Origin of the sequence: Paenibacillus agricola (assembly GCF_011440305.1) — a bacterium.
GTDB classification, from domain to species: Bacteria; Bacillota; Bacilli; order Paenibacillales; family NBRC-103111; genus Paenibacillus_S; species Paenibacillus_S agricola.
On sequence record NZ_JAAOIW010000014.1, the window covers coordinates 57,672 to 173,014 of the forward strand.

99 protein-coding genes (1 of these 99 only partly in view) are annotated in these 115,343 nt (G+C 45.8%); 89 read left to right on the forward strand and 10 right to left on the reverse strand.

Annotated features, from left to right (window positions below; translation table 11 throughout):
- The 69 genes from spoIID to argH form a co-directional block, all read left to right on the forward strand.
- Window positions 1-378: the end of a stage II sporulation protein D gene (gene spoIID / locus G9U52_RS28895; protein ID WP_243767628.1), read on the forward strand. The gene continues 657 nt to the left of window position 1, outside the view; only the last 378 of its 1,035 coding nucleotides appear in the window; the start codon falls outside the window, past its left edge; it ends in the stop codon at window positions 376-378.
- A 66-nt stretch (window positions 379-444) separates the two neighbouring features.
- The gene (locus G9U52_RS28900; protein WP_166154194.1) at window positions 445-1,182 is read left to right on the forward strand and encodes a M23 family metallopeptidase; all 738 of its coding nucleotides are present in this window, start codon (window positions 445-447) and stop codon (window positions 1,180-1,182) included.
- 179 nt (window positions 1,183-1,361) lie between these two features.
- Window positions 1,362-1,649, forward strand: a complete 288-nt coding sequence (gene spoIIID, locus G9U52_RS28905; RefSeq protein ID WP_166154196.1) for a sporulation transcriptional regulator SpoIIID — start codon at window positions 1,362-1,364, stop codon at window positions 1,647-1,649.
- Window positions 1,650-1,849: 200 nt separating this feature from the next.
- Entirely contained in the window at window positions 1,850-2,848 is a 999-nt protein-coding gene (locus tag G9U52_RS28910; protein ID WP_166154198.1) for a rod shape-determining protein, read from the forward strand.
- A 49-nt stretch (window positions 2,849-2,897) separates the two neighbouring features.
- On the forward strand, window positions 2,898-3,797 hold the full coding sequence (locus G9U52_RS28915) for a flagellar hook-basal body protein (RefSeq protein WP_166154200.1): 900 nt from the start codon (window positions 2,898-2,900) through the stop codon (window positions 3,795-3,797).
- Between the two features lie 30 nt (window positions 3,798-3,827).
- Window positions 3,828-4,691 (forward strand): flagellar hook-basal body protein, encoded by an 864-nt coding sequence (locus tag G9U52_RS28920; RefSeq protein WP_166154202.1) that lies wholly within the window; start codon window positions 3,828-3,830, stop codon window positions 4,689-4,691.
- 29 nt (window positions 4,692-4,720) lie between these two features.
- Window positions 4,721-4,978 carry a DNA-directed RNA polymerase subunit beta gene (locus G9U52_RS28925; protein ID WP_166154204.1) on the forward strand — a complete coding sequence of 86 codons (258 nt, stop codon included), beginning with the start codon at window positions 4,721-4,723 and terminating at the stop codon, window positions 4,976-4,978.
- Window positions 4,979-5,133: 155 nt separating this feature from the next.
- Window positions 5,134-5,661: a CDP-alcohol phosphatidyltransferase family protein gene (locus G9U52_RS28930; protein ID WP_166154206.1), complete on the forward strand. Its 528-nt coding sequence runs from the start codon at window positions 5,134-5,136 to the stop codon at window positions 5,659-5,661.
- Window positions 5,662-5,833: 172 nt separating this feature from the next.
- Window positions 5,834-6,271 (forward strand): 3-hydroxyacyl-ACP dehydratase FabZ, encoded by a 438-nt coding sequence (fabZ, locus tag G9U52_RS28935; RefSeq protein ID WP_166154208.1) that lies wholly within the window; start codon window positions 5,834-5,836, stop codon window positions 6,269-6,271.
- Window positions 6,272-6,282: 11 nt separating this feature from the next.
- Window positions 6,283-7,986 (forward strand): phospho-sugar mutase, encoded by a 1,704-nt coding sequence (locus tag G9U52_RS28940; protein WP_166154210.1) that lies wholly within the window; start codon window positions 6,283-6,285, stop codon window positions 7,984-7,986.
- 17 nt (window positions 7,987-8,003) lie between these two features.
- Window positions 8,004-10,064, forward strand: coding sequence for a DUF5693 family protein (locus G9U52_RS28945; RefSeq protein ID WP_166154212.1), 2,061 nt, complete (start codon window positions 8,004-8,006; stop codon window positions 10,062-10,064).
- Complete coding sequence (gene csaB, locus G9U52_RS28950) at window positions 10,034-11,164, forward strand: polysaccharide pyruvyl transferase CsaB (protein ID WP_207953277.1); 1,131 nt, start codon at window positions 10,034-10,036, stop codon at window positions 11,162-11,164. Before G9U52_RS28945 ends, csaB begins: the two co-directional genes overlap by 31 nt.
- Window positions 11,161-11,904, forward strand: a complete 744-nt coding sequence (locus G9U52_RS28955) for a WecB/TagA/CpsF family glycosyltransferase (protein WP_512699213.1) — start codon at window positions 11,161-11,163, stop codon at window positions 11,902-11,904. Before csaB ends, G9U52_RS28955 begins: the two co-directional genes overlap by 4 nt.
- Before the next feature lie 130 nt (window positions 11,905-12,034).
- Window positions 12,035-13,144 carry an MraY family glycosyltransferase gene (locus tag G9U52_RS28960; RefSeq protein WP_166154214.1) on the forward strand — a complete coding sequence of 370 codons (1,110 nt, stop codon included), beginning with the start codon at window positions 12,035-12,037 and terminating at the stop codon, window positions 13,142-13,144.
- A gap of 472 nt (window positions 13,145-13,616) precedes the next feature.
- The gene (locus G9U52_RS28965; RefSeq protein WP_166154216.1) at window positions 13,617-17,006 is read left to right on the forward strand and encodes an S-layer homology domain-containing protein; all 3,390 of its coding nucleotides are present in this window, start codon (window positions 13,617-13,619) and stop codon (window positions 17,004-17,006) included.
- Between the two features lie 96 nt (window positions 17,007-17,102).
- A complete protein-coding gene (locus tag G9U52_RS28970; protein WP_166154218.1) occupies window positions 17,103-17,747 on the forward strand; it encodes a hypothetical protein in 645 nt (214 codons plus the stop codon).
- Window positions 17,748-17,834: 87 nt separating this feature from the next.
- Window positions 17,835-18,101 (forward strand): alpha/beta-type small acid-soluble spore protein, encoded by a 267-nt coding sequence (locus G9U52_RS28975; RefSeq protein ID WP_166154220.1) that lies wholly within the window; start codon window positions 17,835-17,837, stop codon window positions 18,099-18,101.
- 225 nt (window positions 18,102-18,326) lie between these two features.
- A complete protein-coding gene (gene metK / locus G9U52_RS28980; RefSeq protein ID WP_166154222.1) occupies window positions 18,327-19,532 on the forward strand; it encodes a methionine adenosyltransferase in 1,206 nt (401 codons plus the stop codon).
- Between the two features lie 208 nt (window positions 19,533-19,740).
- Complete coding sequence (locus tag G9U52_RS28985; protein ID WP_311764940.1) at window positions 19,741-22,371, forward strand: stalk domain-containing protein; 2,631 nt, start codon at window positions 19,741-19,743, stop codon at window positions 22,369-22,371.
- Window positions 22,372-22,500: 129 nt separating this feature from the next.
- The gene (locus G9U52_RS28990; protein WP_166154224.1) at window positions 22,501-23,655 is read left to right on the forward strand and encodes a sensor histidine kinase; all 1,155 of its coding nucleotides are present in this window, start codon (window positions 22,501-22,503) and stop codon (window positions 23,653-23,655) included.
- 2 nt (window positions 23,656-23,657) lie between these two features.
- Window positions 23,658-24,380, forward strand: a complete 723-nt coding sequence (locus G9U52_RS28995; protein ID WP_166154226.1) for a response regulator — start codon at window positions 23,658-23,660, stop codon at window positions 24,378-24,380.
- A 100-nt stretch (window positions 24,381-24,480) separates the two neighbouring features.
- Window positions 24,481-24,882: a hypothetical protein gene (locus tag G9U52_RS29000; RefSeq protein WP_166154228.1), complete on the forward strand. Its 402-nt coding sequence runs from the start codon at window positions 24,481-24,483 to the stop codon at window positions 24,880-24,882.
- Between the two features lie 31 nt (window positions 24,883-24,913).
- On the forward strand, window positions 24,914-26,935 hold the full coding sequence (locus G9U52_RS29005; RefSeq protein ID WP_166154230.1) for an ATP-dependent helicase ComFA: 2,022 nt from the start codon (window positions 24,914-24,916) through the stop codon (window positions 26,933-26,935).
- Window positions 26,932-27,732, forward strand: a complete 801-nt coding sequence (locus tag G9U52_RS29010; protein WP_311764941.1) for a ComFC family protein — start codon at window positions 26,932-26,934, stop codon at window positions 27,730-27,732. The genes G9U52_RS29005 and G9U52_RS29010 overlap by 4 nt, the downstream gene beginning before the upstream one ends.
- Window positions 27,733-27,832: 100 nt before the next feature.
- Entirely contained in the window at window positions 27,833-28,252 is a 420-nt protein-coding gene (locus tag G9U52_RS29015; protein ID WP_166154232.1) for a flagellar protein, read from the forward strand.
- Between the two features lie 104 nt (window positions 28,253-28,356).
- On the forward strand, window positions 28,357-28,629 hold the full coding sequence (gene flgM / locus G9U52_RS29020) for a flagellar biosynthesis anti-sigma factor FlgM (protein ID WP_166154234.1): 273 nt from the start codon (window positions 28,357-28,359) through the stop codon (window positions 28,627-28,629).
- Between the two features lie 28 nt (window positions 28,630-28,657).
- A complete protein-coding gene (locus G9U52_RS29025) occupies window positions 28,658-29,161 on the forward strand; it encodes a flagellar protein FlgN (protein WP_166154236.1) in 504 nt (167 codons plus the stop codon).
- Between the two features lie 39 nt (window positions 29,162-29,200).
- On the forward strand, window positions 29,201-30,787 hold the full coding sequence (flgK, locus tag G9U52_RS29030; RefSeq protein ID WP_166154238.1) for a flagellar hook-associated protein FlgK: 1,587 nt from the start codon (window positions 29,201-29,203) through the stop codon (window positions 30,785-30,787).
- A gap of 36 nt (window positions 30,788-30,823) precedes the next feature.
- Entirely contained in the window at window positions 30,824-31,717 is an 894-nt protein-coding gene (flgL, locus tag G9U52_RS29035; RefSeq protein WP_166154240.1) for a flagellar hook-associated protein FlgL, read from the forward strand.
- Window positions 31,718-31,738: 21 nt separating this feature from the next.
- Window positions 31,739-32,308: a DUF6470 family protein gene (locus G9U52_RS29040; protein WP_243767629.1), complete on the forward strand. Its 570-nt coding sequence runs from the start codon at window positions 31,739-31,741 to the stop codon at window positions 32,306-32,308.
- 47 nt (window positions 32,309-32,355) lie between these two features.
- The gene (fliW, locus tag G9U52_RS29045; RefSeq protein ID WP_166154242.1) at window positions 32,356-32,811 is read left to right on the forward strand and encodes a flagellar assembly protein FliW; all 456 of its coding nucleotides are present in this window, start codon (window positions 32,356-32,358) and stop codon (window positions 32,809-32,811) included.
- Window positions 32,811-33,047, forward strand: a complete 237-nt coding sequence (csrA, locus tag G9U52_RS29050; protein WP_166154244.1) for a carbon storage regulator CsrA — start codon at window positions 32,811-32,813, stop codon at window positions 33,045-33,047. The genes fliW and csrA overlap by 1 nt, the downstream gene beginning before the upstream one ends.
- Before the next feature lie 134 nt (window positions 33,048-33,181).
- Window positions 33,182-33,961, forward strand: a complete 780-nt coding sequence (locus tag G9U52_RS29055) for a class I SAM-dependent methyltransferase (RefSeq protein WP_207953279.1) — start codon at window positions 33,182-33,184, stop codon at window positions 33,959-33,961.
- Between the two features lie 260 nt (window positions 33,962-34,221).
- Complete coding sequence (locus G9U52_RS42125; protein WP_279538771.1) at window positions 34,222-37,041, forward strand: flagellin N-terminal helical domain-containing protein; 2,820 nt, start codon at window positions 34,222-34,224, stop codon at window positions 37,039-37,041.
- Window positions 37,042-37,152: 111 nt separating this feature from the next.
- On the forward strand, window positions 37,153-39,972 hold the full coding sequence (locus tag G9U52_RS41485; RefSeq protein ID WP_166154248.1) for a flagellin N-terminal helical domain-containing protein: 2,820 nt from the start codon (window positions 37,153-37,155) through the stop codon (window positions 39,970-39,972).
- 196 nt (window positions 39,973-40,168) lie between these two features.
- Window positions 40,169-40,768, forward strand: a complete 600-nt coding sequence (locus G9U52_RS29075; RefSeq protein WP_166154250.1) for a DUF8042 domain-containing protein — start codon at window positions 40,169-40,171, stop codon at window positions 40,766-40,768.
- On the forward strand, window positions 40,755-42,683 hold the full coding sequence (locus G9U52_RS29080; RefSeq protein ID WP_166154252.1) for a motility associated factor glycosyltransferase family protein: 1,929 nt from the start codon (window positions 40,755-40,757) through the stop codon (window positions 42,681-42,683). The genes G9U52_RS29075 and G9U52_RS29080 overlap by 14 nt, the downstream gene beginning before the upstream one ends.
- Complete coding sequence (locus G9U52_RS29085; RefSeq protein WP_166154254.1) at window positions 42,649-43,284, forward strand: pseudaminic acid biosynthesis-associated methylase; 636 nt, start codon at window positions 42,649-42,651, stop codon at window positions 43,282-43,284. Before G9U52_RS29080 ends, G9U52_RS29085 begins: the two co-directional genes overlap by 35 nt.
- Before the next feature lie 18 nt (window positions 43,285-43,302).
- Window positions 43,303-44,091, forward strand: coding sequence for an imidazole glycerol phosphate synthase subunit HisF (hisF, locus tag G9U52_RS29090; protein WP_166154256.1), 789 nt, complete (start codon window positions 43,303-43,305; stop codon window positions 44,089-44,091).
- Between the two features lie 33 nt (window positions 44,092-44,124).
- A complete protein-coding gene (locus tag G9U52_RS29095) occupies window positions 44,125-45,246 on the forward strand; it encodes an N-acetyl sugar amidotransferase (RefSeq protein WP_166154258.1) in 1,122 nt (373 codons plus the stop codon).
- Between the two features lie 34 nt (window positions 45,247-45,280).
- Entirely contained in the window at window positions 45,281-45,928 is a 648-nt protein-coding gene (hisH, locus tag G9U52_RS29100; RefSeq protein ID WP_166154260.1) for an imidazole glycerol phosphate synthase subunit HisH, read from the forward strand.
- A 12-nt stretch (window positions 45,929-45,940) separates the two neighbouring features.
- A complete protein-coding gene (locus G9U52_RS39460; protein ID WP_207953280.1) occupies window positions 45,941-46,651 on the forward strand; it encodes an acyltransferase in 711 nt (236 codons plus the stop codon).
- 14 nt (window positions 46,652-46,665) lie between these two features.
- Window positions 46,666-47,682, forward strand: a complete 1,017-nt coding sequence (locus G9U52_RS29110; RefSeq protein ID WP_166154261.1) for a Gfo/Idh/MocA family protein — start codon at window positions 46,666-46,668, stop codon at window positions 47,680-47,682.
- Window positions 47,675-48,973, forward strand: a complete 1,299-nt coding sequence (locus G9U52_RS29115) for a DegT/DnrJ/EryC1/StrS family aminotransferase (RefSeq protein ID WP_166154263.1) — start codon at window positions 47,675-47,677, stop codon at window positions 48,971-48,973. Before G9U52_RS29110 ends, G9U52_RS29115 begins: the two co-directional genes overlap by 8 nt.
- Window positions 48,888-49,955, forward strand: coding sequence for a hypothetical protein (locus G9U52_RS29120; RefSeq protein WP_166154265.1), 1,068 nt, complete (start codon window positions 48,888-48,890; stop codon window positions 49,953-49,955). Before G9U52_RS29115 ends, G9U52_RS29120 begins: the two co-directional genes overlap by 86 nt.
- Window positions 49,942-50,682, forward strand: coding sequence for a cytidylyltransferase domain-containing protein (locus tag G9U52_RS29125; protein WP_166154267.1), 741 nt, complete (start codon window positions 49,942-49,944; stop codon window positions 50,680-50,682). The genes G9U52_RS29120 and G9U52_RS29125 overlap by 14 nt, the downstream gene beginning before the upstream one ends.
- Before the next feature lie 33 nt (window positions 50,683-50,715).
- A complete protein-coding gene (locus G9U52_RS29130; protein ID WP_166154269.1) occupies window positions 50,716-51,741 on the forward strand; it encodes a polysaccharide biosynthesis protein in 1,026 nt (341 codons plus the stop codon).
- A 16-nt stretch (window positions 51,742-51,757) separates the two neighbouring features.
- Window positions 51,758-52,483: a cytidylyltransferase domain-containing protein gene (locus G9U52_RS29135; protein ID WP_166154271.1), complete on the forward strand. Its 726-nt coding sequence runs from the start codon at window positions 51,758-51,760 to the stop codon at window positions 52,481-52,483.
- 7 nt (window positions 52,484-52,490) lie between these two features.
- Window positions 52,491-53,573, forward strand: coding sequence for a UDP-2,4-diacetamido-2,4,6-trideoxy-beta-L-altropyranose hydrolase (pseG, locus tag G9U52_RS29140; protein WP_166154273.1), 1,083 nt, complete (start codon window positions 52,491-52,493; stop codon window positions 53,571-53,573).
- Entirely contained in the window at window positions 53,570-54,148 is a 579-nt protein-coding gene (locus tag G9U52_RS29145) for a formyltransferase family protein (RefSeq protein ID WP_166154275.1), read from the forward strand. The genes pseG and G9U52_RS29145 overlap by 4 nt, the downstream gene beginning before the upstream one ends.
- A gap of 18 nt (window positions 54,149-54,166) precedes the next feature.
- A complete protein-coding gene (pseI, locus tag G9U52_RS29150; RefSeq protein WP_166154277.1) occupies window positions 54,167-55,222 on the forward strand; it encodes a pseudaminic acid synthase in 1,056 nt (351 codons plus the stop codon).
- A 20-nt stretch (window positions 55,223-55,242) separates the two neighbouring features.
- The gene (locus G9U52_RS29155; protein ID WP_166154279.1) at window positions 55,243-56,190 is read left to right on the forward strand and encodes a dTDP-glucose 4,6-dehydratase; all 948 of its coding nucleotides are present in this window, start codon (window positions 55,243-55,245) and stop codon (window positions 56,188-56,190) included.
- A gap of 89 nt (window positions 56,191-56,279) precedes the next feature.
- Window positions 56,280-57,485, forward strand: coding sequence for a UDP-4-amino-4,6-dideoxy-N-acetyl-beta-L-altrosamine transaminase (gene pseC, locus G9U52_RS29160; protein ID WP_166154281.1), 1,206 nt, complete (start codon window positions 56,280-56,282; stop codon window positions 57,483-57,485).
- Window positions 57,486-57,539: 54 nt separating this feature from the next.
- A complete protein-coding gene (locus G9U52_RS29165; RefSeq protein WP_243767630.1) occupies window positions 57,540-57,938 on the forward strand; it encodes a flagellar protein FlaG in 399 nt (132 codons plus the stop codon).
- 22 nt (window positions 57,939-57,960) lie between these two features.
- Window positions 57,961-59,466 (forward strand): flagellar filament capping protein FliD, encoded by a 1,506-nt coding sequence (gene fliD / locus G9U52_RS29170; RefSeq protein ID WP_166154283.1) that lies wholly within the window; start codon window positions 57,961-57,963, stop codon window positions 59,464-59,466.
- A 20-nt stretch (window positions 59,467-59,486) separates the two neighbouring features.
- Entirely contained in the window at window positions 59,487-59,888 is a 402-nt protein-coding gene (gene fliS / locus G9U52_RS29175) for a flagellar export chaperone FliS (protein ID WP_166154285.1), read from the forward strand.
- Window positions 59,885-60,226: a flagellar protein FliT gene (fliT, locus tag G9U52_RS29180; RefSeq protein ID WP_166154287.1), complete on the forward strand. Its 342-nt coding sequence runs from the start codon at window positions 59,885-59,887 to the stop codon at window positions 60,224-60,226. Before fliS ends, fliT begins: the two co-directional genes overlap by 4 nt.
- Before the next feature lie 338 nt (window positions 60,227-60,564).
- Window positions 60,565-60,762, forward strand: coding sequence for a cold shock domain-containing protein (locus tag G9U52_RS29185; protein WP_166154289.1), 198 nt, complete (start codon window positions 60,565-60,567; stop codon window positions 60,760-60,762).
- 220 nt (window positions 60,763-60,982) lie between these two features.
- Window positions 60,983-61,528, forward strand: coding sequence for a ribosome hibernation-promoting factor, HPF/YfiA family (gene hpf / locus G9U52_RS29190; protein ID WP_166154291.1), 546 nt, complete (start codon window positions 60,983-60,985; stop codon window positions 61,526-61,528).
- Between the two features lie 172 nt (window positions 61,529-61,700).
- The gene (gene secA, locus G9U52_RS29195; RefSeq protein ID WP_166154293.1) at window positions 61,701-64,214 is read left to right on the forward strand and encodes a preprotein translocase subunit SecA; all 2,514 of its coding nucleotides are present in this window, start codon (window positions 61,701-61,703) and stop codon (window positions 64,212-64,214) included.
- 62 nt (window positions 64,215-64,276) lie between these two features.
- Window positions 64,277-65,393 (forward strand): peptide chain release factor 2 gene (prfB, locus tag G9U52_RS29200; RefSeq protein WP_207953281.1). Its coding sequence is split into 2 segments (ribosomal slippage): window positions 64,277-64,348 and window positions 64,350-65,393, totalling 1,116 coding nucleotides; the frame shifts between segments, so codons are not numbered across the junction.
- Between the two features lie 359 nt (window positions 65,394-65,752).
- A complete protein-coding gene (locus tag G9U52_RS29205; protein ID WP_166154391.1) occupies window positions 65,753-66,643 on the forward strand; it encodes a YitT family protein in 891 nt (296 codons plus the stop codon).
- Window positions 66,644-67,063: 420 nt separating this feature from the next.
- Entirely contained in the window at window positions 67,064-68,113 is a 1,050-nt protein-coding gene (gene argC / locus G9U52_RS29210; protein WP_166154295.1) for an N-acetyl-gamma-glutamyl-phosphate reductase, read from the forward strand.
- Between the two features lie 81 nt (window positions 68,114-68,194).
- Window positions 68,195-69,376, forward strand: coding sequence for a bifunctional glutamate N-acetyltransferase/amino-acid acetyltransferase ArgJ (gene argJ / locus G9U52_RS29215; protein WP_166154393.1), 1,182 nt, complete (start codon window positions 68,195-68,197; stop codon window positions 69,374-69,376).
- Window positions 69,377-69,559: 183 nt separating this feature from the next.
- On the forward strand, window positions 69,560-70,339 hold the full coding sequence (argB, locus tag G9U52_RS29220) for an acetylglutamate kinase (protein WP_166154297.1): 780 nt from the start codon (window positions 69,560-69,562) through the stop codon (window positions 70,337-70,339).
- Window positions 70,340-70,351: 12 nt separating this feature from the next.
- A complete protein-coding gene (gene argD / locus G9U52_RS29225; RefSeq protein WP_166154299.1) occupies window positions 70,352-71,563 on the forward strand; it encodes an acetylornithine transaminase in 1,212 nt (403 codons plus the stop codon).
- A gap of 39 nt (window positions 71,564-71,602) precedes the next feature.
- Window positions 71,603-72,556, forward strand: coding sequence for an ornithine carbamoyltransferase (gene argF / locus G9U52_RS29230; RefSeq protein ID WP_166154301.1), 954 nt, complete (start codon window positions 71,603-71,605; stop codon window positions 72,554-72,556).
- A 186-nt stretch (window positions 72,557-72,742) separates the two neighbouring features.
- Complete coding sequence (locus G9U52_RS29235) at window positions 72,743-73,981, forward strand: argininosuccinate synthase (RefSeq protein ID WP_166154303.1); 1,239 nt, start codon at window positions 72,743-72,745, stop codon at window positions 73,979-73,981.
- Between the two features lie 77 nt (window positions 73,982-74,058).
- Complete coding sequence (gene argH / locus G9U52_RS29240; RefSeq protein ID WP_166154305.1) at window positions 74,059-75,474, forward strand: argininosuccinate lyase; 1,416 nt, start codon at window positions 74,059-74,061, stop codon at window positions 75,472-75,474.
- 224 nt (window positions 75,475-75,698) lie between these two features.
- Here argH and G9U52_RS29245 read toward each other — a convergent pair whose 3' ends face one another.
- Window positions 75,699-77,282, reverse strand: a complete 1,584-nt coding sequence (locus G9U52_RS29245; protein WP_166154307.1) for a VanW family protein — start codon at window positions 77,280-77,282, stop codon at window positions 75,699-75,701.
- Window positions 77,283-77,520: 238 nt separating this feature from the next.
- On the opposite strand from G9U52_RS29245, the gene ftsE reads away from it, so the two are divergent.
- The 6 genes from ftsE to G9U52_RS29275 all read left to right on the forward strand — a co-directional run bounded on the left by ftsE (window position 77,521) and on the right by G9U52_RS29275 (window position 84,758).
- Window positions 77,521-78,207, forward strand: a complete 687-nt coding sequence (ftsE, locus tag G9U52_RS29250) for a cell division ATP-binding protein FtsE (RefSeq protein WP_166154309.1) — start codon at window positions 77,521-77,523, stop codon at window positions 78,205-78,207.
- Complete coding sequence (ftsX, locus tag G9U52_RS29255; protein WP_166154311.1) at window positions 78,197-79,114, forward strand: permease-like cell division protein FtsX; 918 nt, start codon at window positions 78,197-78,199, stop codon at window positions 79,112-79,114. Before ftsE ends, ftsX begins: the two co-directional genes overlap by 11 nt.
- A gap of 108 nt (window positions 79,115-79,222) precedes the next feature.
- A complete protein-coding gene (locus tag G9U52_RS29260) occupies window positions 79,223-80,509 on the forward strand; it encodes a murein hydrolase activator EnvC family protein (RefSeq protein ID WP_166154313.1) in 1,287 nt (428 codons plus the stop codon).
- Between the two features lie 188 nt (window positions 80,510-80,697).
- A complete protein-coding gene (locus tag G9U52_RS29265) occupies window positions 80,698-82,149 on the forward strand; it encodes a S41 family peptidase (RefSeq protein WP_166154315.1) in 1,452 nt (483 codons plus the stop codon).
- Window positions 82,150-82,317: 168 nt separating this feature from the next.
- Window positions 82,318-83,619, forward strand: a complete 1,302-nt coding sequence (locus G9U52_RS29270; RefSeq protein WP_166154317.1) for a PDZ domain-containing protein — start codon at window positions 82,318-82,320, stop codon at window positions 83,617-83,619.
- A gap of 203 nt (window positions 83,620-83,822) precedes the next feature.
- Window positions 83,823-84,758: an NAD(P)/FAD-dependent oxidoreductase gene (locus tag G9U52_RS29275; protein ID WP_166154395.1), complete on the forward strand. Its 936-nt coding sequence runs from the start codon at window positions 83,823-83,825 to the stop codon at window positions 84,756-84,758.
- A gap of 77 nt (window positions 84,759-84,835) precedes the next feature.
- Here the strand turns inward: G9U52_RS29275 and G9U52_RS29280 are convergent, their stop codons facing one another.
- Together G9U52_RS29280 and G9U52_RS29285 are read right to left on the reverse strand one after the other, a co-directional pair.
- Complete coding sequence (locus G9U52_RS29280) at window positions 84,836-85,630, reverse strand: flagellar motor protein MotB (protein ID WP_166154319.1); 795 nt, start codon at window positions 85,628-85,630, stop codon at window positions 84,836-84,838.
- Window positions 85,608-86,396 (reverse strand): flagellar motor protein, encoded by a 789-nt coding sequence (locus G9U52_RS29285; RefSeq protein WP_166154321.1) that lies wholly within the window; start codon window positions 86,394-86,396, stop codon window positions 85,608-85,610. Before G9U52_RS29285 ends, G9U52_RS29280 begins: the two co-directional genes overlap by 23 nt.
- A 244-nt stretch (window positions 86,397-86,640) precedes the next feature.
- On the opposite strand from G9U52_RS29285, the gene uvrB reads away from it, so the two are divergent.
- From uvrB to G9U52_RS29305, 4 genes are all read left to right on the forward strand, one after another.
- Complete coding sequence (gene uvrB, locus G9U52_RS29290) at window positions 86,641-88,653, forward strand: excinuclease ABC subunit UvrB (protein WP_375790298.1); 2,013 nt, start codon at window positions 86,641-86,643, stop codon at window positions 88,651-88,653.
- Between the two features lie 91 nt (window positions 88,654-88,744).
- On the forward strand, window positions 88,745-91,627 hold the full coding sequence (gene uvrA / locus G9U52_RS29295) for an excinuclease ABC subunit UvrA (RefSeq protein ID WP_166154397.1): 2,883 nt from the start codon (window positions 88,745-88,747) through the stop codon (window positions 91,625-91,627).
- Window positions 91,617-93,179 carry an amidase family protein gene (locus G9U52_RS29300; RefSeq protein WP_243767631.1) on the forward strand — a complete coding sequence of 521 codons (1,563 nt, stop codon included), beginning with the start codon at window positions 91,617-91,619 and terminating at the stop codon, window positions 93,177-93,179. The genes uvrA and G9U52_RS29300 overlap by 11 nt, the downstream gene beginning before the upstream one ends.
- A gap of 215 nt (window positions 93,180-93,394) precedes the next feature.
- Window positions 93,395-93,613 carry a hypothetical protein gene (locus G9U52_RS29305; protein WP_166154325.1) on the forward strand — a complete coding sequence of 73 codons (219 nt, stop codon included), beginning with the start codon at window positions 93,395-93,397 and terminating at the stop codon, window positions 93,611-93,613.
- Window positions 93,614-93,763: 150 nt separating this feature from the next.
- Here G9U52_RS29305 and G9U52_RS29310 read toward each other — a convergent pair whose 3' ends face one another.
- Window positions 93,764-94,732: a sugar phosphate isomerase/epimerase family protein gene (locus tag G9U52_RS29310; RefSeq protein ID WP_166154327.1), complete on the reverse strand. Its 969-nt coding sequence runs from the start codon at window positions 94,730-94,732 to the stop codon at window positions 93,764-93,766.
- 444 nt (window positions 94,733-95,176) lie between these two features.
- Between G9U52_RS29310 and G9U52_RS29315 the strand changes: the two genes are divergently transcribed.
- Window positions 95,177-95,440 (forward strand): hypothetical protein, encoded by a 264-nt coding sequence (locus G9U52_RS29315; protein ID WP_166154329.1) that lies wholly within the window; start codon window positions 95,177-95,179, stop codon window positions 95,438-95,440.
- Window positions 95,441-95,670: 230 nt separating this feature from the next.
- Here the strand turns inward: G9U52_RS29315 and G9U52_RS29320 are convergent, their stop codons facing one another.
- The 5 genes from G9U52_RS29320 to G9U52_RS29340 all read right to left on the reverse strand — a co-directional run bounded on the left by G9U52_RS29320 (window position 95,671) and on the right by G9U52_RS29340 (window position 103,161).
- The gene (locus tag G9U52_RS29320; protein WP_166154331.1) at window positions 95,671-96,822 is read right to left on the reverse strand and encodes an MBOAT family O-acyltransferase; all 1,152 of its coding nucleotides are present in this window, start codon (window positions 96,820-96,822) and stop codon (window positions 95,671-95,673) included.
- A 123-nt stretch (window positions 96,823-96,945) separates the two neighbouring features.
- Window positions 96,946-97,863 carry a hypothetical protein gene (locus G9U52_RS29325; RefSeq protein ID WP_166154400.1) on the reverse strand — a complete coding sequence of 306 codons (918 nt, stop codon included), beginning with the start codon at window positions 97,861-97,863 and terminating at the stop codon, window positions 96,946-96,948.
- A 135-nt stretch (window positions 97,864-97,998) separates the two neighbouring features.
- Window positions 97,999-99,198, reverse strand: a complete 1,200-nt coding sequence (locus G9U52_RS29330) for a class-II aminoacyl-tRNA synthetase family protein (protein ID WP_166154333.1) — start codon at window positions 99,196-99,198, stop codon at window positions 97,999-98,001.
- Window positions 99,199-99,204: 6 nt separating this feature from the next.
- Window positions 99,205-99,456 carry an acyl carrier protein gene (locus G9U52_RS29335; protein ID WP_166154335.1) on the reverse strand — a complete coding sequence of 84 codons (252 nt, stop codon included), beginning with the start codon at window positions 99,454-99,456 and terminating at the stop codon, window positions 99,205-99,207.
- A gap of 219 nt (window positions 99,457-99,675) precedes the next feature.
- On the reverse strand, window positions 99,676-103,161 hold the full coding sequence (locus G9U52_RS29340; protein ID WP_243767632.1) for an FG-GAP repeat domain-containing protein: 3,486 nt from the start codon (window positions 103,159-103,161) through the stop codon (window positions 99,676-99,678).
- 284 nt (window positions 103,162-103,445) lie between these two features.
- Here G9U52_RS29340 and G9U52_RS29345 point away from each other — a divergent pair, with 284 nt between their 5' ends.
- From G9U52_RS29345 to G9U52_RS29365, 5 genes are all read left to right on the forward strand, one after another.
- Window positions 103,446-106,007 (forward strand): U32 family peptidase, encoded by a 2,562-nt coding sequence (locus tag G9U52_RS29345; protein ID WP_166154337.1) that lies wholly within the window; start codon window positions 103,446-103,448, stop codon window positions 106,005-106,007.
- 253 nt (window positions 106,008-106,260) lie between these two features.
- A complete protein-coding gene (locus tag G9U52_RS29350) occupies window positions 106,261-107,448 on the forward strand; it encodes an ABC transporter ATP-binding protein (RefSeq protein WP_166154339.1) in 1,188 nt (395 codons plus the stop codon).
- Entirely contained in the window at window positions 107,441-108,154 is a 714-nt protein-coding gene (locus tag G9U52_RS29355) for an ABC transporter permease subunit (RefSeq protein WP_166154341.1), read from the forward strand. Before G9U52_RS29350 ends, G9U52_RS29355 begins: the two co-directional genes overlap by 8 nt.
- Before the next feature lie 84 nt (window positions 108,155-108,238).
- Window positions 108,239-109,627 carry a GldG family protein gene (locus G9U52_RS29360; RefSeq protein ID WP_166154343.1) on the forward strand — a complete coding sequence of 463 codons (1,389 nt, stop codon included), beginning with the start codon at window positions 108,239-108,241 and terminating at the stop codon, window positions 109,625-109,627.
- Window positions 109,624-110,628, forward strand: a complete 1,005-nt coding sequence (locus G9U52_RS29365) for a DUF4340 domain-containing protein (RefSeq protein ID WP_166154345.1) — start codon at window positions 109,624-109,626, stop codon at window positions 110,626-110,628. Before G9U52_RS29360 ends, G9U52_RS29365 begins: the two co-directional genes overlap by 4 nt.
- Window positions 110,629-110,779: 151 nt before the next feature.
- Here G9U52_RS29365 and G9U52_RS29370 read toward each other — a convergent pair whose 3' ends face one another.
- On the reverse strand, window positions 110,780-111,319 hold the full coding sequence (locus G9U52_RS29370; protein WP_166154347.1) for a general stress protein: 540 nt from the start codon (window positions 111,317-111,319) through the stop codon (window positions 110,780-110,782).
- Between the two features lie 373 nt (window positions 111,320-111,692).
- Between G9U52_RS29370 and G9U52_RS29375 the strand changes: the two genes are divergently transcribed.
- The 4 genes from G9U52_RS29375 to pcrB all read left to right on the forward strand — a co-directional run bounded on the left by G9U52_RS29375 (window position 111,693) and on the right by pcrB (window position 115,341).
- Window positions 111,693-113,216 (forward strand): phospholipase D family protein, encoded by a 1,524-nt coding sequence (locus tag G9U52_RS29375; protein ID WP_243767633.1) that lies wholly within the window; start codon window positions 111,693-111,695, stop codon window positions 113,214-113,216.
- A gap of 63 nt (window positions 113,217-113,279) precedes the next feature.
- Window positions 113,280-113,540, forward strand: a complete 261-nt coding sequence (locus G9U52_RS29380) for a hypothetical protein (protein ID WP_166154349.1) — start codon at window positions 113,280-113,282, stop codon at window positions 113,538-113,540.
- Between the two features lie 18 nt (window positions 113,541-113,558).
- On the forward strand, window positions 113,559-114,482 hold the full coding sequence (locus tag G9U52_RS29385; RefSeq protein ID WP_166154351.1) for a spore coat protein: 924 nt from the start codon (window positions 113,559-113,561) through the stop codon (window positions 114,480-114,482).
- 175 nt (window positions 114,483-114,657) lie between these two features.
- Window positions 114,658-115,341, forward strand: coding sequence for a heptaprenylglyceryl phosphate synthase (gene pcrB, locus G9U52_RS29390; RefSeq protein WP_207953294.1), 684 nt, complete (start codon window positions 114,658-114,660; stop codon window positions 115,339-115,341).
- Window positions 115,342-115,343: the final 2 nt, after the last annotated feature.

The window sequence follows — 115,343 nt, forward strand, 5'->3', positions numbered from 1 at the left end:
ACCTTCTCGACTGCCGATTTACAAAGTAAGCTTGGTATCAGCAAGGCTGTGCCTGCTTCCGGGAGGGGCAGCCTCCTGCAGGTTGTAGAGCGGTCCCAAGGGCATCGGATCAAGCAAATAAGGATTGAGGGAAAGCTGTACAGCGGGCGCGAGATTCGCGAGAAGTTAGGTCTTAATTCATCCCAATTTCAATGGAGCTGGAAAGGAGACCGTTTGGAAGTGACCACCTTCGGATATGGCCACGGGGTAGGTATGAGCCAGTGGGGAGCCCAAGGGATGGCACTGGAGGGCTATAAGGCTGACCAAATTGTCCAATACTTTTATACCGGAATTGAGCTGAGTGAAGCTTCCAGCCTAGTAAAAGGAAATAATTTGTAAAAAAAGAGAGCACTAGGCGTATAAAACTCGCATCCGTGGCAACAATGGTTAGCGAGGTGATAATCTATGAATGATCAAAAAAGAGATTTACAGACCCAGCAAGAAGCTCCTAAATCTAACGAGGGAGCGCGGGGAAAACAATCGTTTTCATGGAAACGACTATTGTCCAAGAAATGGGTATTTCCAGCAACCTACATGGCAGCGGCGGCAATTATCTTAACGTTAATGTGGGTCTACCAGGATGCAGGCAGGTCCGCTATTAAGGATGAGCTTGCTGTTGGGCTGGAGGCGGCCGAGACTACGGTAACTGAAACCGTGACGAAGCCAGACGCATTAGCCGTTAATGCCGTTATTGAAACGATGCAGAGGCCTTATAAAGAAACCGGCGAGCTTGAAGTGACCTTGCCTTTCTTTGATAGCAAGGCTTCGAATGAAGTGCGCCAAGCTGCCATGGTTGAGTATGGGGACACGTTTACACCGCATATGGGGATGGACTTCTCCAAGCCTGACAATCAAACCTTTGAAGTGCTGGCAGCGATGGGCGGCAAGGTAACAGCCGTAGAGAAAAACCCAGTTGTAGGCAACCTGATTGAAATTACGCATAGCAACGGTTTGATAACCGTGTACCAGAGCTTGGCCGAGATGAATGTAGCCAAAGACGCAGAAGTGAAGAAGGGCGATGTCATCGCCAAGGCAGGGCGCAATGAGTTGGAGAAGGACCAAGGTGTCCATCTGCACTTCGAGGTTCGCCAGGGTGAAGATGGGACTTCGATCAACCCGGACTCCTTTTTTGCAGAGCATTAATGGTTCATGCTTAACTCAAAATAAAGCTTTTGGAGCGCAATTGCGCTCCTTTTTTGTGGTTTTTCCGATATTTTTGAAAATAATGGCTCCAATCAGCTTGTCAGGCTTGGAAACAAAGAATATAAGTTAACACCCCTCATATAATGTACCAAACTAGCTCGAGTAGGGAGGCGAGGGGAGTGCACGATTACATCAAAGAGCGAACCATTAAAATCGGACGTTGCCTAGTGGAAACGAAGCATACGGTTCGCACCATTGCGAAGGAATTCGGTGTTTCCAAAAGTACGGTGCACAAGGATTTGACGGAGCGATTGCCAGAGATTAATCCGGACCTGGCCAACCAAGTGAAGCATATTTTAGAATACCATAAGTCGATCCGTCACCTGCGAGGAGGAGAAGCAACCAAGATTAAATACCGCAAAACCCGTAATCCGAAATCCCAAGAAAAGCTGGTAACGGCAACGTAGTCTGCCTTTTAGGCTGGAAGAATCGCCTCTCTAAACTTTTCCTGAAGATTTCCTAAAGAATGAAGCCGTACTTGTCGAAATAATAGATATAAAAAAGAGGAATTTACAATTATATAGCGAAATTAGTTGTAATAAGGGTTATAATAGGAATACCGCTTCTTTTTGAGGATGGACGGTTTTGTTTAGGGAGGAACTTTTCAATGTTAAGCAAGGATATTGGCATCGATCTAGGGACGGCGAACGTCCTTATTCATGTGAAGGGACGCGGAGTTGTGCTAGATGAGCCGTCCGTCGTCGCTATAGAAAGCGATACAAAGCGAGTGTTGGCTGTTGGTGAAGAAGCGTTCCGTATGGTGGGTCGTACGCCTGGGAACATTATTGCCATTCGCCCACTCAGAGACGGCGTTATTGCCGATTTTGAAATTACAGAAATGATGTTGAAGCATTTCATTAATAAAGTTGGCGGCAAAAGGTGGTTCAGCCACCCAAGGATCTTGATTTGTGCACCAACCAATATTACCTCCGTCGAGCAAAAGGCTATACGCGAAGCTGCGGAACGCAGTGGGGCTCGCGAAGTGTTTTTAGAGGAAGAGCCTAAGGCAGCCGCTATTGGGGCAGGCATGGACATTTTCCAACCCAGCGGCAATATGGTAGTGGATATAGGTGGAGGAACAACAGATGTAGCGGTGCTTTCTATGGGCGACATTGTAACCTCCTCTTCGATAAAAATTGCGGGCGATACGTTTGATGCAGCGATTATGAGGTATGTGAAAAGTAAGTATAAGCTGCTCATAGGGGAACGGACCTCGGAGGATATTAAAGTTAGGATAGGCACAGTTTACCCGAGCGGACGGCGGGAATCGATGGATATTCGCGGAAGGGACATGGTTAGTGGCCTGCCATTAACCATATCCGTTAACTCCGAGGAGATTTATGAAGCACTTTGGGATGCAGTTTCATCCATTGTAGCTTCCGCTAAGAGTGTACTAGAGCGCACACCACCTGAGCTATCTGCGGATATCATTGACCGTGGCGTGATCTTGACGGGTGGCGGCGCTTTATTGCATGGCATCGACCAGTTGCTTGCTGATGAATTAAAAGTGCCTGTGTTGATTGCAGAGGATCCTATGCACTGTGTGGTTAAAGGAACTGGCATTATGTTGGACAACCTGGATAAAGTCACAAAGCGCAAATTTTGATGGATACGAACACTATTACTTTATTGCCAGCCTATAAGGGGGGCCAATTATGTTAAGAGGACTATACACATCAGCATCAGCTATGATATCACAGCAGCGTAAGCATGATATCGTGACGAACAATATAGCGAACGTTAATACACCGGGATTCAAGCAAAGCAATGGCATCAATCGCTCATTCCCAGAGATGCTCATTTCACGTATTAACAATGGTAAAGGCGAGGCAGGAGCTGTGCCTATCGGTCGGTTGAATACAGGCGTTATGGCAGAGGAAAATATCATGGTTCACGCGCAAGGAGATATGCAGGAAACGAACAATCCGTTTGATTTCGCCTTGGTTTCCAATATCCAATTGCCGGGGGCTACTTTTGATGCTTCAGGTAAATATGTGGATGCCAATGGTCAGCGGGTTATTCAGCCTCAAGCCTTATTCACCGTTATTAATGCCGATGGAGAACAACGTTATTCGTTAAATGGCAAGTTTTCTGTTGACAGTACAGGCCAATTAATTTCGGCGGATGGCAATCGCGTTCTGGGCGGTGATGGACAACCTATCGTCTTGTTAGATCCAGCAACGCAAACGCCTATTACTAATTTTCGCATTACAAAGCTAGGCCAGTTCACTGATACCAATGGACAGGTTTTGCTAAATGCCGCGAATCAGCCCATGAGCTTGCTAATTAGCCGCGTAGAGGATCCCAACAAATTAATCCGTGAAGGCAATGGCTTGTACGTACTGAATGCAGATGATGAGGGCCTGGCCCAGGCTGTAAATCCAGATGACCAGGTAGAGGTTCGTCAAGGCTATGTGGAGCGTTCTAATGTAGATGCAGCACAGGCTTCGGTCGATATGATTACTGCTTCTCGTGCTTATGAAGCCAACCAGAAAATGGTTCAATTTTATGACCGTAGTATGGACAAGGCTGTTAACGACGTAGGGCGCATCTAACATGTTGCCAAAACGAGCAGGAGGTAACAAATGAACAATTCTATGATCAGTTCTTCCGTATCGATGCATGGGCTTCAGCAAAAACTCGATATGTTAGCCAACAATATTGCGAATGTTAACACAACGGGATACAAACGCAAAGAAGCATCATTTCAAGATGTGTTAACCAATGTAAAGCAGCAGCCGCGGAGCTTTGAAAAGGAAGGGCGCCTCTCCCCCTTAGGCTACAATCAAGGCTGGGGCTCTAGGCTTGTCCAAGCCCAGCTTACAATGGAGCAAGGCTCCCTGCAAGCCACAGAGAACCCCTTGGATACAGCCATAGAAGGTAACGGTTTGTATGAAGTGAATACCTTTGTCCGGGATGCCAATAATAATTTAATACGCCAACAGGCTTGGACCCGTAATGGCTCGTTTGAGCTTACTCCGTCTGAGGATCCTGCCAGCTTGTTTTTGACAACCAAAGACGGGCATTATGTAGTAGGCGCGGACGACCAGCCCGTGCAGGTTCCAGTCAACCATAAGTTTAAAATCCAGACTGATGGTAAAATTCTCGCTTATGATGATGCTGATAAAACAGCCCCTCCTTTTGAAATAGGGCAAATTAAGATGGTTCGTGTCATTCGTCCGCAATTGCTACAGCAATTGGGTGATAATTTGTTTGCTTTGCCAACAGGTGTGGCCAACCCCCAAAATATTTTACAGACGATAGATGAGACCAATAACACTGTCGATCCGATTACAATACGCCAAGGCTTCTTGGAGCAATCTAACGTTACCTTATCCGATGAAATGACGGAATTAATTCAAGTACAACGCGCATTCCAATTAAATTCCCGAGCCGTTACTTCTTCGGATACGATGATGGGCATTGCGAATAACTTGCGCAACGGCTAACAGGAACCCTTGAAGTGAGGTTGGTTGATATGGCGGAAACAAACGATGATAAGGCGCCGGCGTCGGAGCCCGTGCCCGTGCCCGTGCCGAAGAAGAAAGCTCCCCGCAAGCGGAGACGTTGGATTGGTATTGTTTTACAATGGATCGGTATTCCTGTCTTATGTGTAATCGCATTAGCTGCCGGCTTAGTCATTGGCTATGTATATATAGGCAAGCAACCGATGGAAGATGTTTACGAGATTGAAACTTGGCGCCACCTCTATGATTTGGTGTTTTCGGAAACTTGATCAAATGGCTTTGGACTCCCTTAACCAAGGGAGTTTTATTTTTGTTCCAACAACGGTATAATAAATGGAAAGAGTCCACACATTTGTACGCGTCATCATGAAAGACGGCTCTAGCTCTACGCCGTTCATTCTTGTGGGGAGGTAGCTGAATTTCCATGTGGAATACACCTAACCTGTTAACGCTGTGTCGATTTTTGTTAATTCCTCTCTACTTGCTTGTATTTGAAGCAGGCCATATCCGTACGGCCTTTTTGATTTTGCTGCTTGCGGGCTTAACCGATGTGCTGGATGGTTATATTGCACGCAGCCGGAATTTGGTTACCCAGCTTGGCAGCATGCTCGACCCGCTGGCAGATAAGTCGATGATGATCACCGTTATTTTATCGCTCGTATTTGCGGGAATGATCTCTTGGGCTGCTGCGGCTGCGATGTTTTTGCGTGATGCTGGGATGATCGTAGGCTCTGCCATTTTTCACTTTCGTGGTAAGCAGACGGTTCCCGCCAATGCTATGGGGAAGCTTACTACCGTCTTATATTACATAGCGATTATGCTCATTATTTTTGAGCTTCCGTATGCCCATGTGTATTTATGGACGGTGATCGTGATTTCTTTCTTAACATCAATCATCTATATTTACCAATTCAATCGACTTAACCAACAACGAAGCAGACACTTAAAGTGAAACACCCAAGTTTTTTTGAAAAAGAGCTTATGCAGAATTTAGCTTCAAGAAAGCAAACCGCTACATAAGCCCCTTATATCAACCCTCAATACTGCAGATCATGAAGGAATAGTAGTAGTGTAAGTTGAATTCGGTTTTTTTATACCTGCCCAAGGAGAGGAGCAATAAAACTGTGTTAGATGCTGTGCAAATTCAAGCGATTATCCCCCATCGATACCCCTTTTTACTAGTTGACCGAATTTTGGAGGTAGAACCTGGGATCCGGGCCAAAGGAATCAAAAATGTGACGATTAATGAGCCGTTTTTTGCTGGCCATTTTCCATCTTATCCGGTAATGCCGGGCGTACTGATTGTGGAAGCCTTAGCCCAAGTCGGGACGGTTGCGATGTTATCCTTAGAAGCCAATAAGGGCAAATTGGGTTTTTTTGCGGGTATTGATGATTTTCGGTTCCGTGGCCAAGTCGTGCCTGGTGACACCTTAACCTTAGAAGTGACGATTACCCGTTTAAAGGGATCGATTGGTAAAGGGACTGCGGTTGCCAAAGTAGGCGATAAAGTTGTAGCTGAAGGTGGATTGATGTTTGCTTTATCTGATGCGGTTAAAGAATAGGAGCTGAATGAATGAGTACACTAAATCGTGTCCAAGACCTATATGAGCAATGGCTGGCAGATCCGGCTATTGATGAAAGCACCAAAGCCGAGCTAAAGGGCATTGAAGCCCAACCGAAGGAAATTGAAGACCGGTTTTATCGGGATCTTGAATTCGGGACGGGTGGACTTCGTGGCGTTATTGGCGCAGGCACGAACCGAATCAATCGTTATACCGTGGGGAGGGCTACGCAAGGTCTTGCAGCTTTTGTCCTTGCATCAGGAGCCGAGAATCCGTCAGTAGTGATCGCTTATGATTCCCGTAACCAATCGCCGGAATTTGCCTTGGAGGCTGCCAAAGTATTGGCAGGCAACGGGATCAAAGCCTACGTCTTTGAATCATTGCGTTCCACACCGGAGCTTTCCTTTTCCGTAAGGGCCTTGAAGGCGTCAGCCGGCATAGTCATCACTGCAAGCCACAATCCGCCTGAATATAATGGCTATAAAGTATATGGCTCTGATGGTGGCCAGCTTGTTCCTGAGCAAGCTGAGCAAGTCATAGCGGCGATCCAAGAAGTGCAGTCGTTTGCCGATGTGTTGCGGGAGAAGCGTTCACTCGCTGAAGCCAACGGGCTGTTAGAATGGATTGGCCAGGACTTGGATGAACAATACATAAAAGCGGTGACCTCGGTAAGCCTTAATGCGGAAACCGTGAAACGCACAAGCAACCAATTCAAAATCGTGTTTACGCCGCTGCATGGAGCCGGCAATTTGGCAGTCCGTGCTGCACTGAAAACGATTGGGTTCGCGCAAGTTTATGTCGTAGCTGAGCAAGAACTTCCTGATGCAAAATTTTCAACAGTTAAATCACCAAACCCTGAAGAAAAAGAAGCGTTTGCGCTGGCTATTCGGAAGGCTAAAGAAGTCGATGCTGATATTATTATCGGGACTGACCCGGATTGTGACCGGATGGGTGCTGTTGTCAAAGATGCAGACGGGCAATATTTTGTATTGACCGGTAACCAGTCAGGTGCGATCATGGTCGATTATTTGCTCAGCAGCTTGAAAAAGCGCAACGAGCTTCCTGGCAATGGGGTTGTGATCAAGACGATCGTGACCAGTGAAATGGGCGCTGCCGTAGCGGAGCATTATGGAGTAGAAACCTTGAATACATTAACAGGCTTCAAATATATCGGCGAGAAGATGTCTCAGTTCGAAGAAACGGGAGAGTCTGCGTTTTTGTTTGGTTATGAAGAAAGTTATGGTTACTTGGCAGGCACCTATGCCAGGGACAAGGATGCCGTTGTTGCCTCGATGCTGATATGCGAAGCAGCTGCTTATTACAAGAGCAAGGGAAAAACTCTGTACGAGGTGCTTCAGGAGCTGTATGGCCGCCACGGCTATTTCCTGGAATCGCTGGAATCCCGCACGTTAAAGGGCAAGGATGGCGTCGAGCAGATTCAAGCCATTATGGAAAATTGGCGCAACCAGCCGCCAACGGAAGTTAACGGGCAGCCAGTAACCAAAGTTGAGGATTTTTCCTTGGGTCTCTACGGGCTGCCAACAGAAAATGTGCTTAAATACACGCTAGCGGACAATTCGTGGTTTTGCTTGCGCCCTTCTGGAACGGAACCTAAAATTAAAATTTATTTTGCTGTACGCGGTACGAGCGCACAAGCAGCCTCCGAAGCTATTCATGGATTAGTAACCTCCGTGATGAGCCGAGTTGACCAATAACGGCAGGAGTGAATGTGTTGAGAACGCGCTACTTAAGATGGAATCGACAAAGTTTAAAATGGCTTTGGGGGCTGGTTATCCTTGGGATGCTGGCCTCCATTCCTGTAGCTTTCGAAAGATCGCAGACGGAAGAAGGATCAGGCCGTAAAGTGGAGTTTGTTTTTGATTATCGCGATTTGTTGGAGATAGGGGATCTTCAAACAGATCCGCGGCAATTCGTGACTAACCAGCTCCAAGAGCTCAAGAAAAATGGTGTGCATTCGTTAGCGCTTTATGAGTCAACACTGAATGAATTGCGGTTATCCCGCCGCATCGAGATCTTTTCATCACATGAAGCAACGGCGTTAACCCAAACGCCAATTTCGCCTAACGAGAATTTCACGTATATTTTATTTGCCGAGAAAGAGTCGCAGGATATGTTGGAAATGTTAATTACCCGTACATTCGCCAGCTATAATGCGAAGGTTCGCCCTTGGAGCCTCAAGAACCAAAATGGCCTAATTATTGAAATGAGCCGTGAGGAAGCCGGCTTAGTGACTATGGATCCAGATCCGATCGCCTTAAAGATGCTAAAGGAGCAAGGCTTTCAGATTGTTGTACGGATGTCCAATCGCCGGACCTTCGATGTCCAGCGAATGGACATGCTCTTAGCCAACCTGGCCAAATTCGGTGTACAACGCTTCATTATAGATGGAGAAACCGTGCCTGGATATGTCAATGACGAAAACTTTGAAAAGCTCGACTTGATGGCAGAGCTAATGAAGAAATATGAAATGGGTTTGGCTACCATCGAATTGCAGAAAGCTCCGCAGAAAGGGTTTAACCGTCTAGCGAAGATGATCCAGCATGATGTGGTTCGCCTACATTCCTTTACAGAATCGGATGGCGAGAAGCTGACAGCCAATTTAACGGAGCCTGAATTAGAGGATAGAATTCAAGGGGTATCCGACCGATTTGTACTGGCTGTCAAAGACCGCAATATTCGCATGGTATTCATTAATGCGAGGGCGGTTAGAAACCTGGATAAAGGGAAGATTCTGAATCCGCTGGATTCGATCTATGAAAGCTTATCAGGCAAGGATGGAGCCTTGAAACGGATTGAAGCGGCAGGCTACGTATTAGCGCCTGCAGGCAAATTTTATTTAGTGCATTCCGATTGGCAAACGGCAGCCAAGCTCTTGATTTGGTTAGGGGCAGTTGCTTTAATTGCCATCACCGTGGCCTGCTTTTTCCCGGAAATTGCCATCTTGGTATTTCTTATTGGAATGGGGGGTTCCGCGGGTCTGTTCGTGCTCTCTTCGAGCTTGTTTGCCCAAGGGCTTGCTCTGGCGGCCGGTACATCCGCGCCGATCCTAGCTATGATTCTCGCCATCCGTTCGATTCGAAAACGGTACAAGGCACCAACGGGCGCAAGCTTACTTTATGCGATTTGGTTATTGCTTCGAACGTCCGGTATTTCTTTAATCGGAATGTTCTTTATCGTAGGCTTGCTAAACCCTATAACGTATATGCTTCTAATGGAACAATTCCGCGGCGTCAGTGTCCTGCATTTGCTGCCAATTATCATTGTTGCTTTATACTGGCTGTTATTTAGCGACAATCTATCCTATAAAGATACGATTGTGAAGGCTCGCAAGCTGCTTGAATCCAACATTAGTGTGTTGTGGCTGATTGGTGCAGCACTCCTTACAGCCGCAGGCTTCTATTATTTATCGAGGACAGGCAACGAAGGTCAAGCCTCCACAATGGAAAAGTTATTCCGTTCCTTTTTGGAAAATACATTGGGCGTACGTCCGCGTACCAAAGAATTTCTGATTGCCCACCCTCTATTTTTGCTGGGAGCCTATTTATGCGTCAAATACCGTAGTGCGGTGCTGTTAATTTTGGTAGGCATTATTGGGCAAGCTTCTATAGTAGATACATTTGCGCATCTGCATACCCCGCTTTTGATTTCGTATATCCGTGTCTTGTATGGACTTTGTTTCGGGATTGTAATTGGGATCGTGTACATTGCAGCATGGGAAATTGTAGTTAGGAGCTGGCGTCGTTGGACACCCTTACTTCTAAAAGGATCTTAATATCGGGCTATTATGGTTTTGATAACAGTGGGGATGAAGCGGTTCTGCAATCGATTCTGCTTGCCTTAGACGAGCAAGGGAAGAGCAGGGGCATCCGGTTTGTACCTGTGGTTTTATCCAATCATCCAGCTCGGACCTCCCAAACCTACAATGTTGAGGCTATCCACCGGATGAAACCCGCTGCTCTTATTCAAGCCATCCGTAATTCGGATGGCTTGATCAGCGGGGGTGGAAGCTTGCTACAGGATGCAACAGGAGCTAAGACCATTCCCTATTACTTAGCGATTATCAAATTAGCCCAGTTTTTAGGAAAACCTACGTTTATTTACTCGCAGGGGATCGGCCCCGTCCATCGAGGGATGTTTTTTGGTTGGATAAAATCTGTATTTAATCGCTGCCAGCTCATATCCGTACGTGATGAGGAATCCAAGCAATTGCTGCTGCAAATGAAAGTAAAGCGTGACATTATGGTGGTGCCAGATCCTGTAATGGGAATGCCATTAGCTACCCAATCTACAGGGCAGGCCGCCACAGATCGTTCAGAAGCTTCTATTATAGGTGTATCGGTCCGTTACTGGAACCAAGATCGTTCTGAGCTCGATTCACTGGCTGAGGCCATTACTTTGATATTGCAGCAGACAAAAGCACAAATTCGGTTCTTGCCCTTCCATCTGCCCTCGGATGAGGAAGCTTCCCATTATATAAGGAAGCAACTGGATGACCAATACAGCGGGCGTATAACGACAGCGACTGGGGTTTCCCATCCCCAGCAGATGCTGGCAGAGGTGGGGCGTTGCCATGTATTGATCGGCATGCGGCTGCATGCCTTGATCTATGCCGCATCACAGCAGGTACCGATGCTAGGCATTTCGTATGATCCGAAAATCGACCAGTTTTTAAACCGATTGGACATGAAGGCAGTAGCTAATACTACTACAATTAGCGCGCAGCTTATTGCCTCGGAAACAGCTAGGTTATTGCAGCAACGGCTACAATGGCAGCTGGATAAACAACCACTTATTGAACGCTTGAAGAGTGAAGCCCAAACACCTGCCCAGCAGATCGCTTTATTTTTCAATAAAGGAAGGGATTTCAGTTGACCATACCCAAAGTATCGATATTCGGTGTGCCTTTTTCCAAGCTAAATATGGATGATACGGTTAAACTCGCTATACGAATGATCGAATCCCGCGAGCCGCATCAAATCGTAACCGCGAATCCTATCATGGTGATGTCTGCTGTGGAGAGTCCTAGCTTTCTAAATCTGCTTCAGAAAGCAGATCTGGTTGTGCCAGATGGGGCAGGTGTGGTGTGGGCCGCAAATTACGTAGGCAACCCTGTCGCTGAGCGGGTAACTGGTTTTGATTTGCTGCATCGACTAATGCAACTAAGCGAATTAAAGGGTTGGAAAGTATTTCTTCTAGGGGCTTCTCCAGAAATGATGGAAGCGGCTGTTAGCAACATAAAGCGGCAATACCCGGCTTTACAGCTTGTAGGCTATCGGGATGGTTACTTTCAAGCCGATGAGGACCAGCAGGTGATCGAGAATATTCGGAAGCATCAGCCGGACATCCTATTAATAGGACGGTCAGCTGATAAGCAGGAGCCGTGGATTGCCCAGCATAAAGAGCAACTACACGTTCCTATTATTATGGGTGTAGGAGGCAGCTTCGATGTGCTTTCAGGCAAATTAAAAAGAGCACCCAAAATCTTTCTGAAGCTGCGGCTCGAATGGTTTTACCGTCTTTTGCAAGAGCCTTGGCGTTATAAAAGAATGCTGGAGCTGCCGAAGTTTGTCTTCAAGGTTATTCGCGAAAAAGAAAAAGTGCAGAAACCTTAAGAAACTGTCTTACGAAATGCCTTCACACACCTGCTTTTCCCCTAATTGAAGGTAGTAATATACGCCCGGACAGAGTATAATTTAAGTTGTTTCGCTGTTTGTATAGAATATAAGGGGCTGTGTATAGATAATGAATGTATTGTACGGAATTGGTTTTGTAGTTGCCTGCTTGATTGCCTTGCTGATGACGCCTTTGGTGAAGCGCTTTGCATTTTGGGTAGGGGCTGTAGATGCACCCAATCATCGGAAGGTACATAGCAGGATTATGCCTAGGTTAGGTGGATTAGCTATTTTTATTGCATTTGTGGGGGCTTACTTTGTCGTTTCTCCTGCGATTGATTTGGTTCAAAAGGATGTTGCTGTAGGATTGTTAATCGGAGGCTCGATAATAGTCCTTCTAGGTGCGCTTGATGACCGCTTTGACTTATCTCCCAAAATCAAGCTGCTTGGACAGATCATAGCTGCATGTGTAGTTGTCTATTCCGGAGTTGTTATTGAGTTAGTCAATGTGCCTTTTGGGGATACAATCATCTCCTTGACATGGTTATCGGTTCCACTTACGATTTTTTGGATTGTTGGCGTCACGAATGCGATTAACTTAATAGATGGCTTGGATGGGTTATCAGCAGGTGTTTCGGGGATTGCAACGACTACCATTCTTGTGCTTGCTTTAATGATGGGCAATGTGACCGTTGTCTTATTGAGTATCATCTTGTTGGGCAGTATAGTAGGCTTTTTATTTTATAACTTCCATCCCGCCAAAATTTTTATGGGAGACTCCGGATCATTGTTTTTAGGATTCAGCTTGGCGACCTTATCCATTCTTGGTTTTAAGCAATCCATTGTTTTGTCCTTACTAGTTCCTATTATGATTCTGGGAGTTCCGATATCAGATACGCTGTTTGCGATCTTGCGTCGGTGGGTGAATAAAGTGCCCATTTCCAAGCCGGACAAAAGCCATCTTCACCACTGTTTGCTCCAGCTGGGCTTTAGCCATAGGCTTACGGTTTTGATTATTTATGCGATTGCTTCGATATTTGGTGTCTCGGCAGTATTGCTTTCTTATATGTCGGAGCAAGAAGTAATCTGGGGAATGGTTTTATTGATCGTCGTATTAATAGCGATTCTTGTGTTAGGTGCTGAAGCGATTGGAATTATCAGCCAAACCAAAAAGCCCGTGTTACGGTTTCTGCAAAAAGTTAGAGCACTTGTAAGTGCACGTTCTCGGATGACCAAATAAATAAGAAAGAAAAGCTCCCAAACCTTAGAGGTTCGGGAGCTTTTTAGTAGGTGCGGCCAGAACCGATAGAGAGGGGGCAACATGGAAAATAATACGTGATGACGCAAGGCTGCATAAAGTTGTATACTAAGTTACGTAGACAAGCAGTATCAATTTGATAGACATGTTACTACACGATATCGAGTGAAATGAGTTGATCGCCCCAAAAAAAGTTTTTTTCTAAGAGCGCAACTTTTTACACAACGCCGCGTTTAATACATTGAAACACAAAACAGCAGGCCGGCAAGGTTGATTGGATATATTTTCAAAAACAACCTCTTTACCTTACTAGTTGCACAGTGTATAATGTATAAGGGTGTATGACTGGCCATTCTTTCATTCTATTGTTTACTAGTTTCTGCAAACTCATACGTTGCAGACCTTAATAAATAAATCATTTCGCTTAAACTCTGGGAAGGGGGTGAAACGGCTAATGAGGGAATCAAGCTATAATTTATCTAAACAAAACTTTCAAAAAACGAAAGATATTCGAGGAGGAGAACAAAAGGTTATGAAGAAAAGTTTATCAACTATTTTATCCCTAGCTATGGCATTCTCAATGTTTTCATCGGTAGCTCTTGCTGCAGAAACAGACGCTACTAAAACATCCGCTGATTTTACAGATCTTAAGGATCTTGACGCAGCAACAAAAGTGAAATTTGATGCATTAATTTCTGCAGGTGTTTTTGATGGCGTTAAAGAAGGTACATTTGGTCTTAAAGACGAAATGAACCGCGCTCAATTCGCTAAAGTAGCAGCATTGATTTTCAACCTTAAAGTTGATACTACAGCTAAAACTTCCACTTTCTCCGATGTGAAGTCTGACGATCCAGCTAACGGATACGCTCTTCCTTATATCGAAGCAGTTAAAGCAGCAGGCATTACTGATGGTTATGCTCCTGGACAATTTAACCCAGCAGGTAAAGTTACTAAAGAACAACTGGCTACTTTCTTGGTTCGTGGTCTTGGTCAAGATTCCGTTGCTAAAGCAACTCCAGGTGTTACGGACACAACTGTAACTGATTGGGCTAAAGGTTATGTAGCATTAGCTCTTCAATTGAAATTGCTAAGCAATGGTACTGACGGCAAGTTTGGTGGAACTTCCAATGCGACTCGTGACCTATTGGTACTTGGTGCTTCTGAAGCCAAATCTCAATATAAAGGACCTAAATTTGATGGTAGATACGCAATTTCATCCTTGAAAGCTACTGATGCCAACAAATTGACTCTTCAATTAAATGGTGCTTTAACTGCAGCGGACGCTACAAACCTTAAAGTTGAGCTGAAAAATGCTAATGGTGCTGTAGTAACTAACTACACAACTGCATGGAGTGAAGACAAAACTACTGCAACATTGACTTTTGAAACAAAGTTCCAAGAAGGTACGTATACAGCAACAATCAGTGGATTGACTAACATTGATACTACTGCATCCACAGCTTCTGTTACTGTAACGCCTGAACGTATCACTAAAATTGAGTTCTTGACAGCGTCTGAAACGCTTCCTAGAACAACTAATAAATTGAGAATTGAGTTTAAAGCAACTAACCAGTATGGTGCTCAATCGAGCCTTTCTGCTAACAACTTTAACATCAATACAAGCAGTGACATTTCAGTTCAAAACATCACTGGTCAACAAGCGTTCTATGTTCAACAAGCAGTAGCAACTAATATTTCCGGTACTCCTACTACTAATGATAGCAAATTACAACGTAATGATCGTGTATCCATTACAGTTGTTCATCAGGATTCGGGCGTAACTGCAAATAAAGTATTTGCAATTGGCGACAACCCTTATGTTGCTAAAATCGAAGCTGGCGAGCTATTAAACAGTGCTAACACTGCAATTACTTCTTTAGAGTACAACACAAACGTTTACCTTGGTTTTAAAGCATTAGACCAATACGGCATTAATGTTGAAACTGCAGAAGAATTGAATAAAGGTGTTACTGTATATGCTACTGATGGCAACATTGTTGACAGCACAAGCACAGGTAACGAAACAAGCACTAATGAGTTCTTCGTTTCCAACGAAATCGGTGACGATGCTGCTGATTTGAAACTTAAGTATAACCGCAATGAGTCCAAAGATAATGTTACTTTGACTTTGATTGCTAATGGTACTGGTCAACAAATTACCAAAACACTTAAGGTTACAACTAGTAAGGTTCCAGCAACTGTTGAGTTTGGTTCTTACACTTACACATTAGCTGCTGAAGATGATAGCTCAATTCCAGCTATTGCTAATGATAGTGACCTTAGAAAGAAATTCTATATTCCGCTTATCGTTAAAGATTCCAAAGGTGATACTTTGAGTGCAGACGATATCGCTAAAAATGCTTACAAATTTAATATTTACTCCAATGGCGGAATCACGCTTGATAATTCCTTTAACGTAGCTGAAATTGGCACTACTGGAACTAGAAGCACTCCAATCGTTCAAACTGGAGAATACAAAGGTATGATTAAAGTTTCCCGCGTTTCCTCTAAAGGTAATGCAGGTATTACTGTTATGCTGAATGACAACCCTAATGTTAAGTCCAACTTGAATGTTTCTGTAGGCGATGTACGTAAAGCTGACAAAATCTCATACTCAAGTGCGGCTAAGAAATTTATGGTTGGCAACACAGATAACGAGTTCAAACTTAAAGTATACGATCAATACGGTGGCGAGTTGAAGCTTTCTAGCCAAAATGGCGTTCAAACTAAGGTCCTTCTTGCTCTTAACGGTACACCTTCAAATGGGTTCCAATTGAGAAGTAATGACGTTGTTCAGGATTCCGCTGGTAACCCAACGGCTACAACTACTAAAAAGTATGTTATTGATCCTTCAACTACAGCTTCAAGTGTTACTAGCAATGTTTATAATGGTACTGCACTTACAGGTACTGTAGTAGAAATCCCTACTAATGATATTTTCGACAAAGCGTTCAAGTTCTATACAGGTAATGTAACAACTGAATCTTCCTTTACTTTAACTGCCTACCTGTTACAAGCAGACAGCAGTAATGCTAATGGATGGCGTTATGTTTCAAATGCTCCAGTTACAATTGGCGTATTGAATGCTGAGTCCAGCAGCACAAACCTTAACTATGAAGTATACTTGGATAAAGGTGTGAATAACACTATCCTTGCTGTTGATGATTACCTAGGTGGCGTTAACGGTGCAACATATGTTAGAGACAACTTCCCTAAATTCGGTAAAGAACTTAAAGTAAGAGCAACAACAAGTGGTGGCGATGTAGTAGCGGTTCCAACTAATATCTCATCCGTAAGTAGCTCTAATCCTGCTACTGTTGGTGTATTCAACACTAAATTCATTACTGGTTTGGATGCAGGTACTGCTTCTATCAATGTAGTGTATAACACAGCTAAACTTAATGATAAAGCTACTTCCACATTGACAGTAACTACCAAGAATGAAGCTCCAGCAGTTAGCAGTATCGTAGCTGCTAAATCCGGTAATACACTTACTAGAACAACTGCAGCTAGCAAGATTACAGCTGGTACTTTGTACGCGTGGGATGAGCAATTGTTCGAGAAACTTACCATTAAAGACCAATATGGTGATGAAATCGTTTCTGATCGCAGCCCTGGATCGTTGAAAAAAGATAACGGAACAGCACCAGCAGATCAATTTGTACAAATTTATGCTGCTAGTCTTGGCCTAACTTTCTACATCTCTGATATTGTTGGAACTGGAACTGTTGCTATTGACAACACTGGTAAAATTACTGCTATAGATGCTGGAGTAACTGGATTTACAGTGAATCTTCTTGCAACTAACGGTAAAACAGTTTCCACGGTTATTACAGTTAACTAATCTTTAAGCTAAAGCCTTATAAAGAGACCCTTCATAGGGTCTCTTTTTTTTAAGTATTTTTTACAGAAACTACATATTTATGCAAGGAGCGATTGGATGTATAAAACTGCTATAAAAACGCTTATAAGCACTTTACTCATATGGACATCAACCATTGTTATCGCTGGAGCAGATGGAGGATCACCCACAGCAACTGATAACCAACCGGGAACCATCAATGACCCCGTTATTACGAAAAGCTACTTGGAGCAAAATATTAAACAGAAGATTACAGAAGAGCTTACCAAACAAACCATTACTGAAGATAAAGTCAAACAGATGATTGCAACAGAGCTGGCAGAATTTCAGCCAATTCCTGAGACGCCCACTACCAGTAATCCGCCTACACCTACACTGCCGCCAGTTATTGAAGCTCCCAATCCTTCCACCTCAACAGGGGCTACAAGCTTAACGGTTATCAAGCTAGAACCGGGACAAGTGCTCTATGGAGGAGCAGGGGCAGAAATTATTGTGCGTACAGGCAAGGTAGCGGTTATTAGCTCCGATGAAAACGGGATCCCTGATGTCACTTCAGGCAAGGATATAGCGGCTGGAGCAACAGTGGAATTAAACCATTTGCTTGTGTTTCCTCGTGAAGGCAGAGGCATTAAATCGGATGCCAAAGTGAAGCAAGATATTTATATCATGGTTCGCGGTGCTTATCTCATTACGAATGCAGATGGCAGCAAGGTGACATCATAAATTTTACCCATAATGACAATAGATTATACGGTTGTTGCTTCAGTCGAGGGAGATACTACGGTTATCACGTACTGGAGGTGAATGATCGTGGCTAAACATAATAAAATTGTACCGGAATGCCATCATGCCATTGATGCTCTGAAATATGAAATCGCAGCTGAAATGGGCTTGCCTGTGGGTAAATCTATAGCTGATTTGAACGTTGAGTTTGCAACGGAATTAGGTGCTTTTTCTTCAAACTCCATTAAAGAGGATTATTGGGGCCATATTACTGCAAGAGATGCGGGTGCGGTAGGTGGTGCGATTACAAGCAGGTTGATTAAAAAGGCTGAAGAAACGATGTTTAATTTATAATCTTTTTTATGCATACCTGTTGATTGTTAAGATTATAGGTTCACATGCAAATTTATTGACAGTACTCGACAAATCCAGTAACATAACTAAAAGAAGGTATTATTAATGTAGCCTTTTCCACTCGGAAAAGGTTGATTTTTTTGTCTATGCAGACTTATCCATAAACTACTTCCCTTATTTAAAGAAGTAAGCTATGTGAAAATTATTCAGGAGGTTGATAATAGTATGTCAATACCACGCGGTCGACGGTTATTTACATCAGAATCAGTAACAGAGGGACATCCAGATAAAATTTGTGACCAAATTTCAGACTCCGTATTGGACGCATTTCTTGCCAATGACCCTAACGCTCGTGTTGCTTGCGAAGTTTCTGTAGCAACAGGCTTGGTTTTAGTTATTGGAGAAATTTCAAGCCAATCGGAATATGTAGATATTCAAGCCATTGCCCGCCAAACGATTAAAGAAATTGGATATACACGTGCTAAATTTGGGTTTGATTCGCAAACATGCGCAGTGCTTGTTTCTTTAAATGAACAATCTGCTGATATCGCACAAGGCGTTGACCGTGCACTTGAGTCTCGTGAAGGTACAATGTCTGATGATGAGATTGAAGCTATCGGTGCAGGCGACCAAGGGATGATGTTTGGTTTTGCTGTGAATGAAACACCTGAATTGATGCCGCTTCCGATTTCGATTGCCCATCAATTGGCTCGTCGTTTAACTGAGGTTCGTAAAAACGGAACTTTGCCATACCTTCGTCCTGATGGAAAAACACAAGTAACTGTTGAATATGACGGAGATACACCTCTTCGTGTGGATACGATTGTTGTGTCTACACAGCATGGTGAAGATACTACATTGGAGCAAATCCAAGCTGATATTAAAGAGCATGTGATTAAGCCAATTGTACCAGAGAAATTTTTGGATTCCGAAACTAAATATTTCATTAACCCAACAGGCCGTTTTGTTATTGGTGGCCCTCAAGGTGATGCAGGTTTAACTGGACGTAAAATTATTGTGGATACATACGGTGGATATGCCCGTCATGGTGGCGGAGCTTTCTCCGGTAAGGATCCAACAAAAGTTGACCGTTCCGGTGCTTATGCTGCCCGTTATGTAGCTAAAAACATCGTCGCGGCAGGTTTAGCCGATCGTTGTGAAGTCCAATTGGCGTATGCGATTGGTGTAGCCCGTCCAGTCTCTATAGCTGTGGATACATTCGGAACAGGTAAAGTTAGCGAAGAGAAGTTAGTTGAAGTGGTTCGTGCACATTTTGACCTGCGTCCAGCGGGCATTATCAAGCAGTTGGACCTTCGTCGCCCAATTTACAAACAAACAGCGGCTTATGGACATTTTGGACGGACAGATGTAGATCTTCCGTGGGAACGTACAGATAAAGCAGAGCTTTTGAAACGCGATGCCTACCTTTAAATTTTAAATAGCCACATCAAAATAGCCACATCAAACATATAACAAATAACAAAAGCAGGTGGGCGATGCCCGTCTGTTTTTTTGTTTTTCTATTATTATAGAGAGCTTATTGATTCTACTTTTTTTAATTTAGTTTGCCTTAAACGTAACTTTTCATAGAGTTATAGAGTCTATATCTTATAGGCTGGGATAAGAAGGGAGCATACAAGTGGTTAAGCATAAGCAATTGGGAACGAAAGTATCTGCAATCGTACTATCTACAATGATTTTTTTATCGCCATTTATGACCATGACAACTAACAGGGTGCTGGCTGCTTCCGAACCGACTGTCACAGAGGTTGGTCAAGAAATATTAACGTCGGGCGCAATTTTGAAAAAATATGTTTGGAAATCAATTCGGAACAATAAAGAAATTACAACTAACGGTAATGTGGTAGAGGTGGATTTGACGAATCCACTTGTAAAGCTTGATGTCATGAGTGGTACGAATAATCAATTTACGAAAAAGCAAAGTGTGCTAGGTATGACTAAAGAAACGGGTGCTGTAGCGGGTATTAATGGCGACTTCTATAACACACAAGCCGAAGGCGTGCCTATGGGACCCGAGATCGCTAACGGGCAGCTAATGGCGACTCCTCCTTATTTGCCGGGGTTTTATACCTTTGCGTTATCCAAAGATAATATACCTATCGTAGACTTATTCACTTTTCAGGGCCATGTAATGGCCAAGGATGGTGCCCAATTTACATTGGGGGGCATTAACAAAACGTACTATTGGTTTGAGCCGAATGATGAGCATAGCCACATCGATGCGATGTTTATGTATACGAATGCTTGGGGGCAATCAGACCGATCCAATGATGGAACGACTGTGCCTACCGAGGTATTAGTCCAGAATGGAATCATTAAGCAAATCGCAGAAAATACGATTATTGATATGATTGCACCAGCTGATGGTTATATACTGCGTGCATCGGGGCTCGCGGCTGATTTTGTTATGAAGCATCTGAAGGTTGGCGATCCGCTTATTGCTGATTACCAGGTGCTACCACAGGATTCAAGTAAAACCTATGACACCACTAAATTTAAAATGATGATTGGCGGTCATACCATTATGGTAGACGAAGGCCAGCCAACGGAATTCTCGCGCGAAGTTGCTAGTTTATGCTGCACCCGGTCGAGAACGGCAATAGGCTACTCGAAGGACCAGAAATATGCGTATCTGATTACCGTAGATAACGCTGGGGACAGCAAAGGGCTTACCATGACTGAGCTTCAGCAATTTATGATCAAAGTAGGCGTCTGGAAAGGTATGAACCTGGATGGAGGGGGCTCTACACAGATGGCGGCACGTCCACTAGGAGAAGTATCTCCTATAGTGGCTAATAAGCTGGAGACGGGCGTACAGCGCAAGGTAGTCAATGGAGTAGGGGTATATTCATTAGCCCCCAAAGGGCAAGTGAAAGGGCTTTTTATCCAAGCACCTACGATGCTATTCGTTAATGAGAAGGCAGCCTTGGGCGTTAGGGGATATGATGAATATTATAATCCTATTGAAGCAACTGAAAAAGTACCAGCAACCTGGTCCGTAAGCAATGATGCTGGGTCGTTCACTGATAATATTTTCACCCCGAATAAACCAGGGATCGCTCAGGTTAATGCTTCCTCGGGAACCGGTAAACAGACGGTTAGTATCGAAGTAGCAGGTAGAGACCAGATCGCCAGTCTCAAAATCAATATGCCCAATATGGTCTTATCGCAAGGAGGCAGCTATAACCTCCCTGTCATAGCAACTACAAAGACGGGTAAAACTAGGGAAATCCCTGCAGAATCTATTCAGTGGGAAGTCCTGGGCATGAAGGCTGAGGTCAAGCAAGGGGTTCTAACCGTAAATGATTTAGCAGGAGCTAGTCAAGCTCAGGTGATAGCACGTTATGATGGATACAGTACGATGCTGACGATCGGCATTGGTAAGGATCAGGTATGGTACGATCTGGACAAAACAGATGTGATGACGATGGCTAAAGGAAAGCCAGATAGTGTAGGCTCCTCGGTTTATATCAAGCAAGACGCTACTAAGAACCACTACTTGGAGCTGAATTATGATTTCACTCAAGGAACGGGGACGAAATGGGCGTATGCCGACCTTGATGCTGGGATTCAGATTGAGGGGCAGCCTCAATTTATGAAGCTTAGGGTTAATGGGGATGAAAGCCTAAATGCGCTTAAAACGGAGATCAGAGACAGCGCAGGCGGCGTATTTTATGTAGAGCTCGCGCCAATACTTAACTGGAAGGGCTGGCGTACGGTTTCAGAGGATTTAAGTAACTATAACTTCAAATACCCTATTACAGTCCGCAGTGTTTATGTAGTAAGTGAAGAAATTGGGCAGGATGAACGTGCGGCGAAAGGGAAGGTCGAAATTGATGATATTACCTTTACGTACAAGAGTCCATTGAGTATTCCTTCCAAGAATGCGGTCAATCTGACGATCAATAAAACGGCGGTCTCCGTCAATGGAAAAAACATGGTACTTGAGCAAGCGCCTGTTATTGTACAGGGAAATACATTGATTCCAATTCGTTTTGTAACGGATGCATTAGGTGGAACCGTACGATGGGATGAGAAGGAACGAAAAGTAACGGTGATCCGTGGAGACAAGCTTATTGATTTATGGATTGACCATCCAGACCTTATTATAAACGGACAGAGGGTTACAGCTGAGGTAGCGCCTAAAATTATGAGTAACGTTACCGTAGTACCCTTACGCGTTCTTTCCGAGAATTTAGGCTGGAAAGTAACTTGGGATGAAAAGACCCAGCAGATCACCTTACAATAATTAGTTCGGGATAACTTCTTACAAACTCATCGAAATATGGTACTATATTGCATAGGAGTCTGCTCGAAGGATGAAAGATTCTGGGAACAGACTTTTATGAATGGAAGCGCTGAAAGGAGCCTGACCTGAATGCAAGTAGATGCTCTGGATCGTGTAATTAAAAATGCGATCGACGTCATGGAGAGTAGCAAATACCAAATTTTCGAAATCTGTGAAAGTGTTCGGTCAGAACGTGATGCTCTTAACAGCGAACTGCAGCAGGTCATGGAAGAAACAACAAATACGATTAATAAGGTTGACCAATTTGAAATGGATTACCGGCGGGCGCGAATACGCTTGACTGAGGTAAGCCGCGATTTTAAAAGGTTTAAAGAGGATGACATCCGTTCAGCCTATGAGCTTGCGACCCAAATGCAAACGCAGCTTGCGATGCTCCGTGAAAAGGAACTCCACCTGAAGGCTCGGCGTGATGATCTGCAGAAGCGAATCAAAAACGTGGACAAGCAGCTGGAGCGTGCCGAATCCGTCGTATCCCAAGTTAATGTGGTGCTGGAATATTTGGATGGAGATTTGGACCAGGTTACACGATTGTTAGAATCCGCGAAAAACCGCCAGCTCATTGGGTTGAAAATTATTTTGGCACAGGAAGAAGAACGAAAGCGGATTGCAAGGGAGATCCATGATGGGCTGGCTCAAACTTTAGCGAATGTCGTGCTGCGAACAGAAATCGCGGAACGGATGCTTAATAAAGATGCGATCGGCTCGGCGAAGGAAGAGCTTTCTGATTTGAAAGTGCAGGTAAGAAGTGGGATTGAAGAGGTTCGCAAAATTATTTTTAATCTGCGCCCTATGGCGCTTGATGATTTGGGGCTTGTGCCTGCATTAAGGAAATTTATCCAGGATTACGAAGATAAAACGAAAATTCGCACCAAGATGGATCTAGTAGGGAAAGAAACACGGTTGCCCTCCGGTATGGAAGTGGCAATTTTCCGGGTTGTCCAAGAAACGTTTTCCAATGTTCTAAAGCATTCCCATGCTTCTCATGTAGCTTTGGAAGTAACTTACCAACAGCAGATGGTGAAAATCATGGTTAAGGATAACGGCATTGGTTTTGTTGTCGAGCAGATCAACAAGAAGATTGATAAAGGCAGCCATTATGGGCTAATGGGCATGCGTGAGCGTATGGAATTGCTGGAAGGAAGAATGGAGATTGAATCCGGCAAGGGAGCCGGTACTAAGGTTTCGATGACCATTCCCATTAAATTAGAATCGAAGGAGGAATAATCATGGATGCTGCCAATACGAAAAGAAATATTAGACTAGTTCTAGCGGATGACCATCAATTATTTCGCGAAGGTGTAAAGCGGATATTGAATATGGAAAACGACCTTGAGGTTGTAGGCGAATGTGGAGATGGGATTCAGGTCATCGAGCTATGTAATTCATTAAGCCCGGATATCGTATTAATGGATATTAATATGCCCGTTGAGAACGGTGTGGTTGCTACAGGCAAGCTAAAGGAGATTTTTCCTGATATCAAGGTTATTATTTTGTCCATACATGACGATGAAAGCTATGTATTCGAAACGTTGCGTAAAGGCGCTTCCGGCTATTTGTTAAAGGATATGGAAGCTGAGTCCTTAATCAATGCGATACGCTCTGTGGTTGCAGGGCATGCGTACATTCATCCTAAAGTGACAGGCAAGCTCATTAACCAGCTTCGCCGCATGACCTACCTGGATGAAGTAGGCGTTGCCGGATCCGGTGTGGTGTCCAAGGAAGCAGGCGTCAAATATATACATAGCGATAGCAGTCCCTTAACCCGCAGAGAAGCAGAAGTGCTTCGTTTGATGGCTGAAGGCAAAAGCAACAAGATGATCGGCGAGTTTTTGTTTATAAGCGAAAAAACGGTCAAAAACCATGTGAGCAGCATTCTGCAAAAGATGGAAGTAGACGATCGTACACAAGCTGTTATTGTGGCTATCAAAAACGGCTGGGTAACACTCTAAGTTACGCTTTCAGGAAGCCATGAATGATGAGTAATGGCTTAAAGCACAAGGAACACCCTTATTCGTCGCGGCATATACTGGCCTTAAGGAGGGGGCCGCGATGATGATAGGGTTACTTTGGATTATAGGCAGCTATGCTGCAAGCATTCTCTTGGTGCATTGGTGTTGCCGGCGGGTTCGACATGAGGGGCGAAAAGCTGTTAGGGTTTGGTTAATTACCAACAATAATCAATTGCAGATGGAATGGTTTATACGTTATTTACACTTTTCTTCATGGTTAAAGGGAAAAGATATCCAGATGACTATTGCCGATCAAGGATCAACTGATGATACATTAGCAATTGTTGAACGTCTTCGTTTCGAATATTGGATAGAGGTCAGGCATGTCCAAGACCAAGAAACGCTAGAGGATTGGATCGTAGGCGACCATAATTATGACCAGGCTTTGGTAGTTAGACTGGGTAATCAAGATGTTTTAGATAACGCTTACAAAATGCTGTGAGAATGCAAAAATCTGGTTGTGAGGGTGAGCGATGAAGTCTGTTGTTTATGCGCGAATAAGTGGCCATTCATGCATGTGGCATGTATCCTTGGACATACGGGCTGATTTGGCCCATTGGTTCGGTGGGCGTCGCAATCCTTTGCGGATATGGATGCTTGAACCGGCCCTTTCATTTGGACAAGCCATCTTGCTAACAGAGAGACTGAGTAGCATGAAATGGAAGGCGGAACAAGTGTCCTCGCCAAGCTTAATGCTAGAAGCGGTAAGCCGGCAAGCGGAGCTGCTTGGAGTACCCCTCGGTTTAAGCTTGGACAAGCCTGGAGCCCCATTGGCAGGACAGGCGGATAAGCATGGAACTTCACAAGGAGGACGTAGAGACAAGCTTGAGGCACATCTGCGGGAGTGTGATTGGCAGCAATGGGCAGGCTATCGGACTACGGAAGCAGGGGCTAGAGCGGTCTTGCCAGAAGAGCTCCTAACATTGATAAGCATCATGCAGGGGAGAAGCTTGTTGTTGGAGGAAGTAAGCCAACTGATGGAGCACCACGGTTTAATAGATGCAGGGGAGCAACCCCTTCTCTATATACAAATGGGTTATTTACGCGGCGAATTACAGATCAGTCAAGGCATCCAGAGATCAACCAAACGCATATTCCCCACTTTGCGCACCCAACTCGTTTATACATGCCAACGCTGTGGAAGTGGTATTGAGCATATGGTGATGACGGATTGCCTCTTTTGCGAAGCATCATGCCCTTATTGTGAGCAGTGCTTGACGATGGGAAGGTCACGTTATTGCTCCGTGATGGTTAGCGCAGCTGAGCGTGTTGACCCGATCGCTGGCTTTGATAAAGCGGTAGGTAATAGGGAACTTGAGCCTAAGCCTAACTTTGAATCTGAATTTGATCCTCAGCCTGGAAATGTGGAGCTATATGAGCGTTATATACTGCCATGGGGATTAAGCAACGTGCAGGCAGAGGCGTCCTCTTTGGCATTGCAATTTTTGAAAGCCAATGAATCCCAATTCAAGCATAAGTCTGGACAAAAACCCGGTCAATTTTTGATCTGGGCAGTTACCGGAGCTGGAAAGACGGAGATGATTTTTCCGATGATCCAATATATGCTGCATCGCGGCAAGCATGTGGTAGTGGCTACGCCCAGAAGGGACGTGGTGCTTGAGCTCCGCCCGCGGTTGGAAAAAGCATTTGCCCCTACGCCCGTAGTTACCTTGTACGGAGGCAGCGAGCAGCGCTGGGACACGGGAACCCTTACTATTGCGACTACACACCAACTCCTGCGGTTTGAGCGGGCGTTTGACCTTGTGGTCATCGATGAACTCGACGCGTTTCCCTTCCACAACAATCCTATGCTCGAATATGCAGCCCACAAGGTATGCACGAAAACGGGAGTGACCCTACTGCTTTCGGCTACTCCTCCCAAACAGCTTCAGAAGGCAGCCAGGCGTGGCCAATTGCCCCACGTGAAGGTGGCGGCGAGATACCATCGCCATCCGTTGCCTGTGCCCCTGCTGCTGGCAGCACCTGCCTTGTCCCAGCAGCTTAAGCGGGTTTCCTTGCACCGCAAGCTCGAAGAGAAGCTTGCAGCTTCCTTGCAAAGAGGGGCACAATTATTTGTGTTTGTCCCGAAAATCCAGCTCATCGAGCCGCTGGTTGGGCTGTTACGTACGATTTTTCCTGAAGTCACAGTTCAAGGTACCTCCTCCAAAGACGAGCAGCGGGCGCAAAAGGTGATCGATTTTCGTAACTCGATTATTCGTATACTGGTCACCACCACGATTTTGGAGCGGGGCGTAACGATCGCTAAATCTGATGTATTTGTGTTGGATGCAGACGCTTCACTATTTGATTCAGCTTCGCTTGTGCAAATGGCGGGACGTGCCGGTCGCTCAGCCGCTGATCCAGCGGGACATGTATATTTTGTTGCTAAAGAGAGAACCCGCGACCAAGTAGAGGCCATTCGGCAAATTAAATCGATGAACACTTTGGCAAGGAAGAAGGGATATTTACGTACTAAGGGGGAAGTGATCCCGTGAACAATAAAAGTAAGGGCACTAGAAGCATGGCCCGGGGGTTCTCACAGCTACTAAAGCGGGCAGAGTTGTTGCTGGCGCCCAGCCGCTACACATGTATAGCTTGCCATGGTACCTACACGCGGCAAGGCAAGCTGCCGCTTTGTGAATCTTGCTCGGCGGCGATTCCATGGATCTTACATATCCGTTGTGAGGGCTGCGGCCGGCCGGAAATATGCCCGGACTGCAACCGCCGCACGCAAGCTTATTTCGTGCAAAACCGTAGCGCGGTTAGCTATAGTCCGCTTATGAAGGAATGGCTCGGTGTATTTAAATACCGCGGTCACGAAAAGCTGCGGGAGCTGCTAGGCACCATGCTTTTGCATGCCTATTACCAGCACCAGAAGCATCCAGCTGCTTCGGCCAACGCCTCACCTTATACTGAGCTGATTACCTTTGTCCCCTTAAGTGAGCAACGCTTGGCGGAGCGGGGCTTCAATCAAGCACAGCAATTAGCGGAGGAGCTCAGCGTCCTAACGGGAATCCCTGTGATTGATGTACTGGAAAGGACACGCCATACTGACAAGCAGAGCTTTAAGACTCGTGGAGACCGGCTAGAAGATCTACAGGGTGTATTTGCGCTGCATCCTGCTGGGCGAAATGAGCTCAAGCAGCTAACGGCTCAAAGTGGAGTGCAAAGCGATATTCGCCTATATATTATTGATGATGTCTACACCACAGGAAGCACCCTTAATGAGTGCGCCAAGGTGATCACGGAAGAGCTTGCGGTAGCTGTATACGGAATCAGCTGGGCTAGATAAATATATTTAGGAAACTGCTTAAAATACAGTGTACAAGCGTTTATCTAGTAAGCTACACTAGAAGTACCAAAGCTACTTATTGGAGGAGGCACTAAAAATTATGACTTTAAATGTGGCTAATTGTCATCGTTGTGGGAAAGTATATTTAAAGAATATGTACGGGATGTGCGGGAACTGCATTAAAGATATCGATTTGCAATATGAAAAATGCCTGAAGTATTTAAGGGAGTATCGTACTTGTTCCATTGCCGATTTAAGTGAGGCGACAGAGGTAAGTCATCAGCAAATTACCAAATTTATTCGTGAAGGGCGTATTTCCATTAAGGGTAACCCGAATATGGGATATGCTTGCGAAGTATGCGGTAACGCGATCCGTGAAAATTCCATGTGTGAGCCGTGCCGCTCCAAACTAGCCAAAGATACGAACCAGATGCATGAGGATGAGAACCGTAGGAAAACGCAGGAGCATACGGCTCATAATACTTTTAATATTCAAGACAGGCTGAAGGATCGTCACTAAAACAGCTATTCTAAAAACTTAATATAAACTTTTGCTCTAACTTCACCGATAAAAGTAGTAACGCTTATCGGTGAAGTTATTTTAGTTGAGAGTGGGGTGCTTTTATGAAAATCAATGGAACAAATCGGGTTGGTACCGTGAATCAATATCAGAAGAGCCATGATGCCATGTCTGTGGCGGCTGCGGGTAAAACCGGAAAGAAGAAAGATCAAGTGGAAATTTCGAGTGAGGCGAAGGAGCTATTGGGTACACAAAACACATCAGGGGTTGAACATTCCAAAGAGAAAATCGATGCATTGAAAACCTCGGTAGCAGCAGGGACCTATAAGATAGATGCCCGATTACTCGCAGAAAAGCTGTTTCCTTTTATAAAGTAATCCAATTTGACTAACTAGGTGGATGAGTATGGCATTCCAAGCTTTGATTCAAACAATGACGGCATTAAACGGAGTACACGATGCTTTGTCAGAATTGGCTGAGCAGAAGAAGCAGGTACTTATCTACAATCGTGTAGAACAGTTAACACAGATCGTCTCTAAGGAAAACAAGCTCATTAAACAGATTGGCGAGCTGGATCAGCAGCGCGTGGAAGTCATTGGGCAGTTCTTGATTGAAAAGGGCTACAAGCCTAACCCTAAAGTAACCGTGAGCGATTTAACGAAAATTATTTTTAATATGGACGACAAGAAAGCACTATTGGAATTACAGAAGCAGCTTCTAGGGACGATTCGCAAGCTTCGGGAAATGAATCAATTAAATCAACAACTTATCGAGCATTCTTTGTCTTTTATTGATTATTCTTTAGATCTCATCGTAGGGCCTCCCGAGGATGATGTCTTTTACCATAAGCCCCAACAAAACGCCGCCCGTGGCAATAAACGCCTAGGTATCTTCGATACTCGCGCTTAGGCAGCATAAGCACCACCAAACGGAAGGAGACCCTACAATATGCGTTCTACATTCAGTGGTATAGAAATATCCAAACGCGCTTTATTTACCCAGCAAGAGGCGCTGAATACAACCGGTCATAATGTGGCCAATGCGAATACACGGGGATATACCCGTCAAGTAGTCAATATGGTAGCCGCTAAACCACAAGAGGCTGTCGCCATGAGCCGCAGCACAGTTCCTGGACAAATGGGGCAAGGTGTTGAATTTTCTTCTATCACCCGAATTCGAGAAAAGTTTCTGGATTCGCAATTTTATAATGAAAATAAATCATCTGGGGAGTGGACGGTTCGCCAAGATACATTGGATAAGCTGCAAGCTATAATTAATGAGCCTTCCGATACGGGGGTTCGCCAGGTTATCCAGAATTTCTGGAACGCGTGGCAGGAGCTGAGTAAAGCTCCTGATAATTTGACAGGCCGTGCCGTAGTTAAAGAGAGTGCACTAGCGATGGCGGATGCCTTCAACCTTACATCTAAGCAACTGAGCGATCTTTCCAGCGATTTGACGGATAACATTAATGTAAAGACAACCTATATTAATTCCACAACGGATCAAGTGGCCAAGCTGAATAACGAAATATTTCGGATAGAAGGCTTAGGCAATAATGCGAATGACCTTCGAGATCAACGGGATGTATTGCTGGATGATTTATCGAAGACGATCAATATTACGGTTGTCGAGGATGCCAGCGGATATAGAGTATCGATGGGTGCGCAAGTACTGGTAGACGGCTTTAATGTAGCTTCAACAGTCTCAGCAGCCTCACTTGAAGGTAGCTTCGGTGGAGACTTGAGTAGTGGAGAAGTATACGGAATGATTAACTCTCGTGATGTATTAGTAGCTTCGTACCAGAACGAGATTAATACGATGGTTAAAACGATGGTTGAGGGTGACGTGAAGGTTACGCTGCCAGCCGGATCCGTTGTGCCCGAAGGAACAATTATTGGAACGAAAACGTATACCGGTACAGTTGCACAGAGAACCCTGCAAGAAGCTGATGCAAGAGAGATCACGGTCAAAGGCTTTAATGGTTTGCATAAGCTTGGTTATGTGCTCAATAACGATAAATTCGTAACAGGTGGGGATTTCTTCCAGACTAGCGACGGTGGTGCCTTTAGTGCAGCCAATCTAATCGTAAATCCGGCGATTGAGCATAATGTTTCAAATATTGCTGCGGCACTCAGAACTTATGTGGATCCTGCAGATAATGTGGAAAAAGTAGTTCGTGGTAATAACGATATGTCGCTTCTGGTAGCGGGCCTTAGCCAACAATCCTTTAACTTTGACCCAACAGGTGCAGGTACCGTTGTTTTGAAGGAAGGTACATTAGATGAGTTTTTCCGGGCAGTTGTTGGGCAACTAGGCGTACAAGGCCAAGAGGCTGAAAGGCAATCTACGAACCAAAAAATTCTGGTAGAGCAAGTAGAAGCCAGAAGGCAATCGGTTAGTGGCGTCTCGATGGATGAAGAAATGGCGAACATGATCAAATTCCAACATGCATACAATGCAGCGGCTAGAGCAATGACCACCTGTGATGAAGCGCTCGACAAAGTCATTAATGGTATGGGTATTGTAGGCAGATAATAGCACGCTAATTTCGGGAAGCAATGAGGTGTCGATATGCAAAGAGTGACCCAAGGGATGATGAGCTCCCAATTTCTGCGTAATTTAAACAATAATCTTAAAGGTATGGACAATCTGCAAAATCAACTAGCAACAGGTCGCAAGCTTAATAAACCTTCCGATGACCCAGTGGGCATCAGCTTCTCCATGCGCTACCGCAGTGAGCTGTCGGCTAATGAGCAATACCAGTCCAATACGAATTCGGCGACCTCGTGGATGTCGTTCACTGATACCGTAATGAATCAAGCTGGCGAAGTCATTCAGAAGCTTCGTGAAATGGCGGTCAAGGCTTCTAATGGAACGAATCCGCAAGCTGCGTTAGATACAATGAAAGCCGAATCAGAGCAGCTGTACGAGCAGATTGTTGATATTGGGAATAGCCAATTTAACGGTAAATATGTGTTTAACGGCGAGTTAACTAATATTAAGCCATTCACGTTGGAAAATGCGGCGACAGAAGTCCCAGATACTGGACTCATTAACTTTGAGATTGGTGCTGGAGTTCAGATCTCTGTGAACGTCCCTGGGAGCCGGGTGTTCGGTGAAGTAGCCGATGCCGATAACATGTTTAAGATTACACAGGATTTTGTTACGGCGCTGGGAGCAGGTGATTTCACGGCTATCAACAAAGCGATCGGCGACTTTGATTCGCGTATGAATAAGTTCTTGGATGTACGTGCAGATATTGGTGCCAAGATGAATCGGATCGAGCTTACAGATGAGCGGCTGAAGGATATCAGCTTAAACGTAGAAAGCCTCCAATCTAGAGTAGAGGATGCAGATATGGCTGCTGTTATTACGAATCTGAAGGTTGCGGAAAATATTTATCAGGCCTCGCTATCAACAGGGGCCAAGATTATTCAACCGAGCCTGGTTGATTTCTTGAGTTAATAGCGAAGGAGGTCTATTGACATGTTTCCTATTCCCCAGCTTCAATATCGGACAGAGAATGCTAGCTATCGGATTGATTCTGATTTGGGAACTCAGCAGATCAAGCAGCCTCGTCCCACACAGGAGATTGAACAAGTCGACGCGCAGATGGATATCAAGCAACCCCTAGGGACGATGGAGATCGACCAGTCCAAAGCATGGGACGCTCTAGGCTTGGGTAAGAACACAGAGGTGATGCTGCGTATTTATTCCGGTGCGCGGGATGTGTGGCTTCAGGGCATAGCCAAGCGGGTCGAGGATGGCAATCGGATGTGGGCGATCCACAAGGGCGGGAATGCCATTAAGGAGATGGGCCAGGATTTTCGGGTCAGCTTCCCTGAGATGAATTTTGCCGGGGAAGCCTCTTATGACAATGTTGATATCCATTACGAAAGAGCCAATCCTGATATTCAGGTGCAAGAGGGCGGAGCCGAGATTACGGCACAAGTGAATGCTCCGGACATTAGCTATGAGCGGGGCAAATTCGACTTCCAAATGCTGAGCTATGCGAAGGTTGAGTTTACACCACCACAGATTGATACTAAACTGTAGATGAGAGCATCTACAGTTTTTTTATTTATAGGAGGGAACACATTCCGATGGAAATAAGCACCGTTCGATTTGGCGAGATCGAGATTCAAGATACAGAGGTTATTACTTTTTCACAGGGGTTGCCCGGCTTCGAGCAGCTGCAGCAGTACGTTATCATTAAACCCAATTTGGAGCTTCCTTTCTCCTTTCTGCAATCCGTAGAAGATGGAGAGGTTGCCTTTATCGTTGTAAGTCCATTTGTCTTCTACCCTGCCTATGAGTTTGATATTTCCGAAGATGCCAAGCAGGAGTTGGCCATTAAGGAAGAAACGGACGTTCTGGTCTGGAACATCGTTTCCATTCGCGACAATTTGGAGGACGCTACGATCAACCTGCTAGCGCCAATCATTGTAAATAATAAAGATCTTCTGGGTAAGCAAATCATCCTGCAAGGGACGAATTATACAGTCAAACAGAAGCTAATCTCTGTTCAACAGCCTGTCGTGGAAGGGGGAGAGGTATAATGCTCGTCCTCGCTAGAAAAAAAGGGGAATCCATCATCATTGGTGACCAGATTGAAGTTGTTGTGCTGGGCGTAGAAGGCGATGTAGTCAAGCTGGGTATCCAGGCTCCCAAGAATGTGCAAGTGAACCGTAAGGAAATTTATGAGGCCATCAGGCAAAATAACCAGGAGGCCTCTACGCAAATACCTGACATGGAGAAGCTTAATAAGCTGTATGGAAAGAAGGAGCACTTATAATACTGACCAAGCAATCGAACAGTACGAGAGAGAATGTTGCGGTTGTCAGAGATAGCATATATGTTTATTAATTTACTGCGTAAAAAGGAGGATATTGTCTAATTAAGGGAGAAATGATTATACTGACAAATATAATGGAGAAGGTGCATTTTACCATGGGTGAGTATTTAAATGAAAATGCTTCAAAAAATGAACTGAGTTTAGTACAAAGACTGTATCAATTATCTGAAACCGATGGAAAGAGGTTATTAGGCGAAGAGAAAGCGATCTTTCCTTCTGTTTTTATGAGGAGACAGGAGCTAAGTTACATACTTGCTAATTATGAAATATTTAAGCAAATTCAAGATGTAAAAGGAAGTATATTTTACTTTGGCGTCTATTATGGCGAAGGTTTTATGACTTATGCGAACCTTTGTGCAGCCTTAGAGCCATTTAACCATAGTAGACAAATTATCGGATTCGATACCTTCGATGGATATCCTGAGGTAACAGCAAACGATGTTAACCCACAACTTGAATATCGAACTATGCATGCAGGAGGATGGGCAAGTAATTTCTATGATGTACTGAATGAGCTTATAGAAATTTACGACAGCAATCGCCCTATATCACAGCTTACAAAAGCTAAACTAGTAAAAGGCGATGTCAATGTCACATTACCAGATTATATAGAAAAAAATCCTCATTCTGTTGCAAGCTTAGTTGTATTAACGATGAATCTATATGAACCTACAAAAAATGCTCTATCCTTATTATGGCCAAGAATGCCAAAAGGTGGGATCGTTGTCATGCATAGTATAGATCAACATATTACGCCTGGCATAACAGCAGCATTACTAGACACTATTGGAATAAACCATGAAATCAAGATTTTTCCATATGCTCCCAATCTGGCTTATATAATAAAACGTTAAGCAAGGGTCTACAGTTATTCTCAGTTATTGCTTAATTAGTTGGAGAACATACGAATGTCCCGAATTCAGGTCTGAGAAGGATCAAGTAATGTAAAAAAAGATATGACTAAAAAAAGTTGGAATTGCTATTCACATTTGGACTTCAATGTTCGATATAGTCTATAGGCACTATTCGTACAGGAACGGCCGACCTATCCGAGTAGTATGTCAGAACACCCCACATGGAAGTGGGTAAACCCATTCAAGGAGTGAAACACACAATGAGAATTAATCACAACTTAGCAGCAATGAACACGCACCGTCAATTAACGAACAACACAGCGGGCACTAACAAATCTTTGGAGAAATTGTCCTCAGGTTACCGTATCAACCGTGCAGGCGATGATGCTGCCGGCTTAGCAATTTCCGAAAAAATGCGTGGCCAAATCCGTGGTTTGGATCAAGCTTCCCGTAATGCACAAGATGCAATTTCCCTAGTTCAAACAGCTGAAGGTGCAATGAGCACAACTCATAACATCTTGCAACGTATGCGTGAGCTTTCCGTACAATCGGCGAATGATACTTCGACTGATACTGACCGTGCACAACTTCAAAAAGAAGTTGAACAGTTGAAATCCGAAGTTGACCGTATTGCTTTTACAACTGAGTTCAATACCAAGAAATTATTGAACGGTAGCTTGACCGGAACTAAAGCATTGCAAGGTACTGTTGCAAATTCAGCTAAGGTTGATGTAGCTGATTTGGCTGCTAGTGCGGGGACTGCAATTGCAGGTGCTTCTATCTCTGAGCGTGGATCCGTGCAAACAGTTACAGGTAAAGGCTACTCCGAAACAGCTTTTAATGCGTTGGATGAGCGTACTGTTATAACAGATGCTAATAATGGGTTTGCTTTTACAACTGCGAGTGGTGCTCTCATGAGCGGATCTATCGCAAATAGTACAGGAGCAGGATACACTCGTGCCGAATTTGCAAAAGCCGTAGAAGCTACTATTAATGCTGCTCTTACAGGAGCAAATATTAATACGGAGAGTAACAGCATTAAAGTGTCCATCTCAAACGACAATAAAATGGTGTTCACTACAACAGAGGCTGGCAAGGATGCTTCACTACAAATTAATGCAACCACTTCTGGATCAGGTAGTGCACTAGCTGCTATTGGTTTCAGAGGTTACCAGAATAAGATTGAAGGAACGCTTGATATTAGTGCTGGTTATACTGTTGGTACTTCAACTACTTCAGGGGAATTCGCTGTTACAGTTGGAGATGTTACTTCAACTATTACATTAGCTAGTGGTATTGCTTATACAAAAGATCAGTTGAAAACAGAAATTCAATCACAATTAGATGCCGATTTGGGTGCTGGAGCAGTAACTGTTTCAGATAATAATGGGAAAATTGTATTCACAAGCAATATTAAGGCAAGCAATTTTACAGTTTCCGGTACTGCTGCTGGTGTTGGTCACTCTGCATTACTAGGGATAGCTACCGGGACGTCGGGTGGGGTTATCAACTCAGGCAGTATCGTAGTTAGTTCGGGTACAAACACTGTGAATGGCTATAGCACAGGGATCAATATTGCAGAGGGCGTCAATGACTCCTTCAAGCTTTCGGTAGATGGTGGCACAGCAACGTCATTGACGCTTTCTACTAAGCTTTATGCTACTAAAGCAGATTTGGTTAACGAAATTAATAATCAAATCGGAAGCAATACAGAACTGACAGGCAAGGTACAGGCAAGTCTAAGTGCAGATAATAAGATTACATTTACATCAATCGCAACAGGGTCTGCTTCATCTGTAACGGTTTCTGATCCAGATGCCGCTGGGCAAACTGCTCTAGGTGCGATCGGTTACGGACCTTCGGCTGGTAACATTAAAGGCTCATTGGATCTTGTCAATGGATTTAAGTTTAGTGGTACAACAGATACTGCTGACTACTACAAGTTAACAGTTACATTAGGAGATAAAACAAGAACCATTAATTTGTTGGATCAGCCTAATATTAAGCTCAATACTGCTATTGCCAGTGGTAATACTACAAAAGATGCCATTGTTAAAGGTTTACAAGCTGCATTAGATGCTGAATTTGGTAAGGATGCAATTAATGTAAGTACGGTAATCTCTGGTGTTGGGGAATCATTGCAATTGACAACGAATACTGCTGCATCTAAATTTATTGTTGCAGGCGTTGTTGCTTCTGGTTCAGGAGCAGCAAATCTATTTAGTACTGATAAAACAGCTACAGCTACAGTAGGAACAACTCCAACTAATATAACAACAACAGGAACTGATGCAGTGGATAACACACTTGCAACCAACTCCTTGTTGAAAGATTTGACGGATTCTGACAACAACAAGCTTGGTTTAAGTGCCGGCAATGTTATTAGTATTGCAGGAACTCAAGATGGTAAAGAGTTTAAAGCGAGTTTATCCGTAACAGATACCTCTACTGCTGGCGATTTGCTTGGAGCTATCCGTTCAATTGATGCATTTGCTGGAGCATCGGTTGCTCTTGATATTGCTAAAGGAACAATCAATATCGTTGGTAAAAACGGCGAGAAATACGATATTAGCAATCTTAAATTCTCCGCACAGAAGTCTGCGGTTGATACTACGGCTGTGGGTAACTTCAACCGGACATTTGGTGACTTTAAAGTCACTCAAAATGCACAAGATGCAGCAAGCGACGCTTCCTTGTCGATGCAAATTGGTGCTAACCAAGGTCAAACAGTAGCTCTTGATATCAATAACGTCAGCGCTTCTTCCTTGAAGATCGCTAATGTTGATGTAAGTACTAAAGAGGGAGCACAATCCGCGATCAGCGTAGTTAACAATGCGCTTGAATCCGTTTCTGCAGAACGCTCTAAACTTGGTGCTATTCAGAACCGACTGGAATACACCATCAATAACTTGGGAACTTCCTCGGAAAACTTGACTGCTTCAGAATCCCGTATTCGCGATGTAGATATGGCGAAAGAAATGATGGAGTTCACCAAGAACAACATCCTTTCCCAAGCTGCACAAGCGATGCTGGCTCAAGCAAACCAACAACCACAAGGCGTGCTACAACTTCTGAGATAATTATCTTTCACACCAGAGAAAAGACTCTAGAATTTCTAGAGTCTTTTCTTCTATAACCCATTCAGGTAAATTGTACCCCGAGAGGTTACGTGAAGGAAGGAGGAGTGTTGCATGAGAATCAATCACAATATGTCGTCTATTAATACTCATCGAATTCTTACGGATAATAGCGCATTGATGCAAAAATCAACGGAGAAATTATCCTCAGGGCTACGCATTAACCGGGCTGGTGATGATGCGGCAGGCTTGGCCATATCGGAAAAAATGCGTGGGCAAATTCGCGGCTTAGATCAAGCATCACGCAATGCACAGACTGGGATATCGCTTATCCAAACAACTGAAGCAGCACTGAGCACAACTCACAATATTTTACAACGTATGAGGGAGCTTGCCGTGCAGGCCTCTTCAGATTCGTACACCAATTCAGACCGTTCACAGATACAAAAAGAAGTAGATCAGCTCAAATCGGAGATTGATCGTGTAGCGTATACATCAGAATTTAATACCAAGAAGTTATTAGATGGCAGTTTGACGGCAGCTAAGAGTTTGCAAGGCACCAAGGTTGTCTCAACTGTCATTGATACGGTCGATTTCCTGGGAACTGCGGGCAAGACAATAGGTGGCAGTAGTATTACGGAAAGAGGTTCCGTACAGACAGTCACTGGGCATGGATATTCGGAAACTGGATTCAATGAGCTGGATGAGAAGATCAGAATCATAACGGGTATTAATGACCATTTCACCTTTAATATCAATGGGGCAACTAATATATCGGGGGCTTTTATTGAAGCAAGTGCTGGAGATGGATACACACAATCACAATTTGCTTTCGCCGTTGAGCAGGCAATTAATGCTGCATTAAAACTATCGGGACTGCTTGTTGAGAAAAACCAAGTGCAGGTCTCTATTGTTGATAACAAGCTTGTTGTCACCACGAAGGAAGCTGGAGACAAAACCACGTTCTCTATGGGTTCAGGCACGTTGGATCGATCGGCATTATCTGAGATGGGTTTCCGAGGTTACCAGGATAAGATTGCAGGTACTTTGGATATGAGTGCAGGTATCCAGATAACGACAGGTACGACTTCGGGACAGTTTAGTGTAAATATAGGCAGTGGCAGTGCAACGATTACGCTTGCGGATAACACCAGCTATACTTTGCATACACTGCAAACGGAGATACAGAATCAGCTTGATACTTCTTTCGGTACTGGTGTTATTATGGTAGACAACGAGGGTGGAAAACTGGGCCTGACGGCGATGGTGAAAAGTAGTGTATTCAATGTTTCTACATCAGCAGGCTTGTCTAACCTATTCGGTTTATCCGCGAACACATCAGGAGGTATCATTCAATCTGGGTCTGTGGTCAGTGCAGTGGGAACTAATAGCTTCATGGGTTATTCGGAAGGCATATTCATTGGATCAGGGATTAATGACCAATTAGCCTTGTCTGTTGATGGAGGTGAAATCCGAACGCTGACACTATCGTCCAAGCTGTATACAACAAAGAAGGATCTTGTTAACGAAATTAACAATCAACTCGGAAGTGATGCTTCGCTAGTAGGTAAAGTTCAAGCGAGGCTAACTGACGAGAACAAAATTGAGTTTGAGTCTGCATCAACAGGGACTTCTTCAGCAGTTGTTATTCTCAATCCTGCCGCATCAGATCAAAGTGCATTAGGTGCGATCGGTTACGGGGTTATTGCCGGAAATATTTCGGGTACTAATAATATTGGAGCCGGAGTAGATCTAAGTGGTGTTGCAAATAACCTTGACCAATATAAGCTAAATGTAATTCTTGGCAATAAATCGGCTACCATCAATCTGTTAGATCAGCCGAATATTGAACGGGCTACGTCATTGGGATCCGGATTAACTACACGAGATGCCATTGTGAAGGGGCTGCAAGCGGAACTGGATAGCGCTTTTGGTAGTGGAGCCATACATGTATCAACACAGGTCAGCGGCAATGGTGAAACATTGAGGTTAACCACGATAACAGCAGCGGCGAAGTTCTCTGTTAGCTCCCTTGGAGGTGCATCAGGTGCTAGTACTTTGTTTGATGCGTCTCTCGCAGCAGGATCGAAAATTGAAGCGGCTGTAGGTACTACGCCAACCAATATTCGAATAACGGGTACAGATGCGGTGGATCAGAATCTTGCAACCAATACTAAGCTTATGGAATTAACAGACCATAACCATAATAATCTTGCTTTGGATGTGGGCAATGTAATTACCTTTGCGGGTACGCAAGGTGGCAAAGGCTTTAGCTCAACTCTTGTTGTCCGCTCTGATTCGACTGTAGGGGATCTACTAGCACTTATGAGATCAGCAGAGGCATTTCAAGGTGCATCTGTAGGGTTGGATCTTAGTAAGGGTACGATCAGCATCGATGGTAAAAAAGGTGCCCAACACGATCTGAGTAATCTTAAGCTATCGGCAACCCGATCAGCAACCGATGCCACGCCTGTGGGAGAATTTAATAGACCCTTTGGAGGCTTTGATGTTATTCAGCAAGCACAGGATGCTGCAAGGGATTCATCATTGTTAATTCAGGTGGGTGCCAACCAAGGTATAGTCGATTCTGTTGATGTGAGCAGTGCTGACACTACATCGTTGCGCTTAACGAATATCGATGTTAGCACGTCCTCACAAGCGCGATGGGCGATAGCAGTAATAGACAATGCAGTAGAACGAATATCTGATGAACGTGCGAAACTAGGGGCTATCCAGAATAGGCTGGAGAATTCAGTTACTAATCTTAGCATCTTTTCAGAAAATTTGACTGCTTCGGAGTCCCGTATTCGTGATATCGATATGGCTAAGGAAACGATGTCATATACCAAAAACAATATTCTTACTAAAGCCTCTCAGGCTATGCTATCTCAAGCTAATCAGCAGCCTCAACAGGTACTTATGTTATTGCGTTAAATTCAAAGTAAACAGACTCCCGCTGGAAATTCAGTGAGAGTCTGTTTTTTTGGAAAATAACGGATACAAGAATGTGCTTAACTGTTTATATGATCGAAAGAAGTCGAATTAACACCCAATTACTATAATGGATGACTGTTGTTTGTCCGATATAAAGTATATAATTCAACTCATACAATACTATCGGGGGACAAATATGGAAATAAAAGTGTTCGATCAAACCTTAACTATACAAGAAGATTCCGATCCTAAAGAACAAATTATTCAAGCTATTAATCAAGAGATCAATAATAACAACCAATTAGTGTTCAGTTACCTGATTGTTGATGGTACCGAACAATTTGTAGATAATTTTCAGTTATTATCTCTTGATCCTGAAGCGAAACTTATAGAAATTGTATTTGGTGATAAGACAAGCATAATTAAAGAGCTGACAGAAAGTGCAAATGAGTATATTACCAATGCACTTCCAGTGGTTGAGGAGTTGGCTAATGATTTTTACAAGTCACCCCAAGCAGAGAGTTGGAATGAATTAAACAAACTGTTTGATGCTATGGATTGGCTGAATATCATGCTTACTAATTTTAGCGAGCTTGGTCTCAGCCACGGGGATGAAATTAATGGGAACAGGAATCAATTGTTTAACCAAATAGAAGAAATTCATAAAGCCATGTCCAACAAAGACTATTCATTGATTGGGGATCTTTTGAAATACGAGGTTACGGAACTATTTGGGAATATCCAGACCGTGTCTAATAAAATAGGCGAAGGGGTAACCATCAATGATAAAAATTGATAACGTAGCTTTATTGAAAAATAAATTTTCTGAGGTTTGGAGTTATTATGCTGCCTCCGAAGGCATGCTAAAAAGAGAGCATATTAATCTAAAGACAGCGAAGAATGGGCTGCCGACACTTTCTGTTATGTTTGAGGGAAATGAAACATTTCTTCATAGTAAATATGACCCCATTCATGAATCGGAGCAGTGGCTAGCTGAATATGAAGAGCGTGTTCATGAATATGAACATGTGTTTTTCTATGGTGTTGGTTTTGGTTATCATATTGAAACCTTAATGAAAAAATATTCTAATAAATCTTTTTCGATCTATGAGCCTGATGCAAGTGTGTTCTATGAGTATATAAGCAACCGAAATTTATCGGAGCTTCCCTTGAAAAGTTTAAAACGAATCATGATAGAATATGTCCCCAGTGTCTTATGGTTGGAAATTGACCGTTTCCTCAGCGCTTTTAATGATAAAGTTTTAATTATTACCCATCCCATTTACTCAAGGGTTTATGCGGAACAGACTAATCGATTTCAGGAATACTTTACAAAGGCAATTGAACAAAAAAGGACGCACTTGGCCTCCACTTCAAGCTATGAGAAGCTTTGGACAGTGAACAGTATGCATAATTTTATAAAAGTGCTGGAAACACCAAATATATTAAGAGATATGAAAGGTTTTTTTAAAGATAAGCCCGTTCTTATGGTCGCTGCTGGGCCTTCATTGGAAGAAGAATTTGAGCATATTAAATATATCAAGGAGAATCGCCTAGCGTATATTATTGCTATCGGATCTGCCAATAAAGCCTTATTATCACAGGGGATATTTCCCGATGCGGTAACTTCATATGACCCGAATATATATAACCATTTGACATATGAAGAAATTATTACTCAGAAGCTTTCTAACATTCCGATGATATTTGGTACAAGTGTGGGTTATAAAACAGTAGAATTGTATCCAGGGCCAATGCTCCATATGGTCACAATTCAAGATCCTGTTTCTGTTTATTATTTGCAAGAAGAAAGATTATTGGAAAACGGTGAGTTTGTAACAGATGCACCTTCGATAGCGGTTATCACCTTGGAGCTTTTGCATAAACTTGAATGTAATCTATTAATTATGGTTGGGCAAAATTTTGCCTTTAAAAACAATCAGTATTATTCAACTGGTGTCAACTATACGTATAGGACTAATGAGTTAAGCGATAGCGAAAACGCTGATATGGAAATGGTCGAAAGCGTGGATGGCGGGGAAGTCCAGACAATGAAGGGCCATTCAGTAGGGCGAATTCAAATGGAGCAATACTTAAGTAGAATGACAAACATCAAAGTAGTAAATACAACTAAAAATGGTGCCAAAATTCAGGGTACAGAATTTATTACTTTGGAACAAATCATCGAGACAGAATTAAAGGAACAGGTTGTAGATCCTCAGTGGTATATGACTACACCTAATCCATATAATCTTGATAAATTGAGTCATCAAGTAGAAAACATGGAAAAAAGTCGGCAAGAGCTTCGTGAATTGTTTGAGCAGTTGGCCAAGACATTACAAAAAATGGAGACACTTGTTACTTATAACGAGGCAACTCAGTTGAAGAAAATGTTCCCAAAACTCGACAAAATCACCAAAAAATTTCTTGCTAATGATTTCTATAAGGTATTTCTTAGTCCAGCACTTCGGTTGGCTAGAGAGCAACTCAATAATTCCATTATACCGATAAGAGAAATAGCAGATATGGTGGAAAAGGCTCGTAAAACCAAAAATGTATTTGGACAGTATGTGTATGACTGCCAGAATATGTTTCAAACCCTTGAAAATATGGTGATGAATGTACAGCAATATATCAGGATGACCATTGATGAGCGCAGAGCGGAGGAGAACAACGATGCAAACCCAGCAGACACAGTTTTGGCAGAGTGAATTCGGTGCTGAATACACAGAACGCAACAAATTCTCTGTAGATGAGCAGGATGCCCTGTATGTAAATGAATATGGCCATACTCGCACAGCTATGAACAAAGAGTTCTTGGTCGATCTTGAAATCGGCAGTATCCTCGAAGTAGGCTGCAATGTAGCCAACCAGCTTCGCTGTCTGCAAAGCATGGGCTATAATCAGCTGTATGGTATTGAGCTGCAGGCCTACGCGGTGGAGAAAGTAAAAGAAATAACAAAAGGCATCAATGTCATCCAAGGCTCAGGTTTTGATATTCCGTTTAAGGATAGTTATTTTGACCTCGTATTTACAAGCGGGGTATTAATCCATATATCGCCTGATGATATCAATACGATCATGGACGAAATGTATCGCACAAGCAACCAATTTATTTGGGGCTTTGAGTACTATTCGGACACTTATTCAGAAATCCCTTACCGCGGGAACAGCAACAAGATGTGGAAGGCGAACTTCATGCAACTCTTCTTGAACCGCTTCCCTGATCTGGAAATTGTTAAGGAAAAGAAATATCCTTACCAATATAATGATAATATAGATCAAATGTTTCTGTTAAGAAAGAAAGCTTAAACTAGTGAGGTGAGAAGGATGGTTAAGAATAGACTGATTCCCGTTCTTCTCTTGAAAGACGGGTACCTCGTTAGAAGTGAGAATTTCTCTATCCACCAGATCCTTGGCAATCCGGTACATGAAGTCGAGCGGTTTAATCATTGGAACGTGGATGAACTCATTTACTTGGACATAAGTGAAGATGATGTTTATTATGGACAGCGCAACGATACTCGTGTTAAGAGTGCGATGGATATTTTGACGGTGCTTGAAGAGGTTTCAAAGACCTGCTTTATGCCCCTTACAGTAGGTGGGCGTATTCGTTCGATTCAAGATATCCGGGAAAGATTGAAGCGTGGAGCCGATAAAGTCGCGATCAATACGGCAGCCTTTGAGATGCCGGAGTTGATTCAAGAAGCGGCACTGATTTATGGAAGCCAGTGCATCGTCATTTCTATTGATGTAAGAAGGAATGCTGAAGGAAAATATGAGGTTTATTACGATCATGGCAGAAAAGCAACGGGGGAAACCCCTGTTGAGTGCATACAGCGGATGGAGAAGCTGGGTGCCGGAGAAATATTATTGCATATGATCGATAGGGACGGAACAGCCGAAGGATACGATCTTGAATTAATCAAGCTGGTATCCGAATCCACAAGTTTGCCTGTCATTGCACTTGGTGGAGTTGGAAGCTTCAAGGATTATGCAAAGGGTGTTATAGAAGGTCGCGCTTCCGCGGTTGCCGCGGCTAATATTTTTCACTTTATGGAACTTACAGATCGACGGGGCAAGAAGGCAATGAAGCAAGCTGGTGTGAACGTTAGATAAGGTAAGAGCCAACCAACTAGAGGAGGTTTTTTTATGCAATATTGTACGCGTTGTGTATATCCTGCGATTGCAGCAACTCCTTTAACATTCGATGAACATGGTGTTTGTTCGGGATGTAGAGTTTCTGCACAAAGACATGAGTTAGACTGGGAGCATCGAGGTAAATTATTGGGCGAATTATTTGAAGATTATAGAACGAACGGTAATAATTATGACTGCATCATTCCCGTCAGTGGCGGTAAAGATAGTTATTTCCAAGTTCATGTGGCAACAAAAATATATGGTTTAAAGCCTTTGCTAGTCACCTATTACCATGATAATTTTATTCCAGCAGCCGAACGTAACCTGTTTAAGATGAGAGAAGTATTTGATTGTGATCATCTTATTTTCCGTCCAAGCAAACGTGTTCTATCAGCTATTAATCGGCTTACTTTCTACAAGATGGGTGATATGAATTGGCATTATCATACTGGAATATTTACTTATCCTGTACAAATGGCAGTGAAGCATAAAATTCCTCTCATTATTTGGGGAGAACATGGCTTTATGGATTTAGGTGGTATGTATAGTCATAAGGATTTTATTGAGATGACGGCCAAGTTTCGGTTAGAACATGCCCAAAGAGGATATGATTGGCACGATATGGTTAATCAAGAAGGACTTACTGAAAAGGATCTCCTATGGGCTAAATATCCTACAGATGATGAATTGGACGAAGTTGGAGTTAGAGGGATTTATCTTAATAACTATGTGTATTGGGAAGCTAATGACCACGCCAAATTGGTTATTGAAGAATATGGATGGGAAACATCTGATGTAGTATTTGAGAGAACCTATAGAAATATTTCCAATTTAGATGATATATATGAGAATGGAATTAAGGACTATTTGAAATATGTTAAATTTGGGTATGGTAGGGCGACGGATCATGCGTGTAAAGATATACGCGCAGGCATTATGACTAGAGAAGAAGGTATTGAAATGGTTAGAAAATATGATGATGTCAAATCTAGTGATCTGTATAAGTGGTTAGACTATGTTGGAATGACAGAAGAAGAGTTTGACCGTGTTGCAGATACTTTCAGGGATGCGAGAGTGTGGTCTCAAAATTCAAAAGGTAAATGGATAAAGGAAAATATTTGGGATAAAGGCTAGATGAATTATAAATAATTTAAATAGGTGATTGAATATGGCAGAACATGATGTGTGTATTATTGACTATGGTATGGGAAACTTGATGTCAGTTCTGCGTGCTTTTGAATTGATCGGTTGCAGTGTAGTGGTATCGAATCATAAAGAGGATATAATGAATGCAAAAAGATTAATATTGCCAGGAGTAGGTGCGTTTTCTGTAGCTATGGATAATTTGCGTGCATTGAATTTGATAGATTTATTGCATGAAGAGGTTTTAGCTGAAGGCAAACCTTTCTTGGGTATTTGTCTCGGAATGCAGCTTATAGCGGAAGATAGCTATGAGCACGGTCACTTTAAAGGTCTAGGTTGGGTGCCAGCTTCCGTACGAAGGTTGGAATTGGAGGAAGGGATGAGAGTACCCCACATGGGCTGGAATGATGTATATCCAGTGATTAGAGAGAAATCGTTATTTGATAATATTGAAGGTGAATCCTCTTATTACTTTGTACATAGTTATCATGTGGATTGCAGAGAGGTAAATTATGTGGGGTCTACCTGCAAATATGGAGTTGAGTTTGTTTCTACCATTCAGCACAAGAATATATATGCAGCCCAGTTTCATCCGGAGAAAAGTCAGAATAACGGAATACAAATGCTTAGGAACTTTATCAACCATACTGCAGCAGCTATTAATTATTTGTAAGGCGGTGAAGCTATGCGGGATGATGGGACTCACCTTATATCCACTAAGGAATCTGAGACAACAATCAATAGAATAAATCGTTTTTTTTTGTTAGTAAAAGGTAAGATGTATACGTGGTGGAACAAAAAGAAATTTAAATCTGTAGCTGGAGACTTTTACGCTCCTAACCGTATACATGTAGTGAATGGAAATAGAATTACAATCGGATCCAATGTTTTTTTAGGTCTCAATTGTCAGTTATACTCTTATCCAGATGGAGAAATTCATATCGGTAATAACACATCAATAGATCGATTTGTAGAAATAAGAGGTGGCAGACTAACAATAATTAAAGATAATGTTAGGATTGTTAAAGGTGCGACTCTGAAGTCAACCCCAACATCGACCATGATAATCGGCAATAGAACTATAATATCACAAGGGTGTATATTTGATGGAGACATACGAATTGGTGACGATGTTATATTTGGACCAATGGTATTTATTAATGAAATTGACCATGGATTCGAACGTCGGGATATCCCTATGAACCAACAAACTGGAGCAAGCGGTACAATTGTTATAGAGGATGACGTCTGGATAGGCTATAGTGCAGTTATATTAAAAGGCGTCCGGATTTCAAAAGGGTCGATTGTGGGAGCTGGTGCTATAGTCAACAAGTCAGTACCCCCGTATTCCATAAATGTAGGCGTACCGTCGACGGTTAAAAAGTATCGGGATTAACAAGGAGAGAGCTTATGCATACGTGTGCTATTATTGGTCTTGGTAATATTGGTTTGATGTATGATTTTGACCCCCAAAGATCATCCCCTTCCAGTCATGCACTTGCATACACACAAAATGATAATTTTAAATTGGTTGCTGCATCCGATACACGTGTTAGTCAAGAGGTTTATCTGCTTCAAAAGGCTCCTTCCACAAAATTTTATGAAAATTACCTTGATATGCTTGCTCAACAACATCCTTTGGATGTAATCAGTTTGTGTACGCATGCAAACTCGAGGGTCCAGATAATTGATCACATTGTAAATCATACGAGTACAAAGCTTATCTTCTGTGAGAAGCCAGTTGCTCAAAGTATTCAGGATTGCGAGGAAATATCTGCTCTCTTAGAAGTGTTTCCTGGAAAATTCATTCCTAATTTAACTAGGAGATGGAACAAAGGGATCCAACATGCAAAAAAAGAAATCACTAGTAAAAAATATGGGGAACTCCAAAAAATCCATATACGTTATACTAGAGGAATTTATAATACAGGAGCGCATTTATTCGATCTAATACGTTTTTTAGTGGGAGCTATTAGCGATGTAAGAGTTCTTCATAAAACATACACTTCATCTGAAGTCAGTGGGGAGTTATCATTTACGTTCGAATTCTTATGTAGAGAATCGGTTGTTGGTTTCGCGGAGGCATTCAATGATAGTTATTATTATATGTTTGAAATAGATCTGTATTTTGAGGGGGGCAAGATAGAAATTACGCGAAGTGGTGATATAATCAAATATCTAAGAGTGGGTGACCATCCTTTATTTACAGATTTAAAAAACTTGGAAGAGGATCAGGTTGAAGAACATTTATTGGCTGATTCAGCATTAAAGAACGCAGTAGCACATCTTCATAATGTTTTAAATGGTTATGAATCGCCTATTTGCGAATTTAGAGATGGAATTTATCCGTTATATGTAGCCGAGGCACTAATGAAATCATATAACAACCATGGCTCCAGAGAGAAAGTGGTGACTAACCTTGAGTAAATTAGCATTATTAGGAGGCAATCCTGTTCGCGAAGCAAGTATTCCATGGGTAAATACTATGGGATCGGAAGAGACAGAAGCTGTTTTGGCTGTTATGAATTCTGGTTGTTTATCTGCTTATTATGGACGTGCAGGAGATAAGTTTCTAGGAGGTCCGAAGGTTTTAGAAATGGAGCAGGTATTCGCACAGAAATTTGGTTCTCGATTTGCCATCTCGGTTAATTCTGCTACAACCGCTCTTCATACAGCTATAGCAGCATGTGGTATCGGACCGGGAGACGAAGTATTAGTAACTCCATATTCGATGGTTGCTTCAGCAACAGCTATCGTTATGAATAACGCTGTGCCAGTATTTGTTGATATTGATCCGATAACCTATAATTTAGATCCGACTCAGATTGAACGATGGATCACTCCTAATACTAAAGCTATTATGGTTGCTAATATTTTCGGTTTACCTGCGGCTCTAAATGAAATTATTACGATTGCACGAAAACACGGGCTTTTTGTTATCGAAGATAATGCACAAGGTCCGGGGGCTACTATTAATGGGAAGTTTGCTGGTACTTTTGGTGATATTGGGGTTTTTAGCCTGAATTATCACAAGGTTATTCATAGTGGTGAAGGCGGATTGCTTCTAACAGATAACGAAGAGTTGGCTCGGAATTGTCAGTTGGTTAGAAATCATGGTGAGGCAGTCGTGGATGATTTAAACGATTATGAAACGGTGGTACTCGGTTCGAACTATCGAATGACAGAGTTGCATGCGGCTATTGGCATCGAGCAGCTTAAAAAGCTAGATCACTTTCTGGTGGAAAGGCGGAGGCTCGCACAGCAGTTTACTTCGGGACTTAACCAGTTCACCGGGTTGAAAGGTGTCGTTGTACCTGATGGGTATGAACATTCTTATTATATATATCCAATACAATACAATAAAGAAGATTGGGGTATTTCACGAAGCACGTTTGCTCAGGCCATGAATGCTGAAGGATATCCATTAGGGATAGGGTACGTAAAACCGATTTATCTGATCCCTATGTACCAGCATAAAAAAGTATACAACCAAACACAATATCCATTCTCATTGATTGAAAAGCCCACGCAAGATTATCAAAAAGGCCTATGTCCAGTAACAGAGGCCATGTATGAAGAAAAGGTAGTGATCGCCGACGTTTGCAGACTTCCTTATAAGGAGTCCGATATCGATGATGCGTTGGAAGCCATTCAAAAAATTTGGATGGAAAGAGGCAAGCTCCTTGAATATGAGGCATATACTGTTTCTCGCACATGATCCCGGAGGTTGCGATGTTACTCGACCTGTTTTTAATAGACTAAAAGAACAGGATAAACCTGCTAATTATTTCTGTGTCGGTCCTGCGGCAGTTCTTCTCCAGGAATATGCCATAACAGAAATTGACTTATTTCAATACCTTAGCCAGCAATTGGAACTTGGCAATATAGCTGTTTTGGTAACGGGTACAAGTTGGGGAACGGATGCTGAACTACGGGCTATTCGTTTATGTCAGTCTTATAATGTTTCTACTATCTCCATATTGGATTACTGGAGTAATTATTCAATGAGACTGATGGATCAATCAAATGATAGAATAACACCCGATTTTTATATTGTTATGGATGAGCTGGCTAAGCAAGAAGCAATAAAGGATGGTGTGTCTGATTCAATAATTCGAGTGTTGGGTCACCCTGGCTTAGACGTTTATATTCATAATGACCATGAGCAGAAGAATGAAATTTATGGGGTAGTTAATGCCAATATCTTGTTTTTATCTCAACCTTTATCTTTATTATACAACGATGCATTGGGTTATACGGAATATTCAGTACTTGAATCTTTGATTAATGCTGCTAATGAAGCGGATATGAAAATTCATGTAAAGTTTCATCCTAAGGATGATCTATCTTTTAAGGAAAAATATCAATTATTAGCTGTTGAAGGTGATTTACTTCACTTGGTTCCAAAGTATGAATTAATTATTGGAATGAGCTCTATGGCGCTTCTGCACGCTGTTCTAATGGGGAAAACTACAGTAAGCTATCAGCCCAACCTGCGGAAAGCGGATATGTCCATAACGAATAAGCTGGGATTATCTGCACAAATACATGAATATGTAGAATTAGTGCATTATTTATCTAACTTTTCTTTAATTTCAAGAAAAAAAAGACCAAACGGAACCCATATTTGGTTGGATGGTAAATCCACAGAACGAGTAGCTTTATTCATAGAGGATGTGTTTCATAATGGGAAAAATTAATGCAGTGGTTGCAACAAGAATGACCTCTTCCAGACTACCTGGTAAGGTTTTAATGGAGTTATGTGGGCAACCATCATTAGTGCGCTTAATAGAACGTCTTAGGAAATCTAAATATATTCATGAGATCATTATAGCAACAACGATAAATCCTGAGGATGATGTCGTTGTACAAACAGCATCCGAACAAAAAGTTCATTGTTATCGTGGAAGTGAAGAAGATGTATTGCAAAGGACTGTAGAAGCAGCCAAGGCATTTGATTCAGAATGGATTGTACAAGTTACCAGTGACTGTCCTTTGATTGATGCAGAGGCTATCGATGCTGTTATTCAAAGGATGCTGGAGCAACCTTACCTTGATTATGTTGGAAATCATCTCGTGCGGACCTATCCACTAGGTTATAGCGTGGAAATTTTCAGAGCAAGTGTGCTGGAGCATGTTGAACAAATAACGAAAGATCCTGCTGATCGTGAACACGTTTCTTTGTATTTGTATGAACACCCTGAGGAGTATAAGCTGTCTAACGTTGAGGCTCCTTTTTTTCTTAGGCATCCAGAATATAGATTAACATTAGACACTGAGGATGACTATAAACTTATTAACCAAATTTACAATGCATTGTATACTCACAACCCAGATTTTACTTTGTATGATATTATAAAATACTTGGAAATAAACCCTGAGCTAACCCAGATAAATAAGCATATTGAACAGAAGAAAGCTAGATGATCCTAATGTTCGCTAGCTCGAGGGGAGATAAAAATGAATTTCTTCAGAGATAAAAAAATATTAATAATAGGTGGGACAGGCACAATAGGTAAAAGCTTGCTACAGACTGTTTTGATGGGTTGTCCTGAAGTGGTTCGAATTCTAAGCCGTGATGAACATAAACAATTCGAATTACAACAGCGATATACTGAGTATGATAATATAAGATATCTAATTGGTGATGTTAGAGACCCTGACAGGGTGAATAGGGCTATGCATGGTATAGATTATGTATTTCATGTCGCCGCTATGAAGCATGTACCTTCTTGTGAATATAATCCATTTGAAGCCGTGCAAACTAATATTATAGGTACGCAAAATGTTATACAGGCTTCATTAAACAATGCTGTAAAAAAAACGATCTTTACTAGTACGGACAAGGCTATAGCACCCACGAATACTTATGGAGCTTCCAAATTAATGGCAGAGAGATTAATAGCTTCAGCACAAAATCAAACGGGTCCCCGCGATACGGTGTTTGCCGCAGTAAGATTTGGTAACGTCATGGGATCAAGAGGGTCGGTCATTCCTTTGTTCAAATGGCAAATAAGTAACAAACGAGAAGTTACTGTAACAGATCTGGCAATGACACGGTTTATGATGACACTAAAAGAAGCAACAAATTTAACCGTTGAGGCAATGATAAGGGCATTAGGTGGGGAAGTTTTTGTTCTTAAAATGCCTGTGATCAAGCTAAAAGATCTTGCCGATGTTATTATAAAGGAAATGGCAGAGAAGCATCAAATTCCATTCAATGATGTAACTATTAAAGAGATTGGGTTAAGGCCTGGAGAAAAAATGTTTGAAGAGCTTATGACCATTGAAGAAGCCAACAATGCGATAGAGTTACCGGATATGTTTGTGATTCCGAATCATTTTTTGGGAAAGCATCTGGAATATGATGGTGGAAGGCCGGCCCAGCAAGCGAGCTACAGCTCCCATAATGTTAATCCTATTGGGAGGGCTGAACTAGAAGATATGTTACATGAAAATGATTTGTTCAATCATGATGATAGTTAAGGTAGAGTGATACGAAATGAAAACAGTTGTGATTATACAAGCTCGAATGGGCTCTACAAGGTTACCTGGGAAAGTATTAAGAAAACTTTGCGATCATACAGTGTTAGGGCATGTTCTTTTGAGAACTCAGGCCATACCGAACATTGATGAAGTGATTGTAGCAACGACGGACTTGAGTATGGATGATGCTATTGAAGAAGAAGCATATAAATACAATAGCAGATGTATACGTGGTAGCGAGAATGATGTGCTATCACGTTATAATCTGGCAGCCATAGAAAGCGGAGCCAATCATATTATACGTGTAACTTCCGATTGTCCCTTAATTGATCCTGATGTTTGTTCTAGTATTATCTCCAATTATTTGACTCAAGCTGTCGATTATAGCAGCAACACTATCGAAAGAACTTTTCCTCGTGGGCTGGATGTAGAGGCTTTTACTATGGAGGCTCTGAATAAAGCTAATGATCTAGCATTTAAAGAAGAGTATCGTGAGCATGTAACTCCTTTTATATACAGAAATCCTCATTTATTTACTATATCCCAATGGGTAAATAAAACGGATTATTCACATTTTAGATGGACACTCGATACTATTGAAGATTGGATATTGATTGAGAAGATATATGATCGCTTATATGATCCTAAAGCGTTTTTTTCTTGGCATGATGTGATAGATGAGATGAAAAGAGATCCGGATTTACCATTAATAAATGCACAGGTTGAGCAAAAGAAAGTGTGATATAACGATGAAGACAAAGGATAAAATAAGAATTGCGATTAGGGCAGACTCTTCTATTCATTTAGGGACTGGCCATATAATGAGATGCCTTACATTGGCAGATGAGTTGGAAAAGTTAGAAGGGAAAGTAGTTTTTTTTTGTAGGAATCTTCCAGGAAATCTTGGCAGTTATATTAGGGAGAAAAATTATCCCTGTGTTTATATAGATGAAAATCCCAATTTAAGGGAACCGATAGACCCAAATGATGACGCTGCTATGACAGTCAACCATCTGCAACTTGGTGATGAATTGTATGATGCAATTATAGTGGATCATTACAGCTTGGATGCGATATGGGAGAAGAGAATTTTGCATAAGATTGACAAGTTATTGGTCATAGACGACCTTGCCGACCGTCAACATAGCTGTAGTGTGTTAGTAGACCAGAATCTCTATTTGGATATGGAAAGCAGGTATGATAATTTAGTTCCTCCGGATTGCAGGAAATTGCTTGGTCCTCAATATGCATTAATAAGAAGCGAGTTTACGGACAATAAGACCCATGTTAAACCTCGTGACTCAGTAAGACGAGTGTTGGTATGCTTTGGGGGAACTGATCCTGGGAATGAAACATCGAAAGTGATAAATGCTCTTAGCGAAGGAATATTTAGAGACTTGTATATCGATGTTGTAATTGGAAAGTATAACCCCCATGGTTCGAGTGTTCAAAAGCTGTGTACATCTCGACCTAAGACAGAACTTCATATCCAAGCAAATAACATGAGTGAATTGATGTTGAATAGTGATCTTGCTATATGTTCAGGTGGTACAATTACATGGGAGCGGCTTGCTATGGGATTGCCGGGAATTACCATTGCCATTGCAGATAACCAGATAGAAATAGCAAGCTCGTTAGATCATTATGGAATAGACCATTATATAGGTCTTTCTCAAATCGTCGATAAACAACAAATTCAAAATGGATTGAAAAGATTTATGTCCGGTGAATTAAATGTAGCTGAAGCAAGTCAAAAGGCTATGCAATTTGTGGATGGATTTGGTGCTAAGATTGTTGCATCTATTTTAATGAATGAGGTATTAAAAAAATGAAAGTTTTATATCTTGGTCCCAAGAGAGAGATGTTAATATCTCATATGGAATTACAAGGCGATGAAGTGAGACATACTGAAGAAATAATAAGTTTGGAATCTACGATATTAGAGGAAATTGAGTTTATTGTTTCTTTTGGATATAGGCATTTAATTAAGAGAACGATTATCGACCTTTTCCCTCAAAGAATTATTAATCTACACATTTCCCTCCTACCCTGGAATAAAGGATCAGATCCTAATCTTTGGAGCTTTCTTGAAGATACCCCTAAAGGAGTTACCATACATTACATTGACTATGGTCTTGACACAGGAGAAATTCTCGTCCAGCAAGAAGTTATAATGGACAATAATGACACACTAAGTTCAAGTTATAATAAGTTAGAGAGCAGCATTGTAGAGTTGTTTAAAAAAGATTGGGTCGGTATAAGAGATTGTCAAATCGCAGCTTACCCCCAACCAATTGGAGGCAGCATACATCGAATGAAAGATAAAGCTCAATATGAGCAATATTTGACTGAGGGATGGGAAACCCCTATATCAAAATTGGTCGGCAGAGCTAGAGATATGGATTAATAACAGGAGGTGGCAGTATTGTCAAAATCATTTAAGGTAGATACTAAAAGAATAGGAATAGACGCACCTCCATTTATTATTGCTGAAATGTCAGGTAATCATAATCATTCGTTAGAAAGAGCGTTACAAATTGTCGAAGCTGCTGCTAGCTCTGGGGCCCATGCTCTTAAATTGCAAACCTATACAGCAGATACAATGACTCTCGACCTCCAAAGCGAGGACTTTTATATTTCCACTTCTGATTCTTTATGGAAAGGAAAGTCATTATATGAGCTTTATCAAGAGGCTTATACGCCATGGGAATGGCATAAGCCTATTTTTGATAGGTGCACGGAGCTTGGGATGATCGGTTTCAGTACGCCGTTTGATGAAACGGCTGTTGATTTCCTTGAGCAACTGGATGTGCCCCTTTATAAGATTGCTTCCTTTGAGAACACAGACATCCCGCTCATCCGTAAGGTGGCCGCTACTGGCAAACCGATGATCATTTCTACGGGGATGGCTACAGTGGCAGAGCTGGATGAAACTGTGAGGGCAGCTCGTGAGGCAGGATGTGTGGATATTGTGCTTTTAAAATGCACAAGCACCTATCCGGCTACTCCGGAGTTCTCTAACCTAGCGACGATCCCGCATTTGCGCCAGCTGTTTCAATGTGAAGTCGGCTTATCTGACCATACGATGGGCGTAGGTGCATCCGTAGCTTCTGTTGCGCTTGGAGCTACGGTTATTGAGAAGCACTTTACTTTAAGAAGGGCAGATGGTGGGGTGGATTCGACATTTTCCTTGGAGCCCGAGGAGCTACAGTCTCTTGTTGTAGAATCAGAGCGTGCATGGCAAGCTATGGGCGTGGTTAGTTATGGCCCATCCGAGCGTGAGAAGCCATCGCTTCAATTTCGTCGATCTTTGTATGTAGCCAAGGATATGCAGGCTGGGGAGATATTTACGGCACATAATCTTCGCGCCATACGTCCCGGCTATGGGTTGCCGCCCAAGCACTTGAGCGAGCTGCTCGGAAAATCCGTTAAGGCCGATGTCCGTAAAGGCACGCCGCTCTCTTGGGATTTACTATTGTAATTTAAAGGGGATATAAGACCATGAATATTTTATTAACAGGCGGCGCCGGATTTATTGGCAGATGGGTTGCTAAGCGTCTTCTTGAAGAAGGGCATAGCCTCACCATCCTTGATGACTTGTCCAATGGACGCAAAGATAACCTCGAAGAGCTTATCGACCATCCAGGGCTTAAACGTTTTGTTGTTGGTGACATTAAGGACGAGCAGCTATTGGCTGAGCTTTTTGATGAAACGGAATTTGAAATTTGCTACCACCTCGGAGCCTCAATTAACGTCCAGGATTCCATAGACGATCCAAGAACGACCTTTAACAACGATACGATAGGCACGTTCTATGTAATGGAGCAGTGCCGCAAGCACAACACCAAAGTGGTCTTTATGAGTACTTGCATGGTGTATGACCGTTGCACGGATGTGACAGGCATTACGGAGCTTCATCCGATCAAGCCAGCTTCACCTTATGCAGGGGCTAAGATCGCCGCTGAAAATATGGTGTTATCTTATTATTACGCTTACGGCTTGCCTACGGTAGTTATACGTCCTTTTAATACTTATGGCCCGTTTCAGAAAACAGGCGGTGAAGGCGGGGTTGTGGCGATCTTTATCAAAAACAAGCTGGCTGGCCTTGATGTGAATATATACGGAGAAGGTACACAGACACGAGATTTATTATATGTAGAGGACTGCGCCCGCTTTGTTGTGGAGTCTGGTTTCACTGATAAAGTGGATGGACATATTGTAAATGCGGGATTGGGCCGTGATATTTCAGTTAATGATCTGGCGGAGCTAATTGTCGGCGATGCTTCGCGCATTAAGCATGTCGAGCATATTCACCCGCAAAGCGAGATCCAAAAGCTGCTGTGCAATTACAGCAAGGCTAAGGATTTATTAGGCTGGGAGCCGAAGGTCACATTGGAAGAAGGCATTGCTTTAACGGAGAAATGGATTCGCACCAGTTATTTAATGTAAGTGGTATCCAGTTAGGCGATTCGTCTGGGGGCGGGTCGTTTATTCTCTGAACTTTTCAGCAATAGGACGAAAAACGGAGGCTCGGATGCATGGATAAGCTTGCGCTGTATGGAGGACAACCGGTTCGGAGCCAAATGCTATATTATGGTCAGCAATGGATTAATGAAGCGGATATACAAGCTGTATTAAGCAGCTTGACCAGCGGTTTTATTACGCAGGGTCCTGAGATCGACAAGTTCGAACGGGCTGTTGCCGATTATGTAGGTGTGAAATATGCGGTAGCCTTTTCCAGTGGAACGGCAGCATTGCACGGGGCTTGTTATGCGGCAGGCATTGGTGCAGGTGATGAGGTCATTACAACGCCGATCACGTTTGTTGCAAGCAGCAATTGTGTGCTGTATCAAGGAGGCACACCTGTATTCGCAGACATTGATCCTCATACCTACAACCTGTGCCCAGAAGACACAAAACGTAAAATAACAGCTCGAACCAAAGCGATTATCGCTGTAGATTTCACCGGACAACCGGTACACATGGAGCCATTCCGGGAGCTGGCTGACCAGCATGGGCTTGTTATTATTCAAGATGCTGCCCATTCTCTGGGTGCTGAGTACGCAGGGAAGAAAGTGGGGACGCTTGCTGACATGACGATGTTCAGCTTCCATCCGGTTAAGCATGTAACGTCAGCTGAAGGCGGAATGATTGTAACGGATAATGAAGCGTTTTACCAGAAGCTTATTCTATTCCGCAGCCATGGAATTACGAAGGAGCCCGAGTTGCTACACCATGACGAAGGACCTTGGTATTACGAAATGCAGGAGCTAGGCTACCATTACCGGATGACAGACCTGCAGGCAGCCCTGGGTACGTCGCAAATGGATAGGCTGGATGGCTTCGTAGCCCGCAGACGGGCAATTACTGCCCGTTATACGGAGGCCTTTGGGGATCTGCCTGGTATCACTGTCCCTTACCAGCATCCGGATGCGAACTCCAGCTGGCATCTATATATTCTTCGGTTTGATCTAAGCTTGTATCCAGCCGGTAGAAAAGAGTTGTTCCTTGCCTATAGGGCGGAAAATATTGGGGTTCATGTCCACTATATTCCGGTATATAACCAGCCTTATTATGAGGAGCTTGGTTATGCACAGTCGCAATGTGCCAATGCTGAGGACTACTACCAGGAAGCCCTTACGCTTCCGCTTTACCCCAAGATGTCGGATCGGGACGTAGAGGATGTTATTGAAGCGACGAAAAAAATAATCGGATTTTTTTTAGAAAAACCCATTTCCATCTAATGTAATCTTATTTTTTAGCCGATAAGGATTATAAAGAGTGTTGGAGGGATTAGCATGGAAGCAAATTTCACTACAACAGGGATGTCAAATTATGGGGTAACACCGAGTTCTCCAGCACAAGCTCCAGTTAAAAGTACAAGCGATAGTATGGTCGAATCGTCTATGGCCAATATTCAGTCAGTCAGGGATATGAAGTCGGCTGAGTCCAGAGGAGAGCATGTCTCTGTCAGTGATGAACAGCTTATTAAAGCGATTGACCGTGCAATTAAGGCGGTTGAGGGCAGTGTAACTTCTCTGGAGTTCTCTATTCACACGAAAACCAACCGAATTATGGTTAAGGTATTAGAGAAAGACACTGGGAGAATCATTCGTGAGATTCCACCTGAGAAGACCATGGATATGGTAGCCAAGCTTTGGGAATTGGCAGGTATTATGGTAGACGAGCGAAGATAAAGGTAAAGGCAGGTGAAGCGTTATGGTAATGCGAATTAGTGGGTTATCCAGTGGATTTGATACAGAGGGAACCGTTACTAAGCTCATGCAAGCGCAAAGGGTTCCCTACGATAAGCTAGGTCAAAAGAAACAGACGGCTGAATGGCAGCGGGATGCACTTCGAGACATCAACTTGAAGATGACTGAGTTCCGTAACACAAAGCTCTTTAATTTCAAACAGGAAAGCACCTTTAACGCAAAGACCGTGAGTATAACGGGAAATTTGGATGCCGTTTCAGCAAAAGGGACAGCGAGTGCTACTAACACCAATTTAAAAATCGAAGTGGTGAAGTTGGCGGTTGCAGCTTCTGAGAGAAGTGCGGAAAAGATTACAACGCCTGAATTTGATCCTACTAAGCCTCTCGCAAGTCAGAGTGAAAACCTCACAAAGGGTACTTTGTCTTCTGGAACTGTGACATTCAAGATTAACGGAACACAGATTCAATTCGATTCTTCTAAGGAATCCTTAAATGATGTCATTGCCAAAATTAATAAAGACACCAATGTAACGGCATTTTATGACTCTGTTGAGAATAAAATTGCCTTCATGGCAAACAACAGTGGTAAAACAAATGGTTCCAGCGGCAAGGAGGCCAATATTGTATTTGAGGGCGCTTTGTTGAAGACTGTTTTTCAAGTTGGGGGAAGCTCCCCCGATGTGGATAGCGGTATTGATGCGGAAGTGAAAATTAACGGCTTAACTACGTCCCGCACAAGCAATACTTTTACCGTAAACGGGATCGAAGTTACTCTTAAAAAAGAGGGCGGAGTTGCAGCTACAATCTCCACCAAATCCGATGCCGATAAGATCATGGAATCGGTAAAAACTTTTATCAATGATTACAATGATGTTTTGAAAACTCTGAATGATAAAAGCACCGAAACCAAAAATACTGACTATTTGCCCTTGACCACGGAGCAGAAAGAAGCACTGTCCGAGAAGCAAATCGAAAGCTGGGAAAGCAAAGCGAAGGCAGGGCTTCTGCGTAATGACCCGATTCTCGCCAGCATGACCCGTACCTTAAGGTCAAGCATGACAGCTATAGTGGATTCCGGATCGGATAAATATAATTCACTCGCATCCATTGGGATCAGCACAGGACAGTACTATGAGAACGGGAAAATGTATATCGATGAGACCAAGCTACGAGAAGCGATTGAAGCGAATCCGGATGCAGTGAAAGCGATTTTTACTGGGGATGCGACAGATGACAGTCCTTCTAAAGCCGGGGTTGGCGAAAGATTGTATACACAATTAAATAGTGGACTTACCGATTTAACCAAGAAAGCAGGCCTCGCTAATATTTCTTATGACGATAGCCAGTTGTCCAAAAGAATTTATGATATTGATAGCGAGATGACCATTAAGCTTAAACGATTGAGCACAATCGAAGATAACTATTACAAGCAGTTCACAGCTATGGAGACAGCACTCAATAAATTGAACTCCCAGGGGGAAAACCTGTTAAGCCAGCTTGGTACTAGCTAAGGTTGTATGAGGAGGCATTCATGATTAATAATCTGCAAGTCAACAAGTATTTGGAAAATGCCATTCAGACTGCATCGCCTGCTCAATTATTAATCATGCTGTGCGATGGTGCTATGCGTTTCTGCAAGCTTGCTATACTGGCTATACAGAAGCAGGACTACATTGAGGCTAATACCCAGATTGGTAAGGTCCAGGATATTATTAATGAATTCGTAATCACGCTTGACACCAATGCACCGGTAGCCGAGGGGTTATTAAAGCTGTATGATTATTTTCTTTTCCGGCTGGTTCAAGCGAATACGAAGAAAGAAGTAGAGCCTATCGAGGAAGTGATCCAATACTTCGTCGAATTGAAGGAAACCTGGATTCAAGCTGCGAAAGCAAACAATGCAACGCGCACAGGTACTGGTAATCAAGCATGAGTGAGGCAGAAGACATCGTGCGCCACGTCGAGCTTACTACCAATCAAATGGTCGAGCGGCTAGAATCTGCAAGCTATGAAGATTTAGCGGATTTCATAGAGGAACGCGATCAATTATTGGCTGAATTCCAACGGGTGCAGGAGCCTTCCGATTTGGCTCTTTATAGATCCAGTATCCTGGGGATTCTGGAGCAGGATAAGTTGCTCTGTGCCAAGATGATGGTATTCAAGGTAGAAGCACAAAAGGCCATTGAGAAGTTTCAAGCCGCGGAGAAGTACAAGCAGGTATATGATAAAGAATACACGATAGATAGTGTTTTTTTTAACAAGAAAAAGTAGATAATGATAGCTTCATATGCTTCAGGGTGCCGTACAAAACATTTGTGCGGTTTTTTGTCGTTTGTCTGATATCCTACAATGAACCTTGAAAAACTGTGGACAATGTGGATAACTCTGTGTATAACTTTGTTGAAAACAGCAATGTAAGCTTATAAATCGCGAATTCTTGCCTGTGAATTAGTTATTAACGTATTGTTAATACTTGAATTTTCTAAATATTTGGCCAACAATCGCTGTTGAAATTGACACTTGGAAAGTGCGGGTGATATATTCAAATGGCAGGTACAAATCGTAGTTACTTAATTGCAGTTACTCACGAATAGAAGGGAATGTTGGGCATGCAAGGTAAAGTGAAATGGTTTAATGCAGAAAAGGGTTATGGGTTCATTGAGCGTGAAGATGGTGGCGATGTATTCGTCCATTTCTCCGCGATCCAAACGGAGGGCTTCAAAACATTGGATGAAGGCCAAGCGGTTGAATTCGATATTGTAGAAGGCGCTCGCGGCCAACAGGCTGCTAACGTTACGAAGTTGTAACCTATGGCACTATAGGTTCTTGGCTATACATAATAGGGTTTGAATGAAAAGAAGCATCTAAATAACACTCTGGGAGGTCTCCTGGGGTGTTGTTTTTGTTGGAGCGAAACTGCTTGAAGTTAGAGGATAATGGTTAAGATGAGGAGTGGGAATGTAAACGTTTTTTGAAGATTGTTATGGAGTGTAGTATACTAGATTCATGAAAGGAGGAGAAGTACACATGAAATTCAACATCCGCGGACAAAACATTGAGGTAACTGAACCATTAAAAGATTATGTTGAAAAGAAATTGGCAAAGCTCGAAAAGTACTTTGAAACTCCCCCTACTTCCGACGTAAATGTAACATTGAGCGTTATTAAAGGATTACAAACTGTAGAGGTGACGATTCCGTTAAAAGGAGTCATGCTACGGGCTGAAGAGAAAAATAATGATATGTACGCTTCCATCGATCTGGTGACAGACAAGCTGGAAAGGCAAATACGCAAGCATAAAACTAAGGTGAACCGGAAGACTCGCCAAGAGGGCGGCCTTCGCGACATTCTGAGAGTGGATGCACCTTCGCAATTTGAAGACGAAGATGAAGATTATGAATTGGTAAGAACCAAAAGCTTTATGATGAAGCCGATGGATATCGATGAAGCCATTCTTCAAATGAACATGGTTGGCCATAGCTTTTTCGTATTTTCCAATATGGACACCGAGCAAGTTAATGTGGTATACAAGCGTGACGATGGCAAATACGGCTTAATCGAGCCAGCCAGATAGATGCATACATAAAAGAGCTTGCCTGAAAAGGTAGGCTCTTTTTGGCGATTTAAAGAATAAACACCAAATCTATGTACAATGATAGTAAAGATGCATAAGGCTGTTGTTGCGACTAGCGCTGCAAACTGCTACAATTTAAGGTAAACCGTTTTTATAAAAGGGAGATGAGCCCATGCTAGGACTCGTTAAAAAAATATTCGGAGACCACAACGAGCGAGAAGTCAAGCGATTGTGGAAAACTGTCGAAGTTATCAACAAGCTAGAGCCGACGATTGAGGCTTTAACAGACGAAGAATTGAAAAACAAAACCGCCGAATTCCGTGAGCGTTTGGAAAAGGACGAGACGTTGGATGACCTGCTGCCAGAGGCTTTTGCTGTAGTGCGGGAAGCTTCCAAGCGTGTGCTGAATAAGCGCCACTACGATGTGCAATTAATCGGGGGCATGGTGCTTCACGAAGGCCGGATCGCAGAAATGAGAACTGGGGAAGGGAAAACCCTTGTTGGAACCTTACCCGTGTATTTGAATGCGCTACTCGGCAGAGGTGTGCATGTAGTCACCGTAAATGATTACTTGGCACAGCGCGATAGCTCCGAAATGGGCAAGGTGTATGAGTTTCTTGGGATGAGTGTAGGCGTTAACCTCAATACACTGGAACACGAGGAGAAGCAAATTTCTTATTCGCGTGACATTACGTATGGAACGAACAATGAGTTTGGCTTCGATTACCTGCGCGACAACATGGTGCTGTACAAAGAGCAAATGGTGCAGCGTCCATTGTATTTTGCTGTGATCGATGAAGTGGATTCGATCTTGGTCGATGAAGCAAGAACACCGCTCATTATATCCGGACAAGCTGCCAAATCTACAGATATGTACTATATGGCAGACCGCTTTGTGAGCCGGTTAAAGGATGAGGAAGATTATATTGTCGATGTGAAGGTACGTTCCGTTACATTGACAGAGGCTGGCGTTAGCAAGGGTGAGCAAGCTTTCAATATTGAAAATTTGTTCGACCATGCGAATGTGACGATCAACCACCATATTACACAAGCCTTGAAGGCGCGCATCATTATGAGGCGTGATGTGGATTATGTCGTTCAGGATGAAGAAGTCATCATCGTGGATGAATTTACAGGGCGTATGATGACAGGCCGCCGCTATAGCGAGGGCTTACACCAAGCGATCGAAGCCAAGGAGCAGTTAAAGGTTCAAAATGAGTCGATGACGCTGGCAACGATTACGTTCCAAAATTACTTCCGGATGTACCGCAAGCTTTCGGGCATGACGGGTACTGCCAAGACGGAGGAAGAAGAGTTCAAGAAAATTTATGGTCTAGACGTGATTATGGTGCCAACCAACCGTCCAATGATCCGTGCTGATGGCCCCGATATTGTATATAAATCGGTAAACAGCAAGTTCCGTGCGGTTGTTGAAGAGATCGTGAAACGCCACCAGAACAAGCAGCCGATGCTAGTCGGCACGATCTCGATTGAGAATTCCGAACGTTTATCCGACATGCTTAAAAGCAAAGGGATCCAGCATAAGGTGCTTAACGCAAAATTTCATGCTGAAGAAGCAGAGATTGTGGCACGCGCAGGCGAGCCAGGCTCCGTAACCATCGCTACGAATATGGCTGGACGGGGAACGGATATTGTGCTGGGCGAAGGTGTGCCTGAAGTTGGCGGCTTGCATATTATAGGTACAGAACGGCATGAGAGCCGACGGATCGATAACCAGCTGCGTGGTCGTGCTGGACGGCAAGGCGATCCGGGCTCCTCGCAGTTTTACCTGTCGATGGAAGATGAGCTGATGCGCCGTTTTGGTGCGGAGAACATCATGGGCATGATGGATCGCCTAGGCTTCGAAGAGGACCAGCCGATTGAAAGCAAGCTGATTTCACGTGCGGTTGAATCCGCGCAGAAGCGCGTGGAGGGCAATAACTTTGACGTGCGGAAAGTGGTCCTTCAGTACGATGATGTGATGAACCAGCAGCGGGAAATTATTTATAAGCAGCGCCGTGAGGTACTGGAATCGGCGAACATTCGTGATATTGCCTTAGGCATGATCCTGCCTGTTGTGGAACGCATTGTAGAAGCGCATTGCCCGTCGGACCTGGTTCCCGAGGAATGGGATCTGCAGGCGATTGTTGATTACGCCAATGGAACCTTCCTGCAAGAAGGCCAGCTGTCCAAGGATGAGCTTTGGGGCAAGGAAAGCGACGAAATTACGCAATATATCAAAGACGTTGTACAGCGCATCTATGAAGAGCGCGAGCAAATGATCGGCGAAGAATTTATGCGTGAGTTTGAGAAAGTCGTGGTGCTTCGCGCTGTAGATTCCAAATGGATGGATCATATCGATGCGATGGATCAGCTGCGCCAAGGGATTCATTTGCGTGCATACGGCGGAACCGACCCTTTGCGTGAGTACCAATTCGAAGGCTTCGCGATGTTCCAGGAGATGATCCAGAGCATTCAGGAGGAAGTAGCCACTTACATCATGAAGGCTCATGTAGAAATGAACCTGGAGCGTCAGGCTGTCGTGGAAATTAATGCGACCGTTACCTCTGGGGAGCCTGCTCCTAAGAAGCCTGCGGTGACTAATGAAGCCGACAAGGTTGGCCGCAACGATGTATGCCCTTGTGGCAGCGGCAAGAAGTACAAACAATGCCACGGTGCTTCGTAAAGCATGGCTTGATGAAGCAGCTGGTAACATCGCTTTATAAGCGTAATGAAGGAGCAAACGATATGTTAGAGCCTGAGGTAAAGCAAAATTTGCGGGAAACAGCAGTGCGGTTGGCTGAGCTTAGGGGGTCCCTTTGACTTAGATCTAAAACTGGAGCAAATCGCGAACTATGAGGAAAAGATGTCAGTTCCCGATTTCTGGGATGACACGGACCAGGCACAGAAGCTGATCGCCGAAATGAACGCGATTAAAGGCGATGTGGATCATTTTCTGGGTATGGCCGCCGAGTATGAGGATTTGGAAATGCTGGTGGAGCTAATTCAAGAGGAGCATGACGACAGCATGGCGGTCGAAATCGAGCAGGGCATTACAGCATTGGTGAAGAAGCTGGACAGCTTCCAGCTGCAGCTGTTGCTAAGCCAGCCCTATGATAAGCTGAATGCGATCCTGGAGCTGCATCCGGGTGCAGGCGGTACAGAGTCGCAGGACTGGGCAGAGATGCTGCTGCGCATGTACAGGCGCTGGGCGGAGAAGCGGGGCTTCAAGGTCGAGGTGCTCGATTATTTGCCTGGTGATGAGGCAGGTGTGAAAAGCGTGACCTTGCTGATTACAGGCTACAACGCGTATGGCTACCTGAAGGCGGAAAAAGGCGTGCACCGACTGGTGCGGATTTCGCCATTTGATGCATCGGGACGCCGCCATACCTCGTTCGTATCCTGCGACGTTATGCCTGAAATTGACGACGATGTTGAAATCAATATCCGCACGGAGGATTTGAAAATCGATACGTACCGTGCGAGTGGTGCAGGTGGGCAGCATATCAATACGACCGACTCGGCCGTGCGGATCACGCATATGCCGACAGGGGTTGTGGTAAGCTGCCAGCAGGAGCGCTCCCAGATTAAGAATAGGGAAAAAGCGATGAAGATGCTTCGTTCCAAGCTCTATGAAAGAAAGATCGAGGAGCAGCTTAAGCATCTCGCCGAGATTCGCGGCGAAGTGGCGGATATTGCCTGGGGTAGCCAAATTCGCTCCTATGTGTTCCATCCTTACAGTATGGTGAAGGACCACCGTACTTTGGCAGAAACGGGCAACACTGGCGCTGTCATGGATGGCGATTTGGATGCTTTTATCGATGCTTACTTGCGAATGCAGATCGAACCTAAAGTAGCTGAATAGGTTTGATGCTGCAGCAGCAGGTTAAGGTCAGCACAAGTTCGTAATCAAACTCAAGTTCATAATTAAAGCCATTTAAGTAAATCCTACACATCATAGATGTCGGTCAACCTAACTTGTAAAAGATAGGGCAGCATATGCTGCTGCTATCCTTCTGCAAGGATGGCTGTCCAGGCGTAGTGGTGGGTAGGATTTTTTTGTGCTTTTCGATTAGATGGGGCGGTGTGGCTGGGTGGATGGGCTCGCCCAGTCCAGTGTCCATCCAAAATCAATCCAAAATCAATCCAGTGTGGAAACAAGTTGTAGCAGAGTAGAAGCAGTGTTAATCCCGCGAGCGAGGCGGATAGGTGGTGGCTCAAGTGATGAGGGTACAGAGGCGTGAGCGGAGCGTAGAGCGGCAGCGGCGCCGCACTCGGCGTGATGTGGTAGTGGAATATGGGCTTTTGTTACTAGGCTCCTTATTGATTGCCTTAAGCTTTAATATGTTTCTAAGCCCGAACCAGGTCGCTTCTGGCGGTGTATCGGGAATTAGTATTATTGTGCAGTCGGTATTTGGCTTCGAACCAGCGATTACCCAATGGGTATTGAATATTCCCTTGGTCGTGTTTGGCACTTATTTATTAGGTGGGCATTTTGGGCTAAAGACGGCGGTAGGCTCGTTCCTGCTGCCGCTAATCATATTGATGACGCGAGGCCTGCCTGCGTTGACGAATAATTTGTTGTTGGCCAGCATTTACGGCGGCATTCTGATTGGCATTGGTGTTGGTCTTGTTTTTCGTGGAAAGGGGTCAACCGGTGGACTGGACTTGGCAGCACAGATTGTGCATAAGTATACCGGTTTAAGTTTGGGGCTGTCGATGGCGATGCTGGACGGGCTGGTTATCGTAGCAGCGGGTTTTGTGCTTTCACCAGAAAAAGCATTATTTGCGCTAATTGGACTGTTCGTGACGGGGAAGACCATTAATATTGTGCAAATCGGACTCAGCTACTCGAAGGTGGCGTTTATTATATCGGAAGAGTCGGAAGCGATACGCCAGAAAATATTGCTCGAGATGGATCGTGGACTAACACAACTGCAAGCTACAGGAGGGTATACAGGGGAGCAGCGGACGGTGTTGATGGTCGTAGTAGGACAGACGCAGGTCAGTCGTTTGAAGGATTTGGTAAAGGCGGTGGATCCGCTCGCTTTTGTCATTTTGAGTGATACAAATGAGGTGTTGGGGGAGGGATTTAAGTTTGAGGGTTCTCGCTGATGGATGCCCACAGTGATGAGTACTAGTAAGCGATTACATAATAGATTTTAGGCCTTGAAATAAACAAATGCGGAGATGGACGGCTAGATGCTTGAGTTTGTGATCTTATCGAAGGCAATTATTATGGTTCTGGACACAAAGCCTTGAAGCCGCAGGAGCCAATCCCGACGGTTTTTTGGTGCGAGGATTCGTTAACGCTTGCTTCCGATCGTATGATCTATTAAATGGAGGATGCGTATAGCGCCAGATCTCGTATTTTTAAATAATAATGGGGTTATGTGGTTTTTGGGGGCGGGTAGTGATAAAATTTATAGGAAAGCTCGCAGGATCGACCAATTATGCTGTGCATTGGATTTATCGATTGAATTATTATTCTTTTAAATGTATAATAATACATACTTTATGTTTGGAGGGACGGCTATGTCTACGAAATTAAGAGCGGCTATAATTGGGGCAACAGGGTACGGTGGGGTGGAGCTTATTCGTTTGCTGCTGACACATCCTCATGTGGAAATCACATCGGTTATTTCTTCATCCAACGCGGGTGCGCCGATTGCAGACAGTTATCCACATTTGAATCAAATTGTACAGGACACACTCGATGCTATTGATGTGGGACTGATTAAAGATAAAGCGGATGTCGTGTTTCTGGCGACGCCTCATGGTGTTGCGGGTGAATTGGCGCCTAAGCTGCTGGAAGCTGGTTTGAAGGTTGTTGATCTTTCCGGTGATTTCCGTTTGAAGTCCGGCGAAGTGTATGAAAAATGGTATAAGCACAAACCCGCTGATCCGGCTTATGTGGCTAAGGCTGTGTACGGACTGTCTGAAGTGTTTGGCGAAGAGGTCAAGGGCTCTGAACTGATCTCCAATCCAGGCTGCTTTCCTACAGCTACTTTACTGGGGCTAATGCCTATCGTGAAAAAGGGCTGGGCGGAGCTGGGCTCCATTATTGTGGATGCGAAATCCGGTGTGTCCGGAGCGGGCCGAGGCTTGGGTTTAGGCGTGCATTTCTCTGAGATTAACGAAAACTTTTTGGCTTATAAAGTGAATAAACACCAGCATACTCCTGAAATTGAACAGGCACTTAGCCGTGTAGCCGGTGAGGAGGTCATGATCACTTTTACTACACATCTGGTACCGATGACACGTGGGATTTTATCAACGATCTATGTTAATCTGAAAGAGAAGCATACTGAGGATGAACTTATAAAGCTTTATCGCCATTATTATGAAGGACGGCAGTTTGTACGGATTCGCGACAAAGGCAAATGGCCGGCAACGAAGGAAGTATGGGGATCCAACTACTGCGACATCGGGATTTCGTTCGATGAGCGTACAGGGCGGCTAACGATTATTTCAGTGATCGACAATATCGTTAAAGGGGCCGGCGGCCAAGCGGTCCAGAACTTGAATTTAATGATGGGCTGGGATGAAGCGGCAGGGCTCGCTTTCACACCAGTATACCCTTAATGGACCAGATGAGGAGTAGATGAATAAGTGAGTAAGCAAATAAATGATTTATATACGGTCGTGCCCCAAGGCTCGATAACCATGCCCCAAGGCTTTCGCGCTGGAGGCCTGCACTGCGGTTTGAAAAAAACGAGCCGCTTCGATCTAGGTGTTATTGTATGTGAGGTGCCCGCCCAGGCGGCTGGCGTCTACACGCTGAATGCGTTCCAAGCGGCGCCACTGCATGTGACACGCGAGAGCGTTGCTGTAGAGGGCAAGCTGCAGGTGATGCTTGTGAACAGCGGCAATGCGAATGCTTGCACAGGCAAGCAGGGCGACCAAGACGCCCGCGGGATGCGTGCTGCTGCGGCTGAAGCGTTCGGCGTTGCCGAGCATTTGGTCGGCGTAACGTCGACTGGCGTGATTGGCGAGCTGCTGCCGATGCCGAAGGTATTGGGCGGTATCGAGAAGCTTCCACAGCAGGTGAAGGCGGATGGCGGCGAGGATTTTTGCCAGGCAATTCTGACGACCGACCTTGTACAGAAGATGACGTGTGTGCAACTGACCGTCGGCGGCAAGACGGTACATATTGCGGGTTCGGCGAAGGGCTCGGGGATGATTCACCCGAATATGGCAACGATGCTTGGCTTTATGACAACTGATGCCAAAATCGAGAGCGCCCAGCTGCAAAAGCTATTGAACGGCGTAACCGATTCAACGTTCAATATGATTACCGTTGATGGCGATACGAGCACCAATGATATGGTGATTGTGATGGCTAGCGGCCTCGCAGGCAACGACGAGAGTTTGACGCCGGAACATCCCGATTGGGCCGCGTTCGAAGCGGGCTTCCGCTATGTCGGCGAATACCTGGCGAAAGCGATTGCCCGTGACGGCGAAGGCGCAACCAAGCTGATCGAGGTCAGCGTGACGGGAGCCGAGACGCAAAACGCGGCTCGGGCCATCGCCAAAACGGTCATCGGCTCAAGCTTGGTAAAGTCGGCCTGCTTCGGTGCTGATGCGAACTGGGGCCGGATCATTGCGGCCGTTGGTCGCGCCGGGCAGCCCGTTAACACGGAAACCGTCGATATCCGCCTAGGCGATATCTCGGTGCTTGAGCAGTCGCGCCCGATCAAATTTGACGAACCACAAGCTGCCGAATATTTAAAAGGCGAGCTTGTCGTGATTCACGTGAACCTGAATATGGGCAACGAGCATGCCACAGCCTGGGGCTGCGATCTTACGTACGATTACGTGCGGATCAACGCCGCTTACCGGACGTAAGGCTTTTAATAAATATAGATTGTTGTTGGGTGGCTAACCATCGGATGTAACCACACAGCAATTAAGCACCACCACTAGTATCGATCTTCCTCGGTCTTTAGGGGAGTCCAGAGGGCACAGTCCTTGGAGCCCTCCCTATAGGGAGGGTTTGGGAGGGTAAACGTTTGGGAGGGTAAACAACTGATGTTTGTCATGAAATGTGGCGGCAGTACGCTAGCGGCGCTGCCTAGTTCTTTTTTCGAGGATATGAAGCAACTGCAGGATGAAGGCATTATTCCCGTAATCGTGCATGGAGGCGGGCCTGCCATCTCCGATACTTTAGGCAAGCTGGGCATTGAAACTGAGTTTGTAAACGGACTACGCAAAACAAACGAAGCTGTGCTTGATGTTGTCGAGATGGTATTGTCGGGGCAGATCAACAAGGAGATCGTCCGCAAAATCCAGCTGTCTGGCGCTCGCGCCATGGGGTTGTCTGGCGTCGATGGGCATTTGATCCAGGTGCGTCCTGTAGCCAATGCACATGAGGTAGGCCTAGTGGGCGATGTAACCCACGTGAACGCGGAGCTGCTTCAAGGCATCATCCAAATGGGCTATATGCCTGTTATTGCTCCAGTCGGCCTAGGGGCAGACGGAGGCCAGCGCTATAATATTAATGCGGATACCGCGGCAGGTGCGATTGCGTCGCAGCTTGGCGTGGAGCGGATGATCGTGGTGACCGATGTACCCGGCATTATGAAAACGGTGGGCGGCGAAAAAATCGTGCTTCCCTCCATCACCGTCCAAGAGATCAATGATATGATCACAAGCGGTGAAATTTATGGAGGTATGATCCCGAAGGTCCGTGCCGCGATCCAATGCATCCAAGGGAAAGTAAATGAAGTTATTATCGTTAACGGGTCTGAGCCGCAAGTGCTGAGTCGAGTTATTAAAGGTGAAGTGCTGGGTACACGAATCGTCAAATAGGAGTGAATAAGCATGAGAGAAGGAGCCAAAGCTTTATTTCCGAATTACGGAAGCCGCTACAATCTGGCATTTGTAAAGGGTGAAGGAAGCCGGTTATGGGATGAAAACGGCAAGCAATATTTGGACTTGATGAGCGGGATTGCGGTAACGAATCTGGGGCATGTCCCTAAGCAGGTAGCAGACCGTTTAAAGGAGCAGATCGACCAGATTTGGCATACGAGTAATCTATTCCATATTCCGAACCAAGAGAAGCTGGCCCAGCTGTTGACCGACAATAGCTGTGGCGATGCAGTGTTTTTCGGCAACAGCGGTGCGGAGGCCAATGAAGCGGCGATCAAGCTGGCTCGCCGCTACTTCAATAAAGTGCTCGGCAAGCCAGAGCAATATGAGATTATTTCCTTCCAGCAGTCCTTCCATGGGCGCACATTGGCGACATTAACAGCGACCGGGCAGGATAAAGTCAAGGAAGGGTTTGCACCATTGCCTATAGGCTTCGCATATGCTCCTTATAATGATGCGGAGGCATTAGAGCAAGCGATTACGCCCCAAACCTGCGCGATTATGCTGGAAATGGTTCAAGGTGAAGGCGGTGTAAACCGGGCTAATCCGGAATTTATCAAGCAGGTAGTCGCCTTGTGTGAGCAGCATGGCCTGCTGCTTATTGTTGACGAGATTCAGACGGGTGTTGGCCGCACGGGCAAGCTGTTTGCTTACGAGCATTATGGCATCGAGCCGGATATTTTTACATTGGCCAAAGGGCTTGGCAGCGGCATGCCGATCGGCGCAATGGTAGGTAAAGAAAAGCTGCGCGAGGCTTTCTCCGCAGGCAGCCACGGTTCTACCTTTGGTGGCAATTATTTATCCACGGCAGCGGGTGTTGCCACATTGGAAACGATACTGGAAGGCAAGCTCTCGGAGCGTGCGGCAGAGATGGGCGATTATATCGTAAGCGAGCTATCCAAGCAATTGGCAGATAACCCGCTAGTGAGCGAAGTGCGCGGCTTAGGCTTGCTGATCGGCATTGAATGCACGCAGCCCGTGGCGGACTTGATTACTACGCTGCAAGAGCATGCAGTGCTGGTCATATCGGCGGGACCGAATGTGATCCGCTTAGCGCCAAGCCTGCTGATAACCAAGGAAGAGGTCGACGAAGGATTGGCTGTTATCTGCTCGGTGCTGGGCAAACACGCGCAGCAAGCACAAGCAGCTACAGCCGTTCAATAGAGCATTAGGGCAAATCTAACGAAGAGAGGGGCAGTAACCTTGGCACAAACCGAGCAACAACTTGCTGTTGATTTGAAGGGTAGAGATTTTTTGGGACTGTCTGATTTTTCGACAGAAGAAATTCAATATTTGTTGGATTTGGCAATTGATTTGAAAAAGAAGCAAAAAGCAGGCGAAGCCTTTCAACCATTGAAGGGCAAGACTTTGGGCATGATTTTCGAAAAATCATCGACACGTACGCGAGTTTCTTTCGAAGTAGGGATGTACCAATTGGGCGGCCATGCATTATTTTTAAGCAGCAATGATTTGCAACTGGGACGTGGCGAAACCATTTCAGATACAGCACAGGTGATGTCGCGTTACTTGGACGGGATTATGATCCGGACACATGCACACCGTAAGGTGATCGATTTGGCGCGCGGCGCCACGATTCCTGTAATTAACGGGTTGACCGACCGTTCGCATCCCTGCCAGGCTTTGGCGGATTACCAGACGATTTTGGAGCATAAGGGCCATCTGCGTGGCTTGAAGGTCGCCTACATTGGGGACGGCAACAATATGGTGCATTCCTTGATGATGGGCGCGGCGAAGCTTGGCATCGATTTTGCGGTAGCTTCTCCACAGGGCTATGAGCCTAATGCTGGCATTGTGGCGTCAACCATGGACGTAGCCAACCAAAATGGCTGCAAGCTATATGTAGGGACTGATCCCAAAGAAGCTGCGGCTAACGCAGATGTCATATATACGGATGTATGGGCAAGCATGGGCTTTGAGACCGAGCAGAAGGAACGCGAGCTTGCATTTAAAAACTACCAAGTCAATGAAGCGCTCGCCAGCTACGCCCATAAGGATTACCTCTTTATGCATTGCCTGCCCGCCCACCGTGGGGAGGAAGTGAGTGAAGGCGTGATCGACGGATCGAACTCGATTATTTTCGACCAAGCTGAAAACCGCCTGCACGCGCAAAAAGCGATCATGGCCGCCACGATGTAGCCATCGTAGCAGGGTAAACAAGATTTTATATGATTTTTTAGCAAAATAAAGGTGCGCAGTAGCAGTCTGCAACAGTCTGCAAGTAACTTTCGAGTATTCAGCAGCCCGTAATTACGCTATAATCAGCTTTTATGTACAAGATTCCGAACTCATAACGATATCGACCTATTAAAGGAGCGCAGAACCATGGCTAAGCCGAAAATTGTTCTTGCCTATTCAGGCGGATTGGATACATCGATTATTTTAAAATGGTTAAAAGAAACGTACGACGCGGAAATTATTGCTTTTACAGCAGATATCGGGCAAAGAGACGAGTTGGACGGTCTGGAAGAAAAGGCGCTGGCAACCGGTGCTTCGAAAATTTACATCGACGATTTGCAGGATGAATTCGCCAAGGATTTTATTTACCCGATGTTTCAAGCGGGTGCTTTGTATGAAGGGCAATATCTGCTCGGCACGAGCATCGCACGTCCTTTAATTGCGAAGCGGATGGTCGAAATCGCCCGCCGCGAGGGCGCGATCGCTATTGCCCACGGCGCTACTGGCAAAGGCAACGACCAAGTGCGCTTCGAGCTAACCGCGGCTGCACTGGCTCCAGAGCTTGAGGTTATCGCTCCATGGCGTTTGGACGCGTTCCGCGAAACATTCCCAGGCCGCGCTGAAATGATCGCTTATGCCGAAAAGCATGGCATTCCTGTTACAGCTTCGGCATCGAAGCCCTACTCGACAGACCGCAACCTGCTGCATATCAGCTTTGAGAGCGGCATGCTGGAGGATCCTTGGTTTGATCCAAGCGCAACCTCGAACAAAGAAATGTTCGTACTGAGCGTTGATCCTGAGGATGCACCTGACCAAGCCGAATATATCGAGCTGAACTTTGAAAAAGGCAACTGCGTGGGGATCAACGGTGACCTGATGACGCCTTTGCATATTATGGATAAGCTGAATGAGCTAGGTGGCAAGCATGGCATCGGCCGTGTGGATATGGTGGAAAATCGTTTTGTCGGCATGAAGAGCCGCGGCGTGTACGAAACACCTGGCGGTACGATCCTGTTCTCCGCACACCGCAAGATGGAGTCGCTAACGATGGACCGTGAAGTGATGAGCCTGCGCGATTCACTAATATCCCGTTACAGCACGCTTGTTTATAATGGTTTCTGGTTCGCTCCTGAGCGTTTGGCTCTGCAGGCGTTGGTAAATGAAAGCCAGAAAAATGTATCCGGCACCGTACGCTTGAAGTTATACAAAGGCAATGTTATTGGAGCCGGCGTACAAAGCCCTGTCAGCTTATACAATCCGAATATTGCTACAATGGAAGCAGATCCAACTCAAGCTTACAACCAAGGCGATGCCACCGGATTTATCCGCTTGAACGCTTTACGCTTGAAGGTTTCCTCCGGCGTTGAGCAAAGCGCTAAATCTTAGAACCAAGCTAAAATCAACATCGCGGCTTTCCTAAACCTTCATGAAGATGTAGGAAGCCGGCAGAGAGGGGCAGACAAGTGTCAAAGCTTTGGGGTGGACGTTTTACGAAAAAGACCGACCAACTGGTGGAGGAATATACAGCTTCCATTTTGTTCGATAAAGAGCTGGCCGAGGAGGACATTGCGGGGAGCTTGGCGCATGTAACCATGCTCGGCAAATGTGGAATCCTGCCGCTGGAGGATGTAGGTAAGATCAAGGGCGGTTTGCTCAAAGTGCAAAGCAAGATCCGGCTGGGGGAGATGGAATTCACAGTTGGTGACGAGGATATTCATATGAATATCGAGAAAGCACTGATTGAAGAGGTTGGTCCTGTGGGCGGGAAGCTGCACACCGGACGCAGCCGTAATGATCAGGTAGCCACCGACATGCACTTGTATTTACGCAAGCGTGTCGTAGAGTTTGTTGGCCTGCTGAATACCTTGCAAGAGGCACTTATTGGGCAAGCATCCCAAAATCTAGATACGATCGTGCCCGGGTATACGCATTTGCAGCGTGCCCAGCCGATCCTGTTCGCCCATCATCTAATGGCGTATGTATCGATGTTTCAACGCGATATCGAGCGCCTGCAGGACAGCTACAAGCGGATTAACGTGTTGCCCTTAGGCGCAGGGGCGCTGGCAGGGACGACGTTCCCGATCGACCGCCATTTTGTAGCGGAGCAGCTTGGCTTTGATGGTGTATATGAAAATTCGCTCGATGCGGTAAGCGACCGCGATTTCATTATCGAATTCCTGTCGAATGCCTCGATGATTATGATGCATTTATCACGGTTTTCCGAGGAAATGATTTTGTGGTCCTCCACAGAATTCCGTTTCATCGAGCTGGATGATGCCTTCTGTACAGGCAGCAGCATTATGCCGCAGAAAAAAAATCCCGATGTGCCCGAGCTCGTTCGCGGCAAAACAGGCCGTGTATACGGAAACTTGTTCGGCCTGCTGACGGTGCTTAAATCATTGCCATTAGCCTATAACAAGGATATGCAGGAAGATAAAGAAGGCATGTTCGATACGGTACGGACGCTGCAGGGGGCGCTACAGCTATATGCTCCAATGGTCAGCACGATGAAGGTGAACAAGGAACGGATGCGTCAAGCCGTCAACCAGGACTTCTCCAATGCAACCGATATTGCCGATTATTTGGTGAATAAAGGGCTGCCTTTCCGCCAAGCCCATGAAGTTATCGGCAAGACGGTGCTGTACTGTATCCAAAACGAAAAGTTTTTGCTGGATCTGAAGCTGGAGGAATACCACCAGTTTTCCGAGCTGTTCGAGGCGGACATTTATGCTGTACTTCAACCGGAGCAGGTGGTCAATGCACGTAATGTGTATGGTGGCACAGCTACAGGACAGGTATCGGCTGCGATAAGCCGTGCCGAAGTCGTTAAGGCGAAGACGGACGAATGGTTCCAAGAGTACTATAACAAAAGCAAATAAGACCATAGAGTTCCAAAAGTTATTTTCAGGATATTAAAAGAACCTGCAAGCCCACGGATGTCATGGGTTTGTGGGTTCTTTTGCGATTCAAAGCCCAATTTCAAATTAGGGGGGAATTCTCCTGCTTTTTGTGCATAAATCAGTTGAAAAATGCAACTGTTTGCAAGGGCATTAGCAGGAGCTTTTCCAGTTCACTTCTCCCCCTTTATTTCCATGTGCATAAATTATCTGAATGTCGGCCCTTTCACCCCGTCCTCGATCAGCGGAGCCTCGTAAGGCTTGCCATCTGGGTTCGGGTTCGGGCCTGCGCCACGCTGCGGCGCAGGTGTGCCGCCTGGACTCCCCGTGCCATCCGGTCCGCCCGGGCTTTGGCGGACGGCAATAACGGTAGGCTGTGCAGCATAGGTATCCTGCGAAATCCGCTCCTGGCCGATAAGCTGGCCGTTTTGCCGCTTATAACGGAACGTATCGACCACGTAGCCCAGCTTGCCTTCACTGATCGTCTGCTGCTTGCCAGCGGGCAAGGTTGGGTTGGCGACGTATTTGGTGGCAGGCTGCAGTGTGCGGACGGTTTTGGACTCGACCGTATAGGTAATATCGGTTGGGGTATGCCCGAATAACTTGACGGTTATGATTTGGTTATCCATTAAGGTACGGATCAGCAGGTGCTTCTCGGTACTGTTACGAAACTGGAAGTTAATATGCCCAGCGGCGAAGGTAGCGTCCTGGCCAAGCGGCACATAGCTGACAGGAAGCGAGTGGTTACGGCGCTCAACAATAGCGAGCCCGGCGCGCAGCACCGCATTGTAGAGGGTAGTGGATACTTGGCAGATGCCACCGCCAATGCCAGGCACAAGCTTGCCATTCACAATGACTGGCGCTTCTTTGAAGCCATATTGGGCTTCTGTCCTTGTAATGTAAGCTGCATAATCAAACACTTCCCCCGGCTTCAGCAGTACATCGTGGATGGCCGCTGCCGTGGAGCGGATGTTATGAAGGCGCCCTTCGCTATTTTGCAGGAGGTTGGTGGTGAACTCATTGATTTTGTAGTCCACTCCTTGCTCCTGGAGCAAGCTTAGCGTGACAGCAGGCTTCTCTTTCACAAAGGTTACTGTAATTTTGAATGGTTCTCCTACGGTCTTTGCTATTCCTGCTTCCCCTGCTCTCGGTGCTGTTCCCTCCATGCCCTCTTGTCCGGCTGCCCCTTCTGCGCTTCTGATCGTCGTCAGCTGGGAGGCAGCCGCCTTTAATGGCTCCAGCAGCGCGGCTTCGTCGATTCGGATGGCGTCTACCTCAGGGACGTAGCTGACCATGTCGGTCGGTCCGACAATGCGCTGCGCGTTTACCGGCTGCTGCTCATAGAAAGCTGGAAGCTGCTTGGCGAGCAAGGCGTGAAGCTTGGTGGCATCGATGTCGTAGTGTACCGCAAGCTGCTGGTTGCGGAGCTTCCAGCGAAGGAGCGCCCGCTCAAAGGGCGAGCCCACCCTGAGCGCCGCTAGCGGACCCAGTACCTCATCAAGCACTACCTGCAGCCCTAGCTGCTCGGCTGTCCAAGCTGAAGGTGGAAGTGCAATATCTGGCTGGCCGCTGGCCAGCAGGATAGGTTGCTCCAGCAGCAGCTTTTTTTTGTATGCCAGCTGTTGCTCGAATTGCGCCCAGCTGAGTCTGCCTACGTTCCACCCATCTACATTTAAGCCTGTGGGCAGTCGAGTTTGTATCCCATATAAAACTAGCGATAAGCACATGAGCGCTATCATGGACAAAACCAACACCCCTACACGTCCCCAAAGGGTTCGTTGCTGCACCATAAGGCAAGCTCCTTTTTATAAGGGCTTCATCCGATGACAGGCCCTGCTTGTATACTTGATGTATATGCGGGCAAGCGCCGTAACTTGCCACAACGCCAAAACGTTAACCGATCCGCCACAACCTCAGCGAAAACGCAAGTTAAATGTGAAAAAAAGATGAAATTCATTTCGATACGAAGGATTATGGGTGTTTGTGTCGAAAGTCTATAAGCTAGTTAAATAATCAGGATGTGATACCGTGATAGAAATGCAGGATGTGTGGAAAACGTACCCAGATGGCAGCCATGCCTTAAAGGGGATCACCGTCAAGGTGAACCGCAATGAATTTTTATATGTGGTAGGTCCTTCTGGTGCAGGCAAATCGACATTTATGAAATTGATCTATAGAGAAGAAAGACCAACTAAGGGGAGTATTTTTGTTAATGGCTTTAACCTGGAGAAGCTGAAGCAGCGCAAAATTCCTTATGTAAGACGGAACATCGGCGTGATTTTCCAGGACTATCGGCTACTGCCCAAGCTGACCGCGTTTGAGAATATTGCTTTTGCGATGGAAGTTATCGAGGCGCCTAAAAAAATTATTAAGAAACGGGTAACTGAGGTACTAGAGCTAGTCAAGCTTAAGGATAAGTCTGGGTCTTTGCCGAGCCAGCTATCAGGGGGGGAGCAGCAGCGTGTGGCCATAGCCCGTGCGATTGTGAATAACCCGACTGTGATTATCGCGGATGAGCCTACAGGTAACCTGGATCCGGAAACCTCGTGGGGCATTATGAAGCTGATGGAAGAAATTAATTTTCGTGGTACGACTATTATTATGGCGACGCACAACAAAGAAATTGTGAATACGATCCGTAAACGTGTGCTTGCTATTGAAAATGGCCAAATCTCCCGCGACCAAGTCAGGGGTGAATACGGTTATGAGGATTAGCACAGTGCTGCGGCATATTCGCGAGGGCTGCAAAAATGTGGTCCGCAATGGCTGGATGTCCTTTGCTTCGATCAGTTCAATTTCGATTTCGTTGTTTATTTTAGGCATCTTTTTATTGCTGACCTTGAACGTTAATTATTTGGCGGAGCAAATCGAATCCCAAGTAGAGATCCGTGTCTATCTGGAGGTTAACACGTCCAAGGAGCAGATCCAGGGTTTGCAGGCAGAAATCAGTGCTATCCCTCAAGTGGAAAAGCTGCTGTTCGTGTCCAAGGAGGAAGGCATTGTGTATTTGCGGGAAAAGCTTGGAGAGAGCGGAAAGCAGCTTTTAGAGGGTTTTGATGGCGATAACAATCCGCTGAATGATTCGTTCACGATTGAGGTTGTGGAGCCTAGAGAAGTAGCCAGTGTCGCACAGAAAATTAACGAGATCAACAACAGTAAAGCCAATAAACCTATTTACCGAGTGAGCTATGGGCAAGGAACGGTAGAAACGATGTTCAAAGTGACACAAATTATCCGTAACGTAGGGCTTGTACTGGTTGCCGGGCTTGCACTAACCGCGATGTTCCTGATCGCGAACACCATTAAGCTGACCATTATCGCGCGGCGACGTGAAATTGCCATTATGAAGCTGGTAGGAGCAACCAATTCGTTTATCCGCTGGCCCTTTTTTATAGAAGGTGCATTGCTTGGCATTATAGGCTCCGTCATTCCGGTCGCTATTTTATTATATGGCTATTGGCAGTTGATGAATTCCACTCAGCTGGATTTAAACCTACTGATGATCAAGCTGCTTCCTTTCGAACAGGTTTATTACACGATGTCGGTCCTCTTGCTGGGAATTGGAGTTATGATTGGCATTTGGGGAAGCACGTTGTCTGTACGCAAGTTTTTAAGAGTTTAGTAGAAGCGTGAACACGATCATGCGCCCACAGTTGTTTAGGCAGAGATGATTCATGCTCAACATTTTTTGGGGTTGTTGCTTAGTCTAATTTTGGGGAGGAAGCAAAGGTTGAAGAAACGTTTTCTATCTTTCGTCGTATCGGTAGCAGTAGTTGGTACGTTAGCCACGCCGCAGTTGGCAGGGGCTACGATGTCGGCAACCAAGAAAATTGAGCAGGAGCTGGGCCAGATTAAGAAAGTAATGTCCGCGGCGCAGCAGAAGGCGGCAGAAACGCAAGCGGAAATAGCGAAGGTCCTGCAAGAAAAGCAGGTTGCCAGCGTCGATATTAATGCGTTATTGGGTCAAATTGAGACGACCAACCTAAAGCTGAATACGCTTAATAACCAAATCAGTACGGTAAAAGATAATTTGGAGGTAAATGGCAAGCAGCTCGAGGAAGTCGAGGAACGGGTGGAATCCCGGGATGCGTTGCTCAAATCACGCCTTCGTTTAATGTATATGAATGGTGTCGTTTCGTATGCGGATGTATTGCTCAGCTCAACCAGCTTTGGCGATTTTTTGGATCGCCTGAACGCATTGAACGCAATTGTGAACCAGGATAAGCAAATTCTGGAGGCTAACCGTAAGGATCGTACCGTCATGGAAGGCAAGCGGGTACAGATTGAGCAGCAATTGAATCAGGTTAAGGATTTGTACAGCCAGACCGCACTTATTAAAACAGATTTGGTTATCAAGGAGAAGGAGAAGGAAGTCAAGATTGCAAGCCTTTCCCAAATCGAAAAAGAAAAGAAGCACGAGCTTGAGGATATCAGTGAAGACCAGGAAAAAATGCTTCTAGAATATGCACGTAAGGAAGCCGCATTGGCTGAGGCCAAGCGCAAGGCGGCTGAAGCTGCTGCTGCGGCTGCCGCAGCTAAGGCGGCGGCTAATGCGAAGGCCAAACCAGGTGCAGCTAATTCACCTAGTAATTCACCTGCGCCCGCTGCACCCTTCACCGGGGGCAAGTTTGGCTATCCGTTAGGCAAGGTATACCCAATGACATCGGATTTTGGTAATCGCTCTGATCCCTTTACGGGTAAGAAGAAGAGCCATAATGGCATTGATTTGGGAGCCCCCAACGGTACGGGCATATTGGCTGCAGGCGATGGTGTCGTTATTGTGGCTTCCTGGTGGAGCGGCTATGGGAATACTGTTATTATCGACCACGGAAACGGCTACTGGACCTTATACGGACATATCCGCAACGGGGGTACCGTGGTAGAGAAGGGTGACATTATCAAACGTGGGCAAAAGGTTGCAGAGGTTGGTTCTACTGGAGAATCGACGGGAAACCACTTGCATTTTGAGGTGCGAATCAATGAATCCCCAGTTGACCCTAAACCTTATCTTCGCTAAAGTATTCACTAAAGAATGTGCTAAAGAAACACCGAGTCACGCGTCCACGGTCTACTTGTGTCAGAAAGTAGCTGTCGACAACCAGCATTCGGATGTTCCTCAGCCGCTGTTAATAATTTCTAGGAGCTTGTCATACACTACAAGGACGAGTCCAATAAGGTAGTCATAAAGGCGGTGTAATTAAAAAGATGGCATTTAAGGGACGTACAGTAATTTTATTTGTATTGTTAGCGATGTTCGCCAGTAGCATTATGACACTTATGATCGTGAATCCAGCGACGTTTGCTGCAGCCGGCAAGGAAGGTGTAGCCTTGGGCAGCACCAAATCGGGGCTAAGCACCAAGGATGTAAACAAGCTGTCTACCACCTACCAATTGATTGAAGGCAAATTTTTGTCGGAGGTTGACCATGATAAAGTGGTGAACGGCGCCATTAATGGGATGTTATCCTCCTTGGAGGATCCCTTCACCGTTTACATGGACCAGAAGGAAGCCAAGCAATTCGACGAAAGTATTACATCCTCGTTCCAAGGGATCGGCGCTGAGGTTTCCTTGGAAGATGGCAAAGTGACGATTGTTTCTCCGATTAAAGGCTCACCGGCTGAGAAAGCGGGGCTGCATGCTAATGATGTAATTGTTTCCGTGAATGGCGAGAAGCTTGATGCTTTAACGCTGAACCAAGCGATCATGAAAATTCGGGGTCCCAAGGGCACACAGGCCAAGCTGGAAATTGTGCGGAGCGGCTCTGCCGATCCGATCCAAATGACGGTAGTCAGGGATGATATTGATGTGGAGACCGTATATGCCGAAATGCTCCCAAACAATATTGGCAAAATCGAGATTCGCCAGTTTTCCAGCAATACCTCCAAGCGTTTCAAGGATGAGCTGAAGACCTTGGAAACCAAAGGAATGAAAGGCTTGGTTATTGATGTACGGAATGATCCAGGCGGCTTGCTTTCAGCGGTTGTAGAGATTGTGGAGCCTTTTGTGCCTAAGGGAAAGCCGATCGTGAAGATTGAGAACCGCAAGGGGGAGCAAGAAGATACAACCTCTGCAGGTACGGGTAAGAATTACCCAGTTACCGTACTTATTAATAAAGGCAGCGCAAGTGCTTCGGAAATATTGGCTGGAGCCCTGCATGATTCTTCTGGCAGTAAGCTGATTGGTGAAACGACCTTCGGCAAAGGCACTGTCCAAGTTACCTTTGAGAAGGAAATGGGCGATGGCAGCAATATTAAGATGACCGTCTACAAATGGTTAACACCAAACGGTACATGGATTCATAAAAAAGGAATCGAACCGGACATGGCTGTCGAGCAGCCTGCTTATTTTAAAGTGGCGCCTTTGACCAAGAAAGCAACACTGGTACAGGATATGAACAGTGAGGATGTCAAAAACCTGCAAACGATGCTCAAGGGGCTTGGATTAAACCCGGAACGTGCAGACGGCTATTTCAGCGATAAGACAGCTTTGGCGGTGAAGGCTTTCCAACGGCTACAAAATATGCCTATAACCGGAGAGGTTGATGTGGAAACAGCCACTCGGATCGAGAAAGCGATATTAAATGAAATTAAGGATCCGAAAAATGACCTTCAGCTAAAGGCGGCCATCCAGCATTTGGAGACGACTATGCCGAAGTGATCACTTCATTTACCATTTCGCGATAAATACTAACAGATATTGGTTCATATAGTCTCTTGGCAGGATATAATTGGGTGGGGCAGGATATCTACTGCTCTACGTCGAAATTATGTAGGAAGGTTGGGTTTATCCAGCCTTCCAATTTTTTGTTGACGAGGGAGCAATAAAATGAACGTATACATGGAAATAGCCAATAAAGGGCTTCATGCCTTGCTCCAGCTTTTCATAAACCCTTTTTATTACATAGGCATTATTTTTATAATTTTGCAGTATCGAAGGCAGATTAGCTTGGAACGTAAACTGTTTCACACGAAGCTGCATTCTTTACTGGGGCAAACTTGGAAAACGCTTTTATGGGGATGGGTTGGGGGACTTGCAGCTTCGATTGTTATGGCTTTCGTAGGTGCTACGGTGCAAGCTGAGGCCATAGTCTTTTTGTGGGTGATTTCGCTGCTGCTGCTCTTTATCCGGGTGCGGTTTCTATGCTGGGCGTACGCCATCGGCGTTATCGGTATCTTACATAGCTTATGGATTATGGTGCCAGCGCTTAGTGGATATCCGTCTATGTCATGGTTCGCAGATCCCTTGCTCCAGCTGAATATGCCATCCTTGTTAGCGCTAATTGCTATCCTGCATATCGTGGAGGCGATCTTGATTCGTAAAAGAGGTGCTGAGACCGGCACTCCGATGTTCTATGAAAGCAAGCGCGGCAAAATTGTAGGAGGCTACCAGTTGCAGGGGTTTTGGCCAGTGGTTTTATTTCTGGTCGTTCCGATGCAGGGCGGCGGCAGCCTGCTGCCTTGGACGCCGCTCATGGGTGGCGACCTGTGGAGCGGCGGCTGGGCGATCATCGGCTTCCCGATGATGCTCGGCTTCGCCGATATCACGTTGTCCCGCCTGCCGCAGGAGAAGGCAAGGATCAGCTCCAATCTGCTGCTCCTGTATGCAGCCGTGGTGCTGTTATTAGCCCTATTGGCTTATCTTGGCCCAATAGCGACGATAATTGCTTCCATGGGCTGTATAGCGCTTCATGAGAGCCTCAGGCTTTATAGCCGTTGGGATGAATCGAATCGGCAGCCTTACTTCGTGCATGACCACCGCGGGTTGAAAATATTAGGGATCATACCCGGCAGCCCTGCAGCGGAGCTGGGCATCGTGCCTGGTGAAATGATTCATAAGGTCAATGGGCAGCCTATAGGCTCAAGGCAAGAATTGCATCAAGCGATCATGCTGAACTCGGCGTTTTGCAAGCTGGAGATCCTGAACCTGGCTGGGGAAAACAAGTTTCTAAAGCGGGCCATGTTCTCTGGGGAGCACCACCAGCTTGGTATTATTTTGGCACCTGACCAGGATGCGCTATATTATGCCGAAGAGAAACAGCTACACTTTCTGGGCTATTTGCGTAGCAGGCTGTCAGGTGTGAACCGGAAGCAGCCGCGAAAGCCAGTTTCTGTGGAAGAACAGCTTTAAGTAGGTCCAGACGATTTCAAGTACGACATTATGACTGAAATTGCATCGCCTGTCTTCGCCTGCGTACCTCCGCAGTCGCTAGCTCTATAAAGCACCGTCAGGAAATTCTCTGACGGCTTTTTTTGCATACCAAATTGTTTTTTATAGCAAGCTTGGGGAAGCTAATAAAAAACGATGGAGGAGACCAGCAAGTGGACACTTCGATATATGATTGCGTGATTGTCGGAGGCGGTATAGCCGGCCTTCAGGCAGCGATTCAGCTAGGCAGGTATAAACATCGGATACTGGTTATCGACAAAGGCGAAGGGCGATCGACCTTATGCAGAAGCTATCACAATATACTAGGCTGGCCTGAAGGAGTGTCGGGTGAGGAGCTGCGCAGACTGGGCAGCTTACAGGGGGAGCGGCTGGGCGTTCAGTTTATGCAAGCTGAGGTGACAGGCCTCAAGCGGAGGGATTCTTCATTTATCTTGGAGAGGGAAGGGCGGCAGCCTTTTATTGAGGCTTCCACGGTGCTGCTTGCGACGGGACTGTCGGATAGATTCCCTGATCTTCCTGGACTTAGGTCTTGTCTGGGATTAACGGTTTATGTATGTCCCGATTGTGATGGCTATGAAGTGGATGGCCGCAAAACGATTGTTATGGGCTCAGGCAACGTGGGAGCTTCAATGGCACTGGCGCTGCTCTATTGGACGAAGGATGTCGTGTATATCAACCATGAATGGGAGAGGGAAGCGACGGACAGTAGGCAGCTCCTTGAGCTGCAAGCACATGGTATTAGGCAGATCGATGCAAGCCTGTCTGAGGTGCTGGTGAATAGCGCTACTGACGGTGAGTTTCAGGGAGTTCGGCTTGCTGACGGCCGTGTGGTTGCTGGTGAGCGGGGGTTCATCGCTTTTGGGAGGAACCATGTTCACTCGGAGCTGGCCAGGCAAATCGGGATACAATGTTTAGACAATAAACATATTATAACGGACCCTCGCAGCAAAATGACGAACGTCCCCCGAGTATGGGCGGCAGGAGATGTTGGCGTGCATGCGGAGCAGCTTACCATTGCCATGGGCGAAGGCTCACAGGCCGCCATATGGATTCATAAGGAGCTGCTGGGGATCAACGCCCGACCCTTAGGCTTGTCCTAACGATCCAAGTCCAACAACCATCAGCACATATAACAAAGCAGCCTAAAACCTAAGTACAGGCTTCAGGCTGCTGCTTTTTACTGCTGTGGTGCTTCACGCAGGACGATGATTTCCACACGGCGGTTTTTAGAGCGATTCTCAGGAGTGCTATTATCAGCAACAGGATGCGTATCGGCGAAAGCGCTCGACATGAATTTTTTGGGCTCCAGGCCCATGGTATCCGTGAAATAACGAAGTACGGACAACGACCGTTCGGAGGAAAGCCGCCAGTTATCCTTGAACAATGAACCTGTTGCTAAAGGAACGTTGTCGGTGTGGCCTTCAATGCTAATGACTGAATCTAAAGTGGGGAGCAACGTGGAGAGCTTGTCAAGAATGGGATAGGCATCCCTTTTCAAATCAGCTCTGCCCAGGTCGAATAAGAATAAATCATTTAATGTAACGTTAATCCCCCTTGACGTATTGGCTACAAATATTTGAGATTGCAGGTTTTGTTGCTGTATGTACTGTTGGATCTTCTCCATTAAATCCTGGAACTGCTTTTCGCGGAGCTCGTTGAGTTGCACTTCTTTGTCCACTTGCTCCTTCTTGTCTTTGTTGTCGTCTTCCTTCAAATTACCTTCGTTGGCTTGGGCTGGATTCAAGCTGCCAAGAACGCCTGCACCTTGGGGCATGATCGATTCGGATTTCGTATATTCGAGGTTCAAGGACTGTGCCAGTACTTCGTATTTTTTCGTATCGACCTGACTCATTGCATACATGATAACAAAGAAAATAAGCAACAGTGTGATGAGGTCGGCATAGGTAATAAGCCAGCGCTCGTGGTTTTCATTTTCAACGCGTTTTTTCCTATTCCTCGCCACCTTTATCATCCTCGCCTTCAGGTCTTTTAATGCCTTGATGCTGGAAGGACCTCAATTTCTTCTTAATCAACTGTGGATTCTCTCCGGCCTGCAGAGCCAGGATACCTTCAAGCATGAGTTCCATTTCGGATATTTGTTCTTTGCTGCGAATTTTGATTTTGGTGGAAATCGGTAAATAAATGACATTGGCTGAGGAAACCCCGTATAAAGTGGCGGTAAAGGCTACTGCGATAGCAGGACCTAAGGTGCCTGGGTCTGACAAGTTGCCGAGTACGTGGATTAAGCCCATAACCGTACCGATGATTCCCATAGCAGGTGCATAGCCGCCCGCAGTCTCAAAAATTTTGGCCCAGCCCTCATGGTGGTGCTCCAACGCATCCATCTCCAGCTCCAGGATCTGCCGGGTCAGCTCAGGGTCGGTACCATCCACAACCATCATTAACCCATCGCGCAAAAACTGGTTATCATGCTCTTGTGCACGTTGCTCCAAGGCTAATACGCCTTCTCGCCTCGCCACGGTCGCCATTTCCACGAGCTCTTCAATGATAATAGCGGGATTGCGCTTTGTTTCCTTGAAAGCCATACCTAGAGCCTGGGGAATTTCCTTCAACCGCGACATCGGGAAACTGATTGCAACTGCACCCGCCGTGCCTCCAAAAATAATAACCATAGCACTGGGGACGAATAAAGCTTTCAAATGACCGCCATCCCACATATACCCGCCGATTAAAGCGCCCAATCCAATTACAAGACCTAAGATTGTTGTTAAATCCACGTTTCCTCTCACCCCTACTACTGAATAAATGACGCTAATATTATATGTTTTGTTTCTAGTTGGACTGTTTAAAATAACCAATGAAGGAAGCTTTCTTTATTTGCAACAAAAGGTGAAAAAAGGTATAATAAATGGGAACAGGCATTCCTATGTGGCGGGTTGTCGAACGGTGTCATGCTTCGTCGCATGACGCATAATATTTATCGGAAATAAACGATTAAAAGTTTAGACAAATTGATCATCAATGGACGGTGATAGAATGAACGAAGTTATATTAAGCCATAAACCATTTGAGCTTATTTCTGATTATACACCTCAAGGAGATCAGCCACGGGCTATAGAAGAGCTCCTTAAGAGTATCGAGTCCGGACAAAAGCATCAAACCCTGCTAGGTGCTACAGGTACAGGGAAAACCTTTACAGCCGCGCATGTCATTGCCAAGCTGAATCGGCCTACACTATTAATTGCCCACAATAAAACGCTCGCAGCCCAGCTTTGCAGTGAATTAAAGGAATTTTTCCCTAACAACGCGGTTTCCTATTTTGTCAGCTATTACGATTATTATCAACCCGAAGCTTATATCGCTTCTTCAGATACATTTATTGAAAAGGATTCCAGCATTAATGAGGAGATCGATAAGCTGCGCCATTCTGCGACCAGCTCCTTGTTCGAACGCCGCGATGTCATCGTTGTTGCCAGTGTATCTTGTATTTATGGCCTGGGGTCCCCGATTGAATATGGCAATCTGGTGCTTTCCCTTCGCGTGGGGATGGAGCGCTCACGAAACGAAATTTTGCATCGATTGATCGATATCCAATATCAACGAAATGATATGAACTTCGTGCGGGGCACGTTTCGTGTGCGTGGCGATGTTGTTGAAATATTTCCTGCATCCCATAGTGAGCATGCAGTCCGTGTTGAGCTGTTCGGCGATGAGATCGAACGGATCACCGAGATTAACGTGCTAACCGGGGAAATTATCGGCGAGCGCGACCATATTGCGATTTTCCCTGCCTCTCACTTCGTGACCCATGAGGACACAATGAAACGGGCTTTGGTCAATATCGAGCGTGAGCTTGAGGAACGTCTGGCAGAGCTTAATGAAAAGGGCAAGCTGCTGGAGGCACAGCGGCTGGAGCAACGGACCCGCTATGATATCGAGATGATGCAGGAGATGGGCTTTTGCTCCGGGATCGAGAATTACTCGGGACCTTTGACCTTTCGTGAGACTGGCGCGACCCCTTATACGTTATTCGATTATTTTCCGGACGATATGCTGATTATGGTCGATGAGTCCCACGTGACTCTGCCGCAAATTCGCGGGATGTACAATGGCGACCGTGCTCGGAAGGAAGTACTTGTGGAGCATGGATTTCGGCTTCCTTCGGCGATGGATAACCGACCGCTGCGCTTCGAGGAATTCGAGGCTAAGGTCACACAAGCCGTATTTATTTCAGCTACGCCAGGGCCTTATGAGCTAGAGCATTGCCCGGTGATGGTCGAGCAAATTATACGCCCAACCGGCTTGATTGACCCGATTATCGAGGTTCGCCAAACCAAAGGGCAGATCGATGATCTGCTGGGTGAAATCAATGATCGTATTAGTAAGGACGAACGTGTGCTGGTTACGACATTAACGAAGAAAATGTCGGAGGATCTAACCGACTATTTCAAGGAGATAGGGATTAAGGTACGGTACCTGCACTCGGATATCAAGACGCTGGAGCGGATGCAAATTTTACGCGATTTGCGTCTGGGGGTGTTCCATGTACTGGTAGGTATCAATCTGTTAAGAGAAGGGCTTGATTTGCCGGAGGTATCCCTTGTAGCGATTCTTGATGCCGACAAAGAAGGCTTTCTCCGGTCTGAGCGCTCCTTGATCCAAACGATCGGCCGCGCGGCGCGAAATTCGAATGGGCGGGTTATACTATACGGGGATAAAATAACGGATTCCATGAGTAAAGCGATGAATGAGACCGAACGCCGCAGGGTCATCCAAACCGCCCATAATGAGCTGAATGGCATCACTCCCCAAACAATCCAGAAAAAGGTGCGCGATGTGATTGAAGCGGTTAAGGTTGCTGAGCAGAAAGCGGACTATTTAACCGACATCAAAGGTGCCAAAATGTCCAAAAAGGATAAAATGTCTTTGATCGAGCGCTTGGAAAAGGAAATGAAGGATGCCGCCAAAAATCTGCAATTTGAGCGTGCGGCTGAGCTTCGTGATGCGGTGATGGAGTTGAAGGTCGATCTATAACCGATATTTCGGTTATATGAAATATCGGGTATAATGGAAGGATGTCAGACGCCTGATTATCCATGGAAATCAAAAGGATGGTGTTATGCACGTGGTCAGAGACAATATTGTGATTAAGGGCGCGCGAGCGCATAATTTAAAAAATATAGATGTTACAATTCCACGTGACCGGTTTGTTGTTCTTACAGGGCTTAGCGGTTCAGGCAAATCCTCATTGGCGTTCGATACGATATATGCGGAAGGCCAACGACGTTATGTGGAGTCGCTGTCCGCCTATGCACGGCAATTCTTGGGGCAAATGGATAAGCCAGATGTTGATTCTATTGAAGGCTTGTCACCAGCCATTTCCATCGACCAGAAAACGACAAGCCGCAACCCACGCTCTACAGTAGGAACCGTAACGGAGATTTACGATTACCTTCGGTTATTGTTTGCCCGTATCGGCCGTCCGCATTGCCCGATTCACAAAATCGAGATTACGGCGCAGACGATCGAGCAGATGGTTGACCGGATTATGGAATATCCGGAAAAAACACGCATCCAAATATTAGCACCGATTATTTCTGGCCGTAAAGGTGAGCATACGAAGCTATTAGCTGATATTCATAAGCAAGGCTTTGTACGTGCACGTATTAATGGCGAAATTGTAGACTTATCCGAGAAAATCGAGCTCGACAAAAATAAAAAAAGTAATATTGAAGTTGTGGTTGACCGAATTGTCGTAAAGGATGACGTCCAAAGCCGTTTGGCAGATTCTTTGGAAACCGCACTCAAGCTGGGTGAAGGTCGGGTACTCGTCGACATTATGGACCAGGAAGAACTGCTGTTTAGCCAAAATCTGGCATGTCCGGAATGTGGCTTCAGCATCGAAGAGCTGGCTCCGCGGATGTTTTCCTTTAACAGCCCATTCGGGGCTTGCCCGGAATGTGATGGGTTAGGAAGCAAAATGATAGTTGATCCCGATTTGCTCGTGCCTAATCCACAATTGTCGATTGAACAAGGTGCTTTTGAAGCTTGGGCAGGCAGCACTTCCAATTATTATCCGCAATTTTTGGCGGCAGTATGTGACCATTACGGGATATCCCGCACCATTCCGGTAGCAGAATTAACCCCTGAGCAAATGAAAAAGCTGCTTCAGGGCACCGGCGGTGAAAAAGTGCGTTTCCGTTATGTAAATGACATGGGGCATAAAAAAGAAGCCTTGGTGCCGTTTGAAGGGATTATTAATAACCTTGAGCGGCGTTTTCGCGATACCTTCTCTGAAGGCATCCGTGAGCATATCCAAAGCTATATGAGCTCTAAGCCATGTGCGAAGTGCAAAGGAAACCGGCTCAAGCCGGAGACGCTAGCGGTTACCGTAGCTGGCAAAAACATTGCCTTCGTTACCTCATTATCGATTGGAGATTCACAAGAATGGTTCCAGTCCTTGTCCTTAACGGAAAGAGAGCTGCAGATTGCCCAATTGATCCTTAAGGAAATTCACGCACGTTTGGGCTTTCTGGTTAATGTCGGTCTAGATTACCTTACCCTGCACCGCGCCGCAGGTACTTTATCAGGTGGCGAGGCGCAGCGGATTCGCTTAGCGACGCAAATCGGCTCCAGCTTGATGGGTGTCCTCTATATTCTGGATGAGCCCAGCATCGGCCTGCATCAGCGTGATAATGAGCGCCTGATTCAAACGCTGGAGCATATGCGCGACCTTGGCAATACGCTGATTGTAGTCGAGCATGATGAAGACACGATGATGGCTGCTGATTATATTATCGATATTGGTCCTGGTGCAGGGATTCATGGGGGTACTGTTGTGTCCCAAGGGACGCCACAGGAGATTATGGATGATCCAAATTCGTTAACCGGCCAATATTTAAGCGGCAAGAAATTTATTCCGATTGCAGCGACCAGAAGGCAGCCTAACGGCAAATGGTTGGAAATCAAAGGCGCCAAGGAAAATAATTTGCGCAATGTTCATGTAAAGCTGCCTTTGGGTGTATTTACTTGTGTAACAGGCGTCTCCGGTTCTGGGAAAAGCACGCTAATCAATGAGATCCTCTACAAAACATTAGCCAAAGAGCTGAATCGCGCCAAGGTGCGTCCAGGTGAGCATAAGGAATTTCTGGGGCTTGAGCATGTGGACAAGGTTATCGAAATCGACCAGTCCCCCATTGGGCGTACTCCACGTTCTAACCCAGCAACTTATACAGGCGTGTTTGATGATATCCGTGATTTGTTTGCCTCGACGAATGAGGCGAAGGTACGCGGTTATAAGAAGGGCCGTTTCAGCTTTAATGTGAAGGGTGGGCGCTGTGAGGCATGCCGTGGTGACGGCATTATCAAGATTGAAATGCATTTTCTGCCGGATGTATATGTGCCTTGTGAAATTTGCAAAGGCAAACGTTACAATCGGGAAACGCTTGAGATTCATTACAAAGGGAAAAGCATCTCTGATGTACTGGCTCTAACGATCGAAGCCTCCTGCGATTTTTTCAAAAATGTGCCGCGTATTTATCGCAAACTATATACCTTGCTTGAAGTAGGATTGGGCTACATGGATCTGGGCCAGCCGGCTACAACCTTATCCGGTGGCGAGGCGCAGCGTGTGAAGCTCGCGGCAGAATTGCACCGCAGAAGCACCGGCAAAACAATCTATATTCTCGATGAGCCTACGACAGGTCTCCATATCCACGATATTGATCGGCTGCTGAAGGTGCTGCATAAGCTTGTCGAGAATGGCGACAGTGTCCTGGTCATTGAGCATAATCTGGATGTTATCAAAACAGCCGATTATATGATCGATCTGGGTCCAGAAGGCGGCAGTAAAGGCGGCTTGGTCGTTGCTGCTGGGACACCTGAGGAAGTAGTGAAGGTGAAGGGCTCCTACACCGGCAAGTATTTGAAGCCGATTCTTGAACGCGATAAAGCAAGGTCTATTGGTTACGAGGAAGAGCAGCAGAAGCTGATGGAAGATGCCATCTAGCTTGTATAGGCAGGTAGATGATCAGAATCGCTTGGTTTCTTTAGAGAGCCAAGCGATTTTTGGCTATGATACGATGAAGATTAATGAAATCGGAAAGGATAAGAAGCCATTGCAAAAGGAGCATTTGCTAAAGCTGCAGCAGCATGCATGGATAGAAGCCACGATTGACGAGCTACAAGCGGGTATGGAACAAGGGATGCTAACTTCAGAGCAGCTTGTCCAGCTATATCTGGGAAGGATCCAAACCCATGATCAGCAAGGTGTGATGCTCCACAGCATTGTCGAATTAAACCCTGATGCTGTATCAGATGCCGCTGCCCTTGACCAAGAACGGAAGCTACAGGGACCACGGGGAGTGATGCATGGGATTCCAGTTCTGCTTAAGGATAATATTTATACCGCAGACCGTACACGTACAAGTGCCGGTTCATGGCTGTTATCTGACTTTTACGCATCCAAGGATGCCTTGCTTGTAAGCAAGCTCCGCGAAGCGGGAGCCGTGATCTTGGGCAAGACGAATATGACGGAATGGGCCGCATTCATGTCTAGGCAAATGCCACATGGCTTTTCTGCCAGAGGGGGACAAACATTAAACCCCTATGGCCCAGGCACCATTCCGATTGGGGGGTCTAGCTCAGGGAGTGCCGCTGCTGTTGCTGCCAATTTAACATCGGTTGCGATTGGCACCGAAACTTCGGGGTCGATCATTTGCCCTTCCAGCTTCAACGCCATCGTGGGGATCAAGCCTACGACGGGATTAGTTAGCTGTGATGGATTAATACTCGCCTCGTTAACCCAGGATACGGCTGGGCCAATGGCGAGGACGGTGAGAGATGCCGCGATTGTATTAGGTGTTATGGTAGGAGGAGGCTTGGCGGACCCTGAGTGGGAAAACCACGACTATACGCAGTATTTGAACAGAGAAGGATTAGGCGGGTTCACGATTGGAGTGGTCATGGACGACTATGCAAAGCTGGATAGCAGCAAGCAGCAGCTGCTGAACCAGGCGGTAGCAGACCTCCGAGAATTAGGGGCGCTCGTCGTGGAGGTGCCATCCATCCATAGCCCTGACCTGCAATGGACCTTCGAAGTGGTGCTCCAACAGTTTAAATGGAATATGGATGCATTGCTTGCAGCATTGCCAACCTCTTATCCTGTACACTCTTTAAAGGAATTAATAGCGTATAACGAGCAGCAGGCTGACAAGGCTATGTTATTTGGACAAGATGTGCTGATAGATTCGGAGAAGACGAATTTAACACCCGAGGAATACCTCAAGGCAATGGAAAAGGATACTTACTTAGCCCGTAAGATCGGAGTGGACCAAGCGATGGAAGTCCATCAATTGGATGTGCTTCTATTTCCAGAAACCTCAGGCTATAGGGTAGCAGCCAAATCCGGCTATCCGATATTATCTGTGCCTGCAGGTTTTGTAGCAAATTCCCCTATGGGCATCCATTTACTGGGTAAAGCTTATTCGGAGCCTGTCTTGCTGCGTGTAGCCTATGAATTTGAACAAGCAACTATGCATCGGGTCCCACCGGTATTATAGAGCACCTAATAACATGCCTTAGAGTTATAAAATGTAGCAGAACTGGGCATTTTATAAGTGTGAGGCTGTTAATAAAGCTTTTCGTAAGCATCTAATGTGGAGTAAAGCCAGAAATGTTGACAAAGTTGTTACACTTCTGCAAATCACTTGCACTTGGAAGCTAGTCAAGCTAAGATATAGTATAAGCAATTTCGTAACTATGAGGAGGTCTCTCGATGTTATTAGCCGCAGAGGCAGCACAAGCATCAGCATCCACTTTTAATGGATTTGACGTGTTCGTTGTTCTTTTCACAATAGTAATCGCTATTGGTATCGTACGTTTGCTGGTGGCTCCTAAGAAAAATATTTTTGCCATCGGCTTTGGTGGGATTAGCTTACTTGTTTTTCTCATTATGGATGCCGTAATGGTCATGAGCTGGATGGGTAAAATGTAAGGGTTTCTAATCGGGGTCCAAGGAAGAGTGCTCAAGGGCACTCTTTTTTTTGTGTCCGGCTCTAGTACTGCAATAAGAAAAATCCCGAGCCGCTCTATGGAGCAACTCGGGATTTTTGTGCTTGCTTACTTGTTAAATGAGACCGAATGCTTAAACCCACCACATCTCGCCAACGGGTTCTTTAATCAGAATTTGCTGCAGGTTTTGCACCGCTTTGGTAAAGCCTTCGTCTACGGACATCAGGCCATCTTCGTGTTCGATGCTGACTACATAGTCGTAGCCAACCAAACGGAGGGCGCTAATAATATCAGCCCAGGTTTTCATATCGTGGCCGTAGCCAACTGTGCGGAACTGCCAAGCACGGTCCAGCATCAAGGTGTAGGACTGCATATCCGTCACGCCATGCTTATTCACATTGATCGGGTCGATCGAGGTGTCCTTGGCATGGAAGTGGTGGATTGCATTAGCGCGGCCGAGGATTTGTACGGCTTGCACCGGGTCAATCCCCTGCCACCACATATGGCTAGGGTCAAGGTTGGCGCCGATAACGTCGCCTGCTGCTTCGCGAAGGCGCAGTAGCGTAGCTGGTGTATGTACCGAGAAGCCGCCGTGTAGTTCTAGTCCGATTTTTACATTGCGGTCGGATGCGAATTTACCGGTTTCCGTCCAGTAAGGAATCACTTTATTCGTCCATTGCCAGTCGAGAATTTCTTGGAAATCGTTGGGCCAAGGAGCGACAGGCCAGTTCGGGTACTTCGCACCCTCGTGGTCGCCAGGGCAGCCAGAGAACGTATTAACGACAGGGACCTCAAGCTTTTCAGCCAGCTCTATCGTTTTCAAAATCGTATTGTGATGGTCTTGAGCGATAGGCTGCTGCGGATGCAGCGGGTTGCCATGGCAGCTGAGCGCGCTGATGATTAAGCCACGGGATTCAACTGCTTGTTTGAAAGCTCTCAGTTTGCCTGCATCTGCTAGCAGAGCCACGGGATCACAATGTGAATTGCCTGGGTAACCACCCGTACCGATTTCAATCGCATCCAAGCCTTTGGCTGCAATGTAGTCGAGTGTTTCTTCAAGAGATTTCTGGGCAAATAATACAGCAAATACGCCTAACTTCATAAGACACCTCCGAAAAAATGAAAATGTACGCGTGTACGCACTATAGTAAATTATAGCATTGTTTGCAGGCAACTCAAAGTGCAAGATGCAGACAGGTTCGGTTGCCATGCAGCTTCACCAAATGTGGTAGATATACAGGTGCCGAATGCTTAGAGGCATTATCCCTATAGCTCAGGAAGCGGGGCATTTTAAATGTTGCAGATTCTGAAAGTATAGCTTATAGCAACAAATAGATTTTCTGCCTGAGCGAAGGGGATATTCCCGCAAAAGGCTTTTGCTCCAAATAAGCTTTACTCGAATGAAGCGGTTGGAAGCAGTTCTGTATATGATTGGCAGCAGGCGATGGCATTAACCTAAAAAAAATGTGGCATCAGGGCGAATGAACAGGTGGAAAACACCTACTTCACATATAGTGTATGATCCGTGAAGAAGGAGATGATCCGAATGTCATATAACAACTTTGAATGCCCTCAAGCGAGTCCAGTGTATACAGATCCAACGCAAGTGATCCGTAATTTTTATTATCCACAAATAGTTCCTGTTATCCATCCGGTTGAAATCGTGAATAGACACCATTGTGTCCCAATCCCGCAGCATATGGTAGCTTGTACCGTTAAGGATGAAGTATGTACGGTCAGCAGCCACAATAGAAATACAAGAAGTGCAGGTGCTAAAGCACGCGTTTCCCGGTCTAAAGGAAAGAAATAAGGAAAAAAAGAAGCCAAAGCAGCAGTAGCTTCAAAAGATCGCTCGAGTCCAATTGCTGTGTTGACCCATCGACGGAAGCCACTAACTGTGGCATTAACTTTTAAGAGCCTCTTATCCACGTAAGTGGACAGGAGGCTCTTTTTTCTGCAGTTCTGTTGCTATATAAGCTGCGTATCCAGCAAGCGGAGAGTCATGAGCGACATCAAAAAGCTAGGCTTTTTTGGCTGAAGCTAGAAAGGCCAATTGAGCAGGCCGCGGTAAATTTTAAAAACCGTTTCCGTGCTGCCGCTATAAATAATAACAGAGAAGGTGACAATTAGCTGGGTCAGCGCACAACGGGCAAGAAAATAAGTGCGGGATACCTTTTTCTTGTTAACCGTTGATTTGCCAAGCAAATTTTCCAACGCAATCACAATGCCGTGGTACAGCCCATAAAAAAAGTACAGCCAGTTGAAGCCATGCCATAACCCCATCAGTAGCATAATCAGGATAGATAAGCTGGCCGCTGTCCATTTACTTGGTGTTTTACGTGAAAAGAAAATAAAAATATGGTCGCGGAACCAATCGCCCAGCGTTGCATGCCAGTTGCGCCAAAATTGGGTTAAGGTTGGCGATTGAAACGGTTTTTTAAAGTTTTCGGGGATATTATAACCCATCAAACGTCCAAAGCCGACCGCAATATCCGAATACCCTGAAAAATCGAAGAAAATACGTGCATAAAACCAAACCATCAGAAACAGCGATTGATGGGTGTGAAGCTCGCCTTGCTGCATAGAGATAAAGATGTCCGACATCCAAGGGACGATTACGATTGTTTTGAACAGGCCCAGAATGATCCGTTTTACATTATCCTCAACCTGAGGTGCAATCAGCTTATAGGGCTGCTTCGTATCCGCTATGAAATCACGGAATTTAAGGATTGGCCCCGATGTGAATGTCGGGATGAATAAGATGTAATTGGCGTAATCAATAGCTGGGGCACGGGCATCCTTGCCAATAAAATAAGCAAAATAATACGCATCAATCACCTTTAGCACATTATAGATAAGGCCCAGCAGCAGCACGGTGTCAAACAGCGGATTTTCAAAAATTCGCATCCCATACAAACGCATGCCTGATACACCGGCAATATTTAATGCGATTAGCGTAATGAACCAGCTTTTGCGCCATGAAGCAGTCTGGCATAAAAATCGAAAGCCGATATAGTTCAGCAGCGTATAAACAAGGTAAAAAACAAACAGCTTCTTACTGAACACCAGCAAGAAACTGAGGTTGAACGCCAGCAGCAATATCCGTTTATTGTTCGGCCACCAGCGGGTAAGCGCCAGAATCACAATCATACCGCTAATAGCCATGATTGCGTTCATATTTAAATACCACATAACCTGTACTCCCTTGATTGAAAGATGGCCGAGCCATGCTTAGGCTTTAGAACCCCTCGTAAATAAACAGTCCTTTACCGGTAAAATAGATCAGAACCGTAATCAGCATAGCCGTGTACAGAATTACTTCGAGGATTTTGCGAGCGATTGGAGCCATGCGTCAACCTCCTTAGTAAATACAGGTGCCCCTTCGGCGCGGCTTAAATGGACAAGGTCGTGAAACAGCGCAGGATCATAGGTGCTGAGCAAGTCCAATACCGGAACCTGGTGGCCCGATAAACGGGACTGTACATCTGCTTGCAGACCAGGCATATATTTGGGAAGTGGAAAGCCGGGATTCCAAGGCATCCAGACCACACGGACAGGAAGCTTATGCTCATCTGCATAGCGGAGAATCCAATCCAGAGCTTGAAGGTTATCCTTATAGTCGGGCTGCGACATCCAGCCAAAGCGTGCTTCGTAATCATCCCATTTTTTCTTCAGCTCATCATCCGGCTTTCTGCCAAAGTAGAGCTCCTTATCGATCCAGCGCGGCTCGTAGGCGAATAGCTTGGAGCTATCCAACTCGAGCATGCCTTGATAAAGCTGCCTGACTGCCTCGGAGCCAGAATCGCGCATATAGTCACGGTAGGTATACACATAAGGCTGGTACCAGGGCTTGAACCATTGGTAAGTCGGATCCGTCTCCAGGCTGTCGATCATCGTATGGACATCAATCGCAATCACCAGCTGGTTTTCCACGTGGAACAATTGCTGCTCCAGCATGGCCTTTAGATCAGTCAATTTGCCGTAGGAAAGCCCTAGCTCGATTAACCCGGACTTCGATTGCTCCTCGATATAGGCGCCCGTCACCGATGAATTGCCGTAAAAAACAGCGCCGTGGTCCAGCCATTGGTGGTGGTAAAGCGTTTTGGTAAAGTCGTTTTTATAAAAACGGCGCGACGTAGCCATCGGGTCCCACATCGAAACCAGGACATCCGAAAGCACGAAGGTGGCAAGCAGCAGCAGCACGAAGCTGTTTTTGCGCAAGAAGGTGACCAGTTTCATAATTGCCTTAATGGTGCGGAAACTCGTGACTTTACATCATGAGAGGAGCACCATTCCCCTCCTTTTTGAGAACGAGTGTTTGAGTCCATTTGAAAGAGCTTATAGCTCCCGCATACAACGTACCAACGTTTACAGCGATTTTTGCTGCCAAGCATGATATTGCCCGCGGAAGGTTTCCGGCCAGCTGGCTTCATCAAGCCCATATTGGGCCAAAAAGGCGAATACCCAGCGCTCAATACCAAAACCTACACAGCCTGTAACGGCGGGACGTTTATTGCTCATTTTGATCTGAAAAGCATTGCCGAAGGTGTTGCTATGGAAATTAACGGAACTGCACGCAATGGACTTCTTGATATGTGGAATGCTCAGGCGCAGCTCGTATTTCATCTCTTGGTTGCGTTGAAAGGCAGCCTTGGTTTGAAATTCATTCGTGAAAAAAGGATCATTAGCGATTTCCAGCATACTGTCCACATTCCACTCAACAGCGAGCTCTTTGATATATTCGATGGAGCGCAGACGGTTTTCTTTAACGAACTCAGGCTTGCCAACAAAAATAATTTCGCGCATGCTGAAATCAAGTAACCTTCCAAAGTCACTATGGTTACGGGATTCAAAGCGGTGGCATTTGGAAATGGCGCTAACGATAATGCCGTCGCCCTCCAGTGTTTCGTTTTGCAAGCCTTCATAGCAGTGATAGCAGGTCGAAGGATTCATTGTGAACTTCGGCATCGGCATCGATTTATTTAAATCCAGCTGTGTATCCTGTTTCCAGCCGCCATGATCGCGGATCGATTGGGAGAAGGCTTCAATAATGTCCAGATCCTCACGAAGATGGGTCACGAAATGGATATGCTCGGGAAACGAAGTAAAATGGTTCGTTTTGTTAAGGGTCTCGCAATGAATGACGGCTGGGTACGATTCTTCCTTAATACCGGCGAAACGATTGCCGATTTTGGTCACAAAGGAATAATCGAAAAAACGCATCAAGCTCGAAAACGGCTCGCGGAAAATAAATAAGCCCGCCTCCAGCACCTTAATGATTTTCAGCTCCACAAGCTCCGCAATAATATCGCCCTCATACGGAGTAGCAACCTTATGCTCGAACAAAATATTTTCCTTAAATCCAAAATCTCCATTGGAAAACCGCTCGATCAAACGGCGAACCTGGCTCTCGATCGCTTCGTTACCTTTGGGTGATTCGTGGGTGATATAGAGATGATTATCCTCCAGCCGAATATCGCGAATCTGCTCGTCAATAAAGGCGGCTGCGTATTTAAGCTGTCCATGCTGGCTAGCTGCCAGCCCCTCGAGGGATACGTTGCATTCCATAGATGATTACCTCGCAGTCTTTTTTTGGATAAAATCGGCAATTTCCTGCACCGTATTCATGGAATACAGCATCAGATCCTGGTTCGTTACCTGGATGCCGTAGGTTTGCTCGATATGAGCAATTAACGCCGTAGCGCCGATCGAATCGACATAGCCGTAATCAAAAAGGTGTACATCCACCGTAAATTCATCATCATCCGCTTCAATTTCATAACGATTGCGTATATGTGCTTCTAATTGTGCAAGCAGGTCTTGCATATGGGCGTTCCTCCTTGAGTATGGCGATAAGAGTATAGGTAGCAAACGATGTATACCACTAATATGCTATTATAACGATGAAAAATAGCATTAAACAGGTGAAAAATAGGATAAAATGCGAATCTTTTGGTTAAAACGATGCTGGGGATCCTTTTGACCCATAAAAATCGCATTTTGGCGGCTGGTTTGAGGGATAGTACCCTTTCAGCAAGGCGTGCATCAAAAATAGATTTGAATCGTGGTGCCTGCGCCAAAATGCGTAATCGTATAAACAGGGCTTGCCCCCTGCTGTTCAACTTGAAGCGAATCGCCTTCAATCCGCGGTAGGGAAGGACTCGATAGCTGAACCTGTTGCATGCCATCCGACAGGAGCTCCAGAGTCCAATGGTCTTGTTGCTTTTGCAATTTAAAAGGCACATTGGAACGCAATAAATGTGGGGCAGCGACGGGCGCTGGGCCAGTGCTAGCAAAACCATTAAACTGAACAATCGTAGCTTGTGGCACGCCTACATAGAGCTTATTGTTTTGCCAATGGAATACATCAGACTTCGTAGCTAACTGGTGTTCTGCATAGGCTTGTCCCCGCTCAATAGAGACCCCCAGTGTTCCTTTATATTCCGCCGCCTGCAGGGGTACATCTTCAGTTAACGGTTTTATACGTATCGTCGGGTTAGTAGGGATGCCTACCAGCCGCTTCATTCGATCCCAGACAACCTCGCTCCATGGACGGTAAATTTCTACCTGGGTGGTTAATGTATTGAGAACCGAGCGTGCTAATTGTGGCTCCGACATAAAATTATAGCTGTGTTCATTTCGGATTTGGTCCAAAAATTTAACGAACTCCAGCAAGTCCTTAACGCCCGTTGGAAATTTATACTCGATGTGCTCGAAATAATCAATGGGCATGTCCTGGGCAACATAGGCTTGAAACAAATCCTCAGTTGAATAGAGCTTATCTAGCCGTAATACCGGAGCAGGTGTACTCAGCAGCATAGGAGGATTAGAGGGCAGGCCCGTGACTGGGTCGGCCATCAAAAAAGGTAAGCCCCAATTGTACTGCACGCCTAGCCTAGGTTCATTAGGGATGTTGGCTGGTCTAAATCCGAAATTAAACCAAATCCCGGAATCACGTTCATTTCGCAGCGTCTGCGTAGGGTCTGGGTGATTAATACGCCACGTATGCTGGTTGGTGCCAGGCATATGCCAAGGAATGCCAAGCTTCTGGAACGATTTCTGCTGCAGCGCGATTTCTGCTTTTTCCTGTGCGTCGCTTGTGAAGTTGTGTACAAAAATATGTGGATACAAATCCAGGTAATTTTCTTTTGTATAGTCAATAAATGCCTTTAATTGCTCGGCATAAGGAAATGTTGGATCATCAATAGGCGTCGGCATACCAAATTCGAGCTGCCCCACAATCAGGTCCTCTTTGCCATCGTGGTTCAAATCGTACCATAAAGGCACAGAGTTGTGTCCGCCAACAAGAGCATGGTTACCTAGTTGATTCATCGTGGCGCCTTCCAATACACCGGAAGGCTGCCATGAGCCGCCTGCTTGCTGCGTGTATATGCGCAGGTCGCCTTCGCCATTGCCGACCACCAGCTCTGGTCGGCCGTCGCCGTTCACATCACGCAGTGATGGCGCAGCGAACGCCGCGGGCAGCCGGAATAGCAGGCTGCCGGGCACAAAGGCAAGCGGCGCCCCGGCTGCACCGGGGGCGCCGCCACCTGCGGCGCCATCGCGAGCCGCTGCCCGCTGCCCGCGAAAGAGCGTTACACCGCCTGCGGCATCCCCGACCACAAGGTCGGGGATGCCATCAGCGGTGGCATCGCCCACCGCCGCAGCCACGGGTGCTGCGGCGCGGATCACTTGCCCGCCCGCAAGCAGCGGGACGGGTGCAGTAAACGCGCCGCCGGCAGCGCCATAGGCGACGCCGAGCGTGCCGTCCGGCTGGCCTAGGACAAGGTCCGGCCGCCCGTCGGCGTTAAGATCGTACGCCGTGACGCTCGCGTAGGCCCCTGTTTGCAGAGGCCGCCCATCGAGCAGCATCAGAGGCTCACGCTTGCCAAAAGCATCAGGCGCAGGAACGCCCCCGCCATCTTTTGTCGTTCCATCGCCGATCTTCTGCGCGAGGCTCTCGCTTCCCGTAGCGTTCTGTAGCTGCTGAACGCCGCTATTGGGTATCTCGGCCCCCGCAGCCTTCGCTCCATTCGCCAGCCCGCTCTGCTTCTCGTCCCCGCTCGGTAGCATCTGCCCCGCATAAGCCTCCGGCTGCGCCCCCAGGTTGCGGTAGACGTAGATCGAGCCGTCGGCTGAGCCAACGATCAGCTCCGGCTGCCCGTCGCCATCAAGGTCCGCAAGCGCTGGGTAAGCACGGTATGGCTCATTGACGACATCGCCAAGCGAGTGGTAATTCGGGTCCCGTGCCAATTGGATAGGCTTTCCTTCGCTTATCAAGCGAGTGCCGCTGGAATAGAAGGAATTGGGCGTTTCACCAACAAAGGCAGGCTGTTCATTCGTACCCACATTCAAATGGACGGCGACCGACTCCTGCCACAGCCCCCAGTGAAACGAGGAACGGACAAGCGAGAAGGAGGGAAGCTGGTTATATTTCTTCAGCAGCTCAGCCCATTGAATCCCTTCCCCATCACGAATCGCCTCAATCGCCTCAAAATGGTTCTGATGCGCCATCGCAGGTCGTCCATACGGTCCGAGCACCTTTTTTACACTATAGCCATACACTTCCTTGGAAACGAACGCCGCATATTCACTGCGGAACAACGCGCCTCCTGCGGCAAACGTGAAATGGAAATAAGGCGCCAAGGGCAGCTGCCGGCGGTCAAAATATAAGGCTCCTGGAGCAGGCTGTATACCCGAATTTACGGTTTCAGCCAGCTTTTTAAAGCCAAGCTCCGGATCCATGCCGCTTGCCAAATCATAGCCCGTTATGTAGTTGCGGTTAGGCAGTAAAGCGCTGCTGACAAATACCGTTCCTTTGCCATACCGATTCAATGAAAATAACGCCGTACCCTTCAAGGTGGCTATTGGCTCAGCGGTCGAAACGACCAGCCCTTGTCCCCATGAAAAACGGCTCCAATCGGCCAAACCCTCATGCTGCAAGTAATTGTCCGTAAATTGCCGGAACAGCAGCTGGATCGCCTGCAAATTAAGCTCCACCTCGGGATACTCCAGGGTCACTCCTCCAGCGGTTAGCTGGTCGCTTGGAGCACTTGCTTGGCTGTTTACCGTGGTAGTGTCGCCGCCTGTTGCACTTACTTGCTTGCTCGGCAATAAAGGCGTCAGCGGATCGAGTGTTACGAGCTCTTTGGCACCGATAAAGTCCAGCGGGAAATCATTAACCAAGCTATTTTCAAGAAACAAATGTCCTCCTTCGGATACATAGCTTTGCAGCATATGGCGCTGTTGCTCTGTTAAGGCTTCGTGAAGGGAAGGATCCAGATAAACGGTGTTATAGGCTTGTAACTGCCGTAATGCTACTTTTTCGACGGGCTGCCGTTCCAATTGTAAATTAGCGACTAAGGATTGGTGCAATTGACCAAACGCTGCTGCGTCAAAGCTGTCGCCTTTCGATATATATAACATCCGAACCGATAAATCCTTGTCGGCAAATGCCAACCATCCTAATGCTGTAAGGACCACCAGGGCACCAATAAGGGCTCCTGTAATCATGACTTTGGTTAATTTCAACAAAAACCCCTCAATTATAACTCGGTTGAACTACCCAGCTAGTATACCATGGATGGTAGGCTTTGTTAACTCGTGCTGGTTGGTGTAGAAGTCGCTCAGAAGGGCTGTAAAACTGACTAACAGGAAATTTATGGTGTACCTAGCGGTCAAGTTTATACTGAATCCCAGTCATTTTATGGTTATGGACTTGACATTTCTGTTACAATAGAAGTATCGCTGTTTTTTTCGTCTATGCTTTCATTCGGAAAAGCGGCAAATGGGGTAACATTCGGAGGTCTACAATAATGACAACTATTAAACGATCTGATATAGAGCTATTAGCTCCCGCCGGGGACTGGGACTGTTTACGGGCAGCTGTGGCCAATGGAGCCGATGCTGTATTTTTTGGTGTGGAAAAATTTAATGCACGCGCAAGAGCACACAATTTCCTGATGGATGACCTGCCGGATATTATGTCCTTCCTTCATCTATATGGAGTCAAAGGATTTTTGACCTTCAATATATTGGTCTTTGAAGATGAGCTTCGTGAAGCCCAAAAGCTGATCGAGGCCTGTATCGGGGCTGGGGTGGACGCTGTTATTGTGCAGGATCTGGGGCTGGTCAAGATGATCCGTGATATATCTCCGGATTTTCCAATCCATGGATCAACGCAAATGACGATCACCTCTCCAGAGGCTGTTGAGTTTACAAAGCCTTGGGATATTGAGCGGGTCGTATTGGGACGTGAAAATAACCTTAAGCAGATCAAACAGATCGGCGACCAAGCGAAGCTGCCTATGGAAGTGTTCGTGCATGGAGCCTTATGTGTATCGTATTCGGGACAATGCTTGACCTCGGAAATGTGGGGAGGGCGTTCTGCCAACCGTGGTGAATGCGCGCAAGCTTGCCGTTTGCCTTATGATTTGATGGTAGATGGTGTGCAGAAGCCAATGGGTGACATTGCCTACCTGCTTTCCCCCAAGGATTTGGCAGCGTTGGAGCTCGTTCCTGAGCTGATCGAAGCCGGTGTTACTTCCTTTAAAATAGAAGGGCGTTTAAAAAGCCCTGAGTATGTGGCTAATGTAGTCAGCAAATACAGGCTTGCGATTGACCGTTATTTTCAGGATGGCGATATTAGGCCTAGCAAGGAAGAAATGCGTGAGCTAGAGCAAAGCTTTTCCCGCGGCTTTACGTATGGCTTTTTGAAGGGTACCGATAACAAGCAGTTAGTAGAAGGAACCTATCCGAAGAGCCGTGGTATTTTCTTGGGACGCGTGAAGCAGATTTTGCGCGATGGCGTTGTTTGTGAGCTGGAGGCGCCTGTAAAGCGTGGTGATGGCATTTGCTTTGATGCAGGTGATCCCACGAAAAAAGAAGAAGGCGGCCGCGTCTACGATATTCGCCGCAGAGGCGTTAAGCTGGAGGGCGAGGCTGCAGGCGGGTTGATCGAAATTATCGCAGGGCGTAACGATGTGGACCTGAACCGGTTGCATGTCGGTGACCGTATCTGGAAAACGAATGATCCCCATTTGGACAAGCGGCTGCGCCAGTCGTTCGAGAACGATAGGCCTTACCGCACATTCCCTGTTTCGATCAAGGTAACGGGCAAGCTTGGCGAGCCGTTGCGCAGCTGGTGGACGGATAGCCGGTCAGGCCAGACCGTTTTTGTCGAATCCGAGCTACCGCTTGTACAAGCGCAAAAACGTCCGATGGACGTGACGTTCATCGAAGAGCAGCTCGGCCGTCTGGGCGGTACGATATTGGAGCTCGGGCAGCTGGATGTGCAGCTGGACGGGGAGCTTATCGTGCCTATGCGTGAGCTGAACGTCATGCGCCGCAGCGCTGTCGAGCTGCTGGAGGCAGAACGCCAGCGTCCCCGCGCCTATATCAGGCGGGACGTTGATGCGTATGCGGATGTGCCAAGCAACGGGGCAGTGCCTAGGTCTGCCCAAGCAATGGGTGAGACGGCGACCTATTCGCCTACAACGATTCCTGGCATTGCAGGCCCCGTGCGCTTGACAGCATTATGCCGCAGCTTGGAGCAGGTGGAAGCTGTGCTTGCTACGGATGTAGACATGGTGATTGCCGACTTCGAATTTATCAAGCAATTCCCTGCAGCCGTTGAAGCGGCACGCAGGGCGGGCAAGCGCATTGCGCTTGCAACGCCACGTATCCATATGCCTGGGGAAAATGGATATTTCCGCAACATCACGAAGCTGCAGCCTGATGCGGTTTTAGTACGCAACACAGGCGCTGTTTACTATTATTTGAAGCAGCGACTTGAGCATCCAAATGAGCATCATCCCGAGCTGATTGGCGATTTCTCATTAAATATAGCTAACCATAAGACGGCGGCTCTCTTTCTGGAGGCCGGTCTGGACAAGGTTACGCCATCGTATGACCTGAACATTCAACAGATGGTCGATTTACTTCGCAACACCGATACTTCGCAGCTGGAGGTTGTCATCCACCAGCACATGCCGATGTTCCACACCGAGCATTGCGTATATTGCACGTTCCTGAGCGAAGGAACGAACTTTACAAACTGCGGGCGACCTTGCGAGGATCACAGCATCTCCCTCCAGGATCGTATAGGCATGTCCCATCCGGTTCGGGTTGATGAGGGCTGCCGCAATACGGTTTACAATGCGATTGACCAATCCGGTGCGGAATATATCCGCAATTTTATGGAGCTGGGCGTGTCTAACTATCGGATCGAGTTTTTGGAGGAATCGGCCGCTAAGGTACTTGAAGTCATTTCCTTGTACGAGCGAGCCATACGCGGTGAAATCAGCGGAACGCAAGTATGGAAGACGTTAAAGGCGACCAACCAGTTGGGCGTTACTAAAGGGCAGTTAGTGAAATAAAGATTTTGAAAAAGGACGAAATCAGACAGCAAGCCATGGATGTCACTCTGAAAAGAGGGATCCATGGCTTTTATTTATTTGAAGCTACAAGACACCTATGACACAATTTAGACACAAAATTTTAAGCGAATTTTCAGTTTGGTTTAAGGTGCTCTTATTGTTGGGCTTGTATATTAATGGATAGTTTGGTTAAGCAGGTAAAAAAATGGACATGGCTTGAAGTAGGCACAAATCGTTTTAAGGAGGTTTTAAGGTGCTTGAGGTAAAACAGGTCAGCAAGTTGTATGAGAACCAAAGAGGGGTCCATGGTATTGACTTTTCCATGACCCGCGGTGAGATTGTCGGGTTTTTGGGACCTAACGGCGCTGGTAAAACTACAACCATGCGGATGATCACCGGTTACTTGAACCCGACACACGGGTCGATTTCGATTGACGGCTTATCGATGGCTGACCATCCGAAGAAAGCCAGGCAGAAGATCGGCTATTTGCCGGAAACCCCACCGCTGTATCCCGAAATGTCGGTACGCTCGTATTTGCAGTTTATTGCCGATTTACGCGGGATTCCCGTAAAGGAGCAAAAGCACCGGATTGGCGAAGTGATCGACCGGTTGGGCCTGCAAGGAAGGGAGCGGCAAATCATGCGCAGCTTATCCAAGGGCTACAAGCAACGGATGGGCTTAGCGCAAGCGATTCTGCACAATCCGGATTTATTGATTCTTGATGAGCCCACTTCTGGTCTAGATCCGAAGCAAATCATTGAGATTCGTCAGCTGATCCGAGAGCTGGGCGAGAACCATACCGTGCTGCTAAGCACGCATATTTTGCCTGAGATCAATACGCTGTGCAACCGCGTGCTGATCATTAATCAAGGGCGCATCGTGATGGATGGGCATCCAGACCGATTGGGACAATCAATGGGCGAGACATTTGAGGTCTCGCTAGAAGTGAAGGGACCGCGCGAGGCCGTCCTAGCGGAGCTGCGCAGCCTGCCGCAGATCGCTAGCGTCAAGCCGCTGGCGGATGTAACCGCTGCCGCAGAGCCGGCAGCGGAGCCCCCTGCGGCGCTCCAGCCGCCGCCGCTGGAACACGGCGCGCCCGAGCCTGGCGTGGGCGCTGGGGCGCAAGAGCCAGCCGACGCCATGCCTGCGGCGTGGCTGGCTAAGCCCTCTACGGTCGCGGAGCCGACCGTGCGGGTGCTCGTGTCCGCGACGGATCGCGCGGACATCCGCGAAGCGATCTTCTACCGCATGGCGGAGCTGCGGTACCCGATCCTCGCGATGCAGAAGGAGAGCTTAAGCTTAGAGGATATCTTCCTCAAGCTGACGACCAACGAAGCCATCGATCCTGAGGCATCAGCAGCCGGGGGCGGCGATCCAGCGTCTGATGTAAGCGTCCCTGGCACGAACGCCATAGACAAGGAGGTGGACCCGCATGCGTAGAATAACAGCGATTTGTAAGAAAGAGCTGCAGCTCTATTTTTACTCACCGACGGCTTACGCCGCGTTTGCTTTCTTTTTTCTGATTTCGGGTTATTTTTTTGCAGCGAATTTTCTCAATCCGCCCAACATCGTGGATGTACGGCCTGTGGTGGGCACGGTCACTTTCGTTTTTCTGTTGATCATCCCGCTCTTGACGATGCGTTTAATGTCCGACGAGCTGCGCCAAGGCACAGATGAGCTATTGCTTACCTCGCCTGCCAGCATTACGGAGATTATTATTGGCAAATATTTGGCGGCGGCTGTCGTCATGTTTATGCTTGTGGTCGGATGCTTGCTGTATCCGTTAATTATGAGTGCTTACGGCACGCTGGACCAGCCCATCCTGTGGTTATCTTACCTGAGCATGTTCCTGATTGGCGCGGCGATGATGTCGGTGGGGCTGTTCGCCTCTTCGTTGTCTGCCCACCAGATGGTAACGGGCATTGTAGCTTTTGCGATCCTGCTTTTGCTATGGACGGTTGAATGGCTAGGCGACTTATTCGGCGGCAAGCTGCAGGATTACCTGGGCCTTTTTTCCATCGTGGGTCGCGGTACCAATTTGCAAAAGGGTGTGCTCAATTTCGCCGACATTCTTTTCTATATATCGCTGATAGTTGTGTTTCTTGTGCTGAGCATCCAGGTACTGGAAAGAAAACGATGGAGATAGTCCAAGCTATGCGTTGCCAGTCTGGCTGGCACGTACACTTTAGCGAATGAAGATAGTTAGCTCAAGCCTAAGGAGGAAGTCTAAGTGAATAAATGGATTCGCGGTACGAATGCCATTGTATTATCGCTCGCGGTAATCGGTATTTTCATCGTCTTGACGATTTTTCTCAATTCCACGAAAAGCCTTCAGGTCGATTTAACACAAAATAAAAAGTTCACCTTATCCGATCAAACGGTGCAAACGTTAGCCGCGCTGGATAAGGACGTTAATTTGATTACACTGACGAGCGACCAGACCAATCCGTATATCAAACGCCAGGTCGACGAGCTTGTGCAGGAATACAAAAAACGCAATGGAAAAATTGTTTCGAATGAATACGATTTGGTCAAGCAGCCAGCGATGGCCAAGCAATATGAGGTGGACCCGGCAGGTACACTTGTCCTCGAGAGTGGCACGATCAAGAAAACGATCTACTATTCCGACATGTTCATTCCGGGCCAAGGCATGGGTGATTATCAATTCAGCGGCGAAGAGAAGCTAACCCAAGCGTTAGTTAACCTCAATACGAAGGTCAAGAGTAAAATTTATTTTTTGTCCGGGCATAACGAAATTCCATTGAACCAAATGAACCTTTGGCGAACCGGCTTGGAAGGCCAGAACTATGAGGTCGCCGAGCTTAATCTGCTGCGTGAAGGCAAAATTCCTGACGACGCTGAAGTGTTATTCGTCATCGGTCCAACGACCGATATCAGCGACAAAGAAGCTACTGTCATTCAGGAATATATGAAAGGCAATGGCAAGCTGTATATCGGGCTCGGCTTCAACAAGGATATGGCGGCCCAATGGAAAAATATCGATGCGCTCTTGGCGCAGTACGGCATCAAGGACCAGCACGCGATTGCGATTGAAACCAAGCAAAGCCAGCTTTACGATCCGTTAACGATCATTCCGGAGTATGGCTCCCATGCCATTACCCAAAAGCTTCAGGATTACAACCTGCTGACGATGATGAATTTGGCGGTTTCAATTAGTGCCGATCAGCCGGTAGCGGACTTCCCAGTGACGGCGATTCTTCGAACAACCGAAGCCGCTTACGGCGAAACAGATATTACCCAGCTAATGAATAACCGTACGGTCAAGGACGATAAGGACGTTAATGGCCCGCTTAATTTGGGTTATGTGGTTGAAACGAAGGAGCAGAAGCCCAAGGCGGTTGTACTGGGTGGTGCTTCGTTCTTCGTCGATGATGTGCTCCAGCAACAAGGCAACCGAGATTTTGCACTGAATAGTGTAGGCTGGCTGCAGGAGCAGAAGGACCAAGTGACGATTCGCCCACGTGACGGCGAAGCCTTTCAGCAGGCTTTGATTACAGGTAGCCAAGCCAATACGATTCTGATTGGCACCTTGTTTCTATTCCCGCTGCTCTTCTTGGTCGTCGGAGGGACGGTCTGGTGGAGGAGGAGAAAAGGATGAAACGTTTTATTCCGACCTTAGTGCTCGTGGTCTTATGTATTTGCGGCTTCTGGTATGCGTCTAGTCAAAATTTTTTCAAAGAGCAGCAGCCCGCTGCAGGCCCAGCGCTTGTTACAGTGAATAAGGACGAGATTGCGAGTTATACGATTACTACTGCCGATGGCGAGATTGAACTGCAGCGTAAGGATGGCAAATGGACGATGGCTAAGCCTTCTCCGCTGCCGCTGGAGGATTACGTCGCAGATGGATGGGTGGAGTCGTTCCAAGCGGTCAGCAAGGATTCAACCGTTGATGCGAATGCAAAGGACCTGGCCCAATTCGGGCTGGATAAACCGATCCAGCAGTTCAAGATTACGCTGCAGAGCGGTGTAGTTCACACGCTGAGTATAGGTAATCCGGTTGCGATTCAAGGCTTCCATTATGCGATGTTCAGCGGCTCGCCTGAGGTGTTCCAGCTCAGTGATTCGAAGGCGGAGCCGTTATTAAAAACACAGCTGGATTTTATGGACAAAAATCCGGTTAAACTGGAGTATGAGCAAGTGCGCAGTATGATGGTAAGCTGGAAGGAGCAGAAGTGGACCTTAACCAAAGTGGACGCAGACAAAAAGTCGTTTGAGTCCGATTGGAAGCTGGGTGAAACGACCGTCAAGCCTGCAGATGCCAGCGCTGTCCTGGATAAGCTGCAGTTTCTGACAACGGATCAGCCAGCAAAAGGTGTAGCAGAACTCAAGCAGGAGGAACCAGCGCTACGCATAGAGGTGAAGCTAGTGGATGCCTCGCAGAAGGAAACCACGGCGGTTTATGTGGGTCGAATCGACCAAGACAACGTATGGCTGCTCAAAGAAGGCGGTGAGTGGGCTTACGCTGTACCACTCGCATCGATTCAAGAGCTGGCAGACAAAGGCAACCTGCCAATGGATGGGGCAGAAGCGCCGCCTGCGGAAGCTGCGCCTCCAGCAGGTACCATACCATCGGCTGTACCTAATGCGGTACAGAATTAACCGGTTCGATTGGAGGCATAGAACCTGCAAGGCTCAATCTCGAAAAGCAATCTAAATAGCGAGCAATAAACAGTAAAAAATCCGTGCCACATCATGTGGCACGGATTTTTTTATATGGCAGCTTTTCTGGAATGGCTTAGGTTAACCTTTATTAAAGGTAACGATTTCCAGTAGTATTCGCTGTATTGTCATAGGTACTAGAATTTAATGAGTTATTTTCACGGAATGTATTATAGGCATGATTATCGAGTGTGGCGTTGGAATCAACCAATACCAGAATATTGCCTTCATCTACATAGTTGTTATACTGGCGCGCTTCGTCCTCAGGAATACCCAAGCCGATCAGTCCGCCTACCAAGCCGCCTGCTCCTGCTCCTACCGCTGCGCCTGTTAGAGCAGCTGCGATTGGACCTGCTGCAAGAATAGGTCCGATACCTGGGATAGCCAGCAATCCAAGACCTGCTAGTAAACCAGCAGCTCCACCGAGTAATCCTCCAGTAGCAGCTCCAGTAGCTAAACCTTCTGGTGCTTTAGTTCCGGTTTGATCCGCAACTGCTGAGACATCATCTTTGTTTCTAGCAATAATCGATATTTCATCCGATGTGTATCCCTGGATTTTCAAGGATTCAATGGCTTTCACAGCTTCTTGCTCCGACCGGAAGACACCAATAATTTTCTTTTCGTTATTCATAGTTACTACCTCCCTGGATTATGGTTGCTAAACCGGTTTTGCCCAGTTCGCGTCGTACTTTCGTTCGCTTATACTAGCGTCCATTAGGATCTGCTTTGTGTATCGCGAACATCCTTTGGCGTTTCTATAACGTCCGTTGCACTATTTATTTACCCTCTATCCCAGAAGTGAAACCGGCCTATTTATATAAAAAACAATTTGCCCAAGCCCATTCAGATGTGCTTCCATCGAACTTCATTAAAGGGGGATAAAAAGGAAATTTGAATTTGTTTCAGTTTGCACTTGGAAGCGGTATGTAGATATCAGTGCATGTCGTGAAGGGCATAGAACAACAAGAGCTAGACCCTGTTCACGTATTGAAGGGGAGAGGTTTATGAACGAGCTTAACAGCCCATTGACACCGTCACATACCAGCCCGTTGATCCGTAACCCAAAACGATCCATGAGCAGCAGGTTAAATCGAATAGGCAGGCGCAGGTTACTTTTATCCATGCTTGGCATGCTTCTTATTTGGCTTATGGTTGTGATGGTTTATCAAAATAATAAGGCCCTGCCACCGGGTATATCCGTCGAAGGCTCCGTTCATTATGTTAAGGAGGTTCAATTTTTATACGATCTGACCTACAAAAATCCGGTGTTACCCGTACAGGAAACGATGATTTTCGATCAGATCTTCAAGACGATAGACGAAGCGGAGCAATTTATCGTGATCGATATGTTTTTGTTTAACAGCTACTACAAGGAAGGCATGTTATACACACCTTTAAGCGGGATGCTCACAAATAAGCTCCTGGATAAGAGGGCAAAATATCCTGCAATGCCTATCGTGTTTATTACCGATGAGGTGAATACGATGTATGGGTCAGCCATGCCTCCGGAGCTGGAGCGTTTAAAGGCAGGCGGCATCGAAGTGGTCATCACGGATGTTAATCCTTTGCGGGATTCCATCCCTTCCTATTCGGCCGTTTGGCGCACATTTTTTCAATGGTTCGGCCAGTCTGGCAGTGGTTGGTTGCCCAATCCCATGGTCGATTCAGCACCGCCTATGACTTTGCGCTCCTATTTGAAGCTGGTTAATGTGAAAGCTAACCATCGTAAAGTAATTATAACCGAGCATGCGTTGATTGTTCCCTCTGCCAATGCCCATGACTCTAGCGCCTATAATTCTAATTCGGCATTTTTGGTTAGCGGCGATATTATTGGGGATGCGTTGGCAAGTGAACGGGCAGTAGCAGCATTTTCGGCTTCTAGCGGCATTGCAGCAGCTTTTCCCGAATATAAGCCGAGCGGAAAAGAGGAAGGCGATATTGAGGTGCGCTTATTGACCGAGGGGAAAATCTATAAGCATATTTTACAGTCGTTGTCTGAAGCCGGGCCCGGAGACAAGGTATGGATGGGCATGTTTTATTTAGCTGACCGTGGGATTATTAAGGCACTGATCGATGCCTCCAAACGCGGTGCTGAATTACGGTTAATCCTGGATTCAAACCAAAATGCATTTGGGCGTGATAAAATTGGCGTTCCCAATCGGCCTGTGGCCAAGGAGCTTTTGGATGCCACGGATAGACAGATCAATGTCCGTTGGTACAATGGAACCGAAGAGCAATACCATACGAAGCTGCTTTTTATCGACAAAGCGAATACCGTCATCATAAACAATGGCTCCGCGAATTTTACGCAACGCAATTTGGCTGACCTGAATTTAGAAACAAACCTGGGCATCGCCGCACCAGGGGACAGCAAAGTGGCCCAGCAGCTACGCCAATATTTTAACCGACTTTGGAATAATGAAGGTGCAGAATACACTTTGAATTACGAAGCCTTTGAGGACAAAACAGTCTTAATTAAACAAATTATGTACAAATTACAAGATTGGCTAGGATTGACTACCTTTTAAATTGCATAACTTTTCCACAAGCGGGGTATCCTACCTTTGTCACTGTGAAAGGAGGGAATGTCCATGTATTCACAACAGCAGCCTCATCTCCAAGGCCAGCAGCAACAGCAGCAGGGTTCCAGTAAGGTCAGCTCAAAGGAGCTGGCATACATAACGGACAGCTTGAATAATGAAGAATTGTTAGCCAAAATAGCGGTACAAGCCGTGTCCGCTGCTCAAACGCCACAATTGAAACAACAAATGGCGCAGATCGCCCAAGCTCGTATTTCCAATACGAATCAACTGCTTCATACGCTGCAGCAGCAAACGCAAATGACACATTAATAGGAGGTGCTACTGTCCATGTTTCAGCCGAATTATTCGAATCAGCAAGGAAACTCGAACCCGTTACAAGAGCAGGATTGGGGAAAGCTGCTATTGGGCGAATTGAAACGCACAGCTCGTGAATATACGACTGCTGCGCTGGAGGCGTCACATCCAAGCATTTGCCAGACTTTTCAAAGCTTGGCGCAAAAAACGATGCAGGACCAAGCGCAATTATTTAGCGTGCTTTCCCAGATCAACGGCTACAGCCCGATTCCAGAAGCCCATCTGCAAGAAATCCAGCAAGAGCTGCAGCAGCGCAGCCAAAAAGCTGAGCAGCTAGAATCCCTTGTCCAGCAATGCCTGCAGGGCTCTTATGCTGGAGCGGGCATTTACCAACAGCAACAAGCGGAGCAGGCTGATGCTGCAAACCGGACTCAGCAGGCGAATTTGTCTTATCAGCCAACCCAGCAAGCGGCAAACTATGCTTATGGAAGCTCCGGCGGCTCTTCAATGGGAGTTGCATCTGGATTTTCAACCGGTTCATCGGCATTCCAAGGCTACCCAGGCACTGTAAGCTCGCAAGGCTTGCAACATTCCCAAGGCTCCCTTCAGGGCTCGCAAAGCTACCAAAGCCAGCCCGGCTCGATAGGCTCGCAGGGCTCGCAAGGTTATCAAGGCTCACAAACCAATCAAGGTTCACAAGGCTACGGGCAAGGCTACTCGCCTGGCTATGCGAATCATACAGGCAGCACGAGCAATACGAGCCAGTATTCCGGGAAAACAAGCACCTCCCCGTCGGGAGTATCTTCATTTTCAAGCTCGAACGGCGTAGAGCCTGCACGTGGAGGCAACAGCTTTAATTGGACAGATTCGGAAGAGGATGAAAATTCTATATCCTCAGAATCATCGCAATCGTCGCAAAGCCAGAATGGCAACTCTGGAAGTAAATATATACTGTAATAACCACTCCCCCAGCCTAACCCTGCCTTTAGTGGCAGGGTTTTTGCTGTTGTCTGTGTGGGTCCATATTTTTGGATTGAGAACATATGGCCGCTATGTGTATAATAAGAGCATCAAGCTATTTAATAAGCTAAAGAAGCAAATGCTTAGGAGGCACGGCCCTTTGCTAGTGGATATGAAGCAGTGGAAGCATACATTTAAGCTGGATCCGGATCGTGAGCTATCCGATGAGCATCTGGAGCGGCTATGCTTATCCGGGACGGATGGTATACTGGTTGGCGGATCCTCAGGTGTCACCTTTGATAATACGGTTGATTTATTGGCGCGGATTCGCCGTTATGAAGTGCCTTGTGTGCTGGAGATTTCTAACCAGGATGCAATTGTACCAGGCTTCGATTTATTTTTCGTACCTATTGTCTTGAATGCGCAGGATACACAATGGATTGTCGGGCATCACCATCAGGCTTTGCGTGAATATGGTTCGCTGCTTGATTGGAGCCAAGTCGTCGCGGAGGGCTATATTATGATGAATGGGCAATCAACCGCTGCGCAGGTTACCCAGGCAAATACTCACCTTGACGCCAAAGATGTCGAAGCTTATGCCAGAATGGCAGATCGGTTGTTCCACTGCCCGATCGTGTATATCGAATACAGCGGGATGTTTGGAGACATGGGACTTGTATCGAGAGCCCGCGGTCTCTTGAAGGATGCCAGGTTGTTTTATGGCGGTGGCATAGATGGTCCTGACAAGGCGCGTGAAGCTGCTGGCGCTGCCGACACGATAGTTGTGGGCAATGCCGTCTATGATGCCTTTGAACAGGCGCTGGCTACCGTTAAAGCCGTCCACAGCCTCAAATAAGA

What these genes read in the sequence shown, in the direction of transcription:
- flgL (WP_166154240.1), top strand. Translation starts at nt 30,824, where the DNA reads ATGCAAAGAGTGACCCAAGGGATGATGAGCTCCCAATTTCTGCGTAAT.
- G9U52_RS29320 (WP_166154331.1), bottom strand. Translation starts at nt 96,822, where the DNA reads ATGTGGTATTTAAATATGAACGCAATCATGGCTATTAGCGGTATGATT.
- G9U52_RS29365 (WP_166154345.1), top strand. Translation starts at nt 109,624, where the DNA reads ATGAAACGTTTTATTCCGACCTTAGTGCTCGTGGTCTTATGTATTTGC.
- G9U52_RS29280 (WP_166154319.1), bottom strand. Translation starts at nt 85,630, where the DNA reads ATGATAAAGGTGGCGAGGAATAGGAAAAAACGCGTTGAAAATGAAAAC.
- hisF (WP_166154256.1), top strand. Translation starts at nt 43,303, where the DNA reads ATGGTTAAGAATAGACTGATTCCCGTTCTTCTCTTGAAAGACGGGTAC.
- G9U52_RS29385 (WP_166154351.1), top strand. Translation starts at nt 113,559, where the DNA reads ATGTTTCAGCCGAATTATTCGAATCAGCAAGGAAACTCGAACCCGTTA.
- G9U52_RS28960 (WP_166154214.1), top strand. Translation starts at nt 12,035, where the DNA reads ATGAATGTATTGTACGGAATTGGTTTTGTAGTTGCCTGCTTGATTGCC.
- G9U52_RS29300 (WP_243767631.1), top strand. Translation starts at nt 91,617, where the DNA reads ATGCCATCTAGCTTGTATAGGCAGGTAGATGATCAGAATCGCTTGGTT.
- G9U52_RS29380 (WP_166154349.1), top strand. Translation starts at nt 113,280, where the DNA reads ATGTATTCACAACAGCAGCCTCATCTCCAAGGCCAGCAGCAACAGCAG.
- G9U52_RS28920 (WP_166154202.1), top strand. Translation starts at nt 3,828, where the DNA reads ATGAACAATTCTATGATCAGTTCTTCCGTATCGATGCATGGGCTTCAG.
- pseG (WP_166154273.1), top strand. Translation starts at nt 52,491, where the DNA reads ATGAAGACAAAGGATAAAATAAGAATTGCGATTAGGGCAGACTCTTCT.
- G9U52_RS29270 (WP_166154317.1), top strand. Translation starts at nt 82,318, where the DNA reads ATGAACGTATACATGGAAATAGCCAATAAAGGGCTTCATGCCTTGCTC.
- csrA (WP_166154244.1), top strand. Translation starts at nt 32,811, where the DNA reads ATGCTCGTCCTCGCTAGAAAAAAAGGGGAATCCATCATCATTGGTGAC.
- G9U52_RS29330 (WP_166154333.1), bottom strand. Translation starts at nt 99,198, where the DNA reads ATGGAATGCAACGTATCCCTCGAGGGGCTGGCAGCTAGCCAGCATGGA.
- G9U52_RS42125 (WP_279538771.1), top strand. Translation starts at nt 34,222, where the DNA reads ATGAGAATTAATCACAACTTAGCAGCAATGAACACGCACCGTCAATTA.
- G9U52_RS29015 (WP_166154232.1), top strand. Translation starts at nt 27,833, where the DNA reads ATGACTTTAAATGTGGCTAATTGTCATCGTTGTGGGAAAGTATATTTA.
- G9U52_RS28930 (WP_166154206.1), top strand. Translation starts at nt 5,134, where the DNA reads ATGTGGAATACACCTAACCTGTTAACGCTGTGTCGATTTTTGTTAATT.
- G9U52_RS29185 (WP_166154289.1), top strand. Translation starts at nt 60,565, where the DNA reads ATGCAAGGTAAAGTGAAATGGTTTAATGCAGAAAAGGGTTATGGGTTC.
- uvrB (WP_375790298.1), top strand. Translation starts at nt 86,641, where the DNA reads ATGGACGGTGATAGAATGAACGAAGTTATATTAAGCCATAAACCATTT.
- G9U52_RS28915 (WP_166154200.1), top strand. Translation starts at nt 2,898, where the DNA reads ATGTTAAGAGGACTATACACATCAGCATCAGCTATGATATCACAGCAG.
- G9U52_RS29120 (WP_166154265.1), top strand. Translation starts at nt 48,888, where the DNA reads ATGATGCGTTGGAAGCCATTCAAAAAATTTGGATGGAAAGAGGCAAGC.
- metK (WP_166154222.1), top strand. Translation starts at nt 18,327, where the DNA reads ATGTCAATACCACGCGGTCGACGGTTATTTACATCAGAATCAGTAACA.
- G9U52_RS39460 (WP_207953280.1), top strand. Translation starts at nt 45,941, where the DNA reads ATGCGGGATGATGGGACTCACCTTATATCCACTAAGGAATCTGAGACA.
- G9U52_RS28970 (WP_166154218.1), top strand. Translation starts at nt 17,103, where the DNA reads ATGTATAAAACTGCTATAAAAACGCTTATAAGCACTTTACTCATATGG.
- hpf (WP_166154291.1), top strand. Translation starts at nt 60,983, where the DNA reads ATGAAATTCAACATCCGCGGACAAAACATTGAGGTAACTGAACCATTA.
- G9U52_RS41485 (WP_166154248.1), top strand. Translation starts at nt 37,153, where the DNA reads ATGAGAATCAATCACAATATGTCGTCTATTAATACTCATCGAATTCTT.
- G9U52_RS29310 (WP_166154327.1), bottom strand. Translation starts at nt 94,732, where the DNA reads ATGAAGTTAGGCGTATTTGCTGTATTATTTGCCCAGAAATCTCTTGAA.
- G9U52_RS29005 (WP_166154230.1), top strand. Translation starts at nt 24,914, where the DNA reads ATGAAGTCTGTTGTTTATGCGCGAATAAGTGGCCATTCATGCATGTGG.
- flgK (WP_166154238.1), top strand. Translation starts at nt 29,201, where the DNA reads ATGCGTTCTACATTCAGTGGTATAGAAATATCCAAACGCGCTTTATTT.
- G9U52_RS29265 (WP_166154315.1), top strand. Translation starts at nt 80,698, where the DNA reads ATGGCATTTAAGGGACGTACAGTAATTTTATTTGTATTGTTAGCGATG.
- flgM (WP_166154234.1), top strand. Translation starts at nt 28,357, where the DNA reads ATGAAAATCAATGGAACAAATCGGGTTGGTACCGTGAATCAATATCAG.
- G9U52_RS29055 (WP_207953279.1), top strand. Translation starts at nt 33,182, where the DNA reads ATGGAGAAGGTGCATTTTACCATGGGTGAGTATTTAAATGAAAATGCT.
- fliD (WP_166154283.1), top strand. Translation starts at nt 57,961, where the DNA reads ATGGTAATGCGAATTAGTGGGTTATCCAGTGGATTTGATACAGAGGGA.
- G9U52_RS29235 (WP_166154303.1), top strand. Translation starts at nt 72,743, where the DNA reads ATGGCTAAGCCGAAAATTGTTCTTGCCTATTCAGGCGGATTGGATACA.
- G9U52_RS29085 (WP_166154254.1), top strand. Translation starts at nt 42,649, where the DNA reads ATGCAAACCCAGCAGACACAGTTTTGGCAGAGTGAATTCGGTGCTGAA.
- G9U52_RS29145 (WP_166154275.1), top strand. Translation starts at nt 53,570, where the DNA reads ATGAAAGTTTTATATCTTGGTCCCAAGAGAGAGATGTTAATATCTCAT.
- G9U52_RS29315 (WP_166154329.1), top strand. Translation starts at nt 95,177, where the DNA reads ATGTCATATAACAACTTTGAATGCCCTCAAGCGAGTCCAGTGTATACA.
- G9U52_RS29370 (WP_166154347.1), bottom strand. Translation starts at nt 111,319, where the DNA reads ATGAATAACGAAAAGAAAATTATTGGTGTCTTCCGGTCGGAGCAAGAA.
- argJ (WP_166154393.1), top strand. Translation starts at nt 68,195, where the DNA reads ATGCCCCAAGGCTTTCGCGCTGGAGGCCTGCACTGCGGTTTGAAAAAA.
- pseC (WP_166154281.1), top strand. Translation starts at nt 56,280, where the DNA reads ATGGATAAGCTTGCGCTGTATGGAGGACAACCGGTTCGGAGCCAAATG.
- G9U52_RS28990 (WP_166154224.1), top strand. Translation starts at nt 22,501, where the DNA reads ATGCAAGTAGATGCTCTGGATCGTGTAATTAAAAATGCGATCGACGTC.
- G9U52_RS29130 (WP_166154269.1), top strand. Translation starts at nt 50,716, where the DNA reads ATGAATTTCTTCAGAGATAAAAAAATATTAATAATAGGTGGGACAGGC.
- G9U52_RS29025 (WP_166154236.1), top strand. Translation starts at nt 28,658, where the DNA reads ATGGCATTCCAAGCTTTGATTCAAACAATGACGGCATTAAACGGAGTA.
- G9U52_RS29375 (WP_243767633.1), top strand. Translation starts at nt 111,693, where the DNA reads ATGAACGAGCTTAACAGCCCATTGACACCGTCACATACCAGCCCGTTG.
- argB (WP_166154297.1), top strand. Translation starts at nt 69,560, where the DNA reads ATGTTTGTCATGAAATGTGGCGGCAGTACGCTAGCGGCGCTGCCTAGT.
- G9U52_RS29345 (WP_166154337.1), top strand. Translation starts at nt 103,446, where the DNA reads ATGACAACTATTAAACGATCTGATATAGAGCTATTAGCTCCCGCCGGG.
- G9U52_RS28900 (WP_166154194.1), top strand. Translation starts at nt 445, where the DNA reads ATGAATGATCAAAAAAGAGATTTACAGACCCAGCAAGAAGCTCCTAAA.
- ftsX (WP_166154311.1), top strand. Translation starts at nt 78,197, where the DNA reads ATGAGGATTAGCACAGTGCTGCGGCATATTCGCGAGGGCTGCAAAAAT.
- secA (WP_166154293.1), top strand. Translation starts at nt 61,701, where the DNA reads ATGCTAGGACTCGTTAAAAAAATATTCGGAGACCACAACGAGCGAGAA.
- G9U52_RS29095 (WP_166154258.1), top strand. Translation starts at nt 44,125, where the DNA reads ATGCAATATTGTACGCGTTGTGTATATCCTGCGATTGCAGCAACTCCT.
- G9U52_RS29040 (WP_243767629.1), top strand. Translation starts at nt 31,739, where the DNA reads ATGTTTCCTATTCCCCAGCTTCAATATCGGACAGAGAATGCTAGCTAT.
- fliT (WP_166154287.1), top strand. Translation starts at nt 59,885, where the DNA reads ATGAGTGAGGCAGAAGACATCGTGCGCCACGTCGAGCTTACTACCAAT.
- G9U52_RS29335 (WP_166154335.1), bottom strand. Translation starts at nt 99,456, where the DNA reads ATGCAAGACCTGCTTGCACAATTAGAAGCACATATACGCAATCGTTAT.
- G9U52_RS29000 (WP_166154228.1), top strand. Translation starts at nt 24,481, where the DNA reads ATGATGATAGGGTTACTTTGGATTATAGGCAGCTATGCTGCAAGCATT.
- G9U52_RS28965 (WP_166154216.1), top strand. Translation starts at nt 13,617, where the DNA reads ATGAGGGAATCAAGCTATAATTTATCTAAACAAAACTTTCAAAAAACG.
- G9U52_RS29125 (WP_166154267.1), top strand. Translation starts at nt 49,942, where the DNA reads ATGGGAAAAATTAATGCAGTGGTTGCAACAAGAATGACCTCTTCCAGA.
- G9U52_RS29305 (WP_166154325.1), top strand. Translation starts at nt 93,395, where the DNA reads ATGTTATTAGCCGCAGAGGCAGCACAAGCATCAGCATCCACTTTTAAT.
- G9U52_RS29080 (WP_166154252.1), top strand. Translation starts at nt 40,755, where the DNA reads ATGATAAAAATTGATAACGTAGCTTTATTGAAAAATAAATTTTCTGAG.
- G9U52_RS29245 (WP_166154307.1), bottom strand. Translation starts at nt 77,282, where the DNA reads ATGGTGCAGCAACGAACCCTTTGGGGACGTGTAGGGGTGTTGGTTTTG.
- G9U52_RS29135 (WP_166154271.1), top strand. Translation starts at nt 51,758, where the DNA reads ATGAAAACAGTTGTGATTATACAAGCTCGAATGGGCTCTACAAGGTTA.
- hisH (WP_166154260.1), top strand. Translation starts at nt 45,281, where the DNA reads ATGGCAGAACATGATGTGTGTATTATTGACTATGGTATGGGAAACTTG.
- fliS (WP_166154285.1), top strand. Translation starts at nt 59,487, where the DNA reads ATGATTAATAATCTGCAAGTCAACAAGTATTTGGAAAATGCCATTCAG.
- G9U52_RS29355 (WP_166154341.1), top strand. Translation starts at nt 107,441, where the DNA reads ATGCGTAGAATAACAGCGATTTGTAAGAAAGAGCTGCAGCTCTATTTT.
- argD (WP_166154299.1), top strand. Translation starts at nt 70,352, where the DNA reads ATGAGAGAAGGAGCCAAAGCTTTATTTCCGAATTACGGAAGCCGCTAC.
- G9U52_RS28995 (WP_166154226.1), top strand. Translation starts at nt 23,658, where the DNA reads ATGGATGCTGCCAATACGAAAAGAAATATTAGACTAGTTCTAGCGGAT.
- G9U52_RS29075 (WP_166154250.1), top strand. Translation starts at nt 40,169, where the DNA reads ATGGAAATAAAAGTGTTCGATCAAACCTTAACTATACAAGAAGATTCC.
- G9U52_RS29155 (WP_166154279.1), top strand. Translation starts at nt 55,243, where the DNA reads ATGAATATTTTATTAACAGGCGGCGCCGGATTTATTGGCAGATGGGTT.
- G9U52_RS29110 (WP_166154261.1), top strand. Translation starts at nt 46,666, where the DNA reads ATGCATACGTGTGCTATTATTGGTCTTGGTAATATTGGTTTGATGTAT.
- G9U52_RS28925 (WP_166154204.1), top strand. Translation starts at nt 4,721, where the DNA reads ATGGCGGAAACAAACGATGATAAGGCGCCGGCGTCGGAGCCCGTGCCC.
- G9U52_RS29205 (WP_166154391.1), top strand. Translation starts at nt 65,753, where the DNA reads ATGAGGGTACAGAGGCGTGAGCGGAGCGTAGAGCGGCAGCGGCGCCGC.
- fliW (WP_166154242.1), top strand. Translation starts at nt 32,356, where the DNA reads ATGGAAATAAGCACCGTTCGATTTGGCGAGATCGAGATTCAAGATACA.
- G9U52_RS28910 (WP_166154198.1), top strand. Translation starts at nt 1,850, where the DNA reads ATGTTAAGCAAGGATATTGGCATCGATCTAGGGACGGCGAACGTCCTT.
- G9U52_RS29165 (WP_243767630.1), top strand. Translation starts at nt 57,540, where the DNA reads ATGGAAGCAAATTTCACTACAACAGGGATGTCAAATTATGGGGTAACA.
- pcrB (WP_207953294.1), top strand. Translation starts at nt 114,658, where the DNA reads ATGAAGCAGTGGAAGCATACATTTAAGCTGGATCCGGATCGTGAGCTA.
- argC (WP_166154295.1), top strand. Translation starts at nt 67,064, where the DNA reads ATGTCTACGAAATTAAGAGCGGCTATAATTGGGGCAACAGGGTACGGT.
- G9U52_RS28940 (WP_166154210.1), top strand. Translation starts at nt 6,283, where the DNA reads ATGAGTACACTAAATCGTGTCCAAGACCTATATGAGCAATGGCTGGCA.